The organism is Microbacterium sp. ARD32, assembly GCF_031844385.1.
Classification (GTDB): domain Bacteria; phylum Actinomycetota; class Actinomycetes; order Actinomycetales; family Microbacteriaceae; genus Microbacterium.
The window spans coordinates 163,680-276,526 of record NZ_JAUZVD010000003.1 but is presented as its reverse complement, the minus strand read 5'-3'; the positions used below and the strand labels follow the sequence as shown (position 1 = coordinate 276,526).

Genomic DNA, 112,847 nt, shown 5'->3' with positions numbered 1-112,847 from the left:
GTCGACGCCGGCGCGCCGGATGACCCGGGGAACCCGCAGCGGCGGCAGGGCACCGCGCACGGTGCTGGTCAGGACCACGCGGGACGGGCCGTCCACGGGGTCCAGGCGCGCCCGCTCCACGCCATCGGCCGCGATGAAGCGGTAGGAGTACCGGTCGGGGTATAGGCAGAGCCCCGCCGCGGCACCGAGCTCCAGCAGCGCGATCGGCCCGTCGATCCGGCTGAGCGCGGGCAGCAGCGCGGCCAGGCGCAGCGGCTCGTTCGCCTGCACTATGCGACGCTCGCATTCCGCGACGACCTCGTCCGCCCGGGCGAGCACGAACTCGCGCCATTCCGGGTAGCCGCCCACGGGCGCGCCGAGCAGACGCGTCACCGCGAACACGAGCGGCGGCTGCCGATGCGCGGGCGGGATGCGCGCGAGCACGACCCGCACCTCGGCATCCGCCGCGACTCCCGCCGCCCATTCCGCGTACACCGCGCTGCGGCCGGGGGCCTCCCGGCTGGCGAAGCGGTCGAAGCGCTCGCGCACGGCATCCGTCATCCCGCCATTCTTCCAGCCGGCTCCGATCGTCTTCCCGCCGGCCCGCACCGTCCCGCGACGGGGGAGAATGGATGCATGTCCTACAGCGTGAACAAGACCGAGGCCGAGTGGCGCGAAGAGCTCGGCGATGACCAGTACGCGGTGCTGCGCACGGCCGCGACCGAGCGCCCGTGGACCGGCGAGCTGCTCGACGAGAAGCGCGACGGGCTCTACCACTGCGGCGCGTGCGGAGCGGAGCTGTTCCGCAGCGGCACGAAGTTCGACTCCGGCTGCGGGTGGCCGAGCTTCTACGAGTCGGTGCGTCCGGAGGCCGTGGAGCTGATCGAGGACACCAGCCTGGGCATGACGCGCACCGAGGTGCGCTGCGCGGCCTGCGGCTCGCACCTGGGCCACGTCTTCCCGGACGGGTTCGGCACGCCCACCGGTGACCGCTACTGCATGAACTCGCTGGCGCTGACGTTCGATCCCGACGAGTCGTGAGCGCCCTCGAGGCCGTCCTGCGCCGCACCTCCTGGTCGAAGGTCACCGAAGACGCTCCGACGCGCGAGCAGCTGCTGCCGCTGATCGAGGCCGCAGGCCGGGTGGCCGATCACTCGTCGCTGCGGCCGTGGCGGCTGATCGAGCTGCGCGGCGACGACCGGCTCGCACTCGGCGCCGCCATCGCGAAGGCGAACGGCGACGACGAGCCGTCGGGCAAGCCACTGCGCGCTTCGCTGCTGATCGGCGTGGTCGTGTCGTATCGCAGGAGCGAGAAGGTGCCGCGCTGGGAGCAGGAGGCGGTGGCCTCCGGAGTCGCGCACACGCTGAGCCTGCTGCTGGACGAAGCCGGGTGGGGCGTGATCTGGCGCACCGGCGGGTACACCCGGTCACGTGCCGTCGCCGCAGCGCACGGGCTGGCGGAGAACGAGCAGCTGCTGGGCTGGCTCTACGTCGGAGGAAAGCCGGAGGGGAAGGATGCCGGTCGGCGCGCTCCCGTCGACGCGGATGCGCTGCTGACACGGATGCCGCAGCGCGGCGAGCGCTGAATCGGCCTGACCGATGTCGGGGCCCGCGAGTACGCTCTGAGCATGTGCGCGAGCTACGGACTCGATCCCCGCTTCACCGACGCCGAGCTGCTGGCCGAGGCCGACGAGGCCGTCCTGGAAGGGCTGCGCTCCTGGGCGGAGGCCAATGCCGGCGAGACCCTGCGCCCCACCGGCAGGAACCTGCGCAACCTGAACCCGCTGGTGACCGCGTCGGAGGGCGTGCCGACGCTGGAGCGGGCGTGGTGGGGCTACCTCGTCGACGGGGCGCCGGCCCGGTTCCCGTCGATCAACACGCGCTCCGAGCGCCTGCAGGACCGGCCCGGGGGTCTGCGCAACCGCGCGATCGTACCGACCACCGGCTGGTTCGAGCTGCAGAAGCCGGAGCGCATCTGGCATGAGTTCGGGTTCGGGGGCGGCACGCTGTTCGGCATGGCCGCCGTCACGCAGCGCGGCCGCACGCCCGACGGCGAGTGGACCACCTGCTACTCGATCGTGATGCGTCCCGCGCCCGCGCACCTGGTGGCTCTGCACGATCGCGTGCCGATGCTCGTGCCCGCCGACTTCGCCTCGGACTGGCTGGGCGGTGATCCCGGACGCGAGCTCGTCGACGAGGCGCTGCTGGCCGCGGCATCCCTCGACGAACGACTCACGGCGCGGGCGCGTCCGGACGACCGCGGCGACGGAATGCTCTTCTAGAGGCGGAGCCTCCTGCCGGACTCGAACCGGCCACCTGCGGTTTACAAGGCCGCTGCTCTACCAGATGAGCTAAGGAGGCGAAGACGGCCGAAGCCGCTCACAAGCATAGCGAGCGGCGGGGCGTCGCTCGAACGTCAGGATGCGGGCGTGGCCGGTGCCGTAGGGGTGTCCGTCGGCGCGGGCGTGGCAGGCGGCGTCGGCGTCGGGATCGGATCCGCCTCGCCGTAGTACTCGTCGTTCGAGGTGGTGAGCACGAACTGGGCGAACTCAGCCGGATCGTTCAGCGCGCCGACGTACGCCTCTCCCCCGACGACCACGAGAGCCTCGTTGTTGAGCTTGAGGTCCTTGGAGCCGGGAAGCGGCCCGGCGAGCGCGCGCGCGGTGGCGTCCTTGGCCCAGCTGACGAAGTCCTGGCCCTCGATGCAGGAGCGCACCCGCTTGGCGTCGTGCACTCCCACGGCGACCGCGAGGTCGGCCAGTTCCACGTTGCTGCGTCCGTCGCTGTCGATCTTGGGCTGATCGGTGAGCAGCTCGTGGTTGTAGTCGAAGAACTGCTCCGGCGAGTAGGTGACCACGCAGGCCGCGGCGGATGCGGCGCGCAGCGAGTACTTGGTGCCGTTCGAGCTCGCCGTCAGCAGCGCGACGGGGTGGTAGGTGACCGTGACAGCCCCCTGATCGATCCAGCCGGCCAGCTGCCGGGCGTTCGCCTTCTCGAACTCCGAGGCGCCCGCCGACAGGTAATCGACGTAGATGTGGATCTCGGTGGGGCTCGCCGCCTCCTGCGTGCCCTCGGGTGCCGGCGTGGTGGCCGCTGCGGTCGGCGATGGCGACGGGGTCTGATCGGGTGAGACTCCGGTGGAGCCGGCGGCGAGGGTGACATCGCTGACGGTCACGCCGTCGCCGGTCATGCCGCTCGGGCTGAGCTCGGGCTCGGACATCGACGAGCTGACGGCGAACGCCACGGCCGTGCCGATCGATCCGACGGCGACCACGGCGACGAGTCCGATGATCACGCGTCGCATCACGCGCGCTCGCGACTGCCTCGCGTGCACTCGCTGGGCCTTCTCCCGCGCGGCCTCGCGTGAGTTGCGGGCGGCAGGGACGTTCGGCGTTTCGTCGCTCGACATCGTTCCTCTTGAAAGTTCGGGTGGGACGGGTGATCCCGCTGCCGTCACGGGTGCGGCACCGCGTTCGATGTTAACGAGGCAGTCTGGGAAATACCCAGACGCCCCCGCTCGTGCAATACTGATCTCGACCCGATGGCGGGTCACGGCGGGCCCGGTCCGCCGCTTCCATTCACGACGGATCGTCCGGCACGTACCTGCCGGTGAAGGAGAGACAATGGCAACCGTTACGTTCGACGAGGCCACCCGCATCTACCCGGGAGGCACCCGTCCCGCGGTCGACAAGCTGAACATCGAGATCGCCGACGGCGAGTTCCTCGTTCTCGTCGGCCCGTCCGGCTGCGGAAAGTCCACCTCGCTGCGCATGCTCGCCGGCCTCGAAGAGGTCAACGCCGGCCGCATCCTCATCGGCGACCGCGACGTCACCGACGTGCCGCCGAAGGACCGCGACATCGCGATGGTCTTCCAGAACTACGCGCTGTACCCTCACATGACCGTCGCCGAGAACATGGGCTTCGCTCTGAAGATCGCCGGTGTCGGCAAGGAGGAGCGCGCCCAGCGCGTGCTCGAGGCCGCCAAGCTCCTCGACCTCGAGGAGTACCTCAACCGCAAGCCGAAGGCGCTCTCGGGCGGTCAGCGTCAGCGCGTCGCCATGGGTCGCGCCATCGTGCGTCAGCCGCAGGTGTTCCTCATGGACGAGCCGCTGTCGAACCTCGACGCGAAGCTGCGCGTGCAGACCCGTACGCAGATCGCGTCGCTGCAGCGTCGCCTGGGCGTCACGACCGTGTACGTCACCCACGACCAGACCGAGGCGCTGACGATGGGCGACCGCATCGCGGTGCTCAAGGACGGCCTGCTGCAGCAGGTCGGCTCGCCGCGGGAGCTGTACGAGACCCCGAGCAACGTGTTCGTCGCCGGCTTCATCGGCTCGCCCGCGATGAACCTGTTCGAGGCGTCGCTCGGCGAGGGCGGCGTGCAGTTCGGCACGAAGCTCGTCCCGACCGAGACCGCGGCCGTCGCGAAGGCCAAGGGCAACTCGGTCACCGTCGGCATCCGCCCCGAGGACATCGTCGTCGCGCCCGAGGACGGCCAGGGTCTGTCGGTGACCGTCGACCTCGTCGAGGAGCTCGGCGCCGACGGCTACCTGTACGGTCACACCGACATCAACGGCAAGCGCACCGACCTCGTCGCTCGCGTCGACGGCCGTCGTCACCCGAACGCGGGCGAGACCGTCGTCCTGGCGCCGATCGCCGGCCACGTGCACCTGTTCGACCTCGAGTCGGGCGAGCGGCTGAACGAGAAGCCGATCGTCTCGGCCTGATCTCCGACGCAACGGCGCGGGTCGACCTTCCGGGTCGCCCGCGCCGTTGCGTTTCCGGGGCGGTGCGCTCACCGGCATCCGCTCCCCGTCATCCCGCGGAGGACGCATGAAGAAGCAGTCGCTGCGCATCAGCGCGCGCTCGGTCGATCCCGGCCTGCTGGGACTGCCGTGGGGGACGCCGCTGGGCAGGTGGCCGTCCGACCGCATCGTCTCGCTCCCGAAGGGCCTGTCGCGGCATCTGGTGCGCTTCGCGGACCTGTCCGGTCGCGTGGTGGCGGTCAAGGAGACCACCGAGCAGATGGCGCAGCGCGAGTACGAGATGCTCGGCAGCCTGGCGAAGCTGGACGTGCCCTGCGTCGATCGCGTCGCGGTGATCGCCGGGAGGGTGGATGCCGATGGCCGAGAGCTGCCCGCGGCCCTGGTGACCTCGCACCTGCGCTTCTCGATGCCCTACCGCGCGCTGTTCACGCAGGTGCTGCGCCCCGACACCGCCGATCGGCTCGTGGACGCGCTGGCGCTGCTGATGGTGCGGCTGCACAACGTCGGCTTCTACTGGGGTGATGTCTCGCTGTCGAACGCGCTGTTCCGTCGCGACGCGGGCGCCTTCGCCGCCTATCTGGTGGATGCCGAGACCGGCGAGCTGCACGAGGAGGGCCTCACCGACGGCCAGCGCAGCTACGACCTGGAGCTGGCGCGCACCAACATCGCCGGCGAGATCATGGACCTGGCCGCGGGCGGGCGGCTGGAGCGCGGCGTCGACGCCCTGGAGATCGCGGACGGCATCGTCTCGTCGTACCGGTCGCTGTGGACCGCGCTCACCGATGAGGAGTCCTTCGGCGTGGACGAGGCGTGGCGGATCACCGAGCGGGTTCGCCGGCTGAACGCGCTCGGCTTCGACATCGATGAGATGTCCATCGTCACGACGCCGGACGGCACGGCCGTGCGCATCCAGCCGAAGGTGGTGGATGCCGGACATCACCAGCGGCGACTGCTGCGCCTGACCGGCCTGGACGTCGAGGAGAACCAGGCCCGCCGGCTGCTGAACGACCTGGACGAGTTCCGGGTGCGCTCCAAGAAGGATCTCGACGACGAGGAGATCCACGCCCACGAATGGCTGACGCGCGTGTTCGAGCCCGTGGTGCGGGCGATCCCCTACGACCTTCGGGCGAAGCTCGAACCCGCCGAGGTGTATCACCAGGTGCTGGAGCACCGGTGGTACCTGTCGCAGGCGCAGGGTCGCTCGGTGCCTCTGGCAGAGGTGCTGACCAGCTACATCAACGACGTGCTGCGGCACCGCCGCGACGAGGCGACCATCATGGGCCCGCCGACGGAGACCATGAGCCTGCCGGTCGTCACCGGCGCGGTGGATCTCTCCGAGGACACCGCCGCGATCGACTGGCGCGACCTGGTGTGATCCCCACGCCCTCCTTCTCACGGAGGCCGGTGCGAGAACGCCGGGGATCAGTAGCCGACGGTGAAGCGCTCGCGGTGGTGCTTCGGGTGCTCGATCTCGTCGACCACTGCGATCGCGAAGTCCGCCCCCGAGATCGTCGAGCTGCCGTCCTCAGCGCGCACCAGCACGTCGCCGCCGTCGCGGTAGCGACCGGTGCGCTCCCCCTCGGCCCAGGGTCCGAAGACCTCGGCCGGGTGGATGAAGAACCAGTCCAGCTCGGCACCGATCGCCTGCAGCAGCTCGAGCGAGTCGATGCCCACCTGCGCCTCGTGCCGGTACTCCTCGGGGAAGTCCTGGTCGAACAGACGCGGGCCGCCCGGTGTCACCAGGCTGCCGCCCGCGCCGCCGACGACGCCGAGGCGGGTCGAGGTGCCCGAGAGCTTCGCGATCAGCTCGCGGAGCGCACCGAGCACCTCGTCGGTCATGTCGCCCCGCGGCGAGAGGGCCGAGACCACGGCATCCGCGCCGTCGAAGACGCCGCCCAGCGCGTCGAGGTCGAGCACCGAACCCTGCACGTACTGCACGCCGTCGAGGGGTGAGCCGGGTGCCGTGCGCGAGATCACCACGACCTCGTTGCCGCGCGCTACCGCCTCGCGCGCGATGTGCGTGCCGGCGTACCCGGTTCCTCCGATGACGACGATGCGTGCCATGTGCGTTCCTTCCGTGTCGGGACGATCATTCAGGGACAAGCGCGGGCGCCGGCACGATATTCCCGGATGGCCTCAGTCCTGCAGCCCGTCCGTGACGTCGGCCTGCTCCGAGACGAGGTCCACTCCGGCACCGCGGGCGACCGTGCGCAGCAGCGTCGCGAAGTCCTCGGTGGTGTTGCCGGCGCCGACCTCCTGCGCGACGATCTGCCGGGTGGCCGACGCGATCGGCATCGGCACGCCCAGGGTGTGCGCGGCATCCAGACCCAGATCGAAGTCCTTCTGCAGCAGCGGCATGGTGAAGGTGGCCGTGAAGTCCAGGTTCACGAACGCGGGCGTCTTGTATCCGGTGAACACCGACCCCATCACGGAGTCGTTCAGGAACGAGAGGAACGCCTCGCGCGAGACCCCGCCCTTCTGCGCGAGCACGGTGATCTCGGCCAGCGACTGGGTCACGACGCCGAGGAAGACGTTGTGCGCGATCTTCACCAGCCGCGCGACCTCGCCCTCGCCGACGTAGGTGACCCCGCGACCGAAGTGCTCGATCAGCGGCCGCACCTCGTCGAAGGTCTCCCTCGGTCCCGAGACGGCGACCGTGAGCTTGCCGGCGGCGATCACGGACGGGTTGCCGGACACCGGGGTGGCCAGGAACGCGGTGCCGCGCTCGGCGGCGGCGGCGCGCATGCGCTCGCTGGTGCCCACCGAGACCGTCGACACGTCCGCGATGATGCGGGGCGCCGTCTCGGCGGTGAGCAGACCCCCCTCCCCGACGAGCACGGACTCGAGGTCCTTGTCGGCAGACACCATGCTGAAGACGATGTCGCGTCCGGCGAGCTCGGCGGGGCGCTCCGCGTAGCTCGCACCGGCGTCGATCAGCGGCTGCACCTTCGCCGCCGTGCGGTTGTAGACGGCGACGTCGTAACCGGCCGCCAGGAGGCGCTGCACGAGCTGCGCCCCCATCCGGCCTGCACCGATCCAGCCGATCGTGGGGGTGTTCTGGGAGGTCATGTCGATCTTCCTTCGTTTCTTCGGATCGGACGCGCGCACACCGCGCATCCCGGGGTCAGAGCAGCAGTGACAGGGGGTTCTGGATGCGGTCCGCGAAGGCGGCCAGCCAGCGTGCGGCCAGCGCACCGTCGAGCACGCGGTGATCCGCCGACAGCGTCACCGTCATCACGGTCGCCGAGGTCAGCTCGCCGCGCTCGTCGACCACGGGACGGCGCTGGGCGGCTCCCACCGCGAGGATTCCGGAGTGCGGCGGGTTGATGATCGCGTCGAACTGCCGCACGCCGTGCATGCCGAGGTTCGAGACGGAGAAGGATCCGCCCTCCAGCTCGTGCTGCTTCAGGCGACCCTCCCGTCCTCGCTCGGCGAGCTCGCGCACGGCGAAGCCGATCTCACCCAGCGACATGCGCTCCACACCGCGCAGCACCGGAGTGACGAGCCCGTCCGGAACCGCGACCGCGACCGCGATGTCAGCCGCGTGGAACCGCCGCGTGGCGTCGTCGGTCCAGATCGCGTTGGCCTCGGGCACATCGATCAGGGCTGCCGCGGCGGCCTTGAGGACGAAGTCGTTGACCGAGGGCTTCACCACCGTGCGCTCCCCGAAGCGTGCGCGCAGCTCGAGCAGCTCATCCACCCGGCAGTCGGCCGAGAGCGTGAAGTGCGGGATGGTGGTTCTGCTCTCGACGAGCCGGCGGGCGATCGCGCGCCGCATGCCGGTGTGCGGTACGTCGGTGTAAGCGTCGACCGCCGATTCGCCCCTCGCGCCCGCCGGACTACTCGGCGGCGCCGGCTGCGCCGCCGGCGCGCCGCCGGCGGGTCGCGCGATGAGCTCGTCGATGTCGCGGCGGACGATGCGCCCGTTCGGTCCGCTGCCGTGCACCGCGGCGAGGTCGAGGCCGTGCTCGCGCGCCAGACGGCGCACGAGCGGGCTCGCGAACAACCGCGACCGCGCGGCCGGGGTCGGCTCGGGTTCCGCGGGCGCCGGCCCGGCATCGCGCGCGGGCTCGGGATCGCGTGCCGGTTCGGGTGCGTCCGAGGCGGAGGATGCCACCGCCGCGCCCGCGTCGGCGAGCGCCTGCTCGCGGGTCTCACCGCTCTCGGCGATCACGGCGATCGGCGCACCGACGGCGGCGACTTCACCGGCACCGACGAAGATGCCCGCGATCACGCCCCCGGCATCCGCGTCGTGCTCGACGACGGCCTTCTCCGTCTCGATCTCGACCACGGACTGGCCCGCCGTGACCTCGTCGCCGACGGCGACGAGCCAGCTCTGGATCGCGGCCTCCGTGCCGCCGGCCGCGAGCTGCGGCATCCGCACCACGACGCTCATGATCGACCGCCCCAGCCGGCGCGCACGACCTCGAGGCCGGCCACGACCTCCTCCGTCCCCGCGATGGCGGCCCGCTCGAGCACCTTCGAGATGCTCGGGCTCGCCTCACCGCCGGTCACGCGCTGCACGGGCTGGTCGAGCCAGTCGAAGAAGCGCCGCTGCACCTCGTCGGCCAGCCATCCGCCGTACGACGGGCCCCGGGCCCCCTGCTCGACGATGAGCACGCTGTTGGTCTTGCGGATGCTCTCGCCGATGGTGTCCCAGTCCAGCGACGCACGGTCCAGCCAGCGCAGATCGATCACCTCGGCGTCGATGCCCGTCTGCTCCACCGCCTCCAGGCTGCGGGCGACCATGGAGAGATAGGTGAGAACAGTGACCTCCGCCCCGCCGCGCCTGATCGCGGCGCTGCCGGGCGGGATGACGTAGTCGCCGTCGTCGTCCGGCACGCGATCAGCCGTGCCGTAGAGGTCGACGTGCTCGATCACCAGCACCGGGTCATCGAGGGCGAGGGCCGCGTTCATGAGGCCGACGTAGTCGGCGGCCGTCGAGGCGGCCACGATGCGCCAGCCGGCCTGAGTGGCGAAGATGCCCGCCGGATCCATCAGGTGCTGCGAGCCGTAGCCCGAGCCCATCGCGACCTTGGTGCGCAGCACCAGCGGCATGGTGTTGTTGCCGCCGAACATGTGTCGGGCCTTGCCGACCTGGTTGAACACCTGATCCGCGGCGACCCACATGAAGTCCGGGTACATGAACTCCACCACGGGGCGGAACCGTCCGTCCATGGCGACGCCGCCGGCCAGCCCGAAGAATCCGTTCTCGCTGATCGGCGTTCCGATGACGCGATCCGGGCCATACTTCTGGGCGAGTCCCCTGGTCGCTCCGTTCGTCCCTCCGCCGAGGCGGTGGACGTCCTCGCCGAGCACGATGATGCGGCTGTCCTGCTCCATCCGGCGATCCATCGTCGCCGCGACCGCGTCGACGAACTTCGTCTCGCGCCACGGTCCCGTCCAGGTCTGCGGCTCGCGTTCCTGGAGCCCGGACAACTCGGCGGCGTCTCCCCGGATGCCGGTGTCCACGACCGCCGGATCGGGCCAGAGCTCCGGTCGGATGCGGCGGCGTCCGGCGTTGTCGGGGTCGTTCTCGGTGAGCGCGTCAGCGGCGAGGCGCATCGCCTCCTGCGCCTGCGCGCGCACGGAACTCGCCTCATCGGGCGACAGCAGCGACAGCCCCGCCATCTCCCGCGCGACCCGATCCAGCGGATCGCGTTCGCGCCACTGCCTCTCCTCGTCCTTGGTGCGGTACCCGAAGGCGCTCCCCGGGTACGGTCCGTTCTGGTGGAAGAACCGGTACACCTGCGCTTCGACGATGGCCGGCCCCTCTCCTGCACGCATGCGCGCGAGGGCCTCCTCCGCCGCCAGGTGCACCGCCAGAGGATCCATGCCGTCCACTCGCCAGGAGGGAATGCCGAAGCCCTGGCCGCGCACCGAGAACCGCGGGTCGGCGGTGATCTCGTCGGCGTGGGTGGAGACGGCGTACAGGTTGTTCTCGATGAAGTACATCACCGGCAGCCTCCACGCCGCCGCGAGGTTCATCGATTCGAGCACGGACCCGATCTGCGAGGCGCCGTCGCCGAAGTAGTTGATCGACACGTCGGTGGTGCCCGCGTGCTTCTGAGCCCAGGCGTTCCCTGCGGCGATGGCGGCTCCACCGCCGACGATGGCGTTGGTGCCGAGGGCGCCCGCGTCCAGCCACTGCAGGTGCATCGATCCCCCGCGCCCGCCGGAGAAGCCCTGCGCCAGGCCCAGGATCTCGGCGAGCGTGCGCTGCAGGAGCGCCTGAAGCTGCGGCGTCACCAGCGCACCGGGATCGAGCGAGCCCCCCGACACGTGCGCGATGGCCTTGGCGAGGAACTGATGATGGCCGCGATGCGAGCCGTTCACGGCGTCGCTGGAGCGCAGGCCGACGATCGAGCCGACCGCCCCGCCCTCCTGGCCGATGCTGGAATGCGCGGGACCGTGCACGAGTCCTGCGCCGGCGAGGTCGAGCACCGTCTCCTCGAAGGCGCGGATCAGGTGCAGCTGCCCGAGCATGGTGCCCAGCAGCGCGGGGTCCGCGCCGCGCCAGTCGGCGGCGGTCGAGCTGAGCTCGATCCAGGGGGTGCCGGTGTGCAGTCTGCGATGTCGCGGCATGTCCGTCTCCGTTGATCTCATGCAGCAGGGTGTGCACTCATACTAAACAGTGATTGCATCCAATTACAAGGACAGACGCAGAAATCCCCCGGTGCTCTAGCGTTGTTGACGCGAATCTGGATACAATCGACCACAATCCGGCTCGAAGGAAGAGAGGAGACCTCATGCCGCTCCCCGGGATGCGCGGTTCCGATCACATCGGCTTCACCGTGCCCGACCTGGACCAGGCCGAGCACTTCCTCGTCGAGATCCTCGGCGCCGTGCCGGTCTACACGCTGGCGGGCAAGCGCGCCGACGACGACTTCATGTCGGTGCAGCTCGGCGTGCATCCGCGCACCGAGATCACCGAGATCCGCTTCTACCGCCTGGGCAACGGCACCAACCTCGAGGTCTTCGCCTACGACAGTGCCGACGGCCAGGCGTCGCAGCCGCGCAACAGCGACATCGGCGGGCACCACCTCGCGCTCTACGTCGACGACATCGACGCGGCTGCCGACTACCTGCGCGCTGCGGGCGTCGAGGTGATGGGGCGGCCCGTCACGAGCGCCGGCGCATCGGCCGGGCAGCGCTGGCTGTACTTCCGCAGCCCCTGGGGCATGCAGTTCGAGCTGGTCAGCTTCCCCGACGGCAAGGCCTACGAGGCCGGTGCCGAGACGCTGCTCTGGCATCCGGCGCGGCCCGCGGAGTGAGCGCGTGACCACCGAGGAGAAGACCCGCACGCGCGGTGGGGACGCCGGAGCGCGCATCGCCGCCGGCATCCGCTCCGCCATCATCTCGGGCGAGCGCCCGCCGGGCGCCCGCATCCGGCAGGAGGACGTCGCGGCCGAGTACGGCGCCAGCAGGGTGCCCGTGCGCGAGGCGATCAGGCAGCTGGAGTTCGAGGGGCTGGTCACGGTCGTCGCCAACGCGGGAGCGTGGGTGTCGCGACTGACCCTCGCCGAGTGCGAAGAGGTGTATCAGATGCGGGAACGGCTCGAGCCCCTGCTGCTGCGCTACAGCGCTCCCGCATTGACCCCGGACGATCTGGACCGGCTGTCGGATCTCGCCGAGCGCATCAGCGGCGTCGGGGGCGACACCGAGGCGTTCCTCATGCTGGATCGCGAGTTCCACCTGTTCAGCTACTCGCGCGCCGAGACGACCCAGCTGCTGCCGCTGGTGCACAAGCTGTGGAACACCACCGCGCCGTACCGACGCGCCTACGTCGCCGGCTGGGAGCCCGCCTCGCGCGGCATCGCCCACGAAGAGCACCACCTCATGGTCGCCGCGCTCCGCGACGGCGATGTCGAGGAGGCCGAGCACGTGCTGGCGGGGCACATCCGCCGCACGCGCCGTCAGCTCGCCAGGCATCCGCACATCTTCGACGTCGCACCCGGCGCCGTCGACGGCGTCTGAGAGGACCGTCATGCCCATCGCCATCATCGACCCCGCGGACGGAACGCTGATCCGCGAATACCCGCCGCACACCGATGCCGAGGTCGCCGACCGCATCGCCACGGCGCACACTGCGCACCTCGCGCTGAGGGACACCGACTTCGCGACCAGGGCCGCCTGGATGCACCGCGCCGCCGACCTTCTGGAGGCCGAGGCGGACCAGGTGGCCGCGACCATCGCCCAGGAGATGGGCAAGCCGCTGGCGCAGGCGCGTGCGGAGGCCGTCAAATCGGCGAACGCGATGCGCTTCTACGCCGACCGCGCCGAGGGGTTCCTGTCCGGCGGGCGCCTGGACGATCCGTCGGCCGTCGGCGCGGCGGAGGCGTACACGCTCTACCAGCCGCTGGGCGTGGTGCTGGCCGTGATGCCCTGGAACTACCCGATCTGGCAGGTGATGCGCTTCGCCGCGCCCGCGCTGATGGCCGGCAACACCGGGCTGCTCAAGCACGCGTCGAACGTCCCCGCCTCGGCGATGTACCTGGATGGGTTGTTCGCGCGCGCGGGGTTCCCGGCGGGCTCGTTCCGCACGCTGCTCATCCCCGCCTCCGGCGTCGAGGCCGTGCTGCGGGATCCGCGCGTGCGTGCGGTCACGCTCACCGGATCGGAGCCCGCGGGGCGGTCGGTCGCCGCGATCGCCGGCGACGAGGTCAAGCCGGTCGTGCTCGAGCTGGGCGGGTCCGACCCGTTCCTGGTGATGCCCAGCGCCGACCTGGACCGCGCGGTCGCCACCGCGGTCACGGCGCGCACCTCGAACAACGGACAGGCCTGCATCAACGCGAAGCGGTTCATCGTGCACACCGACATCCACGACGCCTTCCTGGAGCGGTTCACCGCCGCCATGGCGGCGCTGCGGGTCGGACACCCCACGGCGCCGGGCACCGACGTCGGACCGCTCGCCGGGGAGCAGGCCCGCGACGAGCTGAGCGCCCTGGTCGACGACGCCCTCGCGAAGGGTGCCACGGCCACCACGGGCGGCGCTGCCGCAGACGGCCCGGGCTGGTACTACCCGCCCACCGTGCTCACCGGCCTGACCCCGCAGATGCGGCTCTACGCCGAAGAGGCGTTCGGGCCGGTCGCGGCCGTGTACCGCGCCGACGACGTGGACGACGCGCTCCGGATCGCGAACGACACGTCGTTCGGGCTCAGCTCCGCGCTGTGGTCGCAGGATGCCGCCGAGCAGGAGCACGTGATCGCACGGCTGGAGGCCGGCGCGGTGTTCGTGAACGGGATGTCGGCCTCGTATCCCGAGCTGCCGTTCGGCGGGATCAAGGACTCCGGCGTGGGTCGTGAGCTGTCGGCCGACGGCATCCGGGCCTTCTGCAACCTGAAGACGGTCTGGCGCGCCTGAACACCGCCGGCACGCCTGACCGCGCCGGCGCGCCGATCGCTCGCAGGGGCCCCGTTCAGGCGTGCGGCACCGGGTCGTGCGGATCGCCGTCGCGCACGAACCAGATCGCGCGCACCTCGACATCGCCGTCGTTCCAGAACCGGTGCGGAATCGGCGAGTCGAAGACGATCGAGTCGCCCGGCTGCAGCACCGTGGCGGCGCCGCCGACCTCGACGTTCAGCTGCCCGGAGATGACGATGCCGAACTCCCGGCCGGCGTGATGGATGTGATCCTCGGGCGCGGCGGTGCCCGGAGCGTAGACGACCTCGAGGAACTCCGACTCCGGCTCCCCCACGGCCGTCAGCCGGCTCCAGCGGGGCCCGGAGCTGAGCTGGATGGAGGGGTGCGCGTCCGCGCGCTGCACGATGCCGTCGACCACCAGATCCTGCAGCCGCGTGGACTCCGGGCCGGCGGCGGCGGTCGCCGACGGGCGCGGCGACGCGTCCAGCAGCTCGTTCATCGAGACGCCGAGCTCGCTCGCCACGGCATACAGCGCTGGCACGCTGAACGCGCCGATCCCCCGCTCGACCTGGGAGACGTGGCTGGCGGAGACGCCGATGCGGCGAGCCAGTTCGCGCACGGTCAGACCGGCGCTCCTGCGGACGGCGCGCACGCGCTCGCCCACGACATCCCAGGGCGCGTCGAGTTCGGGCATGGTGGTCCCTTCAGTCGGTGACGCGACCCGGCCGGCGACCGATCAGGTGCAGCACGTCCATCGCGGAGCGGATCTCGTCGGACCCGGCGTGATCGGCCGGGTTCATCCCGATCACGAACCAGATCCCCTCGGCGATCTCATCGGTGTCGTTGTGGTACAGGTGCGGACGGGTGGAGTCGAAGCACAGCGAATCGCCGGCGCGCAGCGTGTACGTCTCGAACTCGAGACGGAGGGTGAGCCGACCGCGGATCACGTAGCCGTACTCCACCCCGCTGTGACGCATGTGCGTCTCGTCGACGGAGCTCGACGCTCCCGGCTGATACGTGGCCAGCACCGCGTCGATGCCGTCGCCGGCGCGCATCGTCGCCAGCCCGCGCCAGGTGACGCCGTTCTCCATCACGACCTCGGGCCCCTCCTCGCGGGGCTGCACCGGTCCTGCGGGCTCTGCGCGACGCGCGGACGTCGGGCGCTCGCGGCGACCCAGCACCTCGTCCATCGACAGCCCCAGGCTCGCGACCACGGCGTACAGCGTGCTGACGGACGGCTGCACCTTGCCGGTCTCCACCTGCGAGAGCAGGCTCGGTGAGATCGACGCGTCGGCGGCCACCGCCCGCAGGCTCTTGCCGCGCTCGAGGCGTGCGACACGGATTCGTCCCCCCAGATCCTGCGACATTCGCACTCCTTCCGCCCAATGACAATAGCGCTCCGCGCCGGTCGCGGGCGGGAGCGACGCCGCTCCCGCTCGCGATGCACCGGCTCAGTACGGGTTCGCGACGAACAGCTCCTGCGCGGGGAACTTCGTCAGCACCTCGATGCCGTAGTCGGTCACGACGACCTCCTCCTCGATCCGCGCCGCCGAGATCCCGTCGGATGCCGGGCAGTAGGTCTCCATCGCGAACACCATCCCCGCCCGCAGCTCCACCGGATCCTTCATCGAGTTCAGCCGCGAGATGATCGGACGCTCGTGCAGCCCGAGGCCCAGCCCGTGCGCGAACTGCAGGCCGAAGGCCGCCAGCTCGCTCTCGAACCCGAACTCCTCGGCCCTGGGGAGGGTCGCGGCGACCTGGTCGCTGCCCACACCAGGACGGATCGCGTCGAGGGCGCGGTCCATCCACTCCCTCGCCTGCTTGTACGCGTCCTCCTGGCTCGGGGTCGCCCACCCCACCCCGAAGGTGCGGTAGTAGCAGGTGCGGTACCCGTTGAACGAGTGGATGATGTCGAAGAACGCCTGGTCGCCCGGTCGGATGATCCGGTCGGTGAAGTTGTGCGGATGCGGGTTGCAGCGCTCCCCGGAGATCGCGTTGATGGCCTCCACCTGGTCGCTGCCGTACTCGTAGAGGCGGGCGTTGGCCAGGGCGACGATCTCGTTCTCGCGCACTCCGGGGCGCAGAGCCTCGACGATGTCCTGGTAGACGCCGTCCACCATGGCCGCGGCCTGGTTGAGCAGCATGATCTCGTCCTGGCTCTTGATCACCCGCGCGTCGAGCATCCGCTGCTGCGCATCGGCGACCCGCAGCCCCTGCCGCTGCAGCTCGAACAGGAACGGCGGCTCGACGATGTCCACGCCGACCGGCGCATCCGCGAGGCCCTCCGCCCTCAGCAGCGAGACGATCTCCGCGACCGCGTCGCGCATCAGTCCGCCGCCCTCGGGATCGACCGCACCGCGGAAGCCCAGGAACCCGGCGCGGTGGTTCTCCTGCGGCATCCAGTCGGAGTGCATCCGGTGGTGACGCACCGCCGAGCCGAAGTCCCAGAGGATCGGCTCCCTGCCGCGCATGAGCAGCGCGTAGCGGATCATCTTGTCGCCGAGCGCGCCGCCGATCCAGGTCTGGGTCGTGTACCGGATGTTGTAGAAGTCGAAGAGCAGGAAGGCGCCGCACTCGCTGGATTCCAGCGCCTCCTGGGCGCGCGACAGGCGGTACTCGCGCAGCCGGGCGAAGTCGACGCGGTGCTCGTAATCGACAGCGCCCTGGCCCGGAGCACCCAGTGGGCGCACCCCGTCGGGGCGCAGCGACGGCCTCTCGAAGCGCGGATTGCCGTGCGCGTGGCCGTGCCGGTGCGCGCTGGTCACGCCGAGGCTCCGTCTCCCGGAGCGGCGGCGACCACGTGGAACTCGAACCGCAGCCGCGGGTCGGTGGCGAGCCGGGTCACCTGCACGGTGGTGCTGGTGGGGATGTGGCCGCCGAACCACTCGGCCTGATGCCGGTTGACCACGTTCTGGTCGGCATCGACATCCGTGAAGAAGCGGATCAGGTTCACCACGTCGTGCCGTTCGCAGCCGGCCGCCTTCAGCGCGAGATCCAGGTGGTCGAAGGCATTGGCGACCTGGCCGGCGGCATCCATCGGCATCGCGTCGAACACCTCGGCCACGTGCGGATGATCGTGATAGACCGGCGCTCCGGTGACGCCGCTGACGAACACCAGCCGGGCGTTCTGCACCACCTTCACGGCCGGGACGAACGGGCTGACGATCGTCTCGTCGAAGCCGTCGTGGTGGATGATGTCGGCGTTGCCGACGCGCCGCGGCGCGGGGATGGCGGTCATGGTCATGCTCCTTGTCGTTCACGCGTTCGGATGGGTGAGCCGGGTGCCGCGGCGCCGAGTGCGCCGGAGTCGAAGACGACGCGGCCGGCGACCACGGTGAGGTCGCTGCGGATCGTGGAGAGCTCGTCCTCGTCGCACTCGAGCGGGTCGAGATCGGGCACGCACAGATCGGCGTCGTACCCGGGCGCGAGGCGGCCGCGGTGGTCCTGCTCGCCGGTGAACCAGGCGGCATCGCGCGTGTACGCGGCGAGCGCCTCCGCGCGGGCCATCAGATGCCTGGCATCGCGATGACCGCGGACGCCGAGCGCGCGGCCCGTGACGAGCCACTGCACCGACGCCCACGGCGAGAACCAGTTCGCACGCGTGGCATCGGTCCCCGCTCCGATCGGGATGCCGAGGCCGCGCATGTCCCCGATGGGCGGGGCCTGCGCCGTGGCGTCGATCCCCCAGGCATCCGCGTAATCGCCGCCCTTGAGCAGCATCCGGTTCTGCACCAGGATGCCGGCGCCCAGCGCGGCGATCCGCTCCAGCTGCGACCGGGACGCCTCGTCGGCGTGCACGATCGACCAGCCGCGGCCGGCGATGCCGCCCTGCTCCGCCTCGACCTGCTCCCAGGCGTCCAGGATGCGCGACAGCGTCGCCTCGCGCACGGCATGGATGCTCATCCGCCAGCCGCGACGCGCGCACAGTCGGACGATCTCCACCAGCTCCGCATGAGCCTGGTCGCCGAGCTCGAACGGATCCAGTCCCTCCATGTCGTGACAGCCGAGGTGGGGGATCTCGCCGACGCCGCTCAGGCGCAGCATCCCGTCTCCGGAATCCGGCTGGGCGACGCCGGTCAGCGCCGTGATGTCATCGACCTCGGCTCCGCGCGTCCACGCGGAGTGGAACAGCCGCATCCGGATGCCGAGCTCCCCGCGGCGCCACGCCCGGTGCACGGGATCGTAGTCGCGCGGGGTCATCATGAGCCCGCCGCCGTCGACGACCCCGGTCAGTCCGTGCCGCAGGAAGGCCGCGGTCATCTTCCGCAGGCCCGCGTCGGCATCGGTGTGCTCCAGCGCCAGCGAGGTGGGCAGGGCGAACGCGCCGATGCCGCGCACCTCGCCGGTGAGCCGGCCCGCGGCGTCGCGCAGCAGCGTGCCGCGCACGGGGTCGGGCGAGTCGTCGTCGAGACCGCAGGCGCGCAGCGCGGCGGTGCTGAGCACGCCGCGGTCGTACAGCTCCTGCACGTACACGGGGTTCTCCGGCGCCGCCTCGTCCAGCTCGGCGCGTGTGGGCGCACGACCCTCCGCGAGCTGCGAGGAGTGCCAGCCGCCGATCACGGCGACCCAGTTGCCGGCGCCGACGCGAGCAGCCTGCTCGCGCACGAGGCGCAGGCAGTCCTCGAGCGTGCGTGCATCCTCCCAGTGCATGCTCTCCGCCCACGATGCGGCGGCGCGCACCGCGTGGATGTGCGAGTCGTTCAGGCCGGGGAGCACGCGGCGGCCGCGCAGCTCGATGACCCTGCTCGCCTGTGCGGCGTAGGGCTCGAGCTGCGCGTCGGTGCCGCAGGCGACCACGACGCCGTGCGCCAGGGCGATCGCCGACACCTCGGCCGGCGCCTGAGCGGGGTCGGCGAAGGTCGTGATGCGCCCGCCGCGCAGGACCAGGTCCACGAGTGGGAGCGAGGGGAAGTCGGTGTGCACGAGTCCGCCCGCCTCAGATGCTCAGATGCCGTTCGAGCAGGCTCTCATCGCCGCGCAGAGCCTCGGGAAGTCCCGACCACGCGATCGTGCCGGAGTCGTCGATGACGAGCACGTGATCGGCGATGTCGAGTGCCAGGTCGACGTTCTGCTCGGCGATCAGCACGGCCAGTCCCGAGCTGCGCAGCCCCGCCAGGCGGTCCTGGATGACATCCAGCACGCTCGGCGCGAGTCCCTCGCTGGGCTCGTCCATGATCAGCAGCGACGGGTTGGTCATCAGCGCCCGCCCGATGGCCAGCATCTGCTGCTCACCGCCCGAGAGCGAACGCGCCATGGATCCGGAGCGCTCCGCCAGTCGGGGGAAGAAGTCGAAGACGCGCTCGATCGTCCACGGGTCGTCGCTGTCCGCCGCCCGCCGCCGGGAGACGACGTTCAGGTTCTCCAGTGTGGTCAGCGACCCGAAGACCCGGCGCCCCTGCGGCACCAGGGCGATGCCCGCGCGGGAGATGCGATGCACCGGCATCCGGCAGATGTCCACGCCGTCGTACTCGATGCTCCCGCTGACGACGGCCGGCGGACGCAGTCCGCACAGCGCGCGCACGAGAGTGGTCTTGCCCATGCCGTTGCGCCCCAGCAGGGCGACGCTCTGGCCGTCGGCGATGTCGAACTCGACGCCGTTGAGCACGCGTGCGGTGGCGTAGCCGACGTGCAGGTCCCTGACCCTCAGGCTCATCGTCTGTCCCTCCTGCCCAGGTAGATCTCCTTGACCGTGGGGTGCTCGCGCACCTCGTCCGGCGTGCCGGTGACCACGTGCCTGCCGTTCTCCATGCACATCACCCGGTCGGTCAGGCCGAGGGCGAGCGACATGTCGTGCTCGATGAGCAGGATCGACAGCGTCCGCGGCAGCGCCTCGACCAGGTCGCGCAGCGTGACCCGCTCCGCCGCGGAGAGACCGGCGGCGGGTTCGTCGAGCAGCAGGATCCGCGGCTCGCCCACGAGCGCCATCGCGATCTCGAGCTGGCGCTGCTCGCCGTGCGACAGATCCGCGACCGTGTCGTCGCGCCTGGCGTGCAGGTGCACGGCGTCGAGCATCTCCAGGGCGCGCACCGACGCGTCGTCGCGCAGCCCCTGCATCCGCCAGAACACGTGCGCCGCACCGCTGCCGCCGCGCGCGGCGACACGGACGTTGTCGAGCACGGTCATGTCGCGGAACAGGTTGGAGACCTGGAACGTGCGCCCCACTCCCAGCCGGGAGCGCCGGACCGTGCTCAGCCGGGTGACGTCGCGTCCGAACAGCTCGATCGCTCCCGCCGTGGGCGCGACGTCTCCCGCGATCATCTTGAACAGCGTGGTCTTGCCCGCGCCGTTCGGCCCGATGACGCCGACGCGGGCGCCGGCCGGCACGTCGAGCGAGATGTCGTCGACGGCCTGCACGCCGCCGTACCTCTTGCCCAGTCCCGTCACGGCGAGCGCCGCGCCGGGAGCCCCGGACCCGTGCGGGTCCGGGGCCTCGGCGAGCATGTCCATCGTGGTCACTCCAGCCCCTGGAAGTCCTGCGAGTAGGTGGGCTGCTTCATCGCGTCCTCGGGGGTGCGTCCGAGCCACTGGTCGACATCCTCCATGGTCGCGATCGGCACGTTGTAGAAGTTGCCGTCGTCCAGTTTCTGCACCTCGCGCACGTAGACCGGTCCGACCATCTGGTTGTGGTCGTCCCAGGAGACCTTGCCGAAGATGCTGTCCTGGAACGTGTAGTCGGCGATCGCATCGACCAGATCGGATCCGGTGAGCAGGCCCTTCTCCTTGAGGACGGAGGCCACCAGCGACGCGGTCATGTAGCCGCCCGCCACGTAGGCGCCGGGGATCTTGCCGTCGGCGAACTCCTTGTACGCGTCGACGAACTCCGCCGTCGCCTCGCCGTCGCGCCCCTCGGCCCAGTAGCTGATCGACTTCAGGCCGAGGATCCTGTCCCCCATGGTGCGCAGCGTTCCCTGGTCGGCGGCGCAGCAGTTCGCGATCACCTTGTCCAGGTCCAGGCCGAGGTCCAGATAGGCGTTCAGGAAGTTGGGGCCGGGCGCTCCGCCTGCGGTCGCCACGTACACGACGTCGGCGTCGGCGGCCTGGATCTGCGACACGTAGGTCGAGAAGTCCGTGGTCGAGTTCGGGAACCAGATCTGCTTGACGACCTCGCCGCCGTTCTGCGTGAACCCCTGCACGAATCCGGCGCAGGACTCCCAGCCGAACGCGTAGTCGGCGCACAGCGTCACCGCGGTCTTGAACCCGCCCTCGGTCGCCGCCCACTGGCCGCCGGGGTAGTTGGCCTGGGAGCCGCCCATGGATCCGGTGCGCACGGTGAGGTCGTTCGCGTTGCGCTGGGTGAGGTCGTCGGATGCCGCGACGGGGTGCAGGTTGGGGATGCCCACGGATGCCGTGTACCCGGCGACCGCCAGCGCGGTGTTCGCGATCAGCGGGCCGACGATGATGTCGACCTTGTCCTGCTCGACGAGCTTGTGCGCCTTGGTCAGCGAGGTCTCGGGGTTCCCGGCGTCGTCCTCCACGATGGTCTTGATGGTGATGTCGCCGGCCTTGCTGCCGTTGCGATCCCAGTAGAGGTTCCAGCCGTCCACCATCTCCTGGCCCGCCACGGCGAAGTTGCCGGTGGTCGGCGAGATGTAGCCGACGGTGAGGGTGCCCGAGTCACCGCCTCCGGCGGGCTCCTCCGGCTTCTCGGCCCCCGGAGGGGCACAGGCCGCCAGCGCGAGCGCCGCAGCCGCGAGAAGGGTGAGCCCGGCGAATGCCTTACGGTGACCACGGGCCGAGATCATCGTCGAATTCATGGCAGGTCCTTTCCGTTTCTTGATGCTTCGGGAATGCGTGCGGACACGGGTATGTCCTGTGCGGCCCCCGCGTCTGCGGGGGCCTCGGCCCCGGTGCGTTCCCGCAGCCGGCGCACGACCTTGCGCACGCTGCCGGCGATGCCGGCGCGGGCGAAGAGGATGACGAGGATGAAGATCAGCCCGAGCACGGTCGGCCATCGGTCGACGTGGCTGGAGAGCACGTTCTCCACCAGCACCACGATCGCCGCCCCGATGAGCGGCCCGAGCAGCGTTCCGATGCCACCGAGGATGACCATCACGATCAGGTGGATGGAGCGGTCGACACCCGCGGTGGACGGGCTCACGAAATGCGTGTTCCACACCGCGAGCAGCCCCGCGAGTCCGGCGATGGTGCCCGACATCATGAACGCGCCCAGCCGGTATCCGCGCACGCTGTAGCCCAGGCTGCGCATGCGGCTCTCGCTGTCGCGCACGCCCTGCAGGCCGGCGCCGAAGGGCGAGCCCGAGACGACCCAGAGCGCAGCCGTCGCCAAGACGAACGCCGCGAGGACGACGTAGTAGTAGACCCAGTAGGACTCCATCCACGCGGGCCGGGCGATCCCGGAGATGCCGTTCTCTCCCCCGGTGACCGAGGACAGCCGGAAGGCGAGGCCGTAGATCAGCATGCCGACGGCGAGCGTGACCATGAGGAAGTAGATGCCGCTGGTGCGCATGGACAGCAGTCCGTAGACCAGCGAGACCAGCAGGGTCATGACCAGCGCGACCAGCGCCTGCACGGCGGGGGCGTGGCCCTGCTGCGATGCCCACCCCGCGCCGTAGGCCGCGGCGGCGGCGATGCCGGCGTGGCCCAGGGAGACCATCCCGACCTGACCGGCCAGGAAGTTCACGCTCGTGGCCAGGGTGGCGGCGATCAGGATCGTGGTCGTCAGCGAGACCACGAACCCGGAGGCGCCGAGGTAGGGCAGCGCCAGGGCGAGGACCAGGAGCAGTGCCAGAAGGCCGAGGTTCAGTCGGCGCAGACGCCCGCCGCGCTGCGTTCCGAACGTGCGCACGGTGCGGGTCTGGACGATGCGGTTGCTCATGACGTCGCCTTTCCGAACAGCCCCCTGGGTCGCAGCACGAGGACGAGAGCCATGGGCAGGAAGATCGTGAAGTAGGCGAGCTCGGGGATCCAGGCCTTCGCGAAGGCGTCGATCAGGCCGATGAGCACGCTGCCGATCGCCGCGCCGCCCACGCTCCCCAGCCCGCCGATGATGATGACGACCAGGGCGTACAGGAGCACCTCGTTCTGCACGCCGGGGAGGATGCTCTGCATTCCCGCGCCGATCGTGCCGCCGATCGCCGCCAGCGCCGCTCCGACGACGAACATCCCGGTGAACACCCAGCTGATGTTCACGCCCATCGCCGTGATCATCTCGCGGTCGTCGACACCGGCGCGCACGGTCGCACCGATCCGGGTGCGCGACTGCACCAGTGCCAGACCGATGCCGATGGCCACTGCGACGACGATCACGAAGATGCGGTACCACGGGTAGGCGAACCCGCCCAGCGCCAGCGCGCCGGGGATGCGCACCTCGCTGGGCAGGTTCTGGGGATCGCCGCCGAACACGGCCAGGCACAGGTCGGCGATCACGAACGAGACGCCGATCGTGAGCAGCACCTCGGGCAGCTCCTGCCCGCGCACGAAGCGCAGCAGCACGAGCTCCACGATCAGGGCGGTCACGCTGACCGCGATAACGGCGACGAGCACGGCCAGAAGCAGGTTGCCGGTCAGCGTGGCGACGACCACGCCGATGTAGCCGCCGATCATGTAGAACGCGCCGTGCGCCATGTTCACGATGCTCATCAGGCCGAACACGAGCGTGAGACCGCTCGCGAGCAGGAACAGCAGCGCGCCGAAGCTCAAGCCGTTGAGCACCTGCTGCAGGAGGAATACGGGTTCGAACACCGGGGCCAGACCTTCCTCGTCGTTGGGGAGCGGTTGACTCAGTGAAGCAATCCCACTGAAGAAAGTCAAGTGTCAGTGAACACTTGCGTGAATCAGGAATGCACAGTGTTCACTGGTTCGTCGCGGGCGGGGCCTCAGTCGCCGCGCACCCGGTAGCGCAGCCGCCCGAGAGCCGCCGTTCCGCCGAAGACCGCGGAGGCGAGGGCGGCGGCCGCGAACAGCAGCGGGAAGGACTCGGCCGCCACGGCGGCGGCACCGGCCAGCGCGCCGAGCGATCCGCCCAGCATCAGCGAGATCGAGAACATCGTCATCCCGAGCGCGCGAGTCTGCGCCGCGGCATCCGTCATCCAGGTCTGCAGGGTGGTGTGCGCGAGCGCCCACCCCGCCCCCATCCCGGTCGCGCCGACCAGCACCGACAGCGGCGTGATCTGCGTCGCCAGCAGCACGAACGCGAGCACGGCGCATCCGCCGCCCGCGACCAGGAACCACAGTGGCGCGACACGGTGGACGACGAGCTTCATCAGCTGGCTGACCACCACGACCGCCACGCCGAACGCCGCCGTGACGAAGCCCGAGACCGCGGCGCCGCCGCCGGCCTGCTGCAGCGCCACCGGCAGCATGTTGTACAGCCCGATCAGCAGCACGCCCTCCAGCCCCGTCACCGCGCAGACCACCAGCGCCCACCTGTTGCGCATCAGCTGCCGCAGCTGCATCCGCAGGGGTGCGGCGCCGTCGTCCCGAGCCTCGGGCAGCACGGCGATGAGCACGGCCAGCAGCGCCGTCACCACCGCGTACACGACGAACAGCACCTGCCAGGAGACCCACTGGGTGGCGGCACCCGCGATCACCGTGCCGGCCGCCAGCCCCAGCGCGGTCGCCGTGGCGAGGTTGGCCATGGCCGCCGGTCGCCTCTCCAGCGGCAGCGTGTCCCCGAAATAGGTCAGCACGGCGGCGAACATGGCGGCGAACGCCCCGCCCGACGCCGTGCGGGCGATCAGCAGCACGACGATGTCGGGCGAGAGCGCGACGAGCAGGTTCGCGACCGCGGCGAGCGCCGTCGAGACCGTGAGCACCCGGATGCGGCCCCACCGCGTCGACAGCGGTCCCCACATCACCTGCAGCAGCGCATAGGCCAGCGCGTGCAGGGTGACCGCGTTGGCCGCGACCGCGAGCGGCGCGTCCAGGTCCTCGGCCAGCTGCGGGATCAGCGGCAGGATGAGCGACCTGTCGATGGTGGACCAGAAGATGGCCAGCGGCAGGACCGCCGCCGCCGACACCCGGGGACCCGGCCCGGCGGGAGCACCCGCCGGGCGCTCATCCCTCGGTCTCGCCACGACCTTCCGGCGTGTTCAGGTGGGACTGGGAGTCGCGGATGCCCGGCAGCGGGCCGTTCACGGTGATGTAGCGTCCGCCGCCCGCGATCATGAGCTCCTCGGCGGGGAACTTCGTGATCACCTCGCAGCCGTCGGCGGTGACGACCAGCTCCTCCTCGATGCGCGCGGCACCCCAGCCGTCGGCCGACGGCCAGTACGTCTCGAGGGCGAACACCATCCCCTCCTCGAGCACCTCGGGGTGCTCGAGCGAGGTCAGCCGCGAGAAGATCGGCTTCTCCCAGATCGACAGCCCCACTCCGTGCCCGTACTGCAGGGCGAAGGCCGCCTCCTCGTCGGGGAAGCCGAACTCCTCGGCCTTCGGCCACAGCGAGACGATGTCGGCTGTGGTGGCACCCGGCCGCACGGCGGCGATCGCCATGTCCATGTACTCCCGGCAGCGCTTGTACGCATCGCGCTGGGCGGGGCTGGCCGACCCGACCGCGAAGGTGCGGTAGTAGCAGGTGCGGTAGCCGTTGTACGAGTGCAGGATGTCGAAGAAGGCCGGGTCTCCCGGGCGGACGGCGCGGTCGGAGTAGACGTGCGGATGCGGTGCGCAGCGCTCCCCGGAGATCGCGTTGACTCCCTCCACGTACTCGGAGCCCTGGTCGTACAGCGACTTCGCGACCAGGCCGACGCACTGGTTCTCGCGCACGCCGGGGCGCAGGAACCCGTAGAGCTCGTCGTAGGCGGCATCCACCATCGAGGCCGCCGTGGTCAGGAGCGTGATCTCGTCGGCGGTCTTGATCCTGCGCGCCTCCATGAAGATCTGCTGGCCGTCGACGACCTCGATCCCCTCGCGCTGCAGGGCGAACAGGATCGGCAGCTCGATGACGTCCACGCCCAGCGGCTCGTCGGCCAGTCCGAACTTCTGCAGCTCCCGCTTGATCTTGTGCGCCACCTGCTCGGCGATGCCGGCGTCGGGCGGGAACGCACCGCGCAACGTGGAGATGCCGGCGCGCGCACCCGACTCCGCGCGGGGGCGCGTGGCGCCGTGATGAGGCGCGTGCGGGTCGGCGTCCGCCTCCATGTGGGTCTCGTGCAGCCATGGGTTGAGCAGATCGTGGTGCTTGGCCGCCGAGCCGAAGTCCCACACGATCGGGTCGGTCTTGCGCGTGACCAGGCAGAACCGGATCAGTTTGTCCATGGCCCAGGTTCCGATGTGGGTGGCCGAGGCGTAGCGGATGTTGGAGAAGTCGAAGGCGAGCACGGCGCCCACCGACGACCTGTCCAGCTCCCGGCGCAGGCGCGCCAGGCGCTCGTCCCGCAGCCGCTCGAAATCGACCCGTGCCTCCCAGTCGACGCCCATGGTGCCGCGTGTCGCGATGCTCATCTCAGTCCTCTCGTCCGTGTCCGGCCGCGTTCGCGGCTCAGGAGATCCGCCAGCCGCGGTCGACGTTCAAGCTGTGCGCGGACACTCCGCGGTTGAACAGCAGGAACCTGGTCGCGTCGACGACGTCGGCCATGCTGGCCAGCTCGCCGCCGGGCGTTCGCGATTCGTACCCGCTCAGCACGCCGTCGGGCTTGCCGGCCCAGAACGGGCTGTCTCCGATGATCCCGGGATGCAGGGAGTTCACGCGCATCGGCGCCAGCTCCAGCGCGAGGGTGTTCATCAGTCCGTCGACACCGCCGTTGATGGTCGACACGGTCGTGGACCCCGGGTAGGGCGCGTCCTTCGCCCGGCCGCCGAAGAGCACGATGCCGGTGTCCCGGGAGGGCTCCAGGCGATCGAGCAGCACGTGCACGGTCTCGGTGTAGCCGATCAGCTTCAGTGTGACCAGCCGACGGGCGCGCGCGATGTCGTACTCGCGGATCGAGTTCGCGTCGCGTTCGATGGCGACCATCACCAGTCCGTCCAGACGGCCCACCCCGGCCAGCTGATCCGCGATCCCCTCCGGCTCGGAGACGTCGAGCGCGATGCCCTGCGCGCCCGGTCCGATCTCGGCGGCGACCTGCTCGGCGCGTTCTCCGTCCCTGCTGGTGAGGACGACTTCGTCGCCGGCGGCGATCAGGTCCTCGGCCAGCGCCCGGCCGATGCCGGACGATCCCCCGGCGATGAGAATGCGGCGTGCGCTCATGACTCCTCCTCGAGTCGCTCTTCCAGATACTGCCAATCGCGGGCGAACCGGTACGCATGGCGAGCCGGCATCTGCGGAGCCTGGGTCTCCAGCCACTGCACTTCCTGCCCGGTGGCCGAGAACGAGTGCACGCACCCCACGCCGGCCCACGCGAAGTCGCCCTCCTTCAGCAGGAACTCCTGTCCGTCGAAGGTGGCTCTCACCTCCCCCTCGGTGACCAGGTAGGCCTCCTCGAGCGGGTGGTCGTGGGGCCCGGCGACGCCGTCGGGCGCATAGCGCACCATGAACATCGCCGCCAGAGTCGCCCCGAGATCGGTGTCGACCATCATCTTCAGCGTGATCCCGCTGTAGACGAGCAGCGCGGTGCGCATCGAGGCCGACACCGCGAGCAGCTGCTGGGACTGCCGCCCGGCGTCCATGTGCTCGCGAGTGATGCTGCCGAACGACCGGGTGCGCGGATCCCTGGCGTCCACGGGGATCGGATCACGTTCGGGCAGCTCCGGCACCCGATAGGTATCGTCCGCGTGCCTGGTGCGCGCGGGGGGCGTGAACAGATCGCACCACACGGCCTCCGCGTCACCGGCCGAGCGCCAGGCGTGCGGCACGCCGATGGGGATGACCCCGTAGTCGCCGGCCACCAGCCGCACCGTCGCCTCGGGCGTGGCCAGCACGACGGCGCCGCTGAGGATGTGGAAGCTCTCCTCGAACGAGTGCACATGGGTCGCCGTGCTCCCCCCGGGTGCCAGCCGGTTGACGCCGAAGTCGGTGTGCGAGGCGCCGTCGGCCTCTCCCACGCAGCGCCAGCGCGTCAGCCCCTGCGACGCCGGGGCGAGGGCGCCGGGGTCACGGTACTCCGCCTCGTCCGCGCGACGAACCACGAAACGCGTCATGGACGGCCTCCTTGCCGATCGATGTCTTCTCGCCGTGCGACCGGACTGCGCCGCTCACCGTCCAGCGATGTTCAGTGTGACTTTATCTCAAGTAGAGCGGCGGCGCGCCCGATTGTCAAGCATCACCGACCGACCAACGACAGCTCTCACCGGCGATCTGCGGCCGAAGACTACCGAAAAGCGCCGACATGCGGCATGCTGAGCCTACTCATGCGTTTCGTGACACTGTACAGGCAGCGCTGTACACCGTGAGCGAAGCGCCGCATCCTGGCCGACAACCCGGCCGGCCGGAAGCAGCTGATCGAAGGAGATGAGCGATGACCGCAGCACCCCTGCCCCGCCCGGGGCAGCCCATCCTGTTCACCGACGGCATCGTCCTGACCATGGACGATGCCCACACAGTGATCCCGCACGGCGACGTCCTCGTCAAGGACGGCCGGATCGCCGAGGTCGGCGTGGGCATCCAGGCCCCGGAGGACGCGCACGTGATCGATGCCGCCGGCGGCATCCTCATGCCGGGCATGGTGGACACGCACCGGCACATGTGGCAGACCGCGATGCGCGGCTACGGGTCGGACTGGACGCTGACGCAGTACTTCGTGTGGTACTACCTGCAGCACGGCGTCAAGTTCCGTCCGCAGGACTACGCGGCAGGCAATCTCATCTCGGCGCTGGACGCGATCGAGTCCGGCGTGACCACCAGCGTCGACTGGTCGCACGGGTTGCGCACCGTCGAGCACGCCGAGGCCGCGTACGAGGCGCTGGCCACCTCCCCCGGTCGTTTCGTGTTCGCATACGGCAACATCCATCAGTCGCCGTGGGAGTGGACGGCCGATCCCGCCGTGCAGGACCTGCTCGTGCGCTCCCGCGACGACTCGCGGATGTTCGGCACGCAGATCGCCTTCGACGTCCCCAACCAGGACGCGGAGTTCCCGGAGCTCGCCGCCTACCGCGTGGCCAAGGAGCTCGGCCTCCGCGTCACCACGCACGCCGGCGTCTGGGGTGCGACCAACGACTGGGGCATCCGGAACGCGTACGACGCCGGCGTCATGGAGGAGGGCTTCACCTACGTGCATGCGGCGTCGCTGTCCGAGGAGTCGTACCAGAAGATCGCGGCCACCGGAGGGAACGTCTCGCTGTCGACCGAATCGGAGGACACCTGCGGACAGGGCTACCCGCCGATCCACGAGCTGCGCAAGCACGGCATCCCGGCATCGCTGTCGGTCGACACCAGCGTCTGGTTCAGCGCCGATCTGTTCTCCGCCATGCGCGCGACCGTGAACGCCGACCGCGCGCTGGAGCACTACATCGCGCACCGTCTCGATCCCGCCGAGACCGTCACGCACGTGCGCCTGCGCGCCGAGGACGTGGTCGATCTGGCCACCCGGGGCGGGGCGAAGGCGCTGGGCAAGGACCATCTGATCGGCTCGCTGGAGGCGGGCAAGCTCGGCGACGTGGTGCTGCTGAAGAACGATGATTCGCCCACCTGGACCCCGGTGATCAACCCGTGGGGCCACGTCGTCTACCAGGCGCAGCGCGGCGACGTGCACACCGTGCTGGTCGGCGGGGAGGTCGTCAAGTCCGAGGGCAAGGTGGTCGCCGGCGATCTGCCGGGCGTCAAGGCCAAGCTGGCCGACACCGTCGCCCATCTCGAGCGCGAGGTGGGCGAGGAGTGGGTTCCCGGCATGCATCCGGAGATCCCGGAGACCGAGGTGCTCACCAACCCCTATCAGTACAAGAAGTAGCCGGCGACGGATGCCGCGCGGGGAGCGGTCAGCCCCGCGCGGCCCGCACGGTGGACACCTGGTACAGCGCGACGGATGCCGCGATGCCGGCGTTCAGTGATTCGGTCGCCGCCGAGATCGGGATCGAGACGATCTGATCGCAGGTCTCGGCCACCAGGCGCGAGATGCCCTTGCCCTCGGAGCCGACCACGATCACGACCGGCCGGTCCGCCAGCTCGAGCGCGGGCAGCGACACGTCCCCGCCGCCGTCCAGGCCCAGCACGAACACGCCCTGCTTCTTGAACTCCTTGAGCATCGAGGTGAGGTTCGACGCGAGGGCGACAGGGATGCGGGCGGCGGCCCCGGCGCTGGTCTTCCAGGCAGCCGAGTTGACGCTGGCCGAGCGGCGCTGCGGCAGGATGACCCCGTGCCCGCCGAAGGCGGCCGTGGAGCGGATGATGGCGCCCAGGTTGCGCGGGTCGGTGATGCCGTCCAGCGCCACGAACAGCGGGGTCTGCCCCTGGTCGATCACCTGCTCCAGCAGATCCTGCGGGTGCGCGTACTCGTAGGGCGGCACCTTCAGCGCGACACCCTGGTGCACGCCGTCGAAGCCCGCCATCCGGTCGAGCTCCTGACGCGTCACCTCGAGCACCGGGATCTCGCGGTGGCGCGTGATGGCGAGCATCTCCTTGACGCGGTCGTCCATCTCCACGCGCTGCGCGATGTAGAAGGCCGTCGCCGGGATCTTCGTGCGCAGCGCCTCGAGCACCGAGTTTCGGCCGGTGACGGTCTCGGTGTCGTCGGCGGGCTTGGACCCGCGCGCCTGACGGTTCACGTTCGACTGCGGCCGCTGACCCGGCTTGCCCTTGCCGCCGGCGGCGGCGTAGCGCTCGGCCGCGGCCTTGCGCTTTCCCGCCACGTGCCAGCTGCGGTCCTCCGCCTTGGGCGTGGGTCCGCGTCCTTCCAGTGCCTTGCGGCCGAGACCGCCGGTGCCCTTCGCGGCGCCCTTCTTCTTGCTGTTGCCCGCTCCGGGGCGGCCAGGCTTAGCCATCGATACTCCAATGCGTTCCGTCCGGAGTGTCCTCCAGAGTGATTCCCGCCGCGGCGATCGCATCGCGGATGCGATCGGCCGCGGCCCAGTCCTTGTCGGCGCGCGCCTGCGCGCGCTGCGCGATCATCGTCTTGACGAGATCGTCGAGGGCGGATGCCGCGGCGTCCACGCTCCCGCGCTCGGTGCCGCGCACATCGATGCCGAGCACGTCGGCCATGGCCGTGACCTCGCGGAGGGCGTGCTCCGCCGCGGCTGCGTCCCCGGCATCCAGCGCCGCGTTGCCCCTGCGCACCGTCTCGTGGATCACGGCGAGTGCCTGCGGCACACCGAGATCGTCGTCCATCGCGGCGGCGAAGGCGTCCGGCACGATCCCCGGCACGGCCGCGTCATCGGCCCCGCGCCCGGCGCGCTCCACGAAGGTGCGGATGCGGCCCAGCGCGGACTCGGCCTCCGCCAGCGTCGACTCCCCGAGATCGAGGCTGGATCGGTAGTGCGCGGCCCCGAGCGCGTAGCGCGCCACCATCGGGTCGACGCCGTCGAGGAAGTCGGCCGCGAGCGTGAAGTTGCCCAGCGACTTCGACATCTTCTGCCCGTTCACCGTCACCAGCCCGTTGTGCACCCAGTACCGGGCGAAGCCGTCTCCGGCGGCCGTCGACTGCGCCAGCTCGTTCTCGTGGTGCGGGAAGCGCAGGTCGAGCCCGCCGCCGTGGATGTCGAACTCCGCTCCCAGGTAGCGCTTCGACATGGCCGAGCACTCGATGTGCCAGCCCGGGCGTCCGGCGCCCCAGGGCGAGTCCCAGACGGCATCCGCCTGCTCGTCGGCCTTCGCGCCCTTCCAGAGCGCGAAGTCCTGCGGGTTGCGCTTGCCGCGCGGGTCGGCGTCGGCCGCGGCCTCCATGGCGTCCACGGACTGGTGGGTCAACTCGCCGTAGGCGGGCCAGGAGCGCACGTCGAAGTACACGTCGCCCGACCCGTCCGGAGCGGCGTAGGCGTGGCCGCGCTCGATCAGCGAGGCGATCAGCTCGTGCATCTGCGGGATGAACCCGGTCGCGCGCGGCTCGTAGGTGGGCGGAAGGATGCCGACGGCGGCGTACGCCGCGCCGAACTCCCGCTCGATCCGGTAGGCGAGCGCCCACCACGGCTCCTCCGCGGTCGCGTTCGCGAGGGTCTTGTCATCGATGTCGGTGACGTTGCGCACGAAGGTCACCCGTCCGAAGCGGTGCGCGAGCCAGCGACGCAGCAGGTCGAAGCTGAGCGCGGCGCGGACGTGCCCGATGTGCGGCCCCGACTGCACGGTGGGTCCGCACACGTACATCGTCACGTTCGAGGGGTCGAGCGGAACGAAGTCGCGCAGGCGCTGTGCGCGGGTGTCGTAGAGGCGGATCGTCACCGCACAAGACTACCGGGGCGGCACGCGCGGTTTCTGAGGATCAGCGCGGCAGCACCAGTGCCACGGCGGTCACCGCGATGCCCTCGCCGCGGCCGGTGAAGCCCAGGCCGTCGGTGGTGGTCGCTGTCACCGAGACGGCTGCCCCGCCCAGGGCGCGGGAGAGGACGGCCTCCGCTTCGGCCCTCCTGGCGCTGAAGCGCGGGCGGTTGCCCTGGAACTGCACCGAGACGCTGCCGATCGCGAACCCGGCATCCGCCAGCATCCGCGCCGTGCGCGCCAGGAAGACGTCGGCGTGCGCTCCCGCGTACTCCGGATGCGCGGTGCCGAAGTGCTCGCCGATGTCGCCGAGTCCGGCGGCGCCCAGCAGCGCGTCGACGATCGCGTGCGCGACGGCGTCGCCGTCGGAGTGTCCCGACAGCGGCTGCTCCCCCGGCCACTCCAGCCCCGCGAGCCACAGGTCGCCGCCGCCGCCGAAGGCGTGCACGTCGGTGCCGACGCCGATGCGGGGCGTCACTGGCAGGCCGACGGACGCCGGGTGCAGAAGCATCCGCGCGCGCTCCAGGTCGGCGGGAGTGGTGATCTTGAACGCGCGCTCGTCACCGGGGATGCGGCGCACGGCCCCGCCGGCCGCCGCGAACAGCGCGGCATCGTCGGTGTGCTCCTCCCCCGCCTCGAGCGCGCGGGCGTATGCGGCATCCAGCGCCGCCCGGGGGAACCCCTGCGGCGTCTGCGCGGCGGCCAGCACCGAGCGGTCCACCGCCTCGACGACGGCATCACCGTCGACGCGCTTGAGTGTGTCGATCACCGCCAGCGCCGGGATCACGCCGGCATCCGCCGTCACAGCGTCAGCCACCGCGTCGATCTGCGCGGACGGCGTCAGCGCGCGCGCCGCATCGTGCACGAGCACGACCTCGACCGCCGCGTCGACCGCGGCGAGTCCGGCCGCGACCGACAGCTGCCGGGTCGCGCCGCCGGTGACGACGGATGCCGGCCATGCGCGCCCGCCATCGGCATCCGCCAGCACGCCGGCCACGGCCGGCTCGTGCCCGGCGGGCGCGACGACGATCACCTGCATGGGCCGCACGGCGAAAACGCCCTCGAGCGCGTGCGCGAGCACGGTGCGCCCGTCCAGGTCGACGAGAGCCTTCGGTGCGCCCGCCGCCAGGCGGGTGCCGGAGCCGGCGGCGACGACGACGATCGCGGTTCTCGGTGCGGAGGTCACGCTGACACGCTACCGTGCAGCCGTGGATGCCCGGGAATGCGAAGAGGGCGGATGCCGCAGCATCCGCCCTCCTCGAACTCCGGTGTCTTCGCGACTCAGGAGGCGAGCACCTCGTCGAGCAGTTCGCCCGCCTTCTCCTCATCGATCTTCTCGGCGAGAGCCAGCTCCGAGACGAGGATCTGCCTGGCCTTCGCCAGCATCCGCTTCTCGCCCGCCGACAGCCCGCGGTCCTGATCACGGCGCCACAGGTCGCGGACGACCTCGCTCACCTTGATCACGTCGCCCGACGCGAGCTTCTCGAGGTTCGCCTTGTAGCGGCGCGACCAGTTGGTCGGCTCCTCGGTGAAGGGTGCGCGGAGCACCTCGAAGACGTGATCCAGGCCCTCCTGGCCGATGACGTCGCGCACGCCGACCAGGTCGACGTTCTCGGCGGGCACCTCAATGATCAGATCGCCCTGCGTGACGTTCAGCTTGAGATACTTCTTCGTCTCGCCCTTGATCACGCGGTCCTTGACCTCGATGATCGTCGCGGCTCCGTGGTGCGGATAGACGACGGTTTCGCCAACCTCAAAAAGCATAAAAACGTGTCCTTTCGGCAATCTCCAGCATACCACAGCGGTTATGTACTAAGGTTCGCGCCGGCAGCTCGTCGCACGCTCGCGCAGTCCCGGAGAACGCGTCCGGATCCACTAGACTGAGGCACGACAATCGTCGCATCTCAGGAGGATCCGTGAACTCGCGCTCTGCTGCGTCCATCGCTCCGCGCCTCATCGCCGCTGCCGCGCTCGGCACCGCGATCACCCTCGGCGCCACCGGCTGCACGTTCATCACTCCGCAGGAGACCACGAACATCGTCAACATCGCCGACGGCGTCGACGTGGCCTCCACCGGCGGCCCTGTCGTGGTGCGCAACGCCCTGATCGTCGCCACCGACGACGGCTCGGCCGGCAACCTCGTGGCCGCTCTCGTCAACGACGGCGACAAGAGCGCCAGCCTCACCGTCGATGTCGAGGGCAGGCAGCTGAACGTGCGCGTGCCCGCCGGCGAGACGGTGAGCCTGGGCGCCGGCGAGGACCCGCTGCTCATCGAGGGCCTGGGCGTCAAGCCCGGCGCGACCGTCGAGGTGCTGTTCCGCTCCGGCGACGAGAGCGCCGACCCGATCCAGGTGCCCGTGCTCGACGGCACGCTCCCCTACTACAAGGACCTCGTGCCCTCCGCTGAGGAGACGCCCGCATCCTGACGTCCGCTCGTCCCGAAGAGGCCGGTCCCGCATGCGGGGCCGGCCTCTTCGCGATCAAGGTTCGAAGCGGTAGCCGAGTCCGCGCACGGTGACGAGCATCACCGGCCGGCTGGGATCCTGCTCGATCCTCGACCGGATGCGCTTGATGTGCACGTCGAGCGTCTTGGTGTCACCGAAGTAGTCGCTCCCCCACACCCGGTCGATCAACTGGCCGCGGGTGAGCACGCGTCCGGCGTTGCGCATCAGCACCTCGAGCAGCTCGAACTCCTTGAGCGGCACGTTGATCTCCTCGCCGTCCACGGCCACCGTGTGCCGGTCGATGTCGAGCGTGACGCGACCGCCTGCGAGCACGCGCTCGTCCACGTCGGTCTCGGCCTGCGCGATGCGGCGCAGCACGGCGCGCATCCGCGCCAGCAGCTCGCGCGACGAGTACGGCTTGGTGATGTAGTCGTCGGCGCCGATCTCCAGCCCCACCACGATGTCGACCTCGGAGTCCTTGGCCGTGAGCATGATGATGGGCACGTTCGAGGTCTGGCGCACTTGGCGGCACACCTCCGTGCCCGGCATGCCCGGCAGCATCAGGTCGAGCAGGATGATGTCGGCTCCTCGCGCGCGGAACGCCTCCAGCGCCCCGGGTCCGTCCTCGCTGATCTCCACCTCGTACCCTTCACGGCGCAGCAGGTAGGCGAGCGGATCGGCCAGGTCGGGCTCGTCCTCGACGAGCAGGATGCGGGTCATGCGGTGTCTCCGTCCCGGGTCGCTTCCGGATGCAGGGCCCCGAGGGCGCGTGCGCGCTGCAGTGCCTTCTGCTTCTTCTTCGACTGCTTCTTCTTCGACTTCTTCTTCATCTTCGCGGAGCCGACGTCGTCGGCATCCGACGCCATCCGCGGCAGGCGCATGGTGAACGTGGATCCGCGTCCCGGACGCGACCACACCCGCACCTCGCCGCCATGGCGCTGCGTGGCGTGCTTCACGATGGACAGCCCGAGACCGGTGCCGCCGGTGCGACGCGAACGCGCGTCGTCGGCGCGGTAGAAGCGCTCGAAGATCCGCTCGCGGTCGGCTGCGGAGATGCCGATGCCCTGGTCGGCCACGGCGATCTCCACCAGATCGCCGTCCACACGCACCCCGACCCCGATGCGCGAGCCGCGCGGCGAGTACTGGATGGCGTTGGACAGCAGGTTGCCGACCGCCTCGACCAGCACCTGCGCATCGCCGCGCACCCACGCACCGGTGTCACCGCCGCCGGCGAGCTCGACACCTGCGGAGTCGGCCTGCACCGCATGCCCTTCGATCGAGGTGCGCACCACCTCGTCGATCGAGACCGGCTCCTGCTGCGCGAGGCTCTCGGCGGCCTGCAGCCGCGACAGGCTCATGATCCGCCCGGTCAGCTGGCTCAGACGGCCCGCCTCGGCCGTGATGCGCGCGGCGAACGCACGCACCTGGTCGGGGTCGTCGGCGGCCGATTCGATGGCCTCCGCCAGCAGGGTGACGGATGCCACGGGCGTCTTCAGCTCGTGGCTGGTGTTGGAGACGAAGTCGGTGCGCATCTGCTCCAGGCGCTCGCGCTCGGTGACGTCGCGCAGGATCAGCAGCGTCAGCCGCCGGCCGATCGCACTGGCACGAGCCGAGACCAGCCGGGGGTCGAGCGTGCTGCCGGCGGCGATGCGCAGGGTCTCGGTGGCGCTGACGCCGCTGCTGCGCACCTGGAGCACCAGGCGCCGCAGCTCGGTGTTCTCCAGCACCGCGCCGGCGCGGATGTCGAAGCGCGCCGCGGCTCGCGAGGTCGCGACCACCAGGCCGGACGAGTCCAGCACGCACGCGGCGTCGTCCATGCCGTCGAGCACCTCGGTGGTGCCGCTGGGAACCCACGCCGACGTGACCGCCATCGCGTGGGCGCGCATGCGGTAGGCCCAGATCACCAGCAGCACCGCGCCGACCCCGATGACGACGCCGACGGCGAGCGCGAAGAGCGCGAGCTGGGCCGAGGACATGCCTCCAGAGTAGGGGCACCGGCACCCTGCTCCGGGCGTTCACGCCGCCTTCACGCGCCGGCGCGAAGAGTGTTCGTGTTCGCGTCACCGGCCGTTAACCTGCGACCGCGATGATCGGGGCCGGTCCCCCTGACGAAAGGTTGCGCCCCCATGCGCGAAGTCTTCCACCAGTCCCTCGAGGAGCTCCAGTCGCGCCTGGCGGAGATCGCCGACCTCGTCGGCGTCGCGATCGAGAAGGCGACCACGGCGTTCGCGCACAGCGACGTCGCCCTGGCAGAAGAGGTCATCGCGGACGATGCGCAGATCGACGAGCTGGCGGTCGCCCTCGACGAGCAGGCCATCGAGATCCTCGCCCGCCAGCAGCCGGTCGCCCGCGACCTGCGCATCGTGATCACCGCGCTGCGGGTCAGCGCGTCGCTGGAGCGCATGGGCGACATGGCCGAGCACATCGCCCAGCTGGCACGGCTGCGCTTTCCCGAGCGCGCGATCCCGAAGGGCCTCAAGGGCACGTTCCGCCGCATGGGCGAGCTGGATGTCGAGATCGCGCGCACCCTCGCCGAGCTGCTGCGCACGCAGGACCTGCGCTTCGCCGATGCCATCCGCAACGCGGACGATGACGTGGACGAACTGCACGCGAGTGTGTTCGAGAAGGTGCTCAGCGACAACTGGAAGGGCGAGGCGACCGCCACCGTCGATGCCACGCTCGCCAGCCGCTACCACGAGCGCTTCGCCGATCACGCCGTGGCCGTGGCCAAGAAGGTGGTGTACCTGGCGACCGGGGACTGGGCCGTGGAGGAGGAGGACATCGCGGCGCTCGCCGCCGCAGCCGATCCCTCCGAGGACTGACCGCCGGGAGCTACTTCTTGCCCTGCGCGGCGACGGCTGCCGCTCCGGCGGCGGCGGCCTCGGGGTCGAGGTAGCGCCCGGGAGCGGTGGGGACGTTGTTCTCGTCGAGCTCGTAGACGAGCGGGATGCCGGTGGGGATGTTCAGCCCGGCGATGTCCTCGTCGCTGATGTTCTCGAGGTGCTTGACCAGGCCGCGCAGCGAGTTGCCGTGCGCGGTGACCAGCACGGTCTTGCCCGCCTCGAGGTCGGGGACGATCGCGCTCTCCCAATAGGGCAGCAGACGGTCGATGACGAGCTTGAGCGACTCGGTGCGCGGGACCTCACCGTCGATGCCCGCGTAACGGGCGTCGTTCACCTGGCTGAACTCGCTGTCGTCATCCAGGGGCGGCGGCGGCACGTCGAACGAACGACGCCACACCTGGAACTGCTCGGGCCCGAATTCCTCGAGCGTCTGCGCCTTGTCCTTGCCCTGCAGAGCGCCGTAGTGACGCTCGTTGAGGCGCCAGGATCGCGTTACGGGGATCCACAGCCGGTCGGCCGCGTCCAGCGCGATGTTCGCGGTCTGGATCGCGCGGCTCAGCAGCGACGTGTGCAGCACATCGGGGAGGATGCCGGACTCGGTCAGCAGCTCACCGCCTCGCTTCGCCTCGGCCCTGCCCTGCTCGGTCAGCCGGACATCCACCCAGCCGGTGAAGAGGTTGAGCTGGTTCCATTCGCTCTGGCCGTGGCGGAGCAGGATCAGGGTACGCGTCATGCGGTCCAGCTTAGCTTTTCCGCGTCTGGCGGGCGGGCGTCGTGACGTTCCCTTCGCTCGTAGCCCTTCGACTCGCTCCGCTCGCTCAGGAACCGCGGCCCATGCCCCTCCGCTTCGCTCCTCCCCGATGCTCGCTCCGGGAACGCCACGACACCCTCAACTTTCTGCGGGAAGACTCGGCACCCTGGTGGGGAAGAATAGAAGAATGAGCGCACCGGTCGGGCAGCCCACCCGGGGGACGACGGGGACCAACCGGCTACGGCGCAACGACCGCTGGATCGCGGCATCCGAGGCCTTCCGGAGAGCTGCGGATCCGCTCGTGATCGACCTGGGGTACGGGGCCAGCGGCGTCACAGCCTTCGAGCTGGCGCAGAGACTGCGTCAGCAACGGGCGGATGCCGAGGTGATCGGCCTCGAGCTCGACCCGGCACGCGTGGCGACCGCGCACGAGCAGTTGACCGACGTGCGCGCGGGGCGCACCCCGTTCGCCGCCGACCTCCCGGTGTCGTTCGCGCGCGGCGGCTTCGAGGTGCCGCTGCCGGACGGACGGCGACCCGCCGTGATCCGCGCCATGAACGTGCTGCGTCAGTACGACGAGGCCGATGTCGCGGATGCCTGGAGGCAGGTCTCATCTCGGCTGGCGCCGGGCGGAATGCTGTTCGAGGGCACGTGCGACGAGATCGGCCGGGTGGCCGGCTGGGTCGACGTGGCATCCGACGGACTGCCCGTGCGGTTCACGATCTCGCTGCGGCTGGCCGAGCTCGAGCATCCGAGCGTCGTGGCCGAGCGCCTGCCGAAGGCGCTCATCCATCGCAACGTGCCCGGCGAGCGGGTGCACGGCCTCCTCGCCGCGCTCGACCGCGAGTGGGAGCGCGCCGCTCCCCTGTCCGCGTTCGGTCCGGTGCAGCGCTGGCTCGCCGCCGTGACGGCACTGCGCGAGCAGGGAATCCCGGTGCAGGGCACGAAGGCGCGCTGGCGGCTGGGTGAGCTGACCGTCCCCTGGTCGGCCGTCGCCCCGGCATCCTGACTCAGCCCCAGCGCTGCCGCAGCCACTCCATGCCGGCGATGCCCTCGCGGTACTGGAAGTCGCGCAGGGTCGGCAGGCCGGGCGGCGCGGGCAGCTGCGCCTTCACGAAGAACCGACCGGTCACGGCGGCCAGCACCGCGTCGATGTCGGCAGCGGCGACGCCCTCGAAGAGCGGATGCTGCGCCAGCACGTCCTCGACATCGATCGCCTCCCCGCGGAGTCTGACATCGAGCAGGTAGAAGAGTCCGTCCATCCAGCGCGCGCCGATCGACGCCCACGGCCAGTCGATGATCCAGGGCCTCCCGTCGGCATCCATCAGCACGTTGTCAGCGCGGCCGTCGTAGTGCTGCAGGTGCTCGCCGGCGACCGCGTCGAGCACGCGCTCGCCCGCCGCCCGGAGGCGAGCGCGGTTGCCCTCCGCCCAGTCGGGCAGCGCGATGGCATCCGCCTCGATCCGCCACCAGCTGTCCTGCTCGGCGGCGAACTCGTCGACGGCGGACGGCAGCGATGCCCGAGCGGCCTCGGGCAGGCGGGGAAAGGTGGCGAAGGCGTCGAGGACGGCGGCGACGTCCGCCCCGTCGCCGGCTGCACCCGGGTGGCGGCCGTCGACATCCTCGAGCACGAGCACGGCCCACTCGTCGGTCACGAGGGACCCGAGGAGCGCGGGCGCGCTCACCTCGGCGGGGAGCAGGCGCATCACCTCGATCTCACGCCGGTGCAGGTCGTACGTGCCCTCGTTGCGACCGCGTGGCACGGCCTTCACGAATGCCCTGGTGCCGTCCGCCGTCACGACGCGGTCCGCGCTGCCGGGCGAGAACCCCTCGGTCTGGCTGACGGCGTCGACGACGGGCGCGCCGAGCACCCGCTCGACCTCGGCCACCACCTCGCGCGGCAGATCGTGCCACTGCATCCGCGTCTTCACCGCACCCGTCATCCATCGACCCTACCGTCGGGGACGGGCGACGCTTCGACAGGCTCAGCGACCCACGACGGGCGGCCCCAACGGTCCAGGACGGGCGGCTCAGCGGGCGTTGCGGGGGTCCTCGCCGACCGGACGGCGGGACAGGCGCGTCAGACGGGGCACGCCGGCGGTGGCGCCGGCATCAGCCGGGACGATCACCTGCTGAGCGGCGGCGACGTCGACGCCCTCGCAGCGCACCACCAGGTCGCCCACGGGTGCGCGGCGGGACAGGATCGCCAGGGCGATCGGGCCGTCCTCGTAGTGCAGCGCGGCCGAGGTGATGCGCCCGACCTCGTCGTCGCCGGCCAGCACCGGGTCCCCGGCTGCGGGCAGCACGACGTCGCTGCCGTCCAGGTGCAGTGCGGCGAGGCGGCGCGGCGGATGCCCCAGGTTGTGCACCTTGGCGACGGTCTCCTGCCCGCGGTAGCAGCCCTTGCTCAGGTGCACCGCGCTGCGGATCCAGTCGTACTCGTGCGGGATCGTGCGCTCGTCGACCTCGTGCGACCAGCGCGGACGCCAGGCGGCCACCCGCAGCGCCTCGGCGGCGAGCGCGCCGGCGAAGGGTCCGGTCAGGGCGGATGCATCGTCGACCACGGCCACGCTCCAGGCGTAGTCGGCGGCCGGATGCCCGTCGGCGAGCGCGTACTGGTGGCCTCCGGGCTGCACCTCGCGCCAGGGATCACGCCAGATCAGCGGGACGCCGTGCGGCGCGGATGCCGTGATCCGGCCCTCGGCATCGCCTCCGGCGAAGAAGCCGACCAGGGCGGCATCCGCCTGTACCGTGACCATGACGCGGGAACGGAACACCATGCGCTTCAGCCATGTCGCGAGCTGCTCGGTGTCCTCGGCATCCGCGATCAGCCACGCGCTCACGCCGTCCTCGAACACGCCCGCGGCATGCTCGACGCGGCCCTGCGGATCCAGCACGAGCAGCTCGGTGCTCTCGCCGGGGAGGCGCCGGGCGACCGACTGCGAAGTGATGGAATCCAGCCAGCTCAGCCGATCCTCGCCCGCCACCTCTATCAGGGTGCGGTCGGTGAGCGGCGAGATCGCCCGCCCGGCCGCGAGCTCGCGCTGCTCGACGATCGGGTTGCCGAAGTGCGTGATCAGGCCGCCGTCGCGCACAGCGCCAGCGAGCGCGTCGAAGGCGGTCATGCTCAGACCTTCCCCAGGCGGGCGGAGGCGTGCGACTTCAGCTGCTCGCCGAAGGCGGCGATGTCCCACGCCCACAGCAGATGGCCGTCGACCAGCCCGTACATGCGGCTCGCCGCCGTGTACTTCGCATCCGCCGCTCCCGCGGGACGCACCACGGCGTCGGTCGCGATGTCTATGCGCGGGCCGGCGATGCGTCCCAGGTACAGTTCGAGCGCTCCGTCGGAGTGCGCGACCGACACCTCGATCGGGAAGCCGTCTTCGGTGCGCAGCTTCTCGACGTCGTGCACGGTGCGCTCCGGCCCGGCGGCAGCCGGAGGCAGCAGCGCGGGCCCGGGATCGGCATCCGTGCGGGGCCGCGCGAGACGCCAGAAACCCGTCTCGGCGAGCAGCTGCACGGGCTCGTCCTCGCCCTCCGGCCCCAGGAAGGATGCCGTGGCCGCGTAGTTCAGGAACGGACCGCCGTCGTGGCTGAAGCTCACCCGGTGCGAGAACTCACCCTGGAAGCGCCGCTCTGCGGCGGTGTACTCGATGACGCCGGTGCCCTCCCACACGCCCAGCAGCCACGACAGCGGTGCGAGGTCGGCGGGAAGATCGGTGGGCAGATCGATCACGACGAAGAGCGGCTCATCGCTGGCCGCGGAACAGGTTGACGAGCACGACGCCGGCGACGAACACGATGGCGAGGCTCGCCAGTCCCAGCAGACCGAGGAAGAAGAATTCGAGCGCGACGGGATCCATGCGATTCATCCTAGTCGACCACCGCGCCGCGGGCTTCAGAACGCCGCCGCGAGTGCGGAGAGCGCGAAGACCGCCGACACGAGCCCCATCACGACCAGCGATCCGGCCGCCGAGGCCGCGACGCGGGCGATGAAGCCCTGCGCCCGGCCGTAGGCCAGCTGCACGGCGAAGCCGAGCAGCACCACGCCGCCGAAGGCGATCACCAGCCACGGCACCCGATCCTGCTCGGAGAGCACGACGCCGAGCGTGAGGGCCGTCACGAGCGACACGATCCATACCGCGATCACGCCGTGGAAGGCGTTGCGCGGGGCGAGGGCCGGTTCGGACATGCGGCCATCGTACTTGCCTGCGCCTGTGATCCGCGCGGAAACCGCGACGGAAGTCGGCCGCACCGGCAAGTATGCTCAACGCGTGGCCCTGCTGCTCGCGCTCAGCACCTCCCCCGACGCGGAGTCGCTGCTGCCCGCGCTCGGCCTGCTGCCGCACGAGCTCCGCCGGCATCCGCTCGACCCGGGCCACCTGGTCACGCTGCCCGAGGCGGACGCCATCCTCGTCGACGCCGCGACCGATCTCGTCGCCGCGCGAAGCGCCTGCCGCCTGCTGCGCACGGCGGCCGTCGACGCTCCCGTGCTCGTGGTGGTCACCGAGGGCGGCCTGAGCGCCGTGTCGGCGGACTGGGGCTTCACCGACGTGGTGCTGCAGAGTGCGGGTCCCGCCGAGATCGACGCCCGCCTGCGCCTGGCGCTCGCGCATGCTGCCGAGGGCGAGCCGGTGCGCGTCCATGCCTCCGGCATCACGATCGATGAGCAGTCGTACTCGGCCAAGCTGCACGGGCGCCCGCTCGATCTCACCTACAAGGAGTTCCAGCTCCTGCACTTCCTGGCCACGCACCCCTCACGCGTCTTCACCCGCGAGCAGCTGCTCAGCGACGTGTGGGGCTACGACTACTTCGGCGGCACTCGCACGGTCGACGTGCACGTGCGGCGCCTGCGAGCCAAGCTCGGCGAAGCCGAGCAGATCATCGGGACCGTGCGCAACGTCGGCTACCGCTTCAACCTGCACGACGAGGAGCAGCGCGCGCAGGACTGAGTTCACCCATCCGCCACCTGCGGGTGCAAGGATGTACCCCATGATCGAACGCGAACTTGTCGACGCCGGTCTCGGGGATGCCGAGGACGATGACTTCGATGCGCACGAGGCACCCGATGCGGTGCTGCCCGATCATCGTTACCACGACCGCGAGCTGAGTTGGCTGGCATTCAACCAGCGGGTGCTGGAGCTGGCCGAGGATCCGGCTCTGCCCGAGCTGGAGCGGGCCAATTTCCTTGCCATCTTCGCCAGCAATCTGGACGAGTTCTTCATGGTGCGTGTGGCGGGGCTCAAGCGCCGCATCCTCACCGGCCTCGCGGTGCCGACCAATGTCGGACGCGCACCGACCGACGTGCTCGCCGACATCTCCTCCGAGGCGCACGCACTGCAGCTGCGCCACGCCGACGTGTGGACGACGCAGGTCAAGCCGGCTCTCGCGGACGCCGGGGTCGAGATCACCGAGTGGGTGGATCTGACGGATGCCGAGCGGTCGGCGCTGGGCGAGTACTTCGGGTCGCAGGTGTTCCCCGTGCTCATGCCGCTCGCGGTGGACCCCGCGCATCCGTTCCCGTACATCTCCGGACTGTCGCTGAACCTCGCCATCCGCATCCGCAACGCCCGCACCGGCCGCCAGGACTTCGCACGCCTGAAGGTGCCGCCCATGCTTCCCCGCTTCGTGGAGGTTCCCGGTGGCGGCGAGATCCTGCGGTTCATCCGCCTGGAGGAGCTGATCGCCAACCACCTCGACGACCTGTTCCCCGGCATGGAGGTGCTCGACCATCACGCGTTCCGGCTGACCAGGAACGAGGACTTCGAGGTCGAGGAGGACGAGTCCGAGAACCTCATCCAGGCGTTGGAGGCCGAGCTGCTGCGCCGGCGCTTCGGCCCGCCGATCCGCCTGGAGATCACCGACGACATGGACGATGTGACCCTGGAGCTGCTGCTCAAGGAGCTCGACATCACCGGTCAGGAGGTCTACCGTCTGCCCGGCCCGCTCGATCTGCGCGGCCTGTTCGACCTGTCCCGCATCGACCGGCCCGACCTGCGCTACCCGCCGCACCTGCCCACCACGGCCGTGGCGTTCCAGCCCGGCGACAGCAACGAGCGGCCGGACATCTTCAAATCCATCGGGCGCGCCGACGTGCTCGTGCACCACCCGTACGAGTCGTTCGCGACCAGCGTTCAGGCCTTCCTCGAGCAGGCGGCACGAGACCCGCAGGTGCTGGCCATCAAGCAGACCCTCTACCGCACCTCGGGTGACAGCCCGATCGTGCAGGCGCTGATCGACGCCGCCGAGGCCGGCAAGCAGGTGCTGGCACTGGTGGAGGTGAAGGCCCGCTTCGACGAGGCGAACAACATCGTCTGGGCGCGCAAGCTCGAGAAGGCCGGCGTGCATGTCGTGTACGGCCTGGTCGGACTCAAGACGCACTGCAAGCTGGCACTGATCATCCGCGAGGAGGACGGCGTGCTGCGCCACTACTCGCACGTCGGCACGGGCAACTACAATCCGAAGACCAGCCGCATCTACGAGGACTTCGGCCTGTTCACCGCCGACCCGCAGATCGGCAAGGACCTGACCCGGCTGTTCAACGAGCTGTCCGGCTATGCGATCGAGAAGAAGTTCAAGCGGCTGCTGGTCGCCCCGCTGCATCTGCGCAAGGGGCTGCTGCGGCACATCGATCGCGAGCGCCGCAACGCCGAGAACGGAAAACCCGCGCGCGTGCGGATCAAGGTCAACTCGATCGTGGACGAGCAGATCATCGACGCGCTCTACCGCGCCAGCATCGCCGGCGTGAAGGTGGAGGTGTGGGTGCGCGGCATCTGCAGTCTGCGCGCCGACCTGCCCGGCGTCAGCGACAACATCACGGTGCGCAGCATCCTGGGCCGCTATCTGGAGCACTCCCGCATCTTCGCGTTCGAGAACGACGGCGAGCCCATCGTGTACATCGGCAGCGCCGACATGATGCACCGCAACCTGGACAGACGGGTCGAGGCGCTGGTGCGCCTGTCCGACCCGGATCACATCCAGGAGCTGCACGGTCTGTTCGATCTGGCGATGGACGACGGCACGAATTCCTGGCACCTGGAGGACGGCGTCTGGACCAGGGCGACGGGCACCGACGAGCATCCGCTCACCGATCTGCAGGACCGCACGATGCTCGCGGTGCAGGGTCGCCGGCGCAAGCGGGCGGTGCGATGACGGACACCGCGGTCTTCGCCGCAGGCGCCGTGGTGTGGCGCCTGGTCGAGGGCAAGCTGCGCGTGCTGCTGATCCATCGCACCAAGTACCGCGATGTGACCCTCCCGAAGGGCAAGGTCGATCCGGGCGAGATGCTCGCGCAGACGGCCGTGCGCGAGGTGCGCGAGGAGACCGGCATCAAGGTGGTGCTCGGCGTGCCGGTGGGCGTGAGCCGCTACTGGATGCGCCCCAAGCGGCAGAAGGTCGTGCACTACTGGGCCGCCGAGGCGACCGACGACGCGATCCGCGCGTCGAGCTTCGTGCCCAACGGTGAGATCTCGGGTGTGGAGTGGCTGAGCCTGAAGAAGGCGCGCGCCCGGCTGAGCTATCCGGTGGATGTCGAGATCATCGAGAACTTCGCCCGTCTGGTCGACGACGGCGTGCTGCGCACGTTCCCGCTGATCGCGCTGCGGCACGCGAAGGCCGTCAGTCACGACGACTGGGACGGAGCGGATGCCGAGCGACCCCTGACCGCCCGCGGGCAGCGGCAGGCCGCATCCATCGTCGCGCCGCTGCGGGCGTTCGGGGTGCGCCGCGTCGTCACCAGCGACGCGCTGCGCTGCCGGCAGACCGTCGCCCCGCTGGAGAAGAAGCTGGGCCGGGCGGCACGGGTGACGCCGAAGCTCAGTCAGGATGCCTGGGATGACGGCACCGGAGACATCCGCGCCGTCATCGGCCGCCGCGTGCGCGCGCGCAAGCCCGCGGTGCTGTGCAGTCACGGGCCTGTGCTGCCCGGCATCCTCTCCGAGCTGGCACTGGCCACCGGCACCATGCACGGCTCCTACGTCGACAGCGCGAGTGCGCTCGAGGTGGCGGGTTTCTCTGTGGTGCACGTGTCGGCGACCAACCCCGGCTCCGGCATCATCTCGATCGAGACGCACGAGCCCAAGATCTGACGCCTCAGGCGGGCTCAGCGAACCCCGCCTGAGCCTGATCAAGGGGCCGCCTTCCGTTCACCTGCCGTTCACCGCGTGGGGAGAGTCCCGTTAACCGGCGCTCCTAGCGTCACTGTGTGCCCTGCACCGGGCCGTACACAGTCCCCGATCGAACGGATCAACAGTGAAGATCTCCCGCATCGCCCGCATCAGCGCCATCGGCGCGGTCGCCGCTCTCGCCCTCACCGGCTGCGCCGCGAACGAGACCACCTCCCCCGGGGCCTCGGACCAGCCCGCCGGCGGCACCGAGCTCACCGGAAACCTGGTCGGCGGCGGCGCGACCTCGCAGGAGGTCGCCATCGCTGCATGGACCAAGTCGTTCCAGACCGCCAACAGCGGCGTCACGGTGGACTACGACCCGCAGGGCTCCGGCGCCGGACGCGAGTCGTTCGCCGCGGGCGGCTTCGCGTTCGCGGGCTCGGACCGCGCCTTCAAGACCGACGAGCTCTCCTCGATGCAGTTCACCGGCTGCGCGCCCGACTCCCCGATCATCGAGATCCCCGCGTACATCTCGCCGATCGCGGTGATCTTCAACCTGGAAGGCGTGGACTCGCTGAACCTGGATGCCGACACTCTCGCGGGCATCTTCGCAGGAACCATCACCAATTGGAACGACCCGAAGATCGCCGCGAGCAACGAGGGCGTGGAGCTCCCCGACCTCGCCATCAACCCGGTGCACCGCGCCGACAAGTCCGGCACCACCGGCAACTTCACCGACTACCTGTCCGCGGCCGCCGGATCGGTGTGGACCCACGGGTCCGTCGAGGAGTGGCCGATCGGCTCCGGTGAGGCAGCGCAGGGCACCTCGGGCCTGGTCCAGGCGGTCGAGGGCGGGAAGGGCACCATCGGCTACGCCGACGCCTCTCGTGCGGGCGACCTCGGCACCGTGTCTGTCAAGGTGGGCGACGAGTTCGTCGCGTACTCCCCCGAGGCCGCGGCTGCGATCGTCGACCACTCCCCGCTTGAGGAGCGCGAGGGCGAGGGCGACCTGGCCGTCGAGCTCGACCGCACCAGCTCCGAGGCCGGCGTCTACCCGATCGTGCTGGTCAGCTACCTGATCGGGTGCGAGGAGTACGCGGATGCCGCGCAGGCGGCGCTCGTGAAGGGTTTCTTCACCGAGGCGATCAGCGCCGAGGGCCAGAAGGCAGCCGCCGAGGCCGCCGGCTCCGCCCCGATCTCGGACACGATCCGCGCCAAGGCGGAGGCCGCGATCGACCTGATCGTCACGAAGTGACGTCACGGCGGCGGGACGACAGCATCCGCTCGTCGTCCCGCCGCCGGCATCCCGCCCGGCATCCGCACGCCGCCCGACATCCGCTCCGAACCCGACGCCCCGAAGAGCAAGGACACCCGAGATGACCTCCACCGCCACCGCGCCCCGGGTGACGGCGACGCAGCGCGCCGGCGACCGCTGGTTCTCCGCTGCTGCGCTGTCGGCGGGCACGATGATCCTCGTGACCCTCGCCGCGGTGGCGGTCTTCCTCGTGGTCCAGTCGATCCCCGGGATCACCGCGTCCGGTGAGGACGCGTCGATCCTGGACACCGGCTTCTGGGACTACGTCGGCCCGCTGGCCTTCGGCACCGTGTGGGCGGCGGGGATCGCCCTGCTGATCGCCATCCCGCTCTCGGTCGCGGTCGCACTGTTCATCTCGCACTACGCGCCCCGGCGGCTCGCGCAGGGGCTCGGCTACATCGTCGACCTGCTCGCCGCGGTGCCGTCGGTGGTGTTCGGCATCTGGGGCATCGCCGTGCTCGCGCCCGCCGCGCTGCCGATCTACACGTGGATGACCGAGAACCTGGGCTGGATCCCGCTGTTCGACGGCAACCCGTCCGGCCGAAATATCCTCACCGCGGCGATCGTGCTCGCCGTGATGGTGCTGCCGATCATCACGGCCATCTGCCGCGAGGTGTTCCTGCAGACCCCGCCGCTGCATGAAGAGGCGGCCCTCGCGCTGGGCGCCACCCGCTGGGAGATGATCCGCATGGCGGTGCTCCCCTTCGCGCGCGGCGGCATCGTGTCCGCCGCGATGCTGGGACTGGGCAGGGCGCTGGGCGAGACGATGGCCGTGGCGATGGTGCTCTCGGCATCCGGCGGCATCACCTGGCGCCTGCTGACGGCGCAGAATCCCAACACGATCCCCGCGAACATCGCACAGACCTTCCCCGAGGCGTACGGCGTGAACATCAACGTCCTGATCGCCACCGGCCTGATCCTGTTCATCGTCACCTTCGCCGTCAACGCGGTCGCGCGCTGGATCGTGAGCCGTCGCAGCGAATTCTCGGGAGCCAACTGACATGACCATCACCGAGACCACCGACAGCGTCACTGCCGAGCACGCCCCTGTGACGCGACTCGCTTCTTCGCAGCGCATCGCCAGCGGCCGGCTGCCGACCTGGTCGCCATGGGCGCTGCTGGCCGGTTCTCTGGCCGTGTCCGCCGCCGTGTTCGCCGTGCTGGCGCTGGGCGGGCAGGGCTTCAACCCCGTCGGAGCCGCGATCATCGGCGGGCTGCTGTACCTGGTGCTGATCGGCGTGATCTCCACGCTCGTCGAAGGACGCCGCACGGCCACCGACCGCATCGTGACCGCACTGGTCACCGCGGCGTTCGCGATCGCGATGGTTCCGCTCGTGTCGGTGGCGTACACCGCGGTGCACAACGGCGTGGCGGGCCTGAACGCGGAGTTCTTTTCCAGCTCGATGCGCAACGTGGTCGGCGAAGGCGGCGGCGCGCTGCACGCCATCATGGGCACGCTGCTGATCACGCTGGCCGCCGCCGTGATCTCCATCCCGATCGGACTGCTCACCTCGATCTACCTGATCGAGTACGGCCGCGGACGGCTGGCACAGGGGATCACCTTCCTCGTGGACGTGATGACCGGCATCCCCTCGATCGTCGCCGGACTGTTCATCTACGCGCTGTTCGCGCTGCTGATCGGACCCGGCGTACGGATGGGGCTGATGGGCGCCCTGTCGCTGGCCGTGCTGATGATCCCGGTCGTCGTGCGCTCCAGCGAGGAGATGCTGCGCCTGGTGCCGAACGAACTGCGAGAGGCGTCCTACGCGCTGGGAGTGCCCAAGTGGCTCACCATCCTCAAGGTGGTGCTGCCCACCTCGATGGCGGGCATCGTTACCGGCGTGACGCTCGCGATCGCCCGTGTGATCGGCGAGACCGCACCGCTGCTCGTGACCGCCGGATTCACGGCATCCATGAACTACAGCCTCACCGAGGGCCGCACGATGTCGCTGCCGGTCTTCGTCTACACGCAGTACATGAACCAGGGCATCCCGGCCGAGGCGTACGTGAACCGCGCCTGGGCCGCCGCCCTCGTGCTGATCGTCCTCGTCATGATCCTCAACCTCATCGCACGCCTGGTCGCGAGGTACTTCGCGCCGGCGAAGAGCCGCTGAGCCCCAACCCGAAAGAGCACCGTGTCCAAGAGCATCGATGTCACCGACCTCAACGTCTACTACGGCGACTTCCTCGCCGTCGAGGGCGTCTCCCTCGAGATCCGGCCCCGCAGCGTCACCGCCTTCATCGGCCCGTCCGGCTGCGGCAAGTCGACGTTCCTGCGCACGCTGAACCGCATGCACGAGGTGATTCCCGGCGCCCGCGTCGAGGGCGAGGTGCTGCTGGATGGCGAGAACCTGTATGCCACGGGCGTCGACCCGGTGCTGGTGCGACGCCAGGTGGGCATGGTGTTCCAGCGCCCCAACCCGTTCCCGACCATGTCGATCAGGGAGAACGTGCTGGCCGGGGTGAGGCTGAACAACAAGCGCATGTCCCGTTCAGACGAGGATGCACTGGTGGAGAGCTCGCTGACCGGAGCCAACCTGTGGAACGAGGTCAAGGACCGGCTCGACAAGCCCGGCTCAGGCCTGTCCGGCGGGCAGCAGCAGCGACTGTGCATCGCCCGCGCGATCGCGGTGTCGCCCGACGTGCTGCTGATGGACGAGCCATGCTCGGCGCTTGACCCGATCTCGACCTTCGCGATCGAGGAGCTCATCCAGGAGCTGAAGGACGAGTACACGATCGTGATCGTCACGCACAACATGCAGCAGGCGTCGCGCATCTCGGATCGGACCGCGTTCTTCAACATCGCCGGCACCGGCAAGCCCGGCAGGCTGATCGAGTTCGATGACACCGCCACGATCTTCACCACCCCCGCGGTGCAGGCCACCGAGGACTACGTCTCCGGCCGCTTCGGCTGACCTGGCCGGCCCGCGCGCCGCGCGCGGGCCGCGCGCCGTGCGCGGGTCGGCGCGGGAAGAGCGTTCAGCGTGGGGTCAGCAGGAACGCGTTCAGCTGGGCGGTGAGGTCGGGGTCGGATGCCAGCGGCGCCCCGTCCACGGCGGTGATCGCCACGGCGAGCCGGATGCTGGAGACCAGCCAGGCAGCGTCGGCGGTCGCCAGGTCGGTGGTCGACAGCGTGGCGTAGCCGGTGCGCAGCCCCCGAGACTCCAGATGCTCGAAGACGCTGAGCTGGGTGGTGCCGTGCAGGATGCCGCCCGAAGGCGCCGGCGTGAGGAAGTCATCGCCGCGGCGGATGATCAGGGATGCCGTCGGCGCCTCGAGCACGTACCCGTCGCGCGTGATGAACACGGCATCATCCGCGCCGCGCCTGCGCGCCTCGCGCAGAGCCGCCATGTTCACGGCGTACGACAGGGTCTTCGCCCCCAGCAGCAGCCAGGGCGCGCGCTCCCCCGCCCCCAGATCGTAGCCGCGATCGAGCGTGACCACTCGCACGCCGTCGCGCCGCACCTCGGAGAAGTCCGCCGCAGGGGAAGCGGTCGCCCATGCGGTCGGCGCGGGTCCGTGCTCCACGCCGCGCGACAGGATCAGCTTGACCACGGCCTCGCCATGCGGGATCCGTGCGGCTGCGACCGAGACCGCCTGCCGCCACTGCTCCAGGTTCGGCGCAGGCAGATCGCACAGCTGCGCCGAATGGGCGAGCCGCTGCACGTGCGCCTCCACCTCGTTGGCGTGAGAGTCGATCACGCCGATCGACTCGAACACGCCGTCGCCGCGCTGGGTGCTGAACTCCCCGACGCTCAGCGCCGGGGCACTGACGTCCACCTCTGTGAAGGTGCCGGAGTAGTCGTCACGGCTGTCCGCGACGTCGGCCGGGTCGATCATCAGGGCGAATCGCTGAGCCATCTCCACAGCTTAGAACGGCTGGGAATACCTCGAACCCGAACGCGTTACACTGTATCGGCCGGGCCGCATAACCCCGGGCTCCAACTTCTGCCGCTTCGAGCGGCCTTCCGCCGAGAGGCGTTCTTGCGGCCCGGTCTTATCCTCTCCGGACCGATTTCGAGTCGGTTCCAGCTCGGGGTCGCTCAGACCAGCATGCCGCGGCGCCAGGCGCCGGCCGAGGCGGACAGGTCATCGGCATAGCCGCTCAGGCGCAGTGCCCGACGGGTGAGGTCACCCGCGCGGTCGGGTTCGGTGCGTTCGTAGTCGTCGGCGATGTGCGTCGCCCCGGATGCCTGCACCCGGCAGTACGCGGCAGCGCGCTCGAGCGCCACGGCGAAGTCGCCCTGGAACACTCCGCGCAGGATCGTGTCGACCAGGTCGGTCAGCTCCTCGGGGCTCGCGGGCGTGGGAGCGCCGGCGATCACAGCATCCGCCGACCTCAGCTCGACCCGGCCGCGGTCGTACAGCAGCGCGGTGGTCGCGGAATCGCTGCGGATCGCGATCTGCAGCAGGTACAGCCGCCACAGCGCACCGGGCAGCGAGCGGGCCGGTGCCTGCGACCACAGCTCGGCGATGTCGTCCATGCCGTGCTCGGCGGTGAAGGCGATCAGCCGTTCGGTCGTCTCTCCGGTGGCATCCGTGCGGGCCCGCTCGAGCAGAGCGGATGCCGTGGCGTGCGCGGCGCGCGATCTCTCGGCCGGGTCGACGGCCCCGACGAGGTTGTCGAAGGCTGCCGTCGGACGGCGGACGGGGCGGTGGAACTGATCTGGCACGGGGTCCAGGGTACGCCGGGTTCAGGCGGTGGGGATGACCACGATGGGGTCGCTGGTCGGCGTCCCGGTGGGCGATCCGCCGCTCTGCTCGACCGTCACGGCGATCGTGTCGCCCGCGTGCATGGGGCCGTCCAGCAGTGCCGTCGCGCTTCCGTCGTCGGTGTCGAAGACTCCCGCCGAGATCGGCTGCCCGTCCCGCAGGAACCACAGCTCGTAGGTGCGCCCGGCATCCGGTCGCTGCAGTCCGGATGCGACGAGCACGGCCTCGCCGAGCGTGCCGGACCAGTGCGCGGTCGCCGTGGCGCCCGATTCCAGCTGCACCGTCGCCTGCTCGGCATCCGGAGCGGAGCGGATCTCGTCCAGCGCGACGACGGATGCCGGGCGCTGCAGCTGCGAGACAAGCACCGCCGAGGCGATGCCGCCCCCGACCAGGAGCACCAGACAGGCAGCGAGCACGAACAGCGCGCGCGAGCCGCGTCGCGGACGCTCCGGGGTGGAGCGTGCCGCACCCTCGGCCGACTCACCTGCAACCGGGGTCCGGTCCGCCGCATCCGGGGTCCGGTCCGCCGCATCCGGGGTCCGGTCCGCCGCATCCGGGGTCCGGTCCGCCGCTTCAGGGGTCTTCTCGGCGACGACACCCTGCGGGGTCTGCGCGATGCTGTCCAGCAGCGACGACCGCAGTCGCGCCGGCGGCTGCACGGGCTCGACCGCAGCTGCCAGGCCGGCGGCCGTCTGGCGAGCGTCGTCGAGATGCGAGCGCCATTCCGGGTGCGCGTCCGCGGCGAGCGCGAACCGCCGCTCGTCCTCGGCCGACAGCGCGTGCAGCGCGTGCCCGGCGGCGAGCTCCTCGAATTCCTGCTCGTTCATGCTGACACCCCCAGTTCGCTGCGCAGTCTCTTCAGCGCGTCCCTCATCCTCGTCTTCACCGTGCCCAGCGGCGCACCCGTGAGCACGGCGATCTCGCTCTGGCTGTACCCGCCGTAGTAGGCGAGCACCAGTGCCTCCTGCTGGGTCTCGGGCAGGCCCGCCAGTGCGGTCACGACCCGATCCCCCTCCATCCGCGCCTCGACCGACTCGGCGACCACGTCGCGTGCGGCGGCCAGATCCCGCACCCCGACGCGCACATCCCGATCAGCGCTGGACTGCGACGAGCGCACCCTGTCGACGGCCCGACGGTGTGCGATCGTCAGCACCCACGACCTTCCTCGCCCTCTGTTCGGAGCGAACCGCGCTGCGGATTGCCAGATCTCCAGGAAGACCTCTTGCAGCACCTCTTCGCTCTGCGCGCGGTTGACCACCACACGCAGGATGAGTGCGAACACTCGAGGGGAGAGCCTGTCGTACAGTTCAGCGAATGCGCGCTCGTCGCCCTCGGCGACGCGAACGAGCAGGTCGGCGGCGTCATCCGACGCCGATCCGTCCTCGGGCAGTTCCACGCCGTCGACGACCATCTCCACAAGCATGCCGCATCCCCTCCCCTCGCGCTCGACGCCACGGTCATCCGAAGGTGAACGAGTAGACCTGCACCCCTTCGGGAACCTTCACGCTGAGCGCTCCCGATCCCGCCCCGCCGTCGCGCACTCGGTACGAGCGCGGTGTTCCGTCCACGCGCACGCTGTGCGCCTCGCCGTCGCCGTCGCGCACCTCGATCACACCGGATCCCGCCAGAACCATCCGCACCTCGGCGGCGCGGTAATCGAGTCGGATGCTTGCGTCGCCCGCCGCGGGCTCGGCGTACTGCGTCTCGACCCGCCAACGGCCGTCCAGCGCGAAGGTGTCCGGCTTCTGCTGAGCGGGGAATTCGAAGGATGAGGTGCCGGCGCGGTAGGGCCCCGGACCGCCGTAGTTGACGTCCTTGGCGGAGCCGAGAAACGTCTCTGGCGTGGTGGATCCCGCCTGCGGCGTGGTGTCTGCGACCTCGGTGGCATCCGGCAGCACCACCTGCGGGTCGGCAGCGGTGAGCAGCTGGCGGATCAGCTTCTCGGTCACGGCGTAGTCGCCCTCACCGAAGGTGATCTGCCGCACCGTCCCCGTGGCGTCGATCAGGTAGTGAGCGGGCCAGTAGCGGTTGCGGTACGCGGTCCAGGTCGAGAGATTGTTGTCCAGGGCCACGGGGTAGTCGATGCCGAAGTCGCGGGCGCCGGCGCGCACGTTGTCGGCGTTCTTCTCAAACGCGTACTCGGGCGAGTGGATGCCGATCACCTGCAGCCCCGCGTCGCGGTAGGCCTTGTCCCAGGCGACCACATGCGGGATCGATCGCTGGCAGTTGATGCAGGAGTACGCCCAGAAGTCCACGAGCACGACCCGACCGCGCAGGTCCTCCAGGTCGACCGCCTCGCCGTCAGGCGTGTTCAGCCAGTCCGAGATCCCGCGGATCGCGGGCGCGGTGCCGCAGTCCTCCAGCTCGGCCGACCCGTTGGTGCAGTTGCTCAGCTCACGGTTCTCGTCGGTGACCAGCCCACCCAGATCCAGTGCGTCTGCCTGCTTCTCGGCGAGGTCGTTCTGCAGGCCGGCCGTGTAGTCGGGCAGCAGGCGCTGAAGCTGCTGGGGCAGGCCGGCGGCAAGGCCCGCGGCGAGCGCGATCATCGCGACGCCGGCGGCGATCCGCAGGCCTCGTTCGCGTGAGCGGAAGGCGCGGATGCGCTCGACCAGCCCGCGACCGGCGAGTGCGAACACCAGCAGCGGTACGGCCACGCCGACCGCGAACGATACGGTCAGCAGCACGGTGTCGCCGCCGATCCGCCCTGTGCTGCCCGCGACGATGATCGCCGCCAGCACAGGACCGGCGCAGGGCACGAAGACGGCGCCGAGGGCGAGTCCCACGCCGAACCCCGAACCGCGGTTGCTGACCTCGTGGCGCGGAAGCAGCTGGAAGGGCTTCTCGAGCAGCTGCTCCAGGCGCGGCACGAGCAGCGCGACTCCCACGATCATCAGCACCGCGATGCCGACCCAGCGAATGATGTCCTGCGGCAGATTCAGCAGACCGAGCGCCAGGGAGCCGAGCAGTGTCACGGCGCTGAAGCTCAGCATCAGGCCTGCGATCACCAGATAGGGCCGCCAGCGGGACGCGGGAGCGACCTGCCCCTCGAAGCGAGCCGACTGCGCCCCGCCGGTGAGGAAGATGACCGGGAGCACCGGCAGGATGCACGGGGAGATTCCCGTGATGAGACCGCCGAGCAGTCCGATGAGGATGAGGTCCATGCTGCGCCTTTCGTCGGTCACTGTTCTCGTCGGTCATTGTTCGGTCGCAGAGCCCGGATCGGATTGATTCCGATCCGATCCGATCCGATCGCGGCAGGCCTCCGAACAACCCTCGACGCCGCGGAAGGTCCGCGGCCTCGAACCCCGGAGGTTGAAATGCTCAGCACCAAGAAGAAGATCAGCGCAGTGCTCTCGCTCGGCTTCGCCGGCGTTCTGGTCCTGTCGGGCTGTTCGATGGGCGGCGCGGAGGCGCCGGAGTCGAGCGCGCCGCAGGCACCCGAGACGTCGGAGTCGACCGAGTCCACGCCGCAGGCCATGGATCCGGCGGCGAACCTGGTCGGTCCGGGCTGCGATGCCTACGCGGAGCAGGTACCGGACGGAGACGGGTCGATCCAGGGGATGTCGCAGGATCCTGTCGCGGTCGCCGCGTCGAACAACCCGCTCCTGACCACGCTCGTCGCAGCGGTCAGCGGCGAGCTGAACCCGGATGTGAACCTGGTCGACACGCTCAACGGCAGCGAGTTCACCGTCTTCGCCCCGGTGGACGAGGCGTTCGGAAAGATCGATCCCGCGACGATCGACATGCTCAAGACAGACGCCGACACGCTCACCTCGATCCTGACGTACCACGTGGTGCCCGGTCAGATCGAGCCGTCCGACATCGCCGGCATGCACAAGACCGTGCAGGGCGCTGAGGTCGACGTCACCGACTCGGGCGACTCCTGGAAGGTCAATGACGCCAACATCATCTGCGGCGGGGTCCAGACGGCCAACGCCACCGTCTACCTCATCGACTCGGTGCTGATGCCGCCGGCCGAGTGAGGTCAGGGCGCCGACCCGGATCGGCGCCCGCAGCCGCTCCGCGCGACGGGGAGCGCGCGAGCGGCCACGTGCCCGCCGACCGACGTCGGCGGGCACGTTCGCGTCGCCGTGGACGGTGGTGTCCGAGCCCCGCGCTACGGTGTTGACATTGCACTCGGGCGGTGGTGCATCGCACTGGCGAGAGGACTCGGCATGGAATCCGAAGAAGTGCCCCCGGGGAATTCCGACATCCCGACCCACCGGTTAAAAGCCGGTTGCTCTGCCTCTGAGCTACGGGGGCGGATGCCGGACCGCAAGAGGTGCGGCACCTGCCAGAAGTCTAAACCACGGTCCGAATTCAACCGGAAGTCGTCCCGTGCCGACGGCCTTCAAGAAGTCTGCCGAGAATGCAACCGCGAAGCATCCCGCCGCTACTACGCGCGCAATCGCGCGCATCACATTGCGGTCATCCGCAAGCGCAACGACGCGCAGCGGGCGACGAATCGCGCGATCATCCGCGGTCATCTGCTCACCCATCCCTGCGTCGACTGCGGGATCCGAGACATAAGGGTGCTGGACTTCGACCACCGCCCGGGCACGGACAAGCGCGATGGCGTGATGCAGCTGGTCAACGACGGCTACGGCATCGCCGTCATTTCAGCCGAGATCGAGAAGTGCGACGTGCGGTGTCGCAACTGCCACGCGATCGCGACATACGAGCGGATGCCGCGAACTTGGCGTACAGAGTGATGCGGGCGCAAGAGAGTCCCGGCGCGCACAACCGGGTGTGGGAGGATGCCAGGGCGTCCGGATGCCGGAACCGCGGGCGCACGCCGGATGCCGCTGGAGGAGCCATGACCGCACTGCAGGACGCCCTCGCCGCCATCGACGAGTGGCCGGTGGAGAACGCCGCGGCCGCCGTCGTCTCCGTGGACGGCACGGTGCTGGCATCCCACGGCGACACCGACCGCCGGTACCGGCTGGCCTCCGTGACCAAGCCGCTCACCGCGTACGCGACGCTGATCGCCGTCGAGGAGGGCGTGTTCTCACTCGACACCCCGGCGGGCCCTGCCGGATCCACCGTGCGCCACCTGCTCGCGCATGCCTCGGGCCTGGACATGAGCGCGGACATCGTGCGCGCCGCTCCCGGCACGAAGCGGATCTACTCCAACCGCGGGTTCGAGGTGCTCGCGGACGCCGTGACCGAGCATTCCGGTATCCCGTTCGCCGACTACCTCGACGAGGCGGTCCTGCAGCCGCTGGGCATGGCATCCTCGCGCCTGGAGGGCTCGGCCGCAGCCGCGGCCGTCTCCACCGTCTCCGACCTCGCGCGCTTCGCTGCCGAGCTGCTGCGTCCGACGCTGCTGGCCGCCGCCACTCTCGCCGACGCGACCTCCGTCGCTTTCCCGAGCCTGTACGGGGTGCTCCCCGGGTACGGCATCCAGCGTCCCAACGACTGGGGCCTGGGCTTCGAGCTGCGCGACCACAAGGATCCGCACTGGACGTCTGCGGCGAACTCCCCCGCCACCTTCGGGCACTTCGGGCAGAGCGGCACGTTCCTGTGGGTCGATCCGCAGGCGGGTGCCGCGTGCATCGCGCTCTCCGACCGCGACTTCGGTCCGTGGGCGATCCAGGCGTGGCCGCCGCTGTCGGATGCCGTGCTCGCCGCGCTGCGGTGAGCAGTCACGCCATCGCTCAGGCCGCGCGCGCCCGATGGCGGCGGACCGCATCGCGGTTGGCGCAGCGCACGGAGCAGTAGCGCTGTCGACCGTTGCGGGTGACATCGGCGTACACGTTCTCGCAGGGCGACGCGGCGCATCTCCCGAGCCGGTGCATGCCCCCGCTCCGTCAGGTGCAGCGCCGTGCCGACGCTGATCACCGCCTCGAGCACCTCGGGCAGTGAACGCCCAGGGTCGCGATAATGCAGGTGCCAGCCCTCGCCGTCATGATCGGTGAGCTGCGGGTAGGCTGCGGCACCCGACATCTGCACGCTCAGCGCGAGCGCTCTCGCAGCGTCGTCGCCGGCATCCACCACCTGCAGCCAGGCGTCCACCACGGCTCTGGTGCGCGCGTGATCGTCGGGCGCCGCATCGAAGGCCATCGTCATCCCGAAATCGCGCGTGCGCCGCTCGATGCCGTCGCGATCGGAAGGCCAGTCGTTGGCCAGCGATGCCGCCAGCAGCACCGCGTACTCGCCGTAAGGGTTGAGATGCATAAGGCCATTACATCATCGTGGAGGCATGACCGCACCGGACACCCTCCCCCTCCGCATCCCGCTGCCCATCCGGATGCATGAGCACGCCTGGCTGACGGAATCCGCACACGCGACGTCGGAGGGGGAGATCGTCTATGTGCGCTGCGTCGGCTGCGCCGCCAGACGCGTGGATCTGCGGATGCATGAGGCCCTCCCACCCGTGCCGCAGAGTCACGTCGCCACCGCCGCGTCGTGACGCGACCGGCTCCTCCACTCAGCGGACGGAGGTCTAGCACGCCATCCGTCGCATGGCCATCCCCTGCCGGGATGCCGCCGGCGAGCGCATCCTGTCGTGATCCCCTCCACGGAAAGGACTTCACGATGAGCAGCATCTCTCAGGCCCGGGTGGCCTTCCTGGCGACGAACGGCTACGAGGACAGCGAACTGACCAGCCCCTGGGACGCGGTGACCGGCGCCGGCGCGACGGCGACCATGATCTCGCCGGAGAGTGACGGGATCACCGGCAAGAACGGCCACGTGCAGAACGTGGACCTTCTCGCCGCCGACGCGTCGGCCGATGACTTCGACGCCCTGGTCCTCCCCGGCGGAGTGGTGAACGCCGACCATCTGCGGCTGGATCGCGCGTCGATCGACTTCGCGCGCGCGTTCTTCGAGCAGCACAAGCCGGTGGGCGTGATCTGCCACGGCTCCTGGATCCTGATCGAAGCGGGCGTCGTCGACGGCCGCACCATGACCAGTTATCCGAGCCTGGCCACGGACCTGCGCAACGCCGGTGCCGCCTGGGTCGACGAGGAGGTCGTCGTCGACGCGGGACTCGTCTCCAGCCGCACGCCCGACGACCTGCCCGCCTTCTGCGCGAAGGTGATCGAGGAGATCGACGAGGGCCGGCATCGCCAGCAGCACGCCTGACTCCTCGCCCACGTCTCAGGTCGCGGCCGAACCGGTCGGCGCCGTGAGCTGGACCAGGCGGCGCAGCGTGAGCAGATTGCGGGCGGTTCCGGCCACGCCAAGAGCGCGGTCGAGCACGGGACGGGTGAGCTTGGTGGCCCCCGCCCCCGAACGCCCGTAGTCGATCCACAGGTCGTGCCCGTCCAGGGCGATCCGCTCACCGGGCAGCAGCCGGGGCGTGAGCGCCTGCACCGCACCGTCGATCGGCGTCGACTCCAGGAACATGATGTGCAGCATCTTCTCCTCGGCGGCGTCCCCGAACGGGTGGTCGGTCAGCGCGGCGGCCAGCTGCTCGTGGGTGCGCGCGATCACCGGGGTGTCCACGTCGAAGGCCTCGCGGATCAGCATCCGCACCTCGGCGCAGGCCGCATCGAGCGCGCCCGGCACGTCGGCGATGACGTTGCCGCTGGCGATGTAGGTCGACACGCCGCTCAGCCGCGTCCGCTCGCCCAGCAGGGCCCGCAGCTCTGCCATCGGAACGCGGTTGCGCCCGGAGACGTTCACGGCGCGCAGCAGCAGCGCGCAGCGGACGCTCACCGGGCACCGCCGTCAGCGGGATCGTGCTGCACGCCGACGACGAGAAGTGCTCTGCTCATGCCTTGAGCGTACGGCCCTCCGCCTTCGCGCGCTTTTGACTTGCCGAGGGCGGTTGCTACGTTGGAGAGGCGAGCCGGATGCGCTCGCTAGGGCGCCGCCGCGCGGCGACCGCGCATCGACCGGGTCTCAGATCCGCTGCCGAAGCGCCCTGACCGCGCGCGCAGCGGCCGCCCGGAATCCGCATCACCTCATGCGGCGGACGCCCGCCGCATCCGCGCGCCATCCGTCCCGCATCGGACGTGCGCCATCTCGAAAGGAACCGTATGCCGGCCGGCACCGCCCCGACCACCTTCTTCGCATCTGCTCACCCCCGCACCTCCGGGCCCCTGAAGGCGACGCTGCCCACCCGTTAGCTGCTCTCCCTCCCCCGTCCACTGGCACCGCAGCCGGTGCCGACGAGAAGAGAGAGAAATGGAAAACCTTCAGACCCTCGCAGGACCGGTCGTGGTCCTGCTCATGCTGCTGTTCTTCGGCGGCAGCCTGTACATGTCGCTGCGCATCAGCAAGCGCACCGAGAACGCCGACGGCTATATGACCGCAGGCGGACGCATCGGATTCGGCATCTCCGCCGCATCCATGACCGCCACCTGGATCTGGGCCGCCTCGATGTACGCCTCGGCCACCTCCGGCTACACCTACGGGATCTCCGGCCCCATCCACTACGGACTGTGGGGCGCGCTGATGATCCTGCTCATCTACCCGTTCGGGCGGCGCATCCGCCAGGTCGCACCGCGTGCGCACACCATCGCCGAGGTGATGTTCGCCCGTCACGGCCGATCCAGCCAGCTCATGCTCGCCGGCTCGAACGTGCTCGGCAGCCTGATCAGCCTCACCTCGAACCTGATCGCCGGCGGCGCGCTCATCTCGATGCTCTCCCCGTTCACGTTCACGCAGGGCATTCTCGCCATCGGCGCGGGTGTGCTGCTGTACACGCTGTGGTCGGGCTTCCGGGCCTCGGTGCTCACCGACTTCGCGCAGGTGTGCGCGATGCTGGGCGCCGTCATCGTGATCATCCCCGTGGTGTTCTTCGCCGCAGGCGGCCCGTCGCTCTTCGAGACCGGAGCATCCAACCTCACCCCGCAGCAGGCGGACTTCTTCTCGTCCGACGCGTTCTTCAACCAGGGCGCGCCGTACATCGCCGCGGTGCTGGCCTACGCGATCGGCAACCAGACGATCGCGCAGCGGCTCTTCGCCGTGCGCGAGGACCTGATCAAGAAGACCTTCGTGACGGCGACCTTCGGGTACGGCGCCACGATCATCGGGATCGGGATGCTGGGCGTCATCGCCCTGTACGCCGGGATCACGCCCGTCGGCGGAGATGTGAACAACCTCATCCCGCAGATGGCGGCGACCTATCTGTCGCCGGTGCTGCTGTGCGTGTTCTTCGTGATGATCATCGGGTCGCTCTCCTCCACCGCGGATGCCGATCTGACCGCGCTCTCATCGATCGTGATGGCCGACATCTACGGGCAGAACATCGCCGGCAGGAAGAGGGCGAACCCGCGCACCATGGTGCTGGTGGGGCGCATCACGATGATCGTGGCGATGGTGGCCGGGCTGTACTTCGCCGGGTCCCAGCTGAACATCCTCGACCTGCTCGTGTTCGTCGGCGCCCTGTGGGGTGCGCTGGTGTTCCCGGTGATCGCGAGCTTCTACTGGAAGCGCGTCACCAACCTCGCCTTCTCGGTGTCCGTCGTCGTGGCGCTGGCGGTGTTCCTGCCGGTGCGCTTCGAGTGGGTGCCGCTGGAGGGCGCGATCGGCATCGTCAGCGATGTGCTGTCGACGATCGGCATCGGCGTGGTGCTCGGGCTGATGGCCTTCGGGTTCTTCGGCAAGCGCGTCGCGCTGATCGTGGGAACGCTGTCCGTGCTCGCCTCGGCGCCGTTCGCGATCGGCTTCCTGCACACCTATCCGGTGCTGTCGGGGTCGCTCGTCGCGTACGCCGTCTCGACCATCGTCTGCGTCGCGCTCACCCTGCCCAGCAAGGAGGAGTTCGACTTCGACCTGATCAGGAAGCGCACCGGCGACTTCGACGAGGACGTGGATGCGGAACTGGATGCCGTGCTGGATGCCGCGCTGAGCGCCGACGCGGATTCCGCGCTGGAGCCGGCGCGCGCCGACGGCGCAGAGCCCTCGAACAGCTGAACCGCAAGGAGGACAACATGGAACTGTCGACCATCGCCCTGACCGCATACCTGCTGGTGTGGCCCGTGATCGTGCTGGGCACCCTCGCCGTGATCGTGCGCGCCTTCGTGAAGGAGGCTCGCGCCGCCAAGGCCGAGGGCCGTAGCATCATCTGACCGCGTGCTGAACGGCGAAGGCCCCGGGATCGTCGATCCCGGGGCCTGTACGAGCCACCTGTCAGGATTGAACTGACGGCCTTCCCATTACGAGTGGGATGCTCTACCACTGAGCTAAGGTGGCGTGCGCAGCGGACTGCGGCACAAGCAATGATCTTACTACGACGATCCGACGACCGCGAACTGAGGGGGACTCAGCCGCAGCGCAGCCCGTCCTTCGGCGCCTTGCCCTCGATCAGGAATTTCTCCACCGCGTCGTCGACGCAGGCGTTCCCTTTGTTGTAGCCCGTGTGGCCCTCGCCGACCCGAGTGACGAGCACGCCGTTCTGCAGCTGGTCGGCGAGCGATTCGGCCCAGGCGTAGGGCGTCGCCGGGTCGTTGGTGGTGCCGACCACCACGATCGGGCCGGAGCCCGCGGCGATGATCTTCTCGCGCACGCCGGTGGGCGGATGCGGCCAGGCTTCGCACGGATCTGGCGCCTGCCAGTACGGTGCGAAGGTGGGCGCCTTCTCCTGCAGCTGAGCGATCGCGGCATCCTCGGCGGCCTTGTCGTCCTCCACCGGATAGTCCATGCAGTTGTAGGCGCGGAAGGCCTCTGCGGTGTTGTCCAGGTACTCGCCGTCCGTGCCGCGGGAGTTGTACTGGTCGGCGAGCGCCATCATCACCGAAGGGTCGCCCTGCAGTGCGGCCGTGAGGCCCTTGGTGAGGTACGGCCAGCTCTGCGGGTTGTACATCGCCGTGATCACGCCGGTGATCATGGTGTCGACGGTCAGCATCCGTCCGTCGCCGTTCCGCAGCGGCGAGCGGGTGATGCCTGCCAGCAGCGCCTGCACGTCCTGAAGCGCCTCGTCGATCGTGCCACTGAACGGACAGTCCCGATCGTTCAGGCATCCCACCAGGTACGCGCGCAGCGCCGATTCGAACCCCTCGGCCTGGATCGTGCCCACCTCCAGCCCCGGCACCGACGGGTCGAGGGCGCCGTCCAGCACCAGACGCTGCGCCCGCTCCGGGTACAGCTTGGCGTAGGTCGCACCGAGGAACGTGCCGTAGGAGTACCCCAGATAGTTCAGCGTCTCGTCGCCCAGCAGCCCGCGGATCAGATCCATGTCGTGGGCGGAGTTCACGGTGGTGATGAACGGCAGCAGCCCGTCGCTGCCCGCCTCGCAGGCCTCGGCGAACGTCTTGTCGCGCGCGGTCATCCTGGCATCCCACTCCGGAGTGTTGCGCGGACCGGGCACGACGCCGTAGACGTAATCGTCCATCTGCTCCGCATCCAGGCACGAGACAGCGCTGGAGCGGCCGACGCCGCGCGGGTCGAAGCCGATCACGTCGAAGTCCTTGATCAGGTCGTCGCCGACCGCGTAGGCGAGACTGTCGGCGACGAAGTCGTAGCCGCTCGCGCCCGGACCGCCCGGGTTGACCAGCAGCGAGCCCTGCGACTCACCGGTGGCACGGTGCCGCACGACCGCGAGCGAGAGGTCGCCCTGAGCGGGGTCGTCCCAGTCCCGCGGTGCGGTGACCTCGGTGCAGTCGAAGCCCGCTCCGCACGACGACCAGTCGAGCTCCTGCGTGTAGTACGACATCAGCTCGGCGGGCACACCGCTGGTGTCGGGGGTGCGCTCCGGCGCGGGCGAGGCCGCGGGGATCTGCGCGTACAGGCAGCCGGAGAGGATGACGGATGCCAGTGCCGTGCCCGCCACGGCTGTCAGGATGCGGCGCGCTGCGCGCCGTGCACGATGGGTCACGGGGTCCTTCCGCTGGAGATGGTCACCAGGAGGCTCTCGACGGCCAGCAGCGGCGAGACGTTGCGCTCGAGCGACTCGCGGGTCGCCGCGATCGCGTCGAGGGTGACCAGGGAACGCTCGACCGGCCAGTCGGCAGCGAGCGCGGCCAGCTCGGAGCGCAGCTCGCGGTTGATCAGCTCGTCGGCACGATCGAACTGCAGCATGACCACGTCACGGTACATCGACTGCAGATCCGTGAGCACCCGATCGATGCCGTCGCGCAGGCTGCGCGTGGCGCGCTTGCGCTGATCGTCTTCGAGCGCCGACAGCTGCGGTCGCAGCGCGGGCGGCACGGCCTGCCCCTCGGCGATCCCGACGGTGCGCAGCAGGGATGCCCGTTCGGCGGCATCCCGCTCGGCGGTCAGCGCCTTGGCGTCGTCGGTCGCCGCCTGGATGATGCGCCCCGCGACCTCGACCGCGGTGCCGACTCCGCGCACGCCCAGCACGGCACGGAGGGTCTCGTCCCGGCGGCGGCGCGCATCGTCGTCCGTCGCCAGGCGCTGGGCCATCCCGATGTGCCGCTGCGCATGCCTGGCGGCCTGCTCGGCCGTCTGCTCGTCAGCGCCGGTGCGCAGGGTGATCAGCCGCGCGACGTCGTCGACCTCGGGCTCGCGCAGGCGCAGCGCGCGCACCCGGGAGCGGATGGTCGGCAGCAGGTCGGCCTCGCTGGGCGCGCACAGCACCCAGACGGTCTGCTCGGGCGGCTCCTCGAGCGCCTTCAGCAGCACATTGGAGGTGCGCTCCACCATGCGATCGGCGTCCTCCACCACGATCACGCGGTACCGGCCCGCAGAAGGCGAGAAGTAGGAGCGGGCGACGAGGTCGCGGGCCTCTCTGATGGTGATGAGCACCTTGTCGGTGCGCAGTGCGGTCACGTCGGGATGCGTGCCGGCCAGCACCTGCCGCATCGTGTTCTCGTCGGCCGGGTCGTCGGCGATCAGCGCCGCCGCGAACGCGTAAGCGAGCGTCGACCGGCCCGAGCCGGGCGGCCCGGTGATCAGCCATGCGTGCGACAGTGCGGACGGATCGGAGGCGGCCTGCTGCAGGGTCTGGACCGCAGCATCCTGACCCCACACCTCGCTCCACGGGAACGGAGCGAGAGCGGCCTGCGTCATGGAGTCCAGCCTAACCGCGGCATCCGACCTCGCCGCATCCGCCCCGTCCACGCTGCGCCGAAACCCCTCATCAGCGCCGAGACCCCTCGTGAATCACGCGAAGCAGGAGGGGTTTCGGCGGTCAGGAGGGGTCTCGGCGGACGGAGAGATCGGCCGGCCCTCACAGCAGCACGGACAGCCGCGCGCGGATGAGCGTGGCGATGTCCTCGGCGTCTCCGGTGGCATCCACGACGAGGAAGCGCTCGGGCTCGGCCTCTGCCAGCCGCAGGTATCCCTCCCGCACGCGGGTGTGGAACTCCTCCTGCTCGGCCTCCAGCCGGTCGAACGGCTTGTCCTCGGCATCCAGCCGCCGGCGCGCCTGGGACGGATCCAGGTCCAGGAGCACGGTCAGATCGGGCAGCTCCCCCTCGGTCGCCCACAGCGACAGGCTGCGCACCTCGTCGGCATCCAGCACCCGCCCTGCGCCCTGGTAGGCGACCGACGAGTCGAGGTAGCGGTCCTGGATGACGACGTCGCCGCGCTGCAGTGCGGGGCGCACGACTGTCGCCACGTGATGCGCGCGATCGGCGGCGTACAGCAGCGCCTCGGCGCGGGGCGCGATGTCGCCGCGGTGGTGCAGCACGATGTCGCGGATCAGCACGCCCACCTCGGAGCCACCCGGCTCGCGCGTGTGCAGCACGGCGCGACCGCGGGCCTCCAGCCATCCGGCCAGCAGCGCCGCCTGCGTCGTCTTGCCCGAGCCGTCGCCGCCCTCGAGCGTGACCCAGAGCCCTTGCCGCTCCGAGGTCACGAGCCCGACTTCGCCTTTGCGGCGTTGGCGGCGCGGGTGGCGGCCGCCTTCTTCGCCGCGGCGGAGCGTGCGGCCGCCTTCTCGGCATCCGTCTTCGTCGCCGTCTTCTTGGCCGGCGCCTTCTTGGCCGGGGCCTTCTTGGCCGGGGCCTTCACTTCGTCTCGCTCCGCTCGCTCAGTACGGCGCTTCGCAGGCGCCTTCTTCGCGCCGCGCTTGGGCGCGGGGCCCTTGGCGCGCTTGTCGGCGAGCATCTGCACCGCGACCTCGAAGGTGATGTCGTCGGGGGTCTGACCGCGCGGGATGGTGACGTTGGTCTCGCCGTCGGTGACGTAGGCACCGAAGCGTCCGTCGCGGATGCGGATCGGCTTGCCGCTGACCGGATCGGCCTCGAACTCCTTCAGTGCGCTGCTGACCCGGCCGGCGCCGTACTTCGGGCGGGCGTAGATCTCCAGCGCCTGCTCGAGGGTGACATCGAAGATCTGCGCCTCGTTCTCCAGCGACCGGGAGTCGGTGCCCTTCTTCAGGTACGGCCCGAACCGGCCGTTCTGGGCGGTGATCTCGACGCCCGACTCGGGGTCGGCGCCCACCACGCGGGGCAGGCTGAGCAGCCGCAGCGCGGTGTCGAGGTCGATGGTGTCCACCGACATGGAGCGGAACAGCGATGCCGTGCGCGGCTTGGGTGCGGCTTCCTTCTTCTTCGCGCCCTTCTTGGGCGCGGCCACGACCTCGCCGGTCGCCTCGTCGACGGCGTCCTCGTCGGAGACCGGGTCGTTCTCCTGCACGTACGGGCCGAAGCGGCCGTCCTTGACGACGATCACCTTGCCGTTCTCGGGGTTCTCGCCCAGCACGCGGTCGCCCGCGACCGGAGCGTCGATGAGCTCCTGCGCCCGCGCCGCGGTCAGCTCGTCGGGCGCGAGGTCGTCGGGAACGTTGACGATGCGCGGCTTGGCATCCGGATGCGCGGGGTCGGTGACCTCGAGGTACGGACCGTACTTGCCGAACCGCAGCGTGGCGGTGTCGGTGATGCGCGTGGAGTTCAGCGCACGCGCGTCGATCTCGCCGAGGTTGTCGACCACCTGCCGCAGTCCCACATGCGCCTCGGACCCGTAATAGAACGAGTGCAGCCATGCGCTGCGGTTCTGCTCGCCGCGGGCGATCGCGTCGAGGTCGTCCTCGAGCGCGGCGGTGAAGTCGTAGTCGATCAGATCGGCGAAGTGCTGCTCCAGCAGCCGCACCACGCTGAACGCCAACCAGGTGGGCACGAGCGCCTGGCCGCGCTTGGTGGCGTAGCCGCGGTCGATCACGGTGCCGATGATGCTCGCGAAGGTGGAGGGGCGGCCGATGCCGTGCTCCTCGAGCGCCTTCACCAGCGAGGCCTCGGTGTAGCGGGGCTTGGGGGTGGTGCGGTGGCCCTTGGCCTCGGCATCCGAGACCGCCAGCCGGTCGCCGACGGCGACCGCGGGCAGGGACTGGTTCTCGGCGGAGTCCTGCGCGTTGCGCTTCTCGTCGCGGCCCTCCTCATACGCCTCCAGGAAGCCCTTGAACGTGTAGACGGTGCCGGATGCCGTGAACTCGACCTTCTTGGAGTCGGCGACCGCCTCGAGAGTCACCGTGGTGGTCTCGTACTTGGCATCCGACATCTGGCTGGCGACGGTGCGCTTCCAGATCAGGTCGTACAGCCGCTGCTCCTCGCGATCGAGCTGGGAGGCGACGGATGCCGGGGTGCGGAAGTTCTCGCCCGAGGGGCGGATGGCCTCGTGCGCCTCCTGCGCGTTCTTGCTCTTGGACTTGTACACGCGCGGCTTGAGCGGCACGGCGGCGTCGCCGTAGAGCGCGACGGCCTGGCTGCGCGCGGCCTGGATGGCCTGCGTCGACAGCGCGACCGAGTCGGTGCGCATATAGGTGATGTAGCCCTTCTCGTACAGGCGCTGGGCGACGCTCATCGCCTGCTTCGCGCTCATCGAGAGCTTGCGGCCCGCCTCCTGCTGCATGGTGGAGGTGGTGAAGGGCGCGTAGGGGCTGCGCGTTCCCGGCTTGGCCTCGACCCTGCTGACGGTGACCGTGCCGGCGTCGTTCACGGCGGCGGCGAGCGCGGCGGCCTCGGCCTCAGTGAGCACGACGACGGCCTTCTTGAGCTTGCCGGTGTCGTCGAAGTCGGTGCCGCGTGCCAGCTGACCGCCGTCGATGCGCACCAGGCGCACCCCGAACGACTGGCCCTGGGTCGCGGAGCCCGTCGAGGCGCTCGCCTCGATGTCCCAGTACTCGGCGGAGGTGAACGCCATCCGCTCCCGCTCGCGGTCCACGATCATGCGGGTCGCGGCCGACTGCACGCGGCCGGCGGACAGGCCGGACTTCACCTTGTACCAGAGCACCGGCGAGACGTCCCAGCCGTACAGGCGGTCGAGAATGCGCCGAGTCTCCTGCGCATCGACCAGCGCGAGGTCGAGGTCGCGCGTGCGGCCGACGGCGGCCTGGATCGCGTCCTTGGTGATCTCGTGGAACACCATGCGCTTGACGGGCACCTTGGGCTTGAGCGTCTCCAGCAGATGCCAGGCGATGGCCTCGCCCTCGCGGTCCTCATCCGTGGCGAGCAGCAGCTCGTCAGCGGTCTTAAGCGCGCGCTTGAGCTCGGCGACGGTCTTGGTCTTGCGGTCGGAGACGACGTAATAGGGGTCGAAGCCGTTCTCGACGTCGATCGAGTACTTGCCGTACGCCTTCTTGTCGGCGGCGGGGATGTCCTTCTTGTCGGCCAGGTCGCGGATGTGACCGACCGAGCTGAGCACCTCGTAGTCGTCGCCGAGGTAGCCCTGGATCGACCGCATCTTCGTCGGGGACTCGACGATGACGAGCTTCTTGCCTTGTGCCAAGAGTGCGTCCTTTCTTCGAAGCACACCATACACACCGCGTTCCTGCTGCAGACACAGCATCGCACCGACGCGGCGCCGACGGCGCCGTGTGCGGAGGCGGGAGTGGTTCGCCGTCGTCATCCCTCGGGTTGCCCTGCGCGGGCGCGGGAGACGGCGACGAGTCCAGCGTACGCGGCTTCGATCCGCACGGTGGCCGTGAGGCCGTCGGTGCGGCATCCGGTCAGCGCAGCGCCGGACGCCGTCGCGACGCGCGCCGCGAGCGCGCACGGGTCCTCGTCGGTGATGACGGCGCCAGAGGCCGCGTCCGCGGCGGCGAGCGCCGCAGCATCCGCGGCACCCGACGCGCGCTGCGCGGTGACGGCGGCGCCCCCGACGGCCGCCAGCCCGACCGACAGCGTCGCGGCGACGGCCAGGACGCCGGCGGCGAGCGCGGTTCCGGCCATGGGATCCTCCTCTCGGGACGGTGTCGTCCGGTGAGCGCGGCGTGTCCGTGCGGTTCACAGCCCGCCGTCGAGCGCGCAGCTTGCGGCGCGGAGCGGGATGCTGATCAGCCGACCCACGTGCACGTCGAGCGACGCGGTCACGCAGACCAGGTCGCCCTGTGGTCGTGAGGCGAATGCCGCGCCGTCGACCACGCCGACCGCGGCGCGCGCGCGTGCGACGCTCTCGCCGCGTCCGAGCAGACGGGCGGCATCAGCGGCGGCATCCTGCAGCATCACCTGAGTGGCGGCCGCGTGCAGTGCGCCGACGCCCAGCAGCAGGGCGAGCAGCACGGCGGGCAGCGCGATCGCCAGTTCGGCGGCGATCGAGCCGCGGTCGCCGCGTGGCGCGCTCCGCGGGGCGCCGGCGCACCGCACCACCCGCCGTCGGCGGCGTGGCGTCATGACACCGTCAGCGCCCGTCGCACCAGGTCGGTGAGGATGCCGCGCACCTCGTCGGAGCGCATGATCACCACCAGCAGGCCGGCGAAGGCCACGGCCGCCATCGTGGTGATGGCGTACTCCGCGGTCGCCGCTCCTGATTCGTCGGTGAAGAGCCGCACGGCTCGCGCCCTGGTCAGCTCGGGCAGGTCGTTGCTCGTGTCATCGGTCATGGGATTCCTTCTCTCTCTTCTTCTCTCTGTGGTTGGTTGAGATCTCTGTGGTTCGCATTCGTTGCTCCGTCGTTCCTGTTCAGATCGGCAGCGGTGTGGAGCTCAGCACGCTGAGCATCAGCGGGGCGACGCCCAGCAGCAGGAAGGCGGGCAGCGTGCAGGCTCCGAGCGGCAGCAGCAGCGCGGACGACAGCCGGGCCGCGCGTATGCGTCCCTGCACCCGTGCCTCCTGTCGCTGCTGCGCGGCCGAGGCGCGCAGCAGCGTTCCCGCGGGCACGCCGGCCGAGTGCGACAGCTCGAGCACGGAGTCGGTCGTCGTGCGGTCGTCGGCGAGGCCGGCACTGCTGTGCTCCACCAGCCGCAGCGCCCGCGGAATCCCGACTCCGCCCGACAGGGCGACGGCGACGAGTTCGGCGTGCATCCCCGGGGTGCCGGGGCTCGCGGCCGCGCGTCGCACCAGCCGCGCGGTCCACAGTCGGGCGGCCAGCACCAGCGCGACTCCTGCGACCACGCAGGCGATGCCGAGCGGGTTCGCGACGAGAACGCCGATCGTGTCGAAACCGAGTGCGAAGCCGAGCAGCAGTCCGGCGAACGGCAGCCAGAGCAGAAGCCGGGCGGTGCCGGTCGGCTCGGCCAGGGCGATGCGCACATCGTCGGCGGCGGCTGCGGCATCCTGCAGCGATTCCGCGAGCGAGCGCAGCACGTCGGCCAGCGGGGCGCCCACGATCGTGGCGATCTCCCAGGCCGCGGCGACGTCCGACCAGGTGCCGCCCTCCGCATCGATCGCGCAGGCCGGGTCGGCTCCGGCCGCGCAGCGCTCCACGACGCGCAGTGCGACCGGGTCGCCCGTGTCGGCCAGGTGCCGCCACGCGTCCACCGGTCGCGAGCCGGCCTGCAGCAGCACCGCCAGGGTGCGCACGCTGGAGGCCGCCGCGGCAGCGGTATCCCCGGCATCCGCTGCTCCCCCGCGGCCCGGCAGCCCGCGGATCACCACGGCTCCACCTGCGCGATCCCCAGCCGCTCGCCCTCCAGCGTGAACCGGCCCGCCATCGCGATCCGGCGGCGTCCGCCGGAGTCGCGCTCCAGGTGCAGCACGATCGTGAAGGCGCTGACCACCTGGCGCGCCAGCGCCGTGGCATCCATGCCCGCCAGCGCCCCGAGCGCCTCCAGCCGCGCCGGGACATCGGTCAGTCCGCTGGCGTGCAGCGTTCCGGCACCGCCGTCGTGGCCCGTGTTCAGCGCGGTCAGCAGCTCGCGCACTTCCTCGCCGCGGCACTCGCCGACCACCAGCCGGTCCGGTCGCATCCGCAGCGACTCGCGCACCAGCATGGCGAGGGTGATCCGCCCGGCGCCTTCGAGATTGGGCTGGCGCGCCTCGAGCGAGACGTGGTGCGGATGCCGGGGTCGCAGCTCGGCGACGTCTTCGATCGTCACGATCCGCTCGCCGGGCGCCGCCTGCGACAGCAGGGCCGTCAGCAGCGTGGTCTTGCCGGTGCCCGTGCCGCCGGTGATCAGGATGTTCGCGCGCTCGGTGACCAGCCGCCCGAGCCACGCGCGCTGTGCGGGGGTGAAGGTTCCGGCGGCGGCGAGCGCGTCGAGATCGGCGCCCAGCACGCGCGGTACGCGGATCGACAGCGCCGTGCCGGTGGTGGACACCGGGGCGAGCACGGCGTGCACGCGGATGCCGCCGTCCAGGCGCACGTCGACGCACGGGGACTGGTCGTCGAGGTGCCGCCCGCCCGCGCCCACCAGCGCGACGGCCAGCTCGCGCACCTCGCGCTCGGACGCCCGCCAGTCGGCGATGCGCTCCGCTCCCGCACCCCGGTCCACGAACAGACCGCTCGCGCCGTTGACGAAGATGTCCGTGACCTGCGGGTCCTGCACGTGCGCAGCGAGGCTTCCGAATGCGGGATCGGCCACCGGGGCGACGCGTTCATCGGGGGCCGATGGATGCTGGTGCGCCCGCGGACGGAGCACAAACTGAGCTGGCATGCCACGACGCTAAGCGGGCCGGCCGACCTCCGGATGGCGGAAACCCGCGTCCTGTGCACAACCCGCGGGATTGCGGGATTGTGCACACGAGTCGGACGCCGGCTCGGGGCCGTCGTGCCCGCGGCATCCGACCCCCTCCCGACCCCGGATGCCAGAGGACGGCACCTCACGGGGGGAATGAGGTGCCGTCCAGGCGCGCAGGCCCGCATCCGGGGGGTATCGCGGGCGCGCTGAAGCCGGAATAGGATTCGGCCGAGGTCAGTGTATGCAGGGTCGATGGCCGACGCAAACGACGCGCACTACCGACTTTCGACAGTAGGCCTTCTTGCCAGGCGCGACTAGATTCGCCGTGTCCCGGGTCGTGCGCGCCACGACCGATCACCCCGCGCAAAGGAGCGAAGTGCCATGAGCAGCCAGATCGACCACCTCCTCGACGAGTCGCGGAAGTTCCCACCCTCTGACGCGTTCGTCGCCCAGACCATCGACGACCCGGCCCTGTACGACCGCGCCGCCACCGACCGCGAGGCCTTCTGGGGTGACCAGGCCCGCGAGCTGCTCACCTGGAGCAAGCCGTTCACGCAGGTGCTCGACTGGTCGAACCCGCCGTTCGCGAAGTGGTTCGATGACGGCGAGCTGAACGTCGCCTACAACTGCCTGGACCGCCACGTCGAAGCAGGCAACGGCGATCGCGTGGCCATCCACTGGGAGGGCGAGCCGGGAGACTCCCGCAGCATCACCTACGCCGAGCTGACCGACGAGGTCAAGCGCACCGCCAACGTGCTGGCCGAGCTCGGCATCGGTCACGGCGACCGCGTCGCCATCTACCTGCCGATGATCCCCGAGGCGGTCGTCTCCATGCTGGCGGTCGCCCGCCTGGGCGCCATCCACTCGGTCGTCTTCGGCGGCTTCAGCGCCGACAGCCTGCGTTCGCGCATCGACGACGCCGGCGCGAAGCTGGTCATCACCGCCGACGGCGGCTGGCGCAAGGGCAAGGTCTCCGCCCTCAAGCCCGCCGTCGACCAGGCACTCAGCGACCGGCACGGCGAGGGCGAGCAGGCCACCGTCGAGCACGTCCTGGTCGTCAAGCGGGGCGAGAACGAGGTGGACTGGACCGACGAGCGCGACATCTGGTGGCACGACGTGGTGCCCCAGGCATCCGCCGATCACGAGGCGCAGGCGTTCGGCGCCGAGAACCCGCTGTTCATCCTGTACACCTCCGGCACGACCGGCAAGCCCAAGGGCATCCTGCACACCAGCGGGGGCTATCTCGCCCAGGCCGCGTACACGCACAAGTACGTGTTCGATCTGCATCCAGAGACCGACGTGTTCTGGTGCACCGCCGACATCGGCTGGGTGACCGGGCACTCGTACGTGACGTACGGGCCGCTGGCCAACGGCGCCACGCAGCTGATGTACGAGGGAACGCCGGATGCCCCGCATCCGGGCCGCTGGTGGGAGCTGATCCAGAAGTACGGCGTGACCATCTTCTACACCGCGCCCACGGCGATCCGCTCGTTCATGAAGACCGGACGGCAGATCCCGCAGCAGTTCGACCTGTCGAGTCTGCGCCTGCTCGGCTCGGTGGGCGAGCCCATCAACCCCGAGGCGTGGATGTGGTACCGCGAGGTGATCGGTGCGGATGCGACGCCGATCGTCGACACGTGGTGGCAGACCGAGACCGGCGCGATCATGGTCAGCCCGCTGCCCGGCATCACGGCGACCAAGCCCGGTTCCGCGCAGGTGCCGCTGCCTGGCATCTCGATCGACGTCGTGGACGACGACGGCAACGAGGTGGGCAACGGCAACGGCGGGCTGCTGGTGATCACCGAGCCCTGGCCGTCGATGCTGCGCGGCATCTGGGGCGACCCGGAACGGTTCAAGGAGACGTACTGGGAGAAGTTCCAGGACAAGGGCTACTACTTCGCCGGCGACGGCGCACGTCTGGACGAGGACGGCGACCTGTGGCTGCTCGGCCGCGTCGATGATGTGATGAACGTGTCCGGCCACCGCCTGTCGACCACCGAGATCGAGTCGTCGCTGGTGGCGCACGAGGCCACCGCGGAGGCGGCCGTGGTGGGCGCGAACGACGAGACCACCGGTCAGGCGGTGGTGGCGTTCGTGATCATCAAGCAGCGCTTCCTGGACAGCGGCACCCCGGAGGAGCTCGTCGCCGAGCTGCGGACCTGGGTGGGGCAGCAGATCGGGCCGATCGCGCGTCCTCGCGACGTGTACCTGGTCAACGAGCTGCCCAAGACCCGCTCGGGCAAGATCATGCGCCGTCTGCTGCGCGACGTCGCCGAGGGCCGCGAGGTCGGCGACACGACCACGCTGGCCGACACCATGGTGATGAGCACGATCACGAGCCAGGTGAAGTAGCTCGTCTGCCCCACGTCGAAGAGATCAGGCGAGGAGGAAGGCGACCTCGACCTCGACGGGGGTGTCCAGCGGGAGCACGTTCACGCCGACCGCGGCGCGGACGTGCCTGCCGGCGTCGCCGAAGATCTCGCCGAGCACCTCGCTGGCACCGTTGATCACGCCGGGCTGGCCGGTGAAGGCGGGATCGGATGCCACGAAGCCGCCCACCCGGAGCACTCCCACGATCCGGTCCACTCCGCCCGCGGCCTCCGCGGCGGCGGCCAGCGCGTTCAGCGCGCAGGTGCGGGCGCAGCCTTTGGCCGCCTCGGCATCCACCTCGGCGCCGACCTTGCCGGTAGCCGGCAGCACACCGTCGACGAACGGCAGCTGGCCCGAGGTGTAGACGACGTCGCCGTGGACCACGGCGGGAACGTAGGCGGCGACGGGTGCGGCGACGGCGGGAAGCGCGATGCCGAGCTCCTGAAGACGGGCGGTGACGCTCACGGCCGCGCTCCTTCCTCGAACTGGCGCGACGCTTCCGCAGCTGCCGCGAGGCCGGTGTTGGCGGCGGAGTCGTCGGTGACCGGACGCTTGAAGTAGGCGACCAGGCCGCCCTCGGGGCCCTGCACCACCTGCACGAGCTCCCAGCCCTGCTTGCCCCAGTTGTTCAGGATGGCCGCGGTGTTGTGGATCAGCAGCGGCGTGGTCAGATACTCCCACGTGGTCATGGCACTCCTGCGTGTCGTCGACGCGCAGGATTCGGATGCCGCGCATCGAGGCTTCTATTCAGGGAACTCCCCTAGCATCAAGCGTATGCCTCAAACGAATCGCACGGTGAAGGGTGTCCTGGGCGGACTGCTGGGTCTGGTGGGCCTGAGCGCCGTCGCGGGTGTGCTGGCCACGGCCGCCGTCACCCCCGCCATCGCCATCGCCGGTGTCAGCGGATCGCAGGCCCTCACGATCTTCGAGAACCTGCCCGACAGCCTGACGCCCGGCAACCCGATGGAGCCGAGCGTGCTGTACGCCACCGGCACCGACGGCAAGACCTTCGAGCTGGCCCGGTTCTACGACCAGAACCGCGTTCCCGTGACCTTCGACCAGGTCTCCCCGCTGATGTACGACGCCCTGCTCTCCAGCGAGGACAAGAACTACTACCAGCACGGCGGCGTGAATCTCGGCGCCACCGTGAAGGCCGTGTACGACAACCTGCGCAGAACGTCGTCGCGAGGCGCCTCGACCATCACGCAGCAGTTCGTCAAGAACGTGCTCATCCAGCAGTGCGAGCAGAAGTTCTCCCCCAACTCGACGGAGTACGACTACGACGCCGAGATCCGCAACTGCTGGATCGAGGCGAGCGAGGCGAAGGGCGCGGACGGCATCGAGCGCAAGCTGCAGGAGATGCGGTACGCGATCCAGATCGAGAAGGACTACTCGAAGAACGACATCCTGCTCGGCTACCTGAACGTGGCGAACTTCGGCGGCCAGACCTACGGCGTCGAGGCGGCCGCGAACTACTACTTCGGCACCACCGCCAAGAACCTCACGCTCGATCAGGCGGCCATCCTGGCCGGCATCGTGCAGAACCCGAACCGTTTCCGCTTCGACCGCAAGGAAGGCAGCTGGACCGACAAGGACGGCAAGGCGCGCAACTCCAAGGAAGACGGCTACGCCGACACGGAGCTCCGCCGCAACTACGTGCTCGACCGCATGCTCAAAGACGGCAAGATCACCAAGCAGCAGCACGATGACGCGAAGGCGCTGCCGATCACCCCTGACATCCACCCGTCGACCCAGGGCTGCCAGACCGCGGGCAAGCAGGCCTACTTCTGCCAGTACGTGAAGAACGTCATCGAGAACGACAAGTCACTCGGCCCCGACAAGCTGCGTCGTGGCGGCCTGAAGGTGTACACGACGCTGGACATGCGCGTGCAGCAGCCCGGCAGCGAAGCGATGACTGCGTATGCCCCGCCTTACCTCGAAGGTAAGAGCTTCGGCGCCACGGGCGTCACGATCGAGGCGGACACGGGCCGCATACTCGCCATCGTGCAGAACACCACCTTCGACGAGAAGGCCAATGCCGATGCCGCGCACGGCCACACCAGCCTGATCTATGCCGCCGACAAGAAGCACGGACAGTCGATCGGCTTCCCCGGCGGGTCCACCTACAAGCTCTTCACGCTGCTGGAGTGGCTGAAGCAGGGCCATTCGGTCAACGAGGTGCTTGACGCACGTACACGTGTCTTCAAGGATTTCACCAAGTGCGGCGCCCCGTACATCAACACCGCCAAGATCGACAACTTCTCGGGCAACGGGCGGGTGTCCAACGTGATGGACTTCACCCGCACCTCTCTCAACACCGGCTTCCTGGCGATGGCCCAGGAGCTCGACCTGTGCGAGATCAACAAGACGGCGACCTCCCTGGGCGTGCACTACGGGAACATGGCGGCGACCACTGAGGTGAATCCCAGCGACAAGTCTCCGAATGATCCGTATCCGTCCGTGCTCGGCTCGAAGCCGATCGCGCCGATCCAGATGGCCGGTGCCTACGCGACCGTGGCCAACAAGGGCATCTTCTGCGAGCCTCGCGCGATCGACAAGATCGTCGGCATCGACGGCGAGGAGATCCCGACTCCCGAAGCATCCTGCAAGCAGGTGCTCTCGCCCGAGGTCGCAGCAACGGCCGCCTACGCTCTGCAGGGCGTCATGAACGGCGGTACGGGTGGCCCTGCGAACCCCTACGACGGAACTCCGCTCATCGGCAAGACCGGTACCCACCAGTCGTGGGGAACGGCGATGGCGATGTCCAGCACGAAGGCCGCGACCTTCGTATACGCCGGCAAGGTCAACGGCGCGGAGTATCAGCTCGGGTCCCAGTGGTACAACGGGCGGCCGTTGAACACCGTCCGCTACACCGTCTCGAAGGCGTTGCAGCACGCCACTGACATGGCCTACCCGGGCACCAGGTTCCCCAGCCCGGACAGCAACCTGACCCGCCACGTGCTGAAGGATCTGCCGAGCGTTGTCGGACAGTCCATCGACGATGCGAGGAGCACGCTCGAGGCGGCCGGGTTCTCCGTGAACGTCGGCGACGCGATCGACAGCACCGTCGGCAAGGGCCTGGTCGCCGAGCAGAGCCCCGGCGCGGGTCGGGTGGCCGGCGGCACGACCGTGACGCTGTCCCCCAGTACCGGTAAGGCTCCGTCGGCCGACGTTCCGAACGTCGTCGACTCCAAGTTCAGCAGCGCAAAGAACAAGCTCAAGAAGGCCGGCTTCGAGGTCGACGGCGAGCACTGCCGCGGCGGGTCCACCGTCATCGCGCAGAATCCGTCGGGTGATTCCTCGGCGCCTCCGGGCAGCACGGTCTCGGTGCTCTGCGAAGGCGACAGGGATTGAGCTTTCGAAACTCCGCGCACCCGGCCCTCATCGCGCTCAGCGCGGTGGGGGCCGCGGGCGTCGCGGCGGCGGTGTGGGGCATCGGGATCGAGCGCTACCTGTTCACCGTCCGTGAGGTGACCGCACCGGCCCTCGCTCCCGGCAGCAATCCGATCCGCGTGCTGCATCTGTCGGACGCACACATGGCGCCCTGGCAGCACCGCAAGCAGGCCTGGCTGGCATCGCTCGCCGCCCTCGAGCCCGATCTCGTGATCAACACGGGCGACAATCTCGGTCACACCGAGGGCCTGACCGGCATCCGTCGTGCGTTCGCGCCGCTCGCCGGGATCCCCGGCGTGTTCGTGCACGGCTCCAACGACGTGCTGCGGCCATCTCCGCGCAACCCGTTCAAGTACTTCATGGGTCCCTCGGACAAGCCCCGCGATCCGCAGCTGCTCGACACCGCGGCGATGGACGCGTTCTTCACCGACGAGCTCGGCTGGCGCGACCTGAACAACGCCGCGGTGCGCCTGGAGGTCGCCGGCAACGCGATCGACTTCCTGGGCGTGGACGACCCGCACAACGGCTGGGATCAGCTGGAGGTCCTCCCTGCCGCGCTGGATGCCCTCGGCAAGCGGCCGGCGGGAGCATCCGTGCTCGCCGTCGCGCACGCGCCGTACCAGCGCGTGCTGAACGAGTTCGTGGAGCTGGGAGCGGATGCCGTGTTCGCCGGCCACACGCACGGCGGGCAGGTCTGCCTGCCCGGCTACGGCGCTCTGGTCGCGAACTGCGACATCCCGCTGAAGCAGGCCAAGGGCTTGAGCACCTGGTCGCACGGTGGGCGCACCGTTCCCCTGAACGTGAGCGCCGGCTGCGGACACTCGATCTACGCTCCCGTGCGCTTCGCCTGCCGCCCCGAGGCGACCCTGCTCACGCTCACGCCGCGGACGGCGTGACTGCGGTCACTGTCCGCCGATTGGTCGTCGCCGCCGTTGCCATGTAGACTCGAACGGTTGCAACAACGGGGTGTGGCGCAGCTTGGTAGCGCGCTTCGTTCGGGACGAAGAGGCCGCAGGTTCAAATCCTGTCACCCCGACTCAACGCCGCAGGACCCCGCCCTCAGGGCGGGGTCCTGCGGCTTCTCCGTCACTGCGCTCCGCACGCGCGGCATCCCTCACTGCCCGAGGGCGTCCAGCCGCGCCAGTGCATCCTCTCCCAGCTCCAGATCAGCTGCGGCCATGTTCTGCTCCAGGTGCGCGATGCTCACGGTGCCGGGGATCAGCACCGTGCGCCGCTCGTGCGCGAGCAGCCACGCGAGCCCTACCTGCGAGGCGGTGACGTCCAGTTCTTCCGCGATCGCGATGACCGTCGCGTCGTCGGTGACTCTGCGGCGATCGGCGAATCCTGAGCCGAGCGGAAAATAGGGCACCCAGGCGATCTCGCTCCTCCGGCACTCGTCGAGCACGGGCTCGGCGGCGCGCTCGAGCACGTTGTAGCCGTTCTGCACGGCGGCGATGCCGATCGGCGCGGCATGCCGGACCTGCGCCGCGTCGACGTGGCTCAGCCCGATCGCGCCGATCTTCCCCTCATCACGCAGCGCCATGAGCTCGGCCAGCTGCGCGTCGATGTCGACCCGCTGCTCCCCCTCGGCGACGATCCCCGGTGCCACGTCGAGCCGGCGCAGATAGGCCAGCTCGAGCCGCTCGGTGCCCAGCGAGGTCAGGTTGTCCTCCACCTGGCTGCGCAGCTGGCTCGGATGCTGCGCGGCGATCAGGCTGCCGTCGGGGGCGTTGTCCACGCCGAGCTTGACTCCCACGACCAGGTCGCCGCCGAACGGAGCGAGCGCTGTCCGCACGAGCGCGTTGCAGGCTCCCGCGCCGTAGAACCACGAGGTGTCGATGTGATTCACGCCCAGGTCGACGGCCCGTCTGAGCACGGCGGCGGCGGCGTCGGGGCCGACTCGGCCGCCGTGGGTGAGCTGCATGGCGCCATACCCCATGCGTGAGACGGGACGCCCGCAGAGCGACACGGTGGTGCCGTGATCGAGATCCATGTTGTTCCCTTCGTGAGACACTGGTGTTGATTCGGAGGAAGCTCCGTTTCACTGGGCAGACTAACAGAACCGGAGGCCCCTCCGCATGACTGAAGACGACACCCGGCGACCTCGCGCGGACGCGCAGCGAAACCGCGAGCGCCTGCTGCACGCGGCCCGCGAGGCGTTCTCGGAGGCGCGCCGCACCGGCCGCCCGGCGACGCTGGATCGGATCGCGCAGCAGGCGGGCGTCGGCATCGGCACGCTGTACCGCCACTTCCCCACTCGGGACGCGCTGACCGAAGCGCTCTACCGCGACGACGTGGAGCAGCTGTGCGAGTCGGCGGGAGCACTCGCGGCCCGGATGCCGGCGGACCGCGCCCTGCGGGAGTGGATGAACCGCATGGCCGACCACGTCGACGCCAAGCACGAGCTCGGCGACGCCCTTCGTGCGCTGATCGACACCGGCGTGGTCACCGCGCCGGCATCACGCCGGCGGCTCGCCGGGGCGATCGACCTGCTCGTGCGCGCCGGACGTGAGGACGGAACCCTGCGCGCCGATGTGAGTCCCGACGATGTCATCACCGCCATCGTCGGTCTGATCATGGCCACCGAGGTGGCCGGCGGGCGCGCTCAGCTCGACCGGCTCTTCGATCTGCTGCTCCATGCGCTGATCGCGCATGCGGGCGACGTCCCCGCACTCGAATAGGCTGGAGGCACTATGACCACGCCCCGTCTCGTCGCCTTCGACCTCGATGACACGCTCGCCCCGTCGAAGGGCAGGATCGACGTCCGCATCGCCGATCTGCTGCGCGCACTGCTGCAGCGGGTGGAGGTGGCGATCATCTCCGGCGGCAACGAGGACCAGTTCCGCCGCCAGGTGATCGCCCAGCTGAACGATGCCACGGCATCCGACCTGACCCGGCTGCACCTGCTGCCCACCTGCGGCACCCGCTACCTGCGCCACGACGGCACCGACTTCACCGCCGTCTACGCCCACGACCTCACCGACCGGGAGAAGACCGACGCGCTCACCGCCCTGCGCGAGGAGGCCGAACGCCTGAACCTGTGGGAGCCGCAGCCCTGGGGCGAGATCCTCGAGGACCGCGGCTCGCAGATCACGTTCTCGGCGCTGGGTCAGCAGGCTCCGCGCGACGCCAAGCACGCCTGGGACCCCGACGGCACCAAGCGCGCCGCGCTCCGCGACGCCGTCGCCCCGCGCCTGCCCGGCCTCGAGGTCCGCTCCGGCGGCTCCACGAGCATCGACATCACCCGCGCCGGCATCGACAAGGCCTACGGCATGCGCCGGCTCGCCGAGCTCACCGGCATCCCTCTGCCGGACATGCTCTTCTACGGCGACCGCCTCGACGAAGGCGGCAACGACTACCCGGTCCTCGCCATCGGCGTGCCCTCCATCGCCGTCGACGGGTGGGAGGACACCGCCGACAGACTCGACGAGCTCATCGCGCGCCTCCCCGAGGCCGTCGCCGGCTGAGCCCGGCGAGACACCGCCTCAGCGGACGACCGACTCCGCAGCATCCGTCGCGACCGGCATCAGGCGCGCGAGCTGCGTGACGTGCGACGGCTCGAGCTCGGCCAGAGACGAGACGCCGAGCAGGCGCATGGTGCGCTCGATCTCGGTGCGCAGGATCGCGATCGTGCGGTCGACGCCCTCGCGCCCGCCGGCCATCAGGCCGTACAGGTAGGCGCGGCCGATCAGCGTGAAGTCGGCGCCAAGTGCGACGGATGCCACGATGTCGGCCCCGTTCATGATGCCGGTGTCCACCATCACCGTGAAGTCGTCGCCCACGGCCTTGCGCACGTGCGGCAGCAGGCGGAAGGGGATCGGCGCGCGGTCGAGCTGCCGCCCGCCGTGGTTGGAGAGCACGATGCCGTCGACACCGGCATCCCTCAGCCGCACCGAGTCCTCGACGTTCTGCACGCCCTTGATGACGATCTTCCCGGGCCACAGGTCGCGGATGACCGCGAGGTCGTCGTAGCTGATCGTGGGGTCCATGGCGGCGTCCAGCAGCTCGCCGACAGTGCCACCGGTGGTGCTCAGCGACGCGAACTCGAGCTTGGGCGTGGTGAGGAAGTCGTACCACCACCACGGCCGCGGGATCGCGTTGATGATCGTGCCGAGGGTCAGCTGCGGCGGGATGCTGAAGCCGTTGCGCTTGTCGCGCAGGCGGGCGCCCGCCACCGGCGTGTCCACGGTGAAGTGCAGCGTGTCGAAGCCGGCGGCGGCGGCCCGCCGGGTGAGCTCGTAGGAGATCTCACGGTCGCGCATGACATACAGCTGGAACCAGTTGCGCCCGTGCGGGTTGGCCTGCTTCACACCCTCGATCGAGGTGGTGCCGAGAGTGGAGAGGGTGAACGGGATGCCGGCCGCCGCGGCCGCACCGGCTCCCGCGACCTCGCCCTCGGTCTGCATCAGCCGGGTGAAGCCGGTGGGTGCGATGCCGAACGGCAGCGCCGACGGCCCGCCGAGGATCTCGACGCTCGTGTCGACGGTGGGGGCGGGCTTGAGGATGCCGGGGTGGAACTCCACGTCCTCGAACGCCTGCCGTGCGCGCGCCAGCGACAGCTCGCCCTCGGCCGCGCCGTCGGTGTAGTCGAAGGCGGCCTTCGGCGTGCGGCGCTTGGCGATCGTGCGCAGGTCGTAGATCGTGAGCGCGGCGTCGAGGCGGCGCTTGCGGCCGTTGAGCTCGGGCTTCTTGAACTTCATCAGCTCGAGCAGCTCGGCGGGGTTGGGCAGCTGTCGCTGGACCATGGTGTTCTCCTTCGGAAGGCGGGTGTCAGTGGTCGCCGGGCACGAGCCCGGCGGCGGTGTAGTAGCCGGTGATGTGGTCGCGCACCAGGGCGCGCGACGTGTCTGCGCGGCCCGCCTCGATGGCGTCGACGATGCCGTGGTGCTCGGCGCGCAGCCGGGATGCCATGGCCTCCCAGTCCTCGATGCGCGCGGACCCCTCCCGCACGTAGGACTCGATCGCGGTGCGCAGGCCCGCCATCATCGCGGCGATGACGGTGTTCCCGGATGCCTCGGCCAGGGCGTAGTGCAGCTCGGCATCCAGCGCCAGGAACTCGGGCGCGGTGAGGCCCTCGGCATCCATCGCGGTCAGGATGCCGCGGATGCCGGAGAGGTCGCGCTGCGGATCGGATGCCAGGCGCGCGGCCACGGCGTCCTCCAGCACGAGCCGGGTCTGCACGACGTCCGCGAGCGGGAAGCCCTGCGCGGCCACCTGGAGCCGCAGCAGCGTGGACATGCCGCCGGACGGTGCGGCGATGACGATCGCGCCCGCCTGCGGGCCTGAGCCGGTCGCGGTGCGGATCAGGCCCATCACCTCGAGCACACGCAGCGCCTCGCGCACGCTCGAGCGGCCGACCCCCAGGTCGGCGGAGAGATCCCGCTCGGAGGGCAGCCGGTCGCCGGGACCGAGACGTCCCTCGACCAGATCGCGCTCGATGCTCTCGAGCACGGTGCGCCACGCGCGCGCGGCTGTGACTTCCGGCATCCATCCTCCTGTGGTCTGACCACAGGCTACTCCGTGTGGTCTGACCACGCAAGCAGGCCGGCGACGCTTCGACAGGCTCAGCGACCCAGGGATTGGCACCCGGCGACGATTTTCAGCCGAGCACGCCGCCGGACTCGCGCAGGTAGCAGTCGCCGCACAGCGACTCGTACGTCACCGAGGCGCCGTCGATCGCGACCTGGTCGCCGTCGAACACGAACCGGTCGTCGATCTTGCGGCCGTTGAACACGGCCTTGCGACCGCAGCGGCAGATCGTCTTCAGCTCCTCCAGCGTGTGCGCCACCGCCAGCAGCCGCGCCGAGCCCGGGAACGCCTGGGTGCGGAAGTCGTTGCGGATGCCGTAGGCGAGCACCGGGATGCCGTCGAGCACCGCGATGCGGAACAGATCGTCGATCTGCGCTGCGGTCAGGAACTGCGCCTCGTCGATCAGCAGGCAGGCCACATCGACCGGCTCGGCGGGGAGCAGCTCCTCCTGCATCTCGGCGCGCACGCGCGCGCGATGCTCCTCGAACAGCGCTCTCACGTCGTCATCGGGCCCGACGAGGAAGTCGACCTCGCGCGTCATCCCCAGCCGACTGGCGATCTGCGAGGCCCCCTTGGTGTCGATCGCGGGCTTGGCGAGCAGCACCCGCTGCCCGCGCTCCTCGTAGTTGTAGGCGGCCTGCAGCAGCGCGGTCGACTTGCCTGAGTTCATCGCGCCGTAGCGGAAGTACAACTTCGCCACGGTGGTCTCGTCAGTTCTGCAGCGACAGCGTCGCCGAGGTCTCGGCGAAGGTCTTCTCTGCCAGCTCGGGCCGGTCGTTCAGCGTCTCCCCCAGGGTCGGGATCAGCTCGCGCAGCGCGGGCTCCCAGCCGGCGTACTGCTCGGGGAAGCAGCGCTTGAGCAGCCCGAGCATGATCGGCACGGCCGTCGATGCTCCGGGCGACGCGCCCAGCAGACCCGAGATCGACCCGTCCGCCGAGGTGATGACCTCGGTGCCGAACTGCAGGTTGCCGTTGTGCATCACCTGGGCGCGCTGGCCGGCCTGCCGCAGCACCCAGTCCTCGTCCCTGGCATCCGGCATCAGCTCGCGCAGGTCGTCCACCTTGCGGCCGTGGTTCTTGAGCAGCTCGCTGACCAGGTACTTGATCAGGTCGAAGTTGGTGACCGCGACCTTCAGCATGCTGAACAGGTTCGACGGACGCACCTGCGTGACGATGTCCCAGTTGGAGCCGTTCTTCAGGAACTTGGGGCTGAAGGTGGCGAACGGTCCGAACAGCACGGAGGTCTCACCGTCGACGACGCGGGTGTCCAGGTGCGGAACCGACATCGGCGGGGCGCCCACCGTCGCCTTCGAGTACACCTTGGCGTGATGCTTGGCGACGATCTCGGGCTTGGTGGTCATCAGCCACTGGCCGCCGATCGGGAAGCATCCGTAGCCCTTGATCTCGGGGATGCCGCTGTTCTGCAGCAGCTTGAGCGCCCAGCCCCCTGCACCGACGAACACGAAGCGCGCCTTGATCTGATTCGGTGTGCGTCCCAGGGTGCGGCGGCTCTTGACCAGCCAGGTGCCGTCCTTCTGCCGCTTGAGCGAGCGCACCTCGTGGTTGGGCAGCACCTGCACGCCGGCCTCGGTCAGATGAGCGAACAGCTGGCGGGTCAGCGACCCGAAGTCCACGTCGGTGCCGCCGCTGACGCGTGTGGCGGCGAAGGGCGCATCGGCGGCGAGGCGCTTCTCCATCAGCAGCGGCGCCCACTGGTTGATGACGCGGGAGTCCTCGCTGTACTCCATGTCGGCGAACAGCGTCTGCTTCGACAGCGCCTCATACCGGGTCTTCAGGAACGAGACGTTCTTCTCACCGCGCACGAAGGTCATGTGCGGGGTCGGGTTGATGAACGTGTCGGGCTCGCTGAGCACGCCCCGGTCGATCAGGGTCGACCAGAACTGGCGGCTCAGCTGGAACTGCTCGTTGATCGAGACGGCCTTGGTCACGTCGACGCTGCCGTCGGGCTTCTCCGGCGTGTAGTTCAGCTCGCAGAGGGCGGCGTGACCGGTGCCGGCGTTGTTGAACGCGTTCGAGCTCTCCTCGGCGACGTCGCTCAGTCGCTCGTAGGCGACGATCTTCCAGTCCGGCTGCAGTTCGCGCAGCAGGGTACCCAGAGTGGCGGACATGATGCCCCCACCGATCAGAACGACATCGACGGTTTCAGTCACCCGACAAGTCTAGCCGCCGGCATCCGTCCCGCTTTCCGCCCCACCTGCCCGTCTATGTGGCGCTTTGCGCCCCGAAACCGGATCAACTGGGGCCGCTTGCGCCACATAGACGGGAAGTGGGGTCAGGCGGACGCGGGAGCGAGGCGCCTCGTGAGCTCCTCGGCGATCTGCACGGCGTTCAGCGCCGCGCCCTTGCGCAGGTTGTCGTTGCTGATGAACAGCACCAGCCCCTTGCCCTCGGGTGCGGACTGGTCGGCGCGGATGCGGCCGACGAAGCTCGGGTCCTTGCCCGCCGCCTGCAGCGGGGTGGGCACCTCGTCGACCACGACGCCGGGGGCCGCGGCGAGCACCTCGTACGCCCGCTCAGGGGTGATGTCGTCGGTGAACTCGGCGTGGATCGAGAGCGAGTGACCGGTGAAGACGGGCACGCGCACGCAGGTGCCGGCGACGCGCAGGTCCGGCAGACCCAGGATCTTGCGGCTCTCGTTGCGGAGCTTCTTCTCCTCGTCGGTCTCGTTGTCGCCGTCGTCGACGATGGCGCCGGCCAGCGGGATGACGTCGAACGCGATCGGGGCGACGTACTTCTCCGGCTGCGGGAAGTCGACGGCCGAGCCGTCGTGCACCAGCCGCAGCGTGTCACCCTGCGCGAGCACGCCCTCCACCTGGCCGAGCAGCTCCTGCGCACCGGCCAGACCCGAACCCGAGACGGCCTGGTAGGTGCTCACGATCAGACGCTCCAGGCCCGCCGCCTCGTGCAGCGCCTTCATCACCGGCATCGCGGCCATCGTGGTGCAGTTCGGGTTGGCGATGATGCCCTTGGGACGCTCGTCCATGGCATCCGGGTTCACCTCGCTGACCACCAGCGGAACCTCGGGATCCATCCGCCACGCGCTGGAGTTGTCGACCACCACGGCGCCGGCCGCGGCGAACCTCTCCGCGTAAGCGCGGCTGGCGGTCGCGCCGGCCGAGAAGAGCGCGATGTCGATGCCTGCGGCATCCGCCGTCTCGACGTCCTCCACGACGACCTCGGTGCCCCCGAAATCGACGGACCGACCCGCTGAGCGGGCGGAGGCGAACAGCCGCAGCTCGCGGATCGGGAACGCGCGCTCGGCGAGGATCTCGCGCATCACGGTGCCGACCTGTCCGGTCGCGCCGACGATGGCGATCGAGAATCCTGAGTCGGAGATACGGGTCATGAGCTGTCCTTGGCGTGAGACGATGCGCCAGGCTCAGCCCCGGGTGAGGATGCTGCGCCCGGCGCCGATGTCAGGGTTGCCGCGAGTCTACCGGGTCGTGGCGCGGGCGGGATCGGTCGTGACGGACGGCGGCTTCTGCGGAGGGATGCTGCGCTCAGACCTGGTCGATGTACGTGTGGAAGGGGGCGCGGAGCGCGACCCGCTCGTACAGGCGCTGTGCGTCGGTGTTGGTGTACGACGTGATCCAGCGCACCTCGATCAGGCCCTCGTCGCGAGCGATCTCGTGCAGCCGGGTCAGCAGCGCGCGGCCGACTCCCCCGCCGCGGGTGTGCGGCGAGACGAAGAGGTCGTCGAGGAAGATCGCCGTGGCGCCGCGTGAGGGCCGGGAGAACCGGCGCCAGTGCGCGAGCGCGATCGGGATGCCGTCGCGCACGGCGACCAGCCCGTTCAGCTCGTGGGCCGGATCGAGCAGCCAGCCCCAGACCGTGTCGATGACGGCGTCGTCGTGCTCGAGCTCGTAGAAGTCCCGGTAGCCGCGGAACAGCGCGGCCCACGCGCCGCGATCGGAGGACTCGATCGGGCGGATCGTGGGACCGGCATCCGTCGTCATCCGACGATCGTATCCGGCGTCCGCTCGCGACGGCGGAGGGCACAGGTGTCGGCGGAATGCACGGATGTCGGCTCAGAAGAGCCTTCTCGTCCGACATCCGTGATCTGGGCTGACATCTGTGCGGTCAGTGACGCGGGAGTGCGGCGATCCTCAGGGTGCAGCGGATGCCGTTCAGCGGCCGGTGCCGGCGTGGACGACGGCCTCGATCTCGCTGTCCAGGCCGTAGGCGCTGTGCACGGTGCGGGCGGCCTCGGCGAGGTCGGCGCCGCGCAGCACCACCGAGATGCGGATCTCGGAGGTGGAGATCATCTCGATGTTGATGCCGCCCTTGCTGAGCGCGTCGAAGAGGATCTCGGAGACGCCCGAGTGCGTGCGCATGCCCGCGCCCACGACCGAGAGCTTGCCGATCTGGTCGTCGTGCAGCAGGTTCTCGAACCCCACCTCGGACTGCTCGACGGCGAGCGCCTTGAGCGTGGCCGGCGCGTCGGCCTTGGAGAGGGTGAAGGAGATGTCGGTGCGGCCGGTGGATGCCGCGGACACGTTCTGCACGATCATGTCGACGTTGGCGCCCGACTTCGAGACGATCTTGAAGATCTCAGCCGCCTTGCCCGGCACGTCGGGCACGCCCGCGACGGTGATCTTGGCCTGGCTGAGGTCGGTGGCGACGCCCGCGACGATGGGTTCTTCCATGGCTGCTCCCTCGGTTTCGCGGGGGTTCTTCATGCCCTCGCCCAGAACGTAGGTGCCCTCGGACGACGAGAACGTCGACCGCGCGTGGATGAGCACGCGATGGCGGCGCGCGTACTCGACCGCGCGGATGTAGAGCACCTTGGCCCCGTTGGCGGCGAGCTCGAGCATCTCCTCGCTGGAGACGTGATCGAGCTTGCGCGCCAGGGGGATGACGCGCGGGTCGGCGGTGTAGATGCCGTCGACGTCGCTGTAGATCTCGCACACGTCCGCTTTCAGTGCCGCGGCCAGCGCGACCGCGGTGGTGTCGGAGCCGCCTCGGCCGAGCGTGGTGATGTCGCGGGTGTCGCGGTTGAAGCCCTGGAAGCCGGCGACGATCACGATGGCGCCCTCGTCCAGCGCTTCACGCAGCCGGATCGGGGTGACGTCGACGATGCGCGCCTTGCCGTGGTGCGAATCGGTGATCATGCCGGCCTGGCTGCCGGTGAACGAGCGCGCCTCGAAGCCCATCGAGTGGATGGTCATCGCCAGCAGCGCCATCGAGATGCGCTCCCCGCTGGAGAGCAGCATGTCCAGTTCGCGCGGTGCGGGGATGGGTGCCACCTCGTGCGCGAGATCGAGCAGCTCGTCGGTGGTGTCGCCCATCGCGCTGACCGCGACCACGACGTCGTGCCCGGCGCGACGCGTGTCGACGATGCGCTTGGCGACGCGCTTGATGCTCTCTGCGTCGGCGACGGACGATCCGCCGTACTTCTGCACGATCAGGGCCACGATCACTCCCGGGGACGGTGGGCGGTACCGCCCAGGATCATTGTACGGATCGCCTCCATGCCGCCCGCCGCATGTGACGGGTCGCCGGCCGCAATCCGCTAGTCAGTCAGGACAGGGGCGGATGCGGATGCCCGGGGCCTGAGCCGCCCGCCGGTGGCGGCGAACCAGCATCCGAGCAGGATGATCGGGAACCCGATCAGCAGCCCGGGCGTGACCGGCTCCGCCACCAGCACGGTGCCGAGCACGATCGCGACGATCGGGTTGATGTAGGTGAACAGCGGCGCCCGCACCGGCCCGACCTCGCGGATCAGCGCGAAGAAGGCGACGAACGCGAGCGCCGTGCAGATCACCCCGAGCAGCACCAGCGATCCCGCCGAGCGCAGCGTCGGCGGCTCGTGCGGGGTCAGCAGAGCGGCCGGGACGTACGCCAGGCCGATCGCGAACAGCGCCAGTGTGATGGTGCCGATCGAGGGGACGTCGGCCAGCTTGTGCGCGATGATGAACGGCGCGATCGCGTACATCACCGCGGTCAGCAGGATCTCGCCGATCGCGAGGACGCTGCCGGGCTCGCGCGGGAACAGCCCGGGACCGGCGACCACGATGGCCACTCCCACGAATCCGACGATCAAGCCGCCCAGGCGCACGGGCGCCAGCGCGGAACGATCGCCGCGCAGCAGTGCGATGATGACGGCGAACAGCGGCACGGTGGCGACCAGCAGCCCGGTCAGTCCCGAGGGCAGCTGCGTCTCGGCGTGGCTGAGCAGCAGGAACGGCCCGCCCATCTCCACCAGCCCGAACAGCAGCACCCAGGGCCAGTGCTGCCAGGCGGCCTTGAGCGCACCGCTGCGGATCGCGAACGGCAGCAGCACCAGGCCGCCCAGCAGCGTGCGGCCAGAGACGACGGCGGGAGGGCCGAAGGTCTGGACAGCCTCTTTGATGAACAGGTAGGTGATGCCCCACACGAACGCCATGACGGCGAACAGCAGCCAGCCTCTGCGGGTGAACCCGCCGTGCGCGTTCACAGGCGGCGACGACCCTCGAAGGCCCGCCCCAGCGTCACCTCGTCCGCGTACTCCAGGTCGCCGCCGACCGGCAGGCCGGAGGCCAGGCGCGAGACCGCGATCTGCATGCTCGTCAGCAGCCTGCTGAGATAACTGGCCGTGGCCTCGCCCTCCAGGTTGGGGTTCGTGGCGAGGATGACCTCCTGAACCGTGCCGTCGGCGAGGCGAGCCATCAGCTGCGCGATGCGCAGATCGTCGGGCCCGACGCCCGCGATCGGGCTGATGGCGCCGCCGAGCACGTGGTACAGCCCGCGGAACTCGCGGGTGCGCTCGATGGCGGCCACGTCCTTGGCATCCTCGACCACGCAGATCAGTTCGGGGCTGCGGCGCGGGTCGCGGCAGATCGCGCAGCGATCCTGCTCGGACACGTTGCCGCACACCTCGCAGAACCGCACGCGGGCGCGCACCTCGGTGAGCAGCTCCGACAGGCGTGCGACGTCGAAGGAGGGCGTCTGCAGAATGTGGAAGGCGATGCGCTGCGCCGATTTCGGCCCGATGCCGGGCAGTCGGCCGAACTCGTCGATCAGCTCCTGAACGATTCCGTCGTACATCAGCTGAACCTCGTCGGGGGCTGGTAGGGCTCCTCACGCAGGAACGTCGCGCCGAGCACCTGCCGGATCACGGCCTCGCCCCGTCGCTCCACGCCGCCGGGCGCAGGGGCGCTTCGGGGAGCGGCCGGAGCCGCCTGCTGCGCCGCGGGAGCAGGTGCAGGTGGTGCGGGTGCGGCGGGAGCGGGTGCCGGCGCCGGCGAGTCCCGGTGCGGCGGGTCGTACTCGGGGTCGTACGGCGGCTCGTCATCGTACGGGGGCACGTCGTCGTACGGCGACGCCTCTCCGTCCCGGGGCGCGTCGATCGCGCCGTCCACGGGCGGCTGCGGAGCGGATGCCGATGCCTCGACCTCGGCCGGCTCCTCGTCCACCGGGAACTGCTGCTGCCGCGCGGGAGCGGCGACGGACGCGGCCACCGGCGCGGACGCGGCGCCATCGGGCGCGGCATCCGGTGCCGACGAGGGAATCGGCGCGACGGCCCACTCGGTGACGGCAGCGGCCGACTGACGGGACGAAGATGCGGGAGCGGAAGCCGCGGGCGCCGAAGCTGCGGATGCCGTGGGCGCCGTGCCCTGTGCCCCGCCGTGCTGCTCGCGGTCGCCGACCGGCTCGGGACTGCTCATCGGGTTGGCCCAGCCCGAGGCCGGTGCGTCGTCGCCGGCGCGATCGGAGGCGGGCGGCTGCGGACGCGTCGGGGAATCCGGCCGCGCGGACCCGCCGCCGTCGGAGGGCGGCAGCGGCGCGGGAAGGTACTTCACCGTGACGCCGAGCTCCTGCTCGATCGATGCGCGCAGGTGGTCGGAGGGACCCTGGCCCGGCTTGGTGCCCTTGAACTTCGGCACATCGGCGGGGCTCGCGAACCCGAGCGTGAGCACCCCGGTGTCGGCATCGTAGGCGAGTGGCTGCGTGCCGGTGGCGACGAGCCAGGATGCACGGCTGACCTCCGCCAGGCGAGCGAGCACCGCCGGCCAGGCCGCGACGACGCGCTCGAAGGTGACCGGACCCGTCGGCGCGGGCTGCGCCGGGGCGTCCTGCGACGGGCTCGGGGACCCAGCATCCGAATCAGACGAGGTGTCGGACGCCGGGGCGCTGCCCTTCGACGGGGTCAGGGACCCAGCGTCCGGGGCCGCGGCGCCCTTCGACGGGCTCAGGGACCCGGCATCCGGGGCGGGGGCGCTGCCCTTCGACGGGCTCAGGGACCCGGCTTCAGTCGTCGGGGGTGCGGCCGGAGCGCCGGCGAGCACTCGGGCGACCATGAGCTCGAGGTGCAGGCGCGGCGAAGTCGCGCCGGTCATGTCGTCGAGCGCCTGGCTCACGAGGTCGGCCGTGCGGGACAGACGCGCGGGTCCGAAGGAGGCCGCCTGCGCCCGCATCCGATCCAGCTCGTCGGCGGGCAGGCCGCGCAGCACGGCTGAGGCGCCGTCGCCGACGGCGGCGATGACGATCAGGTCGCGCAGCCGCTCGAGCAGATCGTCGACGAAGCGGCGCGGATCCTGTCCGGTCTGCACCACCCTGTCGACGGCGGGGAACGCCGAGGCCGCATCGCCCGCGGCGAGCGCCTCGGCGATCTCGTCGAGCAGGGCCGCGTGCGTGTAGCCGAGCAGCGCCACCGCGCGCTCGTAGGAGACGACCACGCCGGCCTCACCCGAGGCATCGGACCCGGCGATCAGCTGGTCCAGCAGCGAGAGCGTGTCGCGCGGAGACCCGCCGCCGGCCCGGACCACCAGGCCCAGCACACCCTGCTCGACCTGCACGCCCTCTTCGGCGCAGAGCCTCTCGACGTACTCGATCATCGCCGCGGGCGGCACGAGCCGGAAGGGATAGTGGTGGGTGCGGGAGCGGATCGTGCCGAGCACCTTCTCGGGCTCGGTGGTCGCGAAGATGAACTTCACGTGCTCCGGCGGCTCCTCCACCAGCTTCAGCAGAGCGTTGAAGCCCTGCGGGGTCACCATGTGCGCCTCATCGAGGATGAAGATCTTGTAGCGATCGCGGCTGGGCGCGAAGGTGGCCCTCTCGCGCAGGTCGCGCGCGTCGTCGACGCCGTTGTGGCTGGCCGCGTCGATCTCGACGACATCCAGCGACCCGCCGCCGCTGCGCGACAGCTCGACGCAGCTGGGGCACACGCCGCAGGGCGTGTCGGTGGGGCCCTCCGCGCAGTTCAGGCAGCGCGCGAGAATGCGCGCCGACGTGGTCTTGCCGCACCCGCGCGGCCCGGAGAACAGATAGGCGTGCCCCACGCGGTCGCCGCGCAGCGCGGTCATGAGCGGATCCGTCACCTGGGACTGGCCGATCATCTCCGCGAAGGTCTCGGGCCGGTAGCGGCGGTAGAGGGCTGTCGTCACCCGTCCAGCCTACGGCGTGGTGCCGACATCGGTTCCGCCCGTCCCCAGCATCCGCTCAATCCTCGTAGACGCCGAGGATCGGGATCGTCGTGGTGGTGACGGGGATGCTCGGCGACATCAGCGTTCCGTCGTCACGACGCGCATCCTCGAACTGCTGCAGCGTGGGACGCCCCGGCCGCACCGGCCCCTGGTCGGCCAGCGCCACGACAGCGGGCTCCGCCAGCGCCGTGCGGTACGAGACCCCGCGCACGCTGAAGTCGACCGGGTCGCCGGCGCGCACCTCGACGCGCAGCGCCTCGCGGGTGAGCGTGACCATCAGGTCGGTGCCGCGCCACTGCAGGGGGTAGGCCAGCTCGGGCCATTCCTCGGGCAGGCGCGGATCGAAGTCGAGCAGCCCGTCGTGGTCGCGCATGCCGCCGAAACCGGACACCAGCATCGTCCACACGCCCCCGGCCGATGCCACGTGCACGCCGTCCGAGGCGTTGCGGTGCAGATCGGCCAGGTCGACGAACAGCGAGCCCCGGAAGTACTTCAGCGCCAGCTCCTGATAGCCGACCTCGGCGGCCATGATCGACTGCACGACCCCGGACAGCGTCGAGTCGCCCGTGGTGAGCGGGTCGTAGTAGTCGAAGTCGGCCAGCTTCTCCTCGGCGCTGAAGTGATTGCCCTGCAGGAACAGCGCCAGCACCACGTCGGCCTGCTTGAGCACCTGGAACCGGTAGATCACCAGCGGGTGGTAGTGCAGCAGCAGCGGCCGCTGATCCGGGGAAGTGCCCTCCAGATCCCACACCTCGCGCTCCAGGAACAGCGAGTCCTGCGGATGGATGCCCAGCGCTTCGCTGAACGGGATGTGGATGGCCTCCGCCGCCCGCTCCCAGGCATCCCGCTCCCCCGCATCCAGACCAGTGCGCTCCACGAGCGCCGCGTACGCCGCCGGGTCGCGCTCCGCCATCTCGCCGACGATCCGCGCCGCGAAGCGCAGGTTGTACCGGGCCATCACGTTCGTGAACAGGTTGTCGTTGACCACGGTGGTGTACTCGTCGGGTCCGGTGACCCCGTGGATGTGGAAGGTCGAGTCGCCGTTGGTGCCGCGCCAGAAGCCCAGCGTCGCCCACAGCCGCGCGGTCTCCACCGCGATGTCGGCGGCCTCACGGCGCAGGAACTCCTCATCACCCGTGGCCCGCACGTACTTGCCGAGCGCATAGCTGACGTCTGCGTTGATGTGGTACTGCGCGGTGCCTGCCGCGTAGTAGGCGGAGGCCTCCTCGCCGTTGATCGTGCGCCACGGGAACAGCGCCCCGGCCTCGTTCAGCTGTGCGGCGCGGCGTCGGGCGGCGGGGAGCATGAGCACACGCGCGCGCAGCGCGTTCTTGGCCCACTGCGGCGACGTGTAGGTGAGGAACGGGAGCACGTAGATCTCGGTGTCCCAGAAGTAGTGGCCGCTGTAGCCCGACCCCGTCAGCCCCTTGGCCGGCACGCCGTTACCATCGGCACGCGACGCCGCCTGCGCGAGCTGGAACAGGCACCAGCGGGTGGCCTGCTGCAGGTCGTCCTGGCCGGCGATGCGCACGTCGGAGCGCTCCCAGAACTCGCTCAGCCACTCCTGCTGCGCGCGGAAGAGGGCATCCACGCCCTCCACGCCGACCCTGTCCAGCGAGCGACGGCAGCGGTCGACGAGCTCACGCGGCGGCACACCGCGGGAGCTGTGGTAGCTGACGATCTTGCTGATCCTGATCGGCACGCCCGCCTTCGCCTGCACGCGGAACACGTTCTTGGCGATGTCCGGCTCGATCAGCGTGCGCGCGCTGTAGTCGTTCTCGGTCTCCACCACGTGGTCGGCGACCACCGCGACGGTCATGCCCGAGTCGGTCACCTGATAGGACAGCGCCGAGCGCAGTCCGTCCTGCCAGTACTCCACCGGCTGCAGCACGCGGGCGGTGATCCGCTCCGCCTTGCGCGGATCGAAGGCGCCCTTCCCCTCCGACTTCGCCGCCATCGGGTCGCCCGCGTAGATTCCGGCGCCGTCCTGCCTGTTCAGCAGCTGGCAGCTGATCGTGACGGGGGCGTCGGCGTTCTCCACCACCAGCTCCAGGCGCAGCACGGCCAGGTGGCGCTCGTCGAAGCTGACGATGCGCTCGTCGTGCATGCGCACGCGCTTGCCTGAGGGCGTCATCCACACCACGGTGCGCGAGAGGATTCCGGTGCGCATGTCGAGCACGCGCGAGTACTCGTGGATCTCGGTCTCGTCGAAGGAGAGCGGCTCGTCATCGATGTAGACGCGCATCACCTTGGCATCCGGAGCGTTGACGATCGTCTGGCCCACCTCGGCGAAGCCGTACGCCTGCTCGGCGTGCCGGATCGGCCAGGTCTCGTGCAGGCCGTTGATGAACGTGCCGTGCTCGTGCGCACCTCGGCCCTCGATGTGGTTGCCGCGCAGTCCGAGGTAGCCGTTGCCGACCGAGAACACCGTCTCGGAGACGCCGTCCTCCTCGTAGCGGGACTCGATCAGACGCCAGGGGTCCACGGGGTAGCGTTCGCGGTCGATCACTTCGACTCCTCTGATCGCTCAGTACAGCGCATGCATTCTCCCAAGGGGGATTCTGAGTGGGGGGTGTCAGTTCGCGTCGTCGGGAAGCAGACGGGCAAGATCATCGACGATACAGGTGGCGCCGGCCTCGCGCAGCGCGGTCGGTCCCGCGCCGCGGTCGACGCCGATCACGGTCGCATAACCGGCGGATGCTGCGGATGCGGCGCCCGAGACGGCATCCTCGACGGCCACCGCCGCGGAGGGCGCGACGCCCAGCATCCGCGCGCCCTCGGCGAACATGTCCGGAGCGGGTTTGGATGCCAGACGCTCGCGCTCGGCGACCACGCCGTCGACGACGACCGGGAAGAAGTCGCGGATGCCTGCGGATGCCAGCACCTCGCCCGCGTTCTTCGAACTGGACACGACACCCATCGGCACGGATGCGTCTTTCAGCAGCTCGAGGAGCGCGAGCGAACCGGGGTACGGCGCGATGCCCTCGGCGCGCAGGGCCGCGGCGAACGCGTCGTTCTTGCGGTTGCCGATGCCGCAGATCGTCTCCGCCTCGGGTGGGTCGGCGATCTCGCCCCACGGGATCTCGATGTTGCGGCTGCGCAGCAGGCTGGCGACGCCGTCGTAGCGCTTCTTGCCGTCCACGTACGCGAAGTAGTCGGCATCCGTGTACGGGTCGGTCACGCCCCACCGTGCCAGCACATCGTCGAACACCTTCTGCCAGGCGCGCATGTGCACCTCGGCGGTCGGCGTCAGCACCCCGTCGAGGTCGAAGAGCACTCCGGCGGCGCGGCGCAGGTCGGGCAGCAATGCGGTCACGGAACCTCCATCAGCGAACGAGCGTGTCCAGCCTAATGAACGAGCCAGGCGGATTCCGAGTGGATGCGGTCAACCGGCGCTGATGGTCTGCCGCGCGATCTCGAGCTCCTCGTCGGTGGGCACCACCAGCACCTCCACGGCGGAATCATCGGCCGAGATGCGTCGGATGCCGTGCGAGCGCGCCGCATTGCGCTCGGGGTCCACTCGCAGTCCCAGGAACCCGAGCGTGGCCAGGGCATCCGCGCGCACGTCCGCCGCGTTCTCGCCGACGCCGGCGGTGAACGAGATCACGTCCACGCCGCCGAGCTGGGCGATGTACGCACCGGCGTAGGCGCGCAGCCGGTGGATGTACACGTCGTAGGCGAGCGTCGCGGCCTGCTCCCCCGCGGCTCTGCCGGCGAGGATGTCGCGCATGTCGCTGCGCCCGGCAAGGCCGAGCAGTCCGCTGCGCTTGTTGAGCAGGTCGTCCAGCTCATCGGCATCCATTCCGGCCCGCCTCGACAGCTGCAGCTGCACGGCCGGGTCGATGTCGCCGGACCGGGTGCCCATCACCAGCCCCTCCAGCGGCGTGAAGCCCATCGAGGTCTCCACGGAGCGCCCGGCGTCCACTGCCGTCACCGACGCGCCGTTGCCGAGATGGAAGACGAGCTGGCGCAGCTCGCGCACCTCGCGGCCGAGGAAGGCGGCTGCGGCCTCGGAGACATACTTGTGACTGGTGCCGTGGAACCCGTAGCGGCGGATGCGGTGCTCGCGCGCGGTCGCCGCGTCGATCGCGTAGGTGTAGGCCGCCGCGGGAAGCGTCTGATGGAACGCGGTGTCGAACACCGCCACGTGGGGCACGTCGGGGAACGCCGAGCGCGCCGCACGGATGCCTGCCAGGTTGGCGGGATTGTGCAGCGGGGCGAGCACCGACAGCTCGTCGATGTCGGTCTCCACGCGTGCGGTGATCACGGTGGGCTCGAAGAAGCGCGCGCCGCCATGGACGACCCGGTGGCCGACCGCGACCGGCGGATGCTGCGCCAGGCCCGGTCCGTGCTGAGCGAACTGGTCGAGCATCAGGGCGAACGCCGCGTCGTGATCGGCCACCGCCTGCTCGGCGGAGTGAGTGGCATCGAGCATGGCCGGCGCGGCCTGACCCGGCTCTGCGACCACCCGCACCCGGTGGCTCACCATTCCCTGATCCTGCCCGATGCGCTCGATCAGCCCGGAGGCCAGCTCGGCCTCGCGCGCCACGTCGATCAGGCTGTACTTCAGCGACGACGACCCGCTGTTGATGACGAGCACGACGCTCATGCGCGGTTCTCCTGCGCCTGGATCGCGGTGATCGCGACCGTGTTGACGATGTCGTCGACCAGCGCGCCGCGCGACAGGTCGTTGATGGGCCTGTTCAGCCCCTGCAGCACCGGTCCGATGGCGACGGCGCCGGCCGAGCGCTGCACGGCCTTGTACGTGTTGTTGCCGGTGTTCAGATCGGGGAACACGAACACCGTGGCGCGGCCGGCGACCGCCGACCCTGGCAGCTTGGCGGCGGCCACTGCGGCGTCGGCGGCCGCGTCGTACTGGATCGGCCCCTCGACCGGAAGACCGGGTTCGCGCGAGCGCACCAGCGCGGTCGCCTCGCGCACCTTGTCCACGTCGGCACCCGACCCCGACTCGCCGGTGGAGTAGGAGAGCATGGCCACGCGCGGGTCGATGCCGAACTGCCGTGCGGTCGCCGCGGACGAGATCGCGATGTCGGCGAGCTGGGTGCTGGTGGGGTCGGGGATGACCGCGCAGTCGCCGTAGACCAGCACGCGGTCGGCGAGCGCCATCAGGAACACGCTGGAGACGACGTCGACTCCGGGCCGTGTCCTGATGATCTCGAACGACGGGCGGATCGTGTGCGCCGTGGTGTGCGCGGCCCCGGAGACCATGCCGTCGGCCAGCCCGAGATGCACCATCATCGTGCCGAAGTACGACACGTCGGTCACGGTGTCGGCGGCCTGCTGCAGGGTGATCCCCTTGTGGGCGCGCAAGCGTGCGTACTCGGCAGCGAACCGCTCCACGTGCTCGGGATCGGTGGGGCTGAGCACCTGCGCGCCGGCCAGTTCGAGGCCCAGCGCCGTCGCGCGGGCGCGCACCTCGGCCTCATCTCCCAGGATCGTCAGGTCGGCGACCTCGCGTGCGAGCAGGATGGCGGCGGCACGGAGGATGCGGTCATCACCGCCCTCGGGCAGCACGATGCGCCGGCGGTCGGCGCGGGCGCGTTCGATGAGGCCGTACTGGAACATCAGCGGGGTGACCACGGTCGACTGCGCCAGGCCCAGTTCGATAGTCAGCTCGGTCAGGTCGACGTGCGTCTGGAACAGGGCGAGTGCGCGTTCGTACCGCTGTCCGGACTCCAGGCTCATCCGCCCGCGGCTGCTCATGATGCGGGTGGCGGTGTCGAAGGTGCCGTGGTCGGTGGCGATGATCGGGATGCCGGGGGCGAAGCCCTCCAGCAGCCGTTGGATGGGCTCGGGGAGCTCGAAGGGCCCGTTCAGCACGATGCCGGCGATCTGAGGGAAGGTTCCCGAGGCGGATGCCAGCAGGGCCGCCAGCAGCACCTCCGTGCGGTCGGCGGCGATCACCAGCACTGCTCCCTCGGTGATGCGCGGCAGCACGTTGACCATCGACATCCCCGAGATGACGACGTCCAGCGCCTCACGGTCCAGCAGCGCCTCATCTCCCTTGAGCAGGCGCCCGTCCACCGCACGCAGCACTCCGCGCATCGACGGTGCGACCAGCATCCGGTCCTCGGGCACAGCCCACACCGGTGTCTGCCGTGGCTGCGCGGCCTGCACCTGCTCGATCATCGCGTCCAGCCCGTGCGGCTCGGCGCGATTGACGACCACGGCGAACAGCTCGGCCCGCTCGGCGACCAGCTCCGCGAACGCCAGCGAGGCCAGCTGCCCGACCTGCTCGGGCGTGCGAGCGGTGGTGGTGCCCAGCTGCTCGGCCTGACGCTGCTGGTCGCGGCCGGAGAGCACGAGCAGCACGGGCGCACCGAGATTCGCGGCGATCCGTGCGTTGTAACCCAGCTCTGCGGGGCTCGCCACGGCGGTGTAGTCGCTGCCGATCACGACGACCGCGTCGCACTGCGCCTCGACGGCCTTGAAGCGCGCGACGATCGTCGCCAGCGCGCCTTCCGGGTCGCGGCGCACGTCCTCGTAGGTGACGCCCACGCACTCGTCGTAGTCCAACTGCACGCCGTCGTGGGCGAGCATCAGCTCCAGCACGTGATCGCGCTCATCCCAGGAGCGTGCGATGGGGCGGAACACCCCGACCCGCTGCGATACGCGCATCAGTGCGTCGAGCACCCCGAGCGCGATCGTGGACTTGCCCGTGTGCCCCTCGGCCGAGGTGATGTAGATGCTGCGCGCCACGCCGCCAGCCTACTGACCCGGGCCGGATGGCGGGCTGCTGACGCCGAGCTCGTCGGCCGCCTCTGGTCCTCCCCGCTACCGGCGGTCACAACTCTGACGATCGGGGCACCAGTGGAGTCGTCTCTTCGAATCAGCGCGGTCGTCGAGCGACCGTCAGCGAATCGAAACGCACACGAAGGAACTCCTCGCGCCTGTTGCCTCATTCGAAGATATGTACTACACTCGAAGCATGGACCACGACTTCGGAGCTCTCCACGAGCAGCGGCTCGCGCTGCTGGATGCGTGGGCTTCGAAGCAGCGCGACATCGCTCGTCTGCAGGCGGAGGCCGCCGAGCTGCTCGCCGAGCGGTGGGTCCTGTTCGAAGAGGAGCTTCACGCGGAGCCGATGCACGCTCGGTCCATCGAGCGCTCGATGATGGCGCAGTACGCGGCCGCGGGACACGTGTCGAAGGGGGCGATGGAGTTCGCGTTCACCGATGCGCGCATGCTGGGCCAGTTCCCCGCCGTCCGCGCCGCATTCGCCGACGGGCGGATCACGCCGCCGCACGTGCGCGATGTCCTCCGCGAGTCTCAGCCCGTGCGGGAGGCGATCGACACCGGCGAGGTGACCCCGGACACGCTCGCCCTGTATGAGCAGGCGTGTCTGGAAGTCGCCGAGCGCGACACGGCCGCGCGGACGAAGGCGCACGCCCGCCGCGTCGCCGCGGCCCTGGCCGGGCTGACCGTGGTGGAGCAGCAGAAGAAGGCGTTTTCGGAACGATCCATCACCGTCCGATCCGTCGGCGACGGCCTCGCGCTGCTGCAGGCCGTCCTCCCGGAGCATCTCGCGATCGCGATCCACGACCGGCTCACGAAGATGGCCCGGCATCTGCGCGGGCATCCCGAAGACCGCGACACCCCGCTCGAAGAGCCGACCGACGCCCAGTGGGCGGCATGGGAAGCCGAATGGGCTGCCGCCGACCGCGCCGAGCAGACGCGCCTCGAGGAGATCGCCCGCCGCGCCGCCGCAGAGGCCGCGAAGGCCGCTGCGGCGGAAGCCGCTGACGCGCCCGGCCTCGAGCCTGACGCTGACTCCGACTCCCGCCACGAACCCGACCCCGACCCCGACCCCGACTCCGAGGTCGCCTTCCGGGAACTGATCGCCCGACATCTCGATGCCGACGGCTTCTGGATCGACGACGACCCCGACTCCAGCGATCCCCGACCGGAACCGGATCTGAACCGCTGGACGGACCCGCGTGCCGACCCCGACAGCCCCTGCATCATCCGTCTTCCGGACGAATCGCGCACGTTCGACCAGCTGCGCGCCGACCTGCTCACCGACCTGCTGCTCACCGGCGACCCGTCCGCCGCACACGGGTCAGGGCTGGACGGCATCCGCGCGACCGTCCAGGTGACGGTGACCGCCACCACGTTGATCGGGCAGGACGAGCGGCCGGCCGAGCTCGACGGGCACGGTCCGATCCGCCCCGAGGTCGCGCGGGCTCTCGCCGGCGGCACGAAGGGATGGACGAGGCTGTTCCTCGACCCGGAAGGATTCGTGACGCAGACCGACTCGTACACCCCCACCGAGTCCATGTGCCGCTTCCTGCGCGCACGGGATCAGCACTGCCGATTCCCCGGCTGCCGGCAGCCGGTCCACCGCTGCGAGAGGGACCACAACGTCGACTGGGCCCTGGGCGGCACGACCAGCATCGACAACCTCGCCCACTTCTGCAGGGCCCACCACACGCTCAAGCATCCGGACCTCCCCGACTTCGCCCGCTGGACCGCGCGGCAGACCTCCGACCGATCGGTCGAATGGACGGACCCGGACGGCCGCACGCATCACGACCTCGAGCGGCCGCGCGTGATGTTCGTCCCGACCGAGCCGCTTCAGAGCGGCTGGCCGAGCACGCCCCTCACCGCCCAGGAGGCCGGCTCGCCGTTCTGATCGCGCGGAGTCTCGCTATCCGCCGCATGCCCCGGACAGCGCATCCACGACGGCCGTCGCGTCGTCCTGGAAGCGGGCGTAGTGCTCGCGGTCGGCGTTGATCTGCACGCGGTTGATCGCGTGCGAGGGCGGCATCCGCTGCCAGCCGGACAGCCTCCCCAACCGCGTGAAGAACTTCGTCGCCGCGGTGGCCGGGTCCATGCGCTCGTCGACGCTCCCCCACCACTTCTGCTGCTGGAAGAGCCCGATGCTGCTGGTGCGGCTTCCATCAGGATTGGTGACGCCGGAGGTCTCCCAGTCGCCGTAGTCGATATTGCGCAGCGAGCTCTCCCCCATCGCCGCCATCACGCCGACGATCTGCCCGTCACGTCCGAAGCCGAGCTCCCGTCCCGTGCGGACAATGGTCGCCGCGTTCTCGAGCTGCTCGCCGCGCCACCCGGCGACGCCGGCTGCGGGGAACGTCTGCGGCCGGTCGGCGCAGTACCGATCCGGTCGCGGCGCGGTCAGCAGGCTCACGCCGACGAGCACCCCCACCAGCACGACCGCAACTGCGGCCGTGATGCCGGTGATGCGCCGCATCCGCCTCCGCTCCCTGCGTCGACGGGCGCGGTGCCGCAGCACGGTCGCGCGGGACCGGCGCCCGCTCACTCCGCCGACCCGCGCCGCCGCCTGCCGCTGAGGGCCGTCAAGCCGCCGCCGATCGCACCGAACAGGTGCGCCTGCCACGAGACGCCCGGTGCCGCCCCCAGGATGCCGGCGACCATCGTGGCTCCGTACAGCACGACGACGATGACGGCGATCGCGGCATACGCCACTCGATGCGCGACCCGCCCCGGCGCGACCACGCGCAGCACCACGTAACCGAAGTACCCGAACACGAGCACGGATGCCCCGACCGTGAGCGTTCCCGGCGCATTCAGCAGCCAGGTTCCTGCACCCCCGACGAGCGCGACCACCACCGTCACCAGCCAGAACCTGCGCGCCCCCTCGACGGCGACAAGGCAGCCGAGCACCAGGAACGGCACGGAGTTGCCGATCAGATGCGGCCAGTTCGCGTGCAGCAGCGGACCGAGCACGAAGCCCTGCAGGCTGCCCAGGTCCCACGAGCGCAGGCCCCAGCCGACGAAGGTTCCGGGCAGCGCGGCATCCGCGATCCGAATCCCCCACATCAGCGCCAGCAGTCCGACCGGCGCCAGAAAGCGCGACCCTCGCGAAGCGAGGACGGCGGGAGGGGCGGATGCTGTCACAACACGATCCTCGCAGGTGATCCGGTGAGCACGATCCAGACAGTACGACCCGGACAGCACGACCCGGACAGAGAAAGGACCCTCCGCGCACCCGACAGAGCCCGGTTACCCTTGCTACGTTTCCGTCCTGGGGGAATTGGCCTGGATGCCGTCACGCGGAGAGCCGTCCACGAGTCTACCCGACCATGGGAGCACCCTTCGACAGCATCCGGAGCCCGGGACCCCGCCCCGCCGTTCACTCGCTCGGTTACGATCGAAGTTCGCACCGTCGCGCAGGGAGCCACCGCATGCCAGACCAGTTGACCGAGCAGAGCATCACCCACAGCACCACCCGGATCACTGCCGAGAGCTTCGCCGACCAGACGTCCCGGATCATCGCCTCGGTCTCCTCGGTGATCGACGGCAAGCCGGATGCCGTGCGCAGCGCGCTCACCTGCCTGTTCGCCGAAGGGCACCTGCTGATCGAGGACGTGCCGGGCGTCGGCAAGACCGTGCTGGCCCGCGCGCTGGCCGCCAGTGTGGACGCCACGGTGCGCCGCATCCAGTTCACCCCCGACCTGCTCCCCGGCGACGTCACCGGGGTCGCCGTGTACGACCCGGTGGCCCGCGAGTTCGAGTTCAAGCGCGGAGCCGTGTTCGCGAACATCGTCATCGCCGACGAGATCAATCGCGCTTCACCCAAGACCCAGTCCGCGCTGCTGGAGGCGATGGAGGAGGGACAGGTCACCGTCGACGGCGCCTCCCACCGTCTGCCCGATCCCTTCCTCGTCGTCGCAACGCAGAACCCGCTCGAGATGGAGGGCACCTACCCGCTGCCCGAGGCCCAGCGCGACCGCTTCATGATGCGCATCTCGATGGGGTATCCGGATGCCGCGGCCGAGACGCTCATGCTGCGCCAGCGCGAGACCGCCAATCCCCTCGCGGAGATCGTGCCGGTCACCGATGCCGCCACCGTGCACGCCCTGATCGCCTGGACGCGGCGCGTGCACGTCGCGGAGTCGCTGGAGGAGTACGCCGTCGCACTGGCCCAGGCCACCCGTCAGGACCCGGGCCTGCACCTGGGAGCCAGCCCCCGCGCCACCCTGCAGCTGGTGCGCGCGGCGAAGGTGCGCGCCGCGCTGGACGGTCGCGAGTTCGTCGTGCCCGACGACATCACCGACCTCGTCATCCCGGTCTTCGCTCACCGCCTGATCGCCGCACGCGGCGTGCACCGTGCCGGGACCCAGCCGGTGGAGGCCGCGCTGAGTCAGATCATCGCCCGCGTGCCGGTGCCGTTCGCCGGCGCACGCCGCTGAGCCGACCATGCTGAGCCGGCCATGAAGCACCATCCACTCACCGCCACGGGGTGGGGCTGCCTGCTCGCCGGCACGCTGCTCATCGTCGCCGCGAACGTGACCGCGGCGCGTCCGCTGCTGTACCTGGGCGTGCTGCTGGCAGCACTCCCCGTGGTGTGCCTGCTGTTCGTGCGGCTGCCGCGCCGCCGCGGCGAGGTCAGCAGGCAGATCGCCACGGATCTGCTGGCGGTCGGCGAGACCTCGCGGGTGCAGGTGCGCTTCGACCTGTGGACGTTCGGCATCCCGAACGGCACCTGGCGCGACACGCTGCCCGACGCCGTGCGGGGGGATGCCACCGGAGCCTATCCGCAGGATGCCCTCCGCTACGACCTCGAGGGCGTCCGGCGCGGCATCTCCACCCTCGGCCCGCTGCTGCTGCGCACCACCGACCCGTTCGGACTGGCCCAGCGGGAGCAGGCCTTCGGCGACACCCGCACCATCACCGTCATCCCGCAGACGGTCGCCCTCGCCTCGCTGCCCGCCAAGGTGGGCGCGGCGGGCGGCTCGGCGCAGACGCGCTCCACCCGGCTCGGGCAGGGCGCGGACAACCTCATCCCCCGCCCGTACTCGTCGGGCGACTCGCGCAGGCGCATCCACTGGCGCGCCACTGCGCACCGTGGCGATCTGATGGTGCGCCAGGAAGAGGAGGAGGCCAGCCCGGATGCCGTGGTCGTGCTCGACCGCGCCGCGGACGGCTGGGCGCGCCCGGGCGACGACCCGGATCCGCTCTTCGAATCGGCGGTCGTCCTGTGCGCCTCCGCGGCGCTGCGCCTGGCGCAGGACGGCTACAGCGTGGACGTGCTCGACAGCGCCGGCGAGGTGCTCGGCTCGCTGCGCGGGCACGAGGAGGACCGCGAGGACGTGATGGTCGCGCTCGCGGTGGTCGCGCCGCGCGGCGGACGCCGTGATCTGCGGACGGTCGTCGGCAGCACTCCACCGGGGCCGCTGGTCGTGATCACCGGGCGGCTCGACGACGAGGCCGCCGAGAAGCTGAGTACAGCAGGGGCCGCCGCGCCGCTGCTGTTCACCACGGACGCGTCCGAGGCCGCGCTCGCGTCGGTGCGCGCGCACGGCTGGTTCCCCGCCGTGCTGCCCGCCGATGCCGACGAGCTGGCCGGGGCATGGGCATCCGCTCTCCCCCTCTCGCGGGTGCAGCATGCCTGAGCGCGCCGCCGACACCCGGCGTCCGCCGAGCCCGGCGGGCGCCGGAGCCCTGACCGCGCTCACCGCAGCCGTCGCGGTCTGGGCCTACACGGGAGCCGTGCTGCCGGGGCTGTGGAGCTTCGTGATCGGCACGCTGATCGCGGTGATCGTGCTGACCGGAATCCTCGCGAGGGTCGCCTTCGCCGGCGTCCGCGCCGGTGTGTCGCGGATGCTGGTGCTGCTGCTGCAGGTCGTAGCCGCGGCGCTCGCGTGCACGGCGACCCTCGCGGGCGAGACGGGCATCGCGGGTCTGGTCCCCACGCCGCGGACGGTCCAGCTGGTCGGTCTGCGCCTGCAGCAGAGCCTCGACGAGATCATGAACGGGGTGGCGCCGATCGCGGCCTCCGTTCCCATCGCGACCCTGCTGGGACTCGCGTTCGCGGTGGTGGTGATCCTGCTGGACCAGCTGGTCGCGCACCGGCGGGTGCTGCTGGCCGCGGTGTTCAGCTCGATCGTCGGCGTCATGCCGATGTTGATCTCGTTCGGCTCGGTGAACCTGGCCTGGTTCCTGATGCAGGCCATCGTGATCCTCCTGCTGCTGCGCTACGGCGCGCGGCACGCCCGGCATGCGCCGCTGCGCGCCTCGACGACCGTGGCGATGTCGTCGGGAGTGCTGGCGATCGTGGCGGCGCTCGTGCTCGCCCCGGTGCTGCCCGTGGCATCCGCTCTGCCCGGCACCGGACCGATGCTCACCGTCGACGCGACCCTGCGGCTGGGCGACGATCTGCGCCGACCGGAGGGCGTCGAGGCACTGACGCTGGTCACCTCGGCGGCCAAGCCGCCGTATCTGCGCATGGCCACGCTCTCGCGCTTCGACGGCGATGTGTGGCGCCCCGATCGCGGCGAGCGCGTGCCGCTGGGCGACGGCTTCGGCGACCTGGACTGGACCGATCCGATCAAGACCGTCGAGAGCGAGGTGTCCATTCACGTGACCGGCGTCTCCAGCGACCGGCTGCCCGTCCCGTACGCACCGCAGCAGGTCACCGACGCCGGCGGCGGGTGGTCGGCGATGGCGGTGAATCGCACCGTGGTCAGTCGTACGGCGGATGCCGCCGGCAGCGACTACACGGTGCAGGCCGCGACCGCGGTGCCCACGCTCGAGCAGATCCGTGCGAGCACGGCATCCGGTGCTGACGTTCCCGAGCTGCCGGACGACCTGCCGTCGATCATCGAGGACCTCGCGCGTGAGGTCACCGCCGGTGCCGACACCGATTACGACCGGCTGATCGCCCTGCAGGACTGGTTCCGCGCCGAGTTCACCTACTCGCTGCAGGCGCCGGTCGACGAGGGCTTCGACGGGACGGGCGCCGATGCGGTGGCGACCTTCCTCGAGAAGCGCACCGGCTACTGCATCCATTTCGCCGGCGCGTTCGCGCTGATGGCGTCGAACCTGGGGATGCCGGTGCGCATCGTGGTCGGCTACCTGCCCGGCGCGGCCACGGATCAGAAGCGCGGCGACCAGATCCTCTACTCCGTCTCCAGCGACCAGCTGCACTCCTGGCCCGAGGTCCACTTCGAGGGCATCGGCTGGGTGCCGTTCGAGCCGACCGCCACGCTGGGCGAGCCGACCGACTTCATCGCAGCGTCCGCGGGCGGCGGCAGCGGGGAGGGCCCGGAGGCGCCTGCGCCCAGCTCGTCGCCGACTCCCAGCTCGTCGACGGACACCTCCGGCATCACCGACGCCCCGCGGGATCCGGGCAGCGCGGGCGCGACTCCCCTGCGCCGGCTGGACCCGGTGCCGGTGACGCTGACGGCCCTCGGCATCCTGCTCGTGCTCGCGCTGCCCCTGCTGGCGCGCTCGCTGGTGCGCGCACGGCGGCTCGGACGCGCTCGCCGGGGCGACGCGATGGCGGCGTGGGCCGAGCTGAACGACACGCTCGTCGATCTCGGGCTGCGCGCGCCGCAGGCGCAGACGGCGCGGGTGCGGGCGGATGTCCTGGCGACCACGCGAGCTGTGGATGCGGACGCTCTGGCCCCGCTGGTGCGGGCCGTCGAGCACGCCAGCTACGCGCGGGCGGTGCCGGATGCCGGAAACCTGGCGACCCCGCTCGGAGCAGTGATCGCGCAGCTGAGCGAGAGCGTCGACGGGCGCCAGCGCCTGCTGGCGCGATTGCTGCCGGCGTCGCTCTTCGCCCGCAGACGGTGACCGGCGCGGATCAGGCGGCGTGCTCGGCGCAGCGGATCGCCTCGCAGCCCGCGCACACCACGAACTGGCGCCGGCACGATGGGTCGGGGCAGTTCGCGGTGCGGCTGGTGGATGCCCCGCATCCGGCGCACTCGCCGATGACGGCGGCATGGTCGGAGAACTCCACCGAGCCGCGCTTGTCGAACACGTACAGCGACCCCTCCCACAGGCCGTCGTCGCCGAACGCCTCGCCATAGCGGGCGATGCCGCCGTCGAGCTGGTAGACCTCGCCGAAACCGCGGGAGACCATCAGGCTGGAGAGCACCTCGCAGCGGATGCCGCCGGTGCAGTAGGTGACGACGGGCTTGCCCTTCAGGTCGTCGAATGTGCCGTCGTCGAGCAGACGGACGAAGTCGCGGGTGGTCTCGGTGTCGGGCACGATCGCGTTCCTGAAGCGGCCGATCTCGGCTTCGAGCGCGTTGCGTCCGTCGAAGAACACCACCTCGTCGCCGCGCTCGGCGATCAGCTCGTGCAGCTGCTGCGGGTTCAGTCGTGCGCCTCCGCCGACCACGCCGTGCTCGTCGACGCGCAGCTCGTCCGGTGCGCCGAACGACACGATCTCGTCGCGCACCTTCACGCTCAGCTTCGGGAAGTCGAGGCTGTACCCGTCGGCATCCAGGCCGGTTCCCTCGCTCCACTTGACGTCGGCGTCCCTGAACGCCGCGTGGTCGCGGAACCGGCGCAGCCACTTCTTGACCGCGGGCAGGTCACCGCCCAGAGTTCCGTTGATGCCGTCCTTCGAGATGATGATGCGCCCGCGCAGCTTCAGCGCCTCGCAGAGGTCGCGCTGCCACAGCCGGATCGCGTCCGGATCCGGGAGCGGCGCGAACGCGTAGAACAGCACGATCTTGGGGGTGGGCACCAGGAGATTCTACGTGGGCACGACCGATGGCTCCCCGGCAGCGGCCGGGTCCGCCGTGAAGGCGTCGGGAAGCACTCCGCCGATCGGATAGGATGGACAGGTTGTCTCCTGGTGACGTGTCCGAGCGGCCGAAGGAGCACGCTTGGAAAGCGTGTGTTGTGCAAGCAACCGCGGGTTCGAATCCCGCCGTCACCGCCAATGGTCCGAGGGCCCTGCTTCGCGAAGCGGGGCCCTCCGACGTGTCAGGCGACGAACCGCACGCCGTACATGGTCGTCTCCGGTCCGGCATCCAGGCGGTGCATGCCGATGCGCTCGTAGAACGCGCCGGCACCGACGTTCTCGGGGTTCATGCCCAGATGCAGTCCCGGCACGCCCCGGCGACGCAGCTCGTCGAAGAGCGTCTCGATCAGCCGGCGCCCCAGCCCCTGCCCCTGCGTCTCGGGCAGCAGGTCGATGTGCAGGTGCGCGGGGTACTGCGCGGTGTGCTTCTCGCGCCCGGGCCCCCGCGCGGTCGCGTAGCCGATGATGCCGTCCTCCCGCGTCGCCTCGTCCTCGCCGGAGAACGGATAGCGCGCGGCGACACCCGGCCACCACTCGTCGCGGAACCAGGTCTCGAACGCGTCGGTGTCATCCGTCGCCACGACGTACCCGATCGTGCGTCCGTCATCGGACTCCACCACCCAGCACAGGTCCGGATGCCGTTCCGCGTACGGCGCGGCGAAGACGTCACCCCACAGGCGGTCATCGCGGAACAGCCCGGTGGCGTCGCCAGCGGCGTCCGCCGTCCTCACACACACCTCGTACAGCGCCTCACGATCCGACGGACGGTACGGGCGGATGCGTGACACGGGCGGCTCCTTCGGATCAGACGCACGGGGATGCGTCCAGCCTAGCGACGCCCAGTCCCCGAGCACGGCGCCGGCGAGCAGGGCGCCCGCCGCGCCCACCAGCATCCCGCCGACCGTGTCGGAGAGCCAGTGCGCCTCCAGCACCGCGCGCGACACCGCCATCACCACAGTGACGGCCGCCCCGATCACGGCGACCCGGCGTCGCGGCCGGATCAGGTACAGCAGCATGGCGATCGTCGCGATGTTGGCCGTATGCCCCGAGGGGAATGAACCGGGATCCGAGACCACCAGCATCCCCTCCGGCCGCGCGCGGTCGAAGAACGCCTTCAGCAGCTGCACCAGCCCGACGCTCACCAGCAGCGCGGCTGCGGCGTACACGCCGGCGCGCGGGCGTCGCAGCGCCACCAGCATCCCGATCAGCAGCAGCGGCATGACCACGCCGGCCCGCCAGCCCCCGCCGAGGTAGCTGAGCGCGTACGAGATCGACAGCATCCACGGCTGCCGTACGCCGGCCACCAGATCGTGCCAGCCCTGGTCGATCCCGTTGACCGCCTCGCCGGGCAGCAGCACGACAGCCGCGCCGAGCAGCACGGCGACCACCAGCAGGACGCCCGAGGTGATCAGCATCCGGTTGCGCGTCATCATCCCATTCTCCCCGCCGCCCGCTCGAAACCCGCTGCGCACCGGCGATATCCTCGGGCTATGAGCTTCGCCACCTCGCACCTGCTGCTGGCCGCCTCTGCCGCCGACCTGGTCGCCGCGCACCCCGTGGAAGAGGGACGCGTGCGTCCGCACCGCACACTCGACGGCGATGGGTTCAAGATCAGGACGCTGGTGATGGATGCCGGTGCCGTGCTGCGCGAGCACAGGGCGCCCGTGCCGATCCTCGTCACCGTGGCCGCCGGTCGCGTGCTGTTCCGGGTGGCGGGGACGGAGTACGACCTCACCGCGGGCGGCACCATCCAGGTGGCCGCCTCGGAGCCGCATGAGCTCGAGGCCGTCGACGCGTCGCACGTGCTGCTCACGCTGATCGGCTGACCCGAGCGCCCGCCGCTCAGGGCGCGAGCATCTCCACGGTGCGCGGACGCACGATCAGCCACAGCGCGACGATCGCGACCACCGCGCAGCCCACCATCACGGTGGCCATGGTCGTCGCCGTGATGCCCGATCCGGCCGAGATCAGCCCCACCGCCGGCGAGATGATCGCCGCGATGCCGTTGTTGCAGGCGCCCAGCACGGATGCCGCGGTGCCGGCCGCCCTGCCGTGCCGGTCGAGCGCCAGCACCTGCACGCACGGGAAGGTGAACCCGCACGCGGTCATGAACAGCCACAGCGGGATGACCGTGCCCCAGAACCCGGCGCCGAGCTGATCGCACACGATGATCGCGGCGCCCGAGATCAGCAGCATCCCGGTGGAGAACGCCATCACCCACTGCGGCCCGAACCGGGCCGCCAGTCGTGAGGCGGCCTGCACGCCGCCGACCACGCCCAGCGAGTTGGCTGCGAACAGCAGCCCGTACGCCTGCGGGTTCAGGCCGTGCGTCTGCTGGAACAGGAACGGCGAGGCCGACAGGTACGAGAACAGTCCCGAGAACGTCATCCCGCCGATGACCAGCACGCCCACGAACACCCGGTCCGAGAACACGCTGCGGTAGCGCTGCAGCACGGTGCTCGCCCCGCGATCCTGCCTGCGGGCCTTCGGCAGCGTCTCCGGCAGCAGCAGGATCGCCGCCAGCAGCATCACCGCGCCGTAGCCCGCCAGCACGACGAAGATGCCCCGCCACGGCATCACGGTGAGCAGCCCCGATCCGATGATCGGCGCGACCACCGGCGCGACACCCGAGACCAGAGCCAGCCGCGAGAGCATCACCACGAGCCGCCGCCCGCCGAACAGGTCACGCACGATGGCCATCGCCACCACGCCGCCCGCCGCGGCGCCGATGCCCATCACCACGCGCGCGGCGCCCAGCAGGATCAGGTCGGGGGCGATGGCGGCGGCGACGCTGGCCAGCACGTGCAGGGCGGTCACGGTGATCAGCGGCACCCGCCGGCCGACCTTGTCGCTGAGCGGGCCGACGACGAGCTGCCCGATCGCGAACCCGATCATCGTTCCCGTCAGCGTGAGCTGGATCATCGCCGCCGAGGTGGCGAAGTCCTTCTCCAACTGGGGGAAGGCCGGCAGGTAGAGGTCGATCGTGAACGGCCCGAGGGCGGTGAGCGCCCCGAGCAGGATGATGTACAGCGTGCGGCGCCCGGTGGCGATCGCGTCGCCCGGGTGCAGCATGATCGGCGCGGTCGCCGGATCCGCGCCGAGGGTGCGGATGGCGCCGGTCGGCGTGGAGGTGCGGATGGTGCCGGTGATCGCCCGCAGGCCGCCGGTGGGAGTGCGTTCGTCGCTCACGGAGGACTTTCAGGGGAGGAGCGGATGCCGCGCTCGAATCGATTCGACGCAGCGGAAGTCTCCCATGCTACCCGCCCTCGGACGTGCGTCGACAGGCTCAGCGCAACTCCTGCGTCGCGCAGCCGCAGCTCCTGGGTCGCTGAGCCGCAGCTCCTGGGTCGCTGAGCCTGTCGAAGCGAGTGTCAGCCCTTGGTCGCGCCGGCCAGCAGGCCCCGCACGAAGAAGCGCTGCAGTGCGAAGAACACGATCAGCGGGACGATGATCGAGATGAACGTACCCGCCGACTGCAGGAACCAGCGGTTGCCCCAGGTTCCGGACAGCGAGTTCAGCGCCTGGGTGATCGGCAGCGCGCCGGGCGAGGCGAAGATCGTCGCGACCAGCAGATCGTTCCACACCCAGAGGAACTGGAAGATGCCGAACGAGGCGATCGCCGGCATGGCCAGCGGCAGGATGATGCGGAAGAACACCTGGCCGTGACCGGCGCCGTCCACCCTGGCCGCCTCGACGATGTCGCCGGGGATCTCCGAGATGAAGTTGTGCAGCATGAACGTCGCCAGCGGCAGCGCGAAGATCGCATGCGCGATCCACACCCGGGCGAAGCTGTAGTCCAGGTCGTTCAGCGTGAAGCCGGGGAACACCGTCACGTCGCCGATCGTCAGACCGCTCGAGAACAGGCTCAGCAGCGGCACCAGGGCCATCTGCAGCGGCACGATCTGCAGCGCGAACACGAACACGAACAGCAGGTTGCGGCCCTTGAAGTCGATCCAGGCGAACGCGTAGGCGGCCAGCGACGCGACCACGATCGGGAACACCGTCGCGGGGATCGTGATCGCCAGCGAGTTGACGAACGCGACCGCCAGCGTGGTCGAGGTGCCGCCAGCGGTGAGCGCCTCGACGTAGTTGTCCAGAGTGAACTTCGGGTCGGTGAAGGCGGTCCACCAGCCCGTGGACTGCGTGTCGGCACCGGGACGGAACGACGTCACGAACAGCCCGAAGGTGGGGATCGTCCAGAAGAAGGCGATGATCACGGCGGCGATCGTCGCGCCCTTCGAGGTGAGCTTCTTGTGGGCGATGGCCTCGTTGCGGCGGGTGTCGCGTGCGACCTGGCGCTTGGTGCGGGTGTCCATCACGACGGCTTCTGTGGCGCTCATCAGCGGATCTCCCTCTGCTTGGTCATCGATCGGGCGTT

Annotated in this window: 107 protein-coding genes, 5 tRNA genes and 1 other RNA gene (2 of these 113 cut by a window edge); 38 read left to right on the top strand and 75 right to left on the bottom strand. The window is 70.3% G+C overall.

Annotation, left to right across the window (positions count from 1 at the left end):
• A protein-coding gene (locus tag Q9R19_RS12990; protein WP_311256815.1) for a DUF2332 domain-containing protein crosses the window boundary here: on the bottom strand, window positions 1-540 show its 5' portion. 438 nt of this gene lie to the left of the window's left edge; the window shows 540 of its 978 coding nt (coding positions 1-540); the start codon lies at window positions 538-540; its stop codon lies off the left edge, out of view.
• 75 nt (window positions 541-615) lie between these two features.
• Between Q9R19_RS12990 and msrB the strand changes: the two genes are divergently transcribed.
• The 3 genes from msrB to Q9R19_RS12975 are packed head-to-tail and all read left to right on the top strand — an operon-like array spanning window position 616 to window position 2,261.
• Window positions 616-1,020 (top strand): peptide-methionine (R)-S-oxide reductase MsrB, encoded by a 405-nt coding sequence (gene msrB / locus Q9R19_RS12985; protein ID WP_311256814.1) that lies wholly within the window; start codon window positions 616-618, stop codon window positions 1,018-1,020.
• The gene (locus tag Q9R19_RS12980) at window positions 1,017-1,565 is read left to right on the top strand and encodes a nitroreductase family protein (protein ID WP_311256813.1); all 549 of its coding nucleotides are present in this window, start codon (window positions 1,017-1,019) and stop codon (window positions 1,563-1,565) included. Before msrB ends, Q9R19_RS12980 begins: the two co-directional genes overlap by 4 nt.
• 42 nt (window positions 1,566-1,607) lie before the next feature.
• On the top strand, window positions 1,608-2,261 hold the full coding sequence (locus Q9R19_RS12975; protein WP_311256812.1) for an SOS response-associated peptidase family protein: 654 nt from the start codon (window positions 1,608-1,610) through the stop codon (window positions 2,259-2,261).
• 6 nt (window positions 2,262-2,267) lie between these two features.
• On the opposite strand, the gene Q9R19_RS12970 is transcribed toward Q9R19_RS12975, so the two are convergent.
• Window positions 2,268-2,340 (bottom strand) — tRNA-Thr (locus tag Q9R19_RS12970).
• A gap of 55 nt (window positions 2,341-2,395) precedes the next feature.
• Entirely contained in the window at window positions 2,396-3,388 is a 993-nt protein-coding gene (locus tag Q9R19_RS12965) for a thioredoxin domain-containing protein (protein ID WP_311256811.1), read from the bottom strand.
• A 214-nt stretch (window positions 3,389-3,602) separates the two neighbouring features.
• On the opposite strand from Q9R19_RS12965, the gene Q9R19_RS12960 reads away from it, so the two are divergent.
• On the top strand, window positions 3,603-4,706 hold the full coding sequence (locus tag Q9R19_RS12960) for a sn-glycerol-3-phosphate ABC transporter ATP-binding protein UgpC (RefSeq protein WP_311256810.1): 1,104 nt from the start codon (window positions 3,603-3,605) through the stop codon (window positions 4,704-4,706).
• Between the two features lie 106 nt (window positions 4,707-4,812).
• The gene (locus Q9R19_RS12955; protein ID WP_311256809.1) at window positions 4,813-6,120 is read left to right on the top strand and encodes a DUF4032 domain-containing protein; all 1,308 of its coding nucleotides are present in this window, start codon (window positions 4,813-4,815) and stop codon (window positions 6,118-6,120) included.
• 47 nt (window positions 6,121-6,167) lie between these two features.
• On the opposite strand, the gene Q9R19_RS12950 is transcribed toward Q9R19_RS12955, so the two are convergent.
• The 4 genes from Q9R19_RS12950 to Q9R19_RS12935 form a co-directional block, all read right to left on the bottom strand.
• Window positions 6,168-6,809: an NAD(P)H-binding protein gene (locus Q9R19_RS12950; protein WP_311256808.1), complete on the bottom strand. Its 642-nt coding sequence runs from the start codon at window positions 6,807-6,809 to the stop codon at window positions 6,168-6,170.
• 72 nt (window positions 6,810-6,881) lie between these two features.
• Window positions 6,882-7,862, bottom strand: a complete 981-nt coding sequence (locus Q9R19_RS12945; RefSeq protein ID WP_311256807.1) for an NAD(P)-dependent oxidoreductase — start codon at window positions 7,860-7,862, stop codon at window positions 6,882-6,884.
• 7 nt (window positions 7,863-7,869) lie between these two features.
• Complete coding sequence (locus Q9R19_RS12940) at window positions 7,870-9,141, bottom strand: dihydrolipoamide acetyltransferase family protein (protein ID WP_311256806.1); 1,272 nt, start codon at window positions 9,139-9,141, stop codon at window positions 7,870-7,872.
• Window positions 9,138-11,330, bottom strand: coding sequence for a thiamine pyrophosphate-dependent enzyme (locus tag Q9R19_RS12935; protein WP_311256805.1), 2,193 nt, complete (start codon window positions 11,328-11,330; stop codon window positions 9,138-9,140). The genes Q9R19_RS12940 and Q9R19_RS12935 overlap by 4 nt, the downstream gene beginning before the upstream one ends.
• 164 nt (window positions 11,331-11,494) lie before the next feature.
• Here Q9R19_RS12935 and Q9R19_RS12930 point away from each other — a divergent pair, with 164 nt between their 5' ends.
• The 3 genes from Q9R19_RS12930 to Q9R19_RS12920 are packed head-to-tail and all read left to right on the top strand — an operon-like array spanning window position 11,495 to window position 14,109.
• Window positions 11,495-12,019 (top strand): VOC family protein, encoded by a 525-nt coding sequence (locus Q9R19_RS12930; protein ID WP_311256804.1) that lies wholly within the window; start codon window positions 11,495-11,497, stop codon window positions 12,017-12,019.
• Window positions 12,020-12,023: 4 nt separating this feature from the next.
• Window positions 12,024-12,722: a GntR family transcriptional regulator gene (locus Q9R19_RS12925; protein ID WP_311256803.1), complete on the top strand. Its 699-nt coding sequence runs from the start codon at window positions 12,024-12,026 to the stop codon at window positions 12,720-12,722.
• A 10-nt stretch (window positions 12,723-12,732) separates the two neighbouring features.
• Window positions 12,733-14,109, top strand: a complete 1,377-nt coding sequence (locus tag Q9R19_RS12920; RefSeq protein WP_311256802.1) for an NADP-dependent succinic semialdehyde dehydrogenase — start codon at window positions 12,733-12,735, stop codon at window positions 14,107-14,109.
• Window positions 14,110-14,164: 55 nt separating this feature from the next.
• On the opposite strand, the gene Q9R19_RS12915 is transcribed toward Q9R19_RS12920, so the two are convergent.
• The 14 genes from Q9R19_RS12915 to Q9R19_RS12850 all read right to left on the bottom strand — a co-directional run bounded on the left by Q9R19_RS12915 (window position 14,165) and on the right by Q9R19_RS12850 (window position 28,149).
• The gene (locus Q9R19_RS12915; protein ID WP_311256801.1) at window positions 14,165-14,803 is read right to left on the bottom strand and encodes a cupin domain-containing protein; all 639 of its coding nucleotides are present in this window, start codon (window positions 14,801-14,803) and stop codon (window positions 14,165-14,167) included.
• Between the two features lie 10 nt (window positions 14,804-14,813).
• The gene (locus tag Q9R19_RS12910) at window positions 14,814-15,476 is read right to left on the bottom strand and encodes a cupin domain-containing protein (protein WP_311256800.1); all 663 of its coding nucleotides are present in this window, start codon (window positions 15,474-15,476) and stop codon (window positions 14,814-14,816) included.
• Between the two features lie 84 nt (window positions 15,477-15,560).
• Entirely contained in the window at window positions 15,561-16,874 is a 1,314-nt protein-coding gene (locus Q9R19_RS12905) for a Xaa-Pro peptidase family protein (RefSeq protein ID WP_311256799.1), read from the bottom strand.
• Window positions 16,871-17,347 (bottom strand): RidA family protein, encoded by a 477-nt coding sequence (locus Q9R19_RS12900; protein WP_311256798.1) that lies wholly within the window; start codon window positions 17,345-17,347, stop codon window positions 16,871-16,873. Before Q9R19_RS12900 ends, Q9R19_RS12905 begins: the two co-directional genes overlap by 4 nt.
• A 2-nt stretch (window positions 17,348-17,349) precedes the next feature.
• Window positions 17,350-19,032 (bottom strand): amidohydrolase, encoded by a 1,683-nt coding sequence (locus tag Q9R19_RS12895; RefSeq protein WP_311256797.1) that lies wholly within the window; start codon window positions 19,030-19,032, stop codon window positions 17,350-17,352.
• 13 nt (window positions 19,033-19,045) lie between these two features.
• Window positions 19,046-19,762 (bottom strand): ABC transporter ATP-binding protein, encoded by a 717-nt coding sequence (locus Q9R19_RS12890; RefSeq protein WP_311256796.1) that lies wholly within the window; start codon window positions 19,760-19,762, stop codon window positions 19,046-19,048.
• Window positions 19,759-20,556: an ABC transporter ATP-binding protein gene (locus Q9R19_RS12885; protein WP_311256847.1), complete on the bottom strand. Its 798-nt coding sequence runs from the start codon at window positions 20,554-20,556 to the stop codon at window positions 19,759-19,761. The genes Q9R19_RS12890 and Q9R19_RS12885 overlap by 4 nt, the downstream gene beginning before the upstream one ends.
• Before the next feature lie 5 nt (window positions 20,557-20,561).
• Window positions 20,562-21,863: an ABC transporter substrate-binding protein gene (locus tag Q9R19_RS12880; protein WP_311256795.1), complete on the bottom strand. Its 1,302-nt coding sequence runs from the start codon at window positions 21,861-21,863 to the stop codon at window positions 20,562-20,564.
• The gene (locus tag Q9R19_RS12875; protein WP_311256794.1) at window positions 21,860-22,945 is read right to left on the bottom strand and encodes a branched-chain amino acid ABC transporter permease; all 1,086 of its coding nucleotides are present in this window, start codon (window positions 22,943-22,945) and stop codon (window positions 21,860-21,862) included. Before Q9R19_RS12875 ends, Q9R19_RS12880 begins: the two co-directional genes overlap by 4 nt.
• A complete protein-coding gene (locus Q9R19_RS12870; protein WP_311256793.1) occupies window positions 22,942-23,811 on the bottom strand; it encodes a branched-chain amino acid ABC transporter permease in 870 nt (289 codons plus the stop codon). The genes Q9R19_RS12875 and Q9R19_RS12870 overlap by 4 nt, the downstream gene beginning before the upstream one ends.
• 134 nt (window positions 23,812-23,945) lie before the next feature.
• The gene (locus Q9R19_RS12865; RefSeq protein ID WP_311256792.1) at window positions 23,946-25,088 is read right to left on the bottom strand and encodes an MFS transporter; all 1,143 of its coding nucleotides are present in this window, start codon (window positions 25,086-25,088) and stop codon (window positions 23,946-23,948) included.
• A 37-nt stretch (window positions 25,089-25,125) separates the two neighbouring features.
• Window positions 25,126-26,514: a Xaa-Pro peptidase family protein gene (locus tag Q9R19_RS12860; protein WP_311256791.1), complete on the bottom strand. Its 1,389-nt coding sequence runs from the start codon at window positions 26,512-26,514 to the stop codon at window positions 25,126-25,128.
• Window positions 26,515-26,551: 37 nt separating this feature from the next.
• Entirely contained in the window at window positions 26,552-27,259 is a 708-nt protein-coding gene (locus Q9R19_RS12855) for an SDR family NAD(P)-dependent oxidoreductase (RefSeq protein ID WP_311256790.1), read from the bottom strand.
• Entirely contained in the window at window positions 27,256-28,149 is an 894-nt protein-coding gene (locus Q9R19_RS12850; RefSeq protein ID WP_311256789.1) for a cupin domain-containing protein, read from the bottom strand. Before Q9R19_RS12850 ends, Q9R19_RS12855 begins: the two co-directional genes overlap by 4 nt.
• Before the next feature lie 317 nt (window positions 28,150-28,466).
• Here Q9R19_RS12850 and Q9R19_RS12845 point away from each other — a divergent pair, with 317 nt between their 5' ends.
• Window positions 28,467-29,894, top strand: a complete 1,428-nt coding sequence (locus Q9R19_RS12845) for an amidohydrolase family protein (protein WP_311256788.1) — start codon at window positions 28,467-28,469, stop codon at window positions 29,892-29,894.
• A gap of 28 nt (window positions 29,895-29,922) precedes the next feature.
• On the opposite strand, the gene rlmB is transcribed toward Q9R19_RS12845, so the two are convergent.
• From rlmB to Q9R19_RS12825, 4 genes are all read right to left on the bottom strand, one after another.
• Entirely contained in the window at window positions 29,923-30,924 is a 1,002-nt protein-coding gene (rlmB, locus tag Q9R19_RS12840; RefSeq protein WP_311256787.1) for a 23S rRNA (guanosine(2251)-2'-O)-methyltransferase RlmB, read from the bottom strand.
• The gene (cysS, locus tag Q9R19_RS12835; RefSeq protein WP_311256786.1) at window positions 30,917-32,314 is read right to left on the bottom strand and encodes a cysteine--tRNA ligase; all 1,398 of its coding nucleotides are present in this window, start codon (window positions 32,312-32,314) and stop codon (window positions 30,917-30,919) included. The genes rlmB and cysS overlap by 8 nt, the downstream gene beginning before the upstream one ends.
• Before the next feature lie 40 nt (window positions 32,315-32,354).
• Complete coding sequence (ispD, locus tag Q9R19_RS12830; protein ID WP_311256785.1) at window positions 32,355-33,536, bottom strand: 2-C-methyl-D-erythritol 4-phosphate cytidylyltransferase; 1,182 nt, start codon at window positions 33,534-33,536, stop codon at window positions 32,355-32,357.
• 95 nt (window positions 33,537-33,631) lie between these two features.
• Window positions 33,632-34,114, bottom strand: a complete 483-nt coding sequence (locus tag Q9R19_RS12825) for a CarD family transcriptional regulator (RefSeq protein ID WP_298865585.1) — start codon at window positions 34,112-34,114, stop codon at window positions 33,632-33,634.
• Window positions 34,115-34,266: 152 nt separating this feature from the next.
• On the opposite strand from Q9R19_RS12825, the gene Q9R19_RS12820 reads away from it, so the two are divergent.
• Window positions 34,267-34,776, top strand: coding sequence for a DNA modification methylase (locus tag Q9R19_RS12820; protein WP_311256784.1), 510 nt, complete (start codon window positions 34,267-34,269; stop codon window positions 34,774-34,776).
• A 54-nt stretch (window positions 34,777-34,830) separates the two neighbouring features.
• Here Q9R19_RS12820 and Q9R19_RS12815 read toward each other — a convergent pair whose 3' ends face one another.
• Both Q9R19_RS12815 and Q9R19_RS12810 read right to left on the bottom strand, forming a co-directional pair.
• Window positions 34,831-35,514, bottom strand: coding sequence for a response regulator transcription factor (locus Q9R19_RS12815; protein WP_311256783.1), 684 nt, complete (start codon window positions 35,512-35,514; stop codon window positions 34,831-34,833).
• Window positions 35,511-36,770 carry an ATP-binding protein gene (locus Q9R19_RS12810; protein ID WP_311256782.1) on the bottom strand — a complete coding sequence of 420 codons (1,260 nt, stop codon included), beginning with the start codon at window positions 36,768-36,770 and terminating at the stop codon, window positions 35,511-35,513. Before Q9R19_RS12810 ends, Q9R19_RS12815 begins: the two co-directional genes overlap by 4 nt.
• A 150-nt stretch (window positions 36,771-36,920) precedes the next feature.
• Here Q9R19_RS12810 and phoU point away from each other — a divergent pair, with 150 nt between their 5' ends.
• Window positions 36,921-37,616, top strand: coding sequence for a phosphate signaling complex protein PhoU (phoU, locus tag Q9R19_RS12805; RefSeq protein WP_311256781.1), 696 nt, complete (start codon window positions 36,921-36,923; stop codon window positions 37,614-37,616).
• A gap of 10 nt (window positions 37,617-37,626) precedes the next feature.
• Here phoU and Q9R19_RS12800 read toward each other — a convergent pair whose 3' ends face one another.
• Window positions 37,627-38,370 (bottom strand): phosphoglyceromutase, encoded by a 744-nt coding sequence (locus Q9R19_RS12800; protein ID WP_311256780.1) that lies wholly within the window; start codon window positions 38,368-38,370, stop codon window positions 37,627-37,629.
• A 205-nt stretch (window positions 38,371-38,575) separates the two neighbouring features.
• Here Q9R19_RS12800 and Q9R19_RS12795 point away from each other — a divergent pair, with 205 nt between their 5' ends.
• Window positions 38,576-39,397 carry a class I SAM-dependent methyltransferase gene (locus tag Q9R19_RS12795; RefSeq protein ID WP_311256779.1) on the top strand — a complete coding sequence of 274 codons (822 nt, stop codon included), beginning with the start codon at window positions 38,576-38,578 and terminating at the stop codon, window positions 39,395-39,397.
• 1 nt (window position 39,398) lies between these two features.
• On the opposite strand, the gene Q9R19_RS12790 is transcribed toward Q9R19_RS12795, so the two are convergent.
• From Q9R19_RS12790 to Q9R19_RS12775, 4 genes are all read right to left on the bottom strand, one after another.
• A complete protein-coding gene (locus Q9R19_RS12790; RefSeq protein WP_311256778.1) occupies window positions 39,399-40,331 on the bottom strand; it encodes a phosphotransferase in 933 nt (310 codons plus the stop codon).
• Window positions 40,332-40,418: 87 nt separating this feature from the next.
• Entirely contained in the window at window positions 40,419-41,513 is a 1,095-nt protein-coding gene (locus Q9R19_RS12785) for a folate-binding protein (RefSeq protein WP_311256777.1), read from the bottom strand.
• A gap of 2 nt (window positions 41,514-41,515) precedes the next feature.
• Window positions 41,516-42,124: an FABP family protein gene (locus tag Q9R19_RS12780; RefSeq protein WP_311256776.1), complete on the bottom strand. Its 609-nt coding sequence runs from the start codon at window positions 42,122-42,124 to the stop codon at window positions 41,516-41,518.
• A gap of 162 nt (window positions 42,125-42,286) precedes the next feature.
• On the bottom strand, window positions 42,287-42,580 hold the full coding sequence (locus tag Q9R19_RS12775) for a hypothetical protein (protein WP_311256775.1): 294 nt from the start codon (window positions 42,578-42,580) through the stop codon (window positions 42,287-42,289).
• Window positions 42,581-42,662: 82 nt separating this feature from the next.
• Here Q9R19_RS12775 and Q9R19_RS12770 point away from each other — a divergent pair, with 82 nt between their 5' ends.
• The 7 genes from Q9R19_RS12770 (at window position 42,663) to pstB (ending at window position 50,723) form a co-directional block, all read left to right on the top strand.
• Entirely contained in the window at window positions 42,663-43,340 is a 678-nt protein-coding gene (locus tag Q9R19_RS12770) for a response regulator transcription factor (RefSeq protein ID WP_311256774.1), read from the top strand.
• A 40-nt stretch (window positions 43,341-43,380) separates the two neighbouring features.
• Window positions 43,381-45,540, top strand: coding sequence for an RNA degradosome polyphosphate kinase (locus tag Q9R19_RS12765; protein ID WP_311256773.1), 2,160 nt, complete (start codon window positions 43,381-43,383; stop codon window positions 45,538-45,540).
• The gene (locus Q9R19_RS12760) at window positions 45,537-46,475 is read left to right on the top strand and encodes an NUDIX domain-containing protein (RefSeq protein WP_311256772.1); all 939 of its coding nucleotides are present in this window, start codon (window positions 45,537-45,539) and stop codon (window positions 46,473-46,475) included. The genes Q9R19_RS12765 and Q9R19_RS12760 overlap by 4 nt, the downstream gene beginning before the upstream one ends.
• 163 nt (window positions 46,476-46,638) lie before the next feature.
• A complete protein-coding gene (locus Q9R19_RS12755; RefSeq protein ID WP_311256771.1) occupies window positions 46,639-47,748 on the top strand; it encodes a phosphate ABC transporter substrate-binding protein PstS in 1,110 nt (369 codons plus the stop codon).
• A gap of 121 nt (window positions 47,749-47,869) precedes the next feature.
• Complete coding sequence (gene pstC / locus Q9R19_RS12750; RefSeq protein WP_311256770.1) at window positions 47,870-48,808, top strand: phosphate ABC transporter permease subunit PstC; 939 nt, start codon at window positions 47,870-47,872, stop codon at window positions 48,806-48,808.
• Window position 48,809: 1 nt separating this feature from the next.
• The gene (gene pstA, locus Q9R19_RS12745; protein WP_311256769.1) at window positions 48,810-49,922 is read left to right on the top strand and encodes a phosphate ABC transporter permease PstA; all 1,113 of its coding nucleotides are present in this window, start codon (window positions 48,810-48,812) and stop codon (window positions 49,920-49,922) included.
• 21 nt (window positions 49,923-49,943) lie between these two features.
• A complete protein-coding gene (gene pstB, locus Q9R19_RS12740) occupies window positions 49,944-50,723 on the top strand; it encodes a phosphate ABC transporter ATP-binding protein PstB (protein ID WP_311256768.1) in 780 nt (259 codons plus the stop codon).
• A gap of 64 nt (window positions 50,724-50,787) precedes the next feature.
• Here the strand turns inward: pstB and Q9R19_RS12735 are convergent, their stop codons facing one another.
• The 5 genes from Q9R19_RS12735 to Q9R19_RS12715 form a co-directional block, all read right to left on the bottom strand.
• Window positions 50,788-51,669, bottom strand: a complete 882-nt coding sequence (locus Q9R19_RS12735) for an aminodeoxychorismate lyase (RefSeq protein ID WP_311256767.1) — start codon at window positions 51,667-51,669, stop codon at window positions 50,788-50,790.
• Between the two features lie 182 nt (window positions 51,670-51,851).
• Entirely contained in the window at window positions 51,852-52,481 is a 630-nt protein-coding gene (locus Q9R19_RS12730; RefSeq protein WP_311256766.1) for a DNA-directed RNA polymerase subunit beta, read from the bottom strand.
• Window positions 52,482-52,502: 21 nt separating this feature from the next.
• On the bottom strand, window positions 52,503-53,348 hold the full coding sequence (locus tag Q9R19_RS12725) for an anti-sigma factor domain-containing protein (protein ID WP_311256765.1): 846 nt from the start codon (window positions 53,346-53,348) through the stop codon (window positions 52,503-52,505).
• Window positions 53,345-53,944 (bottom strand): ECF RNA polymerase sigma factor SigK, encoded by a 600-nt coding sequence (gene sigK, locus Q9R19_RS12720; RefSeq protein WP_311256764.1) that lies wholly within the window; start codon window positions 53,942-53,944, stop codon window positions 53,345-53,347. Before sigK ends, Q9R19_RS12725 begins: the two co-directional genes overlap by 4 nt.
• Window positions 53,945-53,978: 34 nt before the next feature.
• Window positions 53,979-55,703: a cytochrome c biogenesis protein DipZ gene (locus Q9R19_RS12715; protein ID WP_311256763.1), complete on the bottom strand. Its 1,725-nt coding sequence runs from the start codon at window positions 55,701-55,703 to the stop codon at window positions 53,979-53,981.
• A 135-nt stretch (window positions 55,704-55,838) separates the two neighbouring features.
• On the opposite strand from Q9R19_RS12715, the gene Q9R19_RS12710 reads away from it, so the two are divergent.
• Window positions 55,839-56,504 (top strand): fasciclin domain-containing protein, encoded by a 666-nt coding sequence (locus Q9R19_RS12710; protein ID WP_311256762.1) that lies wholly within the window; start codon window positions 55,839-55,841, stop codon window positions 56,502-56,504.
• 208 nt (window positions 56,505-56,712) lie between these two features.
• On the opposite strand, the gene Q9R19_RS12705 is transcribed toward Q9R19_RS12710, so the two are convergent.
• Window positions 56,713-56,784: transfer RNA gene (locus Q9R19_RS12705), tRNA-Lys, on the bottom strand.
• Window positions 56,785-56,786: 2 nt separating this feature from the next.
• Here Q9R19_RS12705 and Q9R19_RS12700 point away from each other — a divergent pair.
• Together Q9R19_RS12700 and Q9R19_RS12695 are read left to right on the top strand one after the other, a co-directional pair.
• Complete coding sequence (locus Q9R19_RS12700) at window positions 56,787-57,233, top strand: hypothetical protein (protein ID WP_311256761.1); 447 nt, start codon at window positions 56,787-56,789, stop codon at window positions 57,231-57,233.
• 104 nt (window positions 57,234-57,337) lie between these two features.
• A complete protein-coding gene (locus tag Q9R19_RS12695; RefSeq protein ID WP_311256760.1) occupies window positions 57,338-58,162 on the top strand; it encodes a serine hydrolase domain-containing protein in 825 nt (274 codons plus the stop codon).
• 16 nt (window positions 58,163-58,178) lie between these two features.
• Here the strand turns inward: Q9R19_RS12695 and Q9R19_RS12690 are convergent, their stop codons facing one another.
• Window positions 58,179-58,319, bottom strand: a complete 141-nt coding sequence (locus Q9R19_RS12690) for a CGNR zinc finger domain-containing protein (RefSeq protein WP_311256759.1) — start codon at window positions 58,317-58,319, stop codon at window positions 58,179-58,181.
• Window positions 58,320-58,723: 404 nt separating this feature from the next.
• Between Q9R19_RS12690 and Q9R19_RS12685 the strand changes: the two genes are divergently transcribed.
• Together Q9R19_RS12685 and Q9R19_RS12680 are read left to right on the top strand one after the other, a co-directional pair.
• A complete protein-coding gene (locus tag Q9R19_RS12685) occupies window positions 58,724-58,933 on the top strand; it encodes a hypothetical protein (protein WP_311256758.1) in 210 nt (69 codons plus the stop codon).
• A gap of 125 nt (window positions 58,934-59,058) precedes the next feature.
• Window positions 59,059-59,607, top strand: coding sequence for a type 1 glutamine amidotransferase domain-containing protein (locus Q9R19_RS12680; RefSeq protein ID WP_311256757.1), 549 nt, complete (start codon window positions 59,059-59,061; stop codon window positions 59,605-59,607).
• 15 nt (window positions 59,608-59,622) lie between these two features.
• Here Q9R19_RS12680 and Q9R19_RS12675 read toward each other — a convergent pair whose 3' ends face one another.
• Window positions 59,623-60,183 carry a DUF1697 domain-containing protein gene (locus Q9R19_RS12675; protein ID WP_311256756.1) on the bottom strand — a complete coding sequence of 187 codons (561 nt, stop codon included), beginning with the start codon at window positions 60,181-60,183 and terminating at the stop codon, window positions 59,623-59,625.
• Window positions 60,184-60,654: 471 nt separating this feature from the next.
• Between Q9R19_RS12675 and Q9R19_RS12670 the strand changes: the two genes are divergently transcribed.
• Both Q9R19_RS12670 and Q9R19_RS12665 read left to right on the top strand, forming a co-directional pair.
• A complete protein-coding gene (locus Q9R19_RS12670; RefSeq protein WP_311256755.1) occupies window positions 60,655-62,388 on the top strand; it encodes a sodium:solute symporter family protein in 1,734 nt (577 codons plus the stop codon).
• A 17-nt stretch (window positions 62,389-62,405) separates the two neighbouring features.
• Complete coding sequence (locus Q9R19_RS12665; protein ID WP_311256754.1) at window positions 62,406-62,543, top strand: putative transporter small subunit; 138 nt, start codon at window positions 62,406-62,408, stop codon at window positions 62,541-62,543.
• A 52-nt stretch (window positions 62,544-62,595) separates the two neighbouring features.
• Here Q9R19_RS12665 and Q9R19_RS12660 read toward each other — a convergent pair.
• The 10 genes from Q9R19_RS12660 to Q9R19_RS12615 form a co-directional block, all read right to left on the bottom strand.
• Window positions 62,596-62,667, bottom strand: a tRNA-Thr gene (locus tag Q9R19_RS12660).
• 70 nt (window positions 62,668-62,737) lie between these two features.
• Window positions 62,738-64,288 (bottom strand): alpha/beta hydrolase, encoded by a 1,551-nt coding sequence (locus Q9R19_RS12655; RefSeq protein WP_311256753.1) that lies wholly within the window; start codon window positions 64,286-64,288, stop codon window positions 62,738-62,740.
• On the bottom strand, window positions 64,285-65,442 hold the full coding sequence (locus Q9R19_RS12650) for a DNA polymerase III subunit delta' (RefSeq protein WP_311256752.1): 1,158 nt from the start codon (window positions 65,440-65,442) through the stop codon (window positions 64,285-64,287). Before Q9R19_RS12650 ends, Q9R19_RS12655 begins: the two co-directional genes overlap by 4 nt.
• 160 nt (window positions 65,443-65,602) lie before the next feature.
• Window positions 65,603-66,232, bottom strand: a complete 630-nt coding sequence (tmk, locus tag Q9R19_RS12645) for a dTMP kinase (protein ID WP_311256751.1) — start codon at window positions 66,230-66,232, stop codon at window positions 65,603-65,605.
• The gene (topA, locus tag Q9R19_RS12640) at window positions 66,229-69,099 is read right to left on the bottom strand and encodes a type I DNA topoisomerase (protein ID WP_311256750.1); all 2,871 of its coding nucleotides are present in this window, start codon (window positions 69,097-69,099) and stop codon (window positions 66,229-66,231) included. Before topA ends, tmk begins: the two co-directional genes overlap by 4 nt.
• Before the next feature lie 116 nt (window positions 69,100-69,215).
• A complete protein-coding gene (locus tag Q9R19_RS12635) occupies window positions 69,216-69,542 on the bottom strand; it encodes an Rv3654c family TadE-like protein (RefSeq protein ID WP_311256749.1) in 327 nt (108 codons plus the stop codon).
• Between the two features lie 54 nt (window positions 69,543-69,596).
• A complete protein-coding gene (locus Q9R19_RS12630; protein ID WP_311256748.1) occupies window positions 69,597-69,983 on the bottom strand; it encodes a TadE family type IV pilus minor pilin in 387 nt (128 codons plus the stop codon).
• Complete coding sequence (locus tag Q9R19_RS12625) at window positions 69,980-70,192, bottom strand: DUF4244 domain-containing protein (protein WP_311256747.1); 213 nt, start codon at window positions 70,190-70,192, stop codon at window positions 69,980-69,982. Before Q9R19_RS12625 ends, Q9R19_RS12630 begins: the two co-directional genes overlap by 4 nt.
• A 79-nt stretch (window positions 70,193-70,271) precedes the next feature.
• Complete coding sequence (locus Q9R19_RS12620) at window positions 70,272-71,186, bottom strand: type II secretion system F family protein (RefSeq protein ID WP_311256746.1); 915 nt, start codon at window positions 71,184-71,186, stop codon at window positions 70,272-70,274.
• Window positions 71,180-72,184, bottom strand: a complete 1,005-nt coding sequence (locus tag Q9R19_RS12615; RefSeq protein ID WP_311256745.1) for a TadA family conjugal transfer-associated ATPase — start codon at window positions 72,182-72,184, stop codon at window positions 71,180-71,182. Before Q9R19_RS12615 ends, Q9R19_RS12620 begins: the two co-directional genes overlap by 7 nt.
• A gap of 405 nt (window positions 72,185-72,589) precedes the next feature.
• Between Q9R19_RS12615 and acs the strand changes: the two genes are divergently transcribed.
• Window positions 72,590-74,560: an acetate--CoA ligase gene (gene acs, locus Q9R19_RS12610; protein ID WP_311256744.1), complete on the top strand. Its 1,971-nt coding sequence runs from the start codon at window positions 72,590-72,592 to the stop codon at window positions 74,558-74,560.
• Window positions 74,561-74,584: 24 nt separating this feature from the next.
• Here acs and Q9R19_RS12605 read toward each other — a convergent pair whose 3' ends face one another.
• Both Q9R19_RS12605 and Q9R19_RS12600 read right to left on the bottom strand, forming a co-directional pair.
• Window positions 74,585-75,043, bottom strand: a complete 459-nt coding sequence (locus Q9R19_RS12605) for a RidA family protein (protein ID WP_311256743.1) — start codon at window positions 75,041-75,043, stop codon at window positions 74,585-74,587.
• Window positions 75,040-75,267, bottom strand: a complete 228-nt coding sequence (locus Q9R19_RS12600) for a hypothetical protein (protein ID WP_311256742.1) — start codon at window positions 75,265-75,267, stop codon at window positions 75,040-75,042. The genes Q9R19_RS12605 and Q9R19_RS12600 overlap by 4 nt, the downstream gene beginning before the upstream one ends.
• An 85-nt stretch (window positions 75,268-75,352) precedes the next feature.
• On the opposite strand from Q9R19_RS12600, the gene Q9R19_RS12595 reads away from it, so the two are divergent.
• The 3 genes from Q9R19_RS12595 (at window position 75,353) to Q9R19_RS12585 (ending at window position 79,007) form a co-directional block, all read left to right on the top strand.
• A complete protein-coding gene (locus Q9R19_RS12595) occupies window positions 75,353-77,932 on the top strand; it encodes a transglycosylase domain-containing protein (protein WP_311256741.1) in 2,580 nt (859 codons plus the stop codon).
• Window positions 77,929-78,867: a metallophosphoesterase gene (locus tag Q9R19_RS12590; RefSeq protein ID WP_311256740.1), complete on the top strand. Its 939-nt coding sequence runs from the start codon at window positions 77,929-77,931 to the stop codon at window positions 78,865-78,867. Before Q9R19_RS12595 ends, Q9R19_RS12590 begins: the two co-directional genes overlap by 4 nt.
• A 66-nt stretch (window positions 78,868-78,933) precedes the next feature.
• Window positions 78,934-79,007: transfer RNA gene (locus Q9R19_RS12585), tRNA-Pro, on the top strand.
• Window positions 79,008-79,085: 78 nt separating this feature from the next.
• Here Q9R19_RS12585 and Q9R19_RS12580 read toward each other — a convergent pair.
• Window positions 79,086-79,964, bottom strand: coding sequence for an aldo/keto reductase (locus Q9R19_RS12580; RefSeq protein ID WP_311256739.1), 879 nt, complete (start codon window positions 79,962-79,964; stop codon window positions 79,086-79,088).
• 85 nt (window positions 79,965-80,049) lie between these two features.
• Here Q9R19_RS12580 and Q9R19_RS12575 point away from each other — a divergent pair, with 85 nt between their 5' ends.
• Both Q9R19_RS12575 and Q9R19_RS12570 read left to right on the top strand, forming a co-directional pair.
• Window positions 80,050-80,652, top strand: a complete 603-nt coding sequence (locus tag Q9R19_RS12575) for a helix-turn-helix domain-containing protein (RefSeq protein WP_311256738.1) — start codon at window positions 80,050-80,052, stop codon at window positions 80,650-80,652.
• A gap of 12 nt (window positions 80,653-80,664) precedes the next feature.
• The gene (locus tag Q9R19_RS12570) at window positions 80,665-81,438 is read left to right on the top strand and encodes an HAD-IIB family hydrolase (RefSeq protein ID WP_311256737.1); all 774 of its coding nucleotides are present in this window, start codon (window positions 80,665-80,667) and stop codon (window positions 81,436-81,438) included.
• A gap of 18 nt (window positions 81,439-81,456) precedes the next feature.
• Here Q9R19_RS12570 and Q9R19_RS12565 read toward each other — a convergent pair whose 3' ends face one another.
• From Q9R19_RS12565 to pta, 14 genes are all read right to left on the bottom strand, one after another.
• Window positions 81,457-82,716: an alpha-hydroxy acid oxidase gene (locus tag Q9R19_RS12565; RefSeq protein WP_311256736.1), complete on the bottom strand. Its 1,260-nt coding sequence runs from the start codon at window positions 82,714-82,716 to the stop codon at window positions 81,457-81,459.
• Window positions 82,717-82,741: 25 nt separating this feature from the next.
• Window positions 82,742-83,458, bottom strand: coding sequence for an FCD domain-containing protein (locus Q9R19_RS12560; RefSeq protein ID WP_311256735.1), 717 nt, complete (start codon window positions 83,456-83,458; stop codon window positions 82,742-82,744).
• A gap of 112 nt (window positions 83,459-83,570) precedes the next feature.
• Window positions 83,571-84,200 (bottom strand): thymidine kinase, encoded by a 630-nt coding sequence (locus tag Q9R19_RS12555; protein WP_311256734.1) that lies wholly within the window; start codon window positions 84,198-84,200, stop codon window positions 83,571-83,573.
• A 10-nt stretch (window positions 84,201-84,210) separates the two neighbouring features.
• The gene (gene mqo / locus Q9R19_RS12550) at window positions 84,211-85,671 is read right to left on the bottom strand and encodes a malate dehydrogenase (quinone) (RefSeq protein ID WP_311256733.1); all 1,461 of its coding nucleotides are present in this window, start codon (window positions 85,669-85,671) and stop codon (window positions 84,211-84,213) included.
• 122 nt (window positions 85,672-85,793) lie between these two features.
• Window positions 85,794-86,867 (bottom strand): aspartate-semialdehyde dehydrogenase, encoded by a 1,074-nt coding sequence (locus Q9R19_RS12545; protein WP_311256732.1) that lies wholly within the window; start codon window positions 86,865-86,867, stop codon window positions 85,794-85,796.
• A 154-nt stretch (window positions 86,868-87,021) separates the two neighbouring features.
• Window positions 87,022-87,477 carry a GNAT family N-acetyltransferase gene (locus Q9R19_RS12540; protein WP_311256731.1) on the bottom strand — a complete coding sequence of 152 codons (456 nt, stop codon included), beginning with the start codon at window positions 87,475-87,477 and terminating at the stop codon, window positions 87,022-87,024.
• A gap of 171 nt (window positions 87,478-87,648) precedes the next feature.
• Window positions 87,649-88,935, bottom strand: coding sequence for an aspartate kinase (locus tag Q9R19_RS12535; RefSeq protein WP_311256730.1), 1,287 nt, complete (start codon window positions 88,933-88,935; stop codon window positions 87,649-87,651).
• 98 nt (window positions 88,936-89,033) lie between these two features.
• The gene (locus Q9R19_RS12530; RefSeq protein ID WP_311256729.1) at window positions 89,034-89,957 is read right to left on the bottom strand and encodes an EamA family transporter; all 924 of its coding nucleotides are present in this window, start codon (window positions 89,955-89,957) and stop codon (window positions 89,034-89,036) included.
• On the bottom strand, window positions 89,954-90,547 hold the full coding sequence (gene recR / locus Q9R19_RS12525; protein ID WP_311256728.1) for a recombination mediator RecR: 594 nt from the start codon (window positions 90,545-90,547) through the stop codon (window positions 89,954-89,956). The genes Q9R19_RS12530 and recR overlap by 4 nt, the downstream gene beginning before the upstream one ends.
• Complete coding sequence (locus Q9R19_RS12520; RefSeq protein ID WP_311256727.1) at window positions 90,547-92,886, bottom strand: DNA polymerase III subunit gamma and tau; 2,340 nt, start codon at window positions 92,884-92,886, stop codon at window positions 90,547-90,549. The genes recR and Q9R19_RS12520 overlap by 1 nt, the downstream gene beginning before the upstream one ends.
• 55 nt (window positions 92,887-92,941) lie before the next feature.
• Window positions 92,942-95,434 carry a glycosyl hydrolase family 65 protein gene (locus Q9R19_RS12515; protein WP_311256726.1) on the bottom strand — a complete coding sequence of 831 codons (2,493 nt, stop codon included), beginning with the start codon at window positions 95,432-95,434 and terminating at the stop codon, window positions 92,942-92,944.
• Between the two features lie 66 nt (window positions 95,435-95,500).
• Window positions 95,501-96,241 (bottom strand): beta-phosphoglucomutase family hydrolase, encoded by a 741-nt coding sequence (locus Q9R19_RS12510; RefSeq protein ID WP_311256725.1) that lies wholly within the window; start codon window positions 96,239-96,241, stop codon window positions 95,501-95,503.
• A gap of 69 nt (window positions 96,242-96,310) precedes the next feature.
• On the bottom strand, window positions 96,311-97,534 hold the full coding sequence (locus tag Q9R19_RS12505) for an acetate kinase (RefSeq protein WP_311256724.1): 1,224 nt from the start codon (window positions 97,532-97,534) through the stop codon (window positions 96,311-96,313).
• Window positions 97,531-99,645 (bottom strand): phosphate acetyltransferase, encoded by a 2,115-nt coding sequence (gene pta, locus Q9R19_RS12500; RefSeq protein ID WP_311256723.1) that lies wholly within the window; start codon window positions 99,643-99,645, stop codon window positions 97,531-97,533. Before pta ends, Q9R19_RS12505 begins: the two co-directional genes overlap by 4 nt.
• A gap of 229 nt (window positions 99,646-99,874) precedes the next feature.
• On the opposite strand from pta, the gene Q9R19_RS12495 reads away from it, so the two are divergent.
• Window positions 99,875-101,578 (top strand): HNH endonuclease, encoded by a 1,704-nt coding sequence (locus Q9R19_RS12495; protein WP_311256722.1) that lies wholly within the window; start codon window positions 99,875-99,877, stop codon window positions 101,576-101,578.
• 15 nt (window positions 101,579-101,593) lie between these two features.
• Here the strand turns inward: Q9R19_RS12495 and Q9R19_RS12490 are convergent, their stop codons facing one another.
• The 3 genes from Q9R19_RS12490 to ffs form a co-directional block, all read right to left on the bottom strand.
• Entirely contained in the window at window positions 101,594-102,157 is a 564-nt protein-coding gene (locus Q9R19_RS12490) for a hypothetical protein (protein WP_311256721.1), read from the bottom strand.
• A 65-nt stretch (window positions 102,158-102,222) separates the two neighbouring features.
• Window positions 102,223-102,825 carry a rhomboid family intramembrane serine protease gene (locus Q9R19_RS12485; protein WP_311256720.1) on the bottom strand — a complete coding sequence of 201 codons (603 nt, stop codon included), beginning with the start codon at window positions 102,823-102,825 and terminating at the stop codon, window positions 102,223-102,225.
• 71 nt (window positions 102,826-102,896) lie between these two features.
• Window positions 102,897-102,993, bottom strand: an RNA gene (ffs, locus tag Q9R19_RS12480) — signal recognition particle sRNA small type.
• 119 nt (window positions 102,994-103,112) lie between these two features.
• Between ffs and Q9R19_RS12475 the strand changes: the two genes are divergently transcribed.
• Genes Q9R19_RS12475 through Q9R19_RS12465 form a run of 3 tightly spaced genes read left to right on the top strand, consistent with a single transcriptional unit; the run spans window position 103,113 to window position 107,508 of the window.
• A complete protein-coding gene (locus tag Q9R19_RS12475) occupies window positions 103,113-104,120 on the top strand; it encodes a MoxR family ATPase (RefSeq protein ID WP_311256719.1) in 1,008 nt (335 codons plus the stop codon).
• A gap of 21 nt (window positions 104,121-104,141) precedes the next feature.
• Window positions 104,142-105,323, top strand: a complete 1,182-nt coding sequence (locus Q9R19_RS12470) for a DUF58 domain-containing protein (protein WP_311256718.1) — start codon at window positions 104,142-104,144, stop codon at window positions 105,321-105,323.
• Window positions 105,316-107,508 (top strand): DUF3488 and transglutaminase-like domain-containing protein, encoded by a 2,193-nt coding sequence (locus Q9R19_RS12465; protein WP_311256717.1) that lies wholly within the window; start codon window positions 105,316-105,318, stop codon window positions 107,506-107,508. Before Q9R19_RS12470 ends, Q9R19_RS12465 begins: the two co-directional genes overlap by 8 nt.
• Before the next feature lie 10 nt (window positions 107,509-107,518).
• Here Q9R19_RS12465 and Q9R19_RS12460 read toward each other — a convergent pair whose 3' ends face one another.
• Entirely contained in the window at window positions 107,519-108,409 is an 891-nt protein-coding gene (locus tag Q9R19_RS12460) for a rhodanese-related sulfurtransferase (RefSeq protein WP_311256716.1), read from the bottom strand.
• A gap of 110 nt (window positions 108,410-108,519) precedes the next feature.
• On the opposite strand from Q9R19_RS12460, the gene Q9R19_RS12455 reads away from it, so the two are divergent.
• Window positions 108,520-108,607, top strand: a tRNA-Ser gene (locus Q9R19_RS12455).
• A gap of 44 nt (window positions 108,608-108,651) precedes the next feature.
• Here Q9R19_RS12455 and Q9R19_RS12450 read toward each other — a convergent pair.
• Window positions 108,652-109,902 (bottom strand): GNAT family N-acetyltransferase, encoded by a 1,251-nt coding sequence (locus Q9R19_RS12450; RefSeq protein WP_311256715.1) that lies wholly within the window; start codon window positions 109,900-109,902, stop codon window positions 108,652-108,654.
• A 57-nt stretch (window positions 109,903-109,959) separates the two neighbouring features.
• On the opposite strand from Q9R19_RS12450, the gene Q9R19_RS12445 reads away from it, so the two are divergent.
• On the top strand, window positions 109,960-110,295 hold the full coding sequence (locus tag Q9R19_RS12445) for a hypothetical protein (protein ID WP_311256714.1): 336 nt from the start codon (window positions 109,960-109,962) through the stop codon (window positions 110,293-110,295).
• Between the two features lie 16 nt (window positions 110,296-110,311).
• Here the strand turns inward: Q9R19_RS12445 and Q9R19_RS12440 are convergent, their stop codons facing one another.
• From Q9R19_RS12440 to Q9R19_RS12430, 3 genes are all read right to left on the bottom strand, one after another.
• Window positions 110,312-111,541 carry a multidrug effflux MFS transporter gene (locus Q9R19_RS12440; protein ID WP_311256846.1) on the bottom strand — a complete coding sequence of 410 codons (1,230 nt, stop codon included), beginning with the start codon at window positions 111,539-111,541 and terminating at the stop codon, window positions 110,312-110,314.
• A 299-nt stretch (window positions 111,542-111,840) separates the two neighbouring features.
• The gene (locus tag Q9R19_RS12435) at window positions 111,841-112,809 is read right to left on the bottom strand and encodes a carbohydrate ABC transporter permease (RefSeq protein ID WP_311256713.1); all 969 of its coding nucleotides are present in this window, start codon (window positions 112,807-112,809) and stop codon (window positions 111,841-111,843) included.
• Window positions 112,809-112,847 carry the final stretch of a sugar ABC transporter permease gene (locus Q9R19_RS12430; RefSeq protein WP_311256712.1) on the bottom strand. 1,302 nt of this gene lie beyond the right edge of the window, so only the last 39 of its 1,341 coding nucleotides appear in the window; its start codon lies beyond the right edge, outside the window — the gene reads right to left on this strand; its stop codon occupies window positions 112,809-112,811. The genes Q9R19_RS12435 and Q9R19_RS12430 overlap by 1 nt, the downstream gene beginning before the upstream one ends.

Coding starts and splice junctions, on each gene's coding strand:
- Q9R19_RS12490 (WP_311256721.1), bottom strand. CDS start 102,157: ATGCGGCGCATCACCGGCATCACGGCCGCAGTTGCGGTCGTGCTGGTG.
- Q9R19_RS12975 (WP_311256812.1), top strand. CDS start 1,608: ATGTGCGCGAGCTACGGACTCGATCCCCGCTTCACCGACGCCGAGCTG.
- Q9R19_RS12845 (WP_311256788.1), top strand. CDS start 28,467: ATGACCGCAGCACCCCTGCCCCGCCCGGGGCAGCCCATCCTGTTCACC.
- Q9R19_RS12470 (WP_311256718.1), top strand. CDS start 104,142: ATGAAGCACCATCCACTCACCGCCACGGGGTGGGGCTGCCTGCTCGCC.
- Q9R19_RS12935 (WP_311256805.1), bottom strand. CDS start 11,330: ATGCCGCGACATCGCAGACTGCACACCGGCACCCCCTGGATCGAGCTC.
- Q9R19_RS12635 (WP_311256749.1), bottom strand. CDS start 69,542: ATGGCCGGAACCGCGCTCGCCGCCGGCGTCCTGGCCGTCGCCGCGACG.
- Q9R19_RS12650 (WP_311256752.1), bottom strand. CDS start 65,442: ATGACGCAGGCCGCTCTCGCTCCGTTCCCGTGGAGCGAGGTGTGGGGT.
- Q9R19_RS12505 (WP_311256724.1), bottom strand. CDS start 97,534: ATGAGCGTCGTGCTCGTCATCAACAGCGGGTCGTCGTCGCTGAAGTAC.
- Q9R19_RS12700 (WP_311256761.1), top strand. CDS start 56,787: ATGCCGGACCGCAAGAGGTGCGGCACCTGCCAGAAGTCTAAACCACGG.
- Q9R19_RS12910 (WP_311256800.1), bottom strand. CDS start 15,476: ATGTCGCAGGATCTGGGGGGACGAATCCGTGTCGCACGCCTCGAGCGC.
- Q9R19_RS12625 (WP_311256747.1), bottom strand. CDS start 70,192: ATGACCGATGACACGAGCAACGACCTGCCCGAGCTGACCAGGGCGCGA.
- Q9R19_RS12785 (WP_311256777.1), bottom strand. CDS start 41,513: ATGACCGCCTTCGACGCGCTCGCTGGCGCTGTGCGCGACGGCGGCCTG.
- Q9R19_RS12880 (WP_311256795.1), bottom strand. CDS start 21,863: ATGAATTCGACGATGATCTCGGCCCGTGGTCACCGTAAGGCATTCGCC.
- Q9R19_RS12945 (WP_311256807.1), bottom strand. CDS start 7,862: ATGCGCGGTGTGCGCGCGTCCGATCCGAAGAAACGAAGGAAGATCGAC.
- Q9R19_RS12540 (WP_311256731.1), bottom strand. CDS start 87,477: ATGACGACGGATGCCGGTCCCACGATCCGCCCGATCGAGTCCTCCGAT.
- Q9R19_RS12890 (WP_311256796.1), bottom strand. CDS start 19,762: ATGAGCCTGAGGGTCAGGGACCTGCACGTCGGCTACGCCACCGCACGC.
- Q9R19_RS12475 (WP_311256719.1), top strand. CDS start 103,113: ATGCCAGACCAGTTGACCGAGCAGAGCATCACCCACAGCACCACCCGG.
- Q9R19_RS12615 (WP_311256745.1), bottom strand. CDS start 72,184: ATGCCAGCTCAGTTTGTGCTCCGTCCGCGGGCGCACCAGCATCCATCG.
- Q9R19_RS12690 (WP_311256759.1), bottom strand. CDS start 58,319: ATGCACCGGCTCGGGAGATGCGCCGCGTCGCCCTGCGAGAACGTGTAC.
- Q9R19_RS12570 (WP_311256737.1), top strand. CDS start 80,665: ATGACCACGCCCCGTCTCGTCGCCTTCGACCTCGATGACACGCTCGCC.
- pstA (WP_311256769.1), top strand. CDS start 48,810: ATGACCATCACCGAGACCACCGACAGCGTCACTGCCGAGCACGCCCCT.
- Q9R19_RS12545 (WP_311256732.1), bottom strand. CDS start 86,867: ATGACCCGTATCTCCGACTCAGGATTCTCGATCGCCATCGTCGGCGCG.
- Q9R19_RS12825 (WP_298865585.1), bottom strand. CDS start 34,114: ATGCTTTTTGAGGTTGGCGAAACCGTCGTCTATCCGCACCACGGAGCC.
- Q9R19_RS12920 (WP_311256802.1), top strand. CDS start 12,733: ATGCCCATCGCCATCATCGACCCCGCGGACGGAACGCTGATCCGCGAA.
- Q9R19_RS12965 (WP_311256811.1), bottom strand. CDS start 3,388: ATGTCGAGCGACGAAACGCCGAACGTCCCTGCCGCCCGCAACTCACGC.
- recR (WP_311256728.1), bottom strand. CDS start 90,547: ATGTACGACGGAATCGTTCAGGAGCTGATCGACGAGTTCGGCCGACTG.
- Q9R19_RS12860 (WP_311256791.1), bottom strand. CDS start 26,514: ATGAGCATCGCGACACGCGGCACCATGGGCGTCGACTGGGAGGCACGG.
- Q9R19_RS12560 (WP_311256735.1), bottom strand. CDS start 83,458: ATGCCGGAAGTCACAGCCGCGCGCGCGTGGCGCACCGTGCTCGAGAGC.
- sigK (WP_311256764.1), bottom strand. CDS start 53,944: ATGCTTGTGGAGATGGTCGTCGACGGCGTGGAACTGCCCGAGGACGGA.
- Q9R19_RS12495 (WP_311256722.1), top strand. CDS start 99,875: ATGGACCACGACTTCGGAGCTCTCCACGAGCAGCGGCTCGCGCTGCTG.
- phoU (WP_311256781.1), top strand. CDS start 36,921: ATGCGCGAAGTCTTCCACCAGTCCCTCGAGGAGCTCCAGTCGCGCCTG.
- acs (WP_311256744.1), top strand. CDS start 72,590: ATGAGCAGCCAGATCGACCACCTCCTCGACGAGTCGCGGAAGTTCCCA.
- Q9R19_RS12815 (WP_311256783.1), bottom strand. CDS start 35,514: ATGACCCGCATCCTGCTCGTCGAGGACGAGCCCGACCTGGCCGATCCG.
- Q9R19_RS12735 (WP_311256767.1), bottom strand. CDS start 51,669: ATGGCTCAGCGATTCGCCCTGATGATCGACCCGGCCGACGTCGCGGAC.
- Q9R19_RS12600 (WP_311256742.1), bottom strand. CDS start 75,267: ATGACCACGTGGGAGTATCTGACCACGCCGCTGCTGATCCACAACACC.
- msrB (WP_311256814.1), top strand. CDS start 616: ATGTCCTACAGCGTGAACAAGACCGAGGCCGAGTGGCGCGAAGAGCTC.
- Q9R19_RS12940 (WP_311256806.1), bottom strand. CDS start 9,141: ATGAGCGTCGTGGTGCGGATGCCGCAGCTCGCGGCCGGCGGCACGGAG.
- Q9R19_RS12665 (WP_311256754.1), top strand. CDS start 62,406: ATGGAACTGTCGACCATCGCCCTGACCGCATACCTGCTGGTGTGGCCC.
- Q9R19_RS12670 (WP_311256755.1), top strand. CDS start 60,655: ATGGAAAACCTTCAGACCCTCGCAGGACCGGTCGTGGTCCTGCTCATG.
- Q9R19_RS12915 (WP_311256801.1), bottom strand. CDS start 14,803: ATGCCCGAACTCGACGCGCCCTGGGATGTCGTGGGCGAGCGCGTGCGC.
- Q9R19_RS12710 (WP_311256762.1), top strand. CDS start 55,839: ATGCTCAGCACCAAGAAGAAGATCAGCGCAGTGCTCTCGCTCGGCTTC.
- Q9R19_RS12930 (WP_311256804.1), top strand. CDS start 11,495: ATGCCGCTCCCCGGGATGCGCGGTTCCGATCACATCGGCTTCACCGTG.
- Q9R19_RS12775 (WP_311256775.1), bottom strand. CDS start 42,580: ATGTCCGAACCGGCCCTCGCCCCGCGCAACGCCTTCCACGGCGTGATC.
- Q9R19_RS12955 (WP_311256809.1), top strand. CDS start 4,813: ATGAAGAAGCAGTCGCTGCGCATCAGCGCGCGCTCGGTCGATCCCGGC.
- Q9R19_RS12900 (WP_311256798.1), bottom strand. CDS start 17,347: ATGACCGCCATCCCCGCGCCGCGGCGCGTCGGCAACGCCGACATCATC.
- pstC (WP_311256770.1), top strand. CDS start 47,870: ATGACCTCCACCGCCACCGCGCCCCGGGTGACGGCGACGCAGCGCGCC.
- Q9R19_RS12875 (WP_311256794.1), bottom strand. CDS start 22,945: ATGAGCAACCGCATCGTCCAGACCCGCACCGTGCGCACGTTCGGAACG.
- Q9R19_RS12445 (WP_311256714.1), top strand. CDS start 109,960: ATGAGCTTCGCCACCTCGCACCTGCTGCTGGCCGCCTCTGCCGCCGAC.
- Q9R19_RS12800 (WP_311256780.1), bottom strand. CDS start 38,370: ATGACGCGTACCCTGATCCTGCTCCGCCACGGCCAGAGCGAATGGAAC.
- Q9R19_RS12855 (WP_311256790.1), bottom strand. CDS start 27,259: ATGAGCGCACGCCGCATTCTCATCGCCGGGGGATCGTCCGGCATCGGC.
- Q9R19_RS12760 (WP_311256772.1), top strand. CDS start 45,537: ATGACGGACACCGCGGTCTTCGCCGCAGGCGCCGTGGTGTGGCGCCTG.
- Q9R19_RS12450 (WP_311256715.1), bottom strand. CDS start 109,902: ATGATGACGCGCAACCGGATGCTGATCACCTCGGGCGTCCTGCTGGTG.
- Q9R19_RS12565 (WP_311256736.1), bottom strand. CDS start 82,716: ATGGTCCAGCGACAGCTGCCCAACCCCGCCGAGCTGCTCGAGCTGATG.
- Q9R19_RS12960 (WP_311256810.1), top strand. CDS start 3,603: ATGGCAACCGTTACGTTCGACGAGGCCACCCGCATCTACCCGGGAGGC.
- Q9R19_RS12685 (WP_311256758.1), top strand. CDS start 58,724: ATGACCGCACCGGACACCCTCCCCCTCCGCATCCCGCTGCCCATCCGG.
- Q9R19_RS12595 (WP_311256741.1), top strand. CDS start 75,353: ATGCCTCAAACGAATCGCACGGTGAAGGGTGTCCTGGGCGGACTGCTG.
- Q9R19_RS12950 (WP_311256808.1), bottom strand. CDS start 6,809: ATGGCACGCATCGTCGTCATCGGAGGAACCGGGTACGCCGGCACGCAC.
- Q9R19_RS12790 (WP_311256778.1), bottom strand. CDS start 40,331: ATGACGGGTGCGGTGAAGACGCGGATGCAGTGGCACGATCTGCCGCGC.
- Q9R19_RS12765 (WP_311256773.1), top strand. CDS start 43,381: ATGATCGAACGCGAACTTGTCGACGCCGGTCTCGGGGATGCCGAGGAC.
- Q9R19_RS12695 (WP_311256760.1), top strand. CDS start 57,338: ATGACCGCACTGCAGGACGCCCTCGCCGCCATCGACGAGTGGCCGGTG.
- Q9R19_RS12810 (WP_311256782.1), bottom strand. CDS start 36,770: ATGTCCTCGGCCCAGCTCGCGCTCTTCGCGCTCGCCGTCGGCGTCGTC.
- Q9R19_RS12725 (WP_311256765.1), bottom strand. CDS start 53,348: ATGAACGAGCAGGAATTCGAGGAGCTCGCCGCCGGGCACGCGCTGCAC.
- Q9R19_RS12440 (WP_311256846.1), bottom strand. CDS start 111,541: ATGCTGCACCCGGGCGACGCGATCGCCACCGGGCGCCGCACGCTGTAC.
- Q9R19_RS12885 (WP_311256847.1), bottom strand. CDS start 20,556: ATGGACATGCTCGCCGAGGCCCCGGACCCGCACGGGTCCGGGGCTCCC.
- Q9R19_RS12575 (WP_311256738.1), top strand. CDS start 80,050: ATGACTGAAGACGACACCCGGCGACCTCGCGCGGACGCGCAGCGAAAC.
- Q9R19_RS12465 (WP_311256717.1), top strand. CDS start 105,316: ATGCCTGAGCGCGCCGCCGACACCCGGCGTCCGCCGAGCCCGGCGGGC.
- Q9R19_RS12580 (WP_311256739.1), bottom strand. CDS start 79,964: ATGGATCTCGATCACGGCACCACCGTGTCGCTCTGCGGGCGTCCCGTC.
- Q9R19_RS12435 (WP_311256713.1), bottom strand. CDS start 112,809: ATGAGCGCCACAGAAGCCGTCGTGATGGACACCCGCACCAAGCGCCAG.
- Q9R19_RS12630 (WP_311256748.1), bottom strand. CDS start 69,983: ATGACGCCACGCCGCCGACGGCGGGTGGTGCGGTGCGCCGGCGCCCCG.
- Q9R19_RS12680 (WP_311256757.1), top strand. CDS start 59,059: ATGAGCAGCATCTCTCAGGCCCGGGTGGCCTTCCTGGCGACGAACGGC.
- Q9R19_RS12795 (WP_311256779.1), top strand. CDS start 38,576: ATGAGCGCACCGGTCGGGCAGCCCACCCGGGGGACGACGGGGACCAAC.
- Q9R19_RS12850 (WP_311256789.1), bottom strand. CDS start 28,149: ATGACGCGTTTCGTGGTTCGTCGCGCGGACGAGGCGGAGTACCGTGAC.
- rlmB (WP_311256787.1), bottom strand. CDS start 30,924: ATGGCTAAGCCTGGCCGCCCCGGAGCGGGCAACAGCAAGAAGAAGGGC.